Consider the following 115343-nt stretch of genomic DNA (forward strand, 5'->3'; position numbering starts at 1 on the left):
CTGATCTTCGTCGCGCTCATCGTCGTGTTTCTCACACGGGCGATCGAGCCCGACACTTATCGTCAGTACTCTGGCGACCTCGCTTACTACGCAATCCGGCATCTGGTGCTGGTGGGTTATTCGATGGTGCTTGCGATCCTCGTGGGCGTGCCGATGGGCGTGTTGTTGAGCCGGCCGTCGATGGCGCGCCAGGCCGAAGCGTTCATGCAGATCTTCAACATCGGCAACACGGTGCCGTCGCTCGCCGTGCTGGCGATCGCGCTCGGCATCTTCGGCATCGGTGACGTGCCGGCTATCGTCGCGCTGTTCTTCGCGTCGCTACTGCCGATCACGCGAAACGCGTACGTCGGCATGAAAGGCGTCGCGCCCGCGCTGCTCGAAGCGGCGCGCGGGCTCGGCATGACGAACACGCAATCGCTGTTGCGAGTCGAGCTGCCCAATTCGATGCCGATCATCGTCGGCGGCATTCGCACGGCGCTCGCAATCAACGTCGGCACAGCGCCGCTTGCGTATCTGATCGGCGCGGACAGCCTCGGCACACTGATCTTTCCCGGCATCAACCTCAACAACAACCAGATGCTGCTTCTCGGCGCGGCCGCCACGGCCATTCTCGCGCTGCTGCTCGACGCGATCGTCTCGACGGTCAGTCGCGTATGGCTCACGCGCAAGGGGGTGGCGGCATGACGCGACTCATTGCTGATCGACTGAACCGCATCGTTATGCTGGTGATCGCCGGTTGTGTGACCGCGTGTCTGAGCATGCCAGTGTGGGCCTCGAAGATCGTCGTCGGTGGCAAGAACTTCACCGAGCAATACGTGCTCGTCGAGATCACGGCGCAGTATCTGCGCTCGCGCGGCTACACGATAGAAACGCGCACGGGCCTCGGCAGCGTGCTGTTGCGCAGCGCGCAGGAGAACAACCAGGTCGATCTGACGTGGGAATACACGGGCACGGCGGCGCTCGTCTACGACAAGCTCACGGAAAAGATGACGCCCGATGAGATGTACCAGCGCGTGAAAGATCTCGATGCGAAGCGCGGCCTCGTGTGGATGAACAAGTCGCCGATGAACGACACGTACGCGCTCGCGCTGCCTGCCGAAGCGGCCAAAAAAACCGGTATTCGCACGATCTCGCAACTGGCCGCGAAGATGAAGAGCGACCCGGAAGGCATGCGTCACGTGTTCGGCATGGACGCGGAATTCGCGAATCGTCCGGACGGCCTGAAGCCGCTCGAAGCCGCTTACGACATGCACTTCACGCGCAAGGAGACGCGCCAGATGGACCCTGGCCTCGTCTACACCGCCCTCCACAACAACCAGATCGCGATCGGCCTCGTCTATACGACCGACGGCCGCGTGAAGGGCTTCGGCATCGTGCCGCTCGAGGACGACAAGCACTTCTTCCCGCCATACAACGCGACCCCTGTGGTACGCGCGCCGATCCTTCAGCAGAACCCGAAGCTCACGGAACAACTGAACGCACTATCGGCGCTCTTGAACAACGAGGTGGTCCTCGACATGGACAAGCAGGTCGATATAGACGGCAAGTCGGTGCAGGCGGTCGCGGCCGAATTCCTGCGCGCGCATCAACTGCCGTAACGACTGCCGCAACAACTGCCGCAACAACGGAGGAACGATGAACCTGTTCGACTATCTGTCGGCGAACTGGCCTGAACTGCTTCAACTCACGCTGCAGCATGCGTGGCTCGTGAGCCTCGCGGTGGGCTGCGCGATCATCGCCGGCGTGCCGCTCGGCGTCCTGATGAGCCGCTGGGAATGGCTCGCCGCGCCGCTGCTCGGCATCGCGACGGTGATCCTCACGCTGCCGTCGATCGCGCTGTTCGGCCTGATGATCCCGGTCTTCTCGCGCTTCGGCGAAGGTATCGGCGCAGTGCCCGCGATCACCGCCGTCTTTCTCTATTCGCTGCTGCCGATCATGCGCAACACCTATCTCGCGCTGCATAGCGTCGAAGCGAGCATCAAGGAAGCGGGCATCGGCATCGGCATGACACGCTGGCAGCGACTGCGGCTCGTGGAGCTTCCGCTCGCCGTGCCGGTGATCCTGGGCGGTGTGCGCACTGCCGTCGTGATGAACATCGGCGTGATGACGATTGCCGCGGTCATTGGCGCGGGCGGCCTCGGCACGCTGATTCTGCGCGCGATCGGCCAGAGCAGCATGATGAAGCTGCTGGTGGGCGCGGTGCTCGTGAGCATCCTGGCGATCGTCGCCGATTTGCTGCTGCAACTGTTGCAGCGCGTACTGACACCGAAGGGAGTACAGGAAACATGATCGAACTCGACCAGTTGACCAAGACTTTTACGCAGAAAGACGGCCAGCAAGTGCACGCCGTCGATTCTGTCAGCCTCAAGGTGGACGAGGGCGAAATCTGCGTGTTTCTCGGACCGTCGGGCTGCGGCAAGACGACCACGCTCAAGATGATCAACCGCTTGATCGAGCCGACCTCGGGCCGCGTGCTGATCAACGGCGAGGACACCGGCAAGCTGAACGAAACGGACTTGCGCCGTCATATCGGCTACGTGATCCAGCAGATCGGCCTGTTCCCGAACATGACGATCGAGGAAAACATCACGGTCGTGCCACGCCTGCTCGGCTGGGACAAGAAACGTTGCGCGGAGCGCGCGACCGAACTGATGTCGATGGTCGCGCTCGATCCGAAGCAGTATCTGAAGCGCTATCCGCGCGAGTTGTCGGGTGGACAGCAGCAGCGTATCGGCGTGATTCGCGCACTCGCGGCGGACCCGCCCGTGCTTCTGATGGACGAGCCGTTCGGTGCAGTCGATCCGATCAACCGCGAGGCGATTCAGAACGAGTTCTTCCAGATGCAGCGGCAACTGAAGAAGACCGTGATCATGGTGAGCCATGACATCGACGAGGCGATCAAGCTCGGCGATCGCGTGGCCGTGTTCCGGCGCGGCAAGCTCGTGCAGTACGACCACCCGGACACGCTGCTTGCGCATCCGCGCGATGACTTCGTCGGTCAGTTTGTCGGCGCGGACAGCACGTTGAAGCGCCTGCTGCTGGTGAAGGCCGGCGACGCCGCGACGACGCCGGAGACCGCGCGTCCCGACACGCCGCTCTCAGCGGCGTTCTCGACGATGGACGAACACGACTTCCGCTATCTGACCGTTGTGGACGAAACCTTCCACGCGCGCGGCTTCGTCACGCGCCGCTCCGCGCGCAATGCGGAAGGCGTATGCGCGGACAAGCTGGCTGAATTCCAGGCCACCGTATCCGACGGCGACAATCTGCGAATCGTGCTCTCGAAGATGTACCAGTTTCGAACGTCGTGGATGCCTGTTCTCGATACCGACGGCGTATATGTCGGCGAAGTCACGCAAGACTCGATTGCGGACTACCTGAGCTCGGGCCGCTCGCGCCATCAGACGGGCATGGCGCCACAAGGCAAGGCAAGCGAGATGGCGGGCACTTGACGCACGAGTGCGCTTAATCGCTATTGCTCGCTATGGCTGGCTATGACTGGCGATGCGCGCCACGATCGCGACCAGCTCCTCGATCTTGACCGGCTTGACAAGGTGACTGTCGCAGCCGGCCATTATCGAGCGGGCCTGGTCCTCGGGCTGACCATAACCCGACACGGCAACGATTTCGACGCATTGACCTTCGGCCTGCTGGTCCCTCACGTTGTCCCTCAGCCGACGCGCGACGTCGTAGCCGCTGATCCCCGGCAGACCGAGGTCGAGAAACACGACCTGCGGTTCGAAGAAAACGGCGATCTGAAGCGCTTCTTCACCGCTGTGTGCGGTGCGCACATCGTGCGTGTCGAAGATCATCGCGAGCGATAGTGCCGCATCGGTGTTGTCGTCCACGATCAGGATGCGCAGCGAAACAGGCGGCCGTTGCCCGGCTTCATTCGCGTCCGCCGCCTCGTGGTTGCTATCCGCGCAGATGGGTAGACGGATCTCGAACTCACTGCCCAAGTTTCTGCCCTCGCTCCGCGCAGCAATCGTCCCTCCGTGCATCTCCGTCAGCGTCTTGCAAACCGACAGCCCGATACCGAGACCGCCTCTCGATGGCTCGCCGTGGCCCGAGCCCTGTACGAACAGATCGAACACGTGAGGCAGCGCATCGCCGGAAATGCCCGTGCCCGTGTCCGACACGGTGACGCATATGTCCCGCCCGACGACGCTTGCACTTACAACGATCCGCCCGCCGTCATCCGTGTATTTGATGGCGTTGTCCAGCAGATTCGAAAACATCTGCGTTATCCGTGCAGGGTCGCCATCGACATGAACAGGCTGTTCAAGCGGCAGACGCACGATGTCGTGATGCCGCTGCAGCGCAGCCGGCATGGTGATTTCGAGCGCATGGTCCAGCGCCCGCCGGATATCGAAGACCTCGCGCCGCAATTCGATCTTGCCCGTCGTGATCCGCGATACGTCGAGCAGGTCGTCGATCAGATGCGACAGATGACCGGTCTGGCGTTCGATCACGTTGCGCAGCCACTCTCGCTTGACGGGATCGGCGCCTGCGCTTTGGCCCAGCAGATGCGCCGCGTTGCGCACGGGCGCCAGCGGGTTGCGCAGTTCATGAGCCAGCGTTGCGAGAAAGATGTCCTTGCGGCGATCGGCGTCCTTCAGTTTCGCCTCTGCATCCGCGCGCTCTGTCACGTCGCACAGGCTGCCGACGAACACATAATCGTCCTGCCGCACGGGCGGACGGAGGTACCCGAACATTTCGACGGTCCTGAGCGCCCGGTCAGTTACCCGATAGAGCCGGAACGCGACATGCACAGGCTGCCCCGACACGAACCGGGACTGAAAATGCGATCGCAGCAATTCGACGTCGGTCGGGTGCACGACCGACGTCATGAACTCGGTTTCCGTCAACGGGCCACGGTGCTCCGGCTGTCCGGTAATCTCGTACATCTGCCGGTTTTCCCACACTCCTTTGCGCGACGCGCCACTCCATTCGAAGATGCCGATGCCGGCCGCGCTGGTCGCGACGCGCAACCGTTCCTCCGTGGCCTGAAGCGTGATCAGCGCTTTTTGCAGGCTGTCCTGTGCCGCCGACACCTCGGCGGCCTGACGTTGCAATTGCCCGTCGATCGCGCTTTCGATAATCGCGCGAAACGTGCGCTCGACGATCTCGTGCGCCCGCATGTGTACATCGACGGAAGCGGCCACGGGACCGAAATAGGCGCGGATCTCGTCCTTCAGACAGCGTTGCAGCAGTTCGATGTTGCGAAACAGATCCGTGACCCGCCACTCGGCTGGCCAGAATCTGCCTGGCTGGACGATGCCCGCATTCACCGATACGGAAGCGTCGCTCTCGGCGATCAGCAGCGCGGCGCACACTTCGGACAGCACGTAAGCGAAATAGCCGATGAGTCCCCGTTTGCCGTCCGCATCGGTGCGCGCGCACTGTTTCAACGTCTCGGCTAACCATCGACGCAACAGCTGACGACGTGTGCGCGCCAGCCTGCGAGCGAGATCGCTGAGGCTGGAGGCGCCTCGCGAATCCAGCAAAAGGTCCCGCTTCATGCCTGCCTCCACAGGCGAAAGCACCTGAGCCGCCATGCCGTGCCGGCAGCGGGACGCCCCTTCGTGTCAATCAGCCTCTTTCTCATGGACTGTTTCTTCAAGATTACGTTTGCGTGTGACTGAAGGTATCTATCACTCGGCGCATGACGTCGATCCATGTCGGTCCACGTCGGTTCACCGCACCGCGCGTGACACTGTACCTGCCGCGCGGCGCCTGTTTAACCGAGACAAACCCGGACCCTTCGCTATGGAAGCGATTTCATCGGCGTAACGGGATGGGTGCGCGATCGATTTGAAAAGTTCTCGCTCGCGTATCCGGTGAAAGTCAGCTCACTACGGAGCCTTGGGCAAATACAAGTCGAGTCCATGTCACGTTCATGCGCCGGTTCGATCGTTGGACAGACTCCGATCGAACGACGCGTATCGGTTGCAAGCCGTGGAGATTCGCGAGCTGGACGGTCTCTTCGGCTGAGACGTCGAACATCCGACGGCCGTCTGGAATCGGACCGTGCCGCAACGACATCATCAGCAAAGCGCCGTCGGACAGCAGACGAACGACATTCGGCATCGCGCGACGACGCTCTTCTTCGTCGAGATGCATCCAGACGGCCGTCAGCATCGCGAGATCGAAACGTCTTGTCATTGCGCGCAGGACGCTGAGGTCCGGAAGGCTATCGTCGAGCCATTCGATCCGCGATGCCGGATGCAGCTTGACGCCAGCGGCTCTGAACTCGTCGACCGGCTCGACGGCGACCACGTTATGCCCCATTGCAGCAAGCGCAGCCGCGTCGGTTCCTATACCTGCGCCAACGTCGAGCACATTGGACGGGCGGGTTGGAATCAGTTGCAAAACAGCCGCGTGGTGCTCGGCAAACGAGATGTTCTGCCATTGAGTGATCAGCGATTGAGCGGCTTCCGCGTAGCCCTCTGTGCCGCTTACGTTGATAGACACTGACGACTCTCCGGTCTGGTGATTCGGGAAGTTTGGCAGATGATCTGGTGCGCACTCCGTCCGAAGGCCGCATAGACGCCTTTTCCGCGGCCCTCAGCACCCACTCGCGCATCGAATCTACGGCTGCGGAACGGCAGTTCGATTCGCCGGCACGATCTGCGGCTGGAACGAAAAGACCTCGCGCGTGCGGTCGTCGACGAACACTTTCAACCAGTGCACGTCGTTATTGCCGTTCGCCTGGTTGTCGCCAAAGGTTTCGACGCGAAGGAAGTTCTCGAGCCGCCTGCCTTGAGCATCCAGAAAAGGCCGATCGATGCGGAAGTAGTGCGAATCGCCATGCACATAGGCAACCGGCTTTCTGAACGCGATGACCTCATCGCGCAACGCCAGCAGGAAGTCTTTGAAGCCGTCGGGCGTCGGGCCGGGAAACGCCGGATCGGAGCCTGGCAACATGTCGTTTTCGATCAGCGTCTTTGGATCGCGCGTCGGCGCACGCGTAGCGTCTGAATTGTCCCAACCCGGATCGGCTTGTGAAATGAACATGATCGCCGAAGCGCCGCGCGCTTTCGCTTCATCGAATGTCTGCCGCATCCAGACGATATCGGCATGGTTCCGCGCCGCATACTCCGCCGGGTCCGGATTCGTATCGCAAAGGTTGTTGCACGACCCCTGGATGTTGAGCGTTGCATAAACCACGCCGTTCATCGTCCAGCGTCGATTCTCGACACAGCTGATGAGGTGACTGTTGCTGTCGAGGCATAGCTTCTCCGTCTGTACTTCCTGAAGAATCGGACGTTGCCCCAGCGAATAAGGAGAGCCGAAAAAGAGTTGACGCTCGTGATCGAGCCTCTCTCTCGACGAAAAGCCGCCATTCGACGCACGATCGCAGTCGGTCCAGTCGTTGTCGCCGGGCGTGAACATCGCGGCCGATTTCAATGCGTTGAAATAGCCCTGCGTCTGCACGTACAGAGCATCGCTGCAAATCGAAGGCACTGCCGATCCGGGCGTGCCACTGCCGGCCTTGAGGTCGCCGTCGTGGACAGTAAATGCGAGCTTCTGGGAGTTCATGTCGGCGATCAGGTTCGGCACACCGACCAGTGCCTGCGTGTCGGAGTAAGGCAAGTCGCCCCATAGCCCGATCGCATAGGCGCGCCCTTCGCCATGTCCGTCATCGTGACCGTTTGCGAGCACCTCAACGGCGGGCCAGGCTGCCAGGGAGATCGCCTCTATTGCGCAAGCGATGTTCCGCAGCCAGCGCCACGCTCTCCCTTTAGATTCCGTCCGCATGCCAGACAAGGTACACCGATCTTTTGCCATCGTTAGCTCCTTCGTTCGTGGCGCGAATTGCGCGTAATGAAGTGAAGGCGCTCCGTGTGACAGGTGCATGTCGTCAACCGCGATTTGCCTTTAAACGGTTGATCCGATGCAGTGACTCAATGATCGTCGCGAGAAAGAATGTGATGCATTCGCACAGGCGGAGAGTACTTTTCATGTCGCTATAGAGACTTCGCCTTGACTTTCCGCGGCAGGTATCGCGTCATGCAACAAGACGATACGTGCCGCCCGTCAGGACTGATCGGACTGCGCAACTTCTTCGTGCGTGCCCGATGCCTCCGAAGCACTCGCTTCCCGGACCGAAGCGGCATCGCCGCGCGTGCGATTCAAGACGGCCAGTACTTCGCGAGCGGTGTTCTCGGAATGCTCGCGCAAGATTTGCGGCAGATTGGCATGATCGGGGGCTTCGAGCGCGGCAAGAATCGCCTCATGCTCGCCGAGCGACTCGGCCCAGCGCAACGTATCGGCGTTGGCGGCGCCGCGCGCGCGATGCACCTTCGACATCAACGACGCGTACACGTTCGTCAGAACAGGATTGCCCGCTGCATCGACGATCATCTGGTGGATCTGCTGGTTGAGCCGGAAATACTCGAGACGCTTGCCGGCGTTGTGACAGTCGACCATGCGCCGATGCTTCGCCGCGATAGCCGCCACCTGTGCCGACGTTACGCGCTGGCGCAGGAGTTCGCCCGCCATCGCTTCCAGGCCGTGAAGCATCTCGAACGTGCTGGCGAGATCGTCGAGATCGATCGGCGCAACGCGATAGCCGATGTATTGCCGATGCGTCACCCGCCCTTCCGACACCAGCACCTTGAGCGCCTCGCGCAACGGCGTCTTCGACACGTCGAATGCCGTGCTCAGTTCCTTCTCGTCGATGCGCGCACCGGGCGGCAATTCGCCCTCGTCGATCATCACGCGCAGACGCGCGGCGATCTCCGCAGCCATGCCGCGGGTGCGCAACAAAAGAGGGGTTCCGTTCGCCTGATTCATCGTAGCGCAAGCTTAACACGATCCTGGGACATACCCTGAATTTTTACTTGATTTCTTTTATATCAATCACTTATCGCGTTTGTAATTATAAATTTCTAATCCTATACTCTGCCATACGTTGCGCGACGTCACGAAAACACCCGCCTATCTCAGGAGCCGCTCATGTCTTCAACATCCGGTGTAGCCGCAATGGCGGTGGGTAAGTCCACCGTCCGCTGGAAGATTTTCGTCGTCATGCTCAGCCTCATCGCGATCAACTACATCGATCGCGCGTCGCTGTCGGTTGCCATGCCGCTCATTTCGAAGGAGTTCGAGATCGGTCCCGCAATGGAGGGACTCATCCTCAGTTCGTTCTTCTGGACCTATGCGGTCATGCAGATTCCGGGCGGCATGCTCGCCGACCGCTTCAAGCCGCGCATCGTCATCGCTTCGGCCACCGTCTTCTGGGGCTTCTTTCAGGCCATCGCCGCGATGTGCACGAACGCGCCGAGTCTGCTGCTGACCCGTCTCGGCCTCGGCGCATCGGAAGCGCCGATCTACCCTGCGGGCGGCAAGCTCAACGCGATCTGGATGACGCAGACGGAACGCGGCCGCGGCGCCACGCTGCTCGACGGCGGCGCGCCGCTCGGCGCAGCGCTGGGCGCGATCCTGATCACCGGGCTCATCGCGGTGCTTGGCTCGTGGCGGCTCGCGTTCGCGGTGGCAGGCGTGGGCACCGTGCTCGCCGGCATTCTCGCGTGGTTCTACGTGCGCAACACGCCGCGCGAGCATCCGGGCGTCAACGAACAGGAAGCGGCGTACATCGAGGAATCACATGCGCGCGACGCCGCGCTCGAACCGCCGTCGCTCTCCGGACGCACGCGCGACTTCTTCAAGTACCGCTCGGTGTGGGGCATGTTCTTCGGCTGGATGTGCTTCAACAGCGTGTTCTACGGCCTGCTCACGTGGATGCCGAACTACCTGCACATGGTCCACGGCTTCGACATCAAGCAGATGGGCGGCTCGAGCTTCATCATCTTTTTCAGCGGCTTCATCGGCGAGCTGATCGGCGGCTGGATTGCCGACAAGTGGAAGGCCGCGGGCGGGCGTCCGAACGTCGTGATGCGCACGCTGTTCGGCATCGCGGCGCTCGTTGCCACTGCATCGATCTTCTCGGTCGCGTATGTCACCAATCCCGTTGTCGTGGTCGCGCTGCTCTCGACGACGCTCTTCTTCCTGCGCTGGTGCGGACTCTACTGGTGCATTCCGTCGTCGCTCGGCACGCGAAACAAGATCGGCTTTCTCGGCGGCTTCATGAACCTCGGCGGCAATATCGGCGGCATTGCGGTGCCGATCATTGTCGGCGCGATCGTGCAGTTGACCCACTCGTACTTCCTCGCGCTGATGTTCTTCGCGGCGGCCGGCGTCGGTCTGCTGCTGTGCTCGAGCGCAATCGATTACGAAAAGAAGATTCCTGTCTGACGGGCCCATTCGCTCGACGTATTGCTTCTGCCGTATTGCTTCCGCCTTATTGCCTTGATTCACACATCAGAGATACCACGATGAAAAAACGTACCTTGCTCGGCATGCTGACGCCTTCTTCCAACACGTCGCTCGAACCTTTGACGAGTGCGATGGTGTCCGGCCTGCCCGACGTCTCGGCGCACTTCGCGCGCTTTCCCGTCACAGAGATCTCGCTATCCGATCACGCGCTCGGCCAGTTCGACGATTCGAAGATCCTGCAAGCGGCGCAACTGCTCGCCGACGCGAAAGTGGACGTGATCGCATGGAACGGCACGTCGTCCGGATGGCTCGGCTTCGATGCCGACGAGCGGTTGTGCCGGCGCATCACCGAGGCGACGGGCATTCCCGCGACCACATCGGTGCTCGCGCTGAACGAGATCCTCAAGAAGACCCGCGCGAACGAATTCGGTCTCGTCACGCCGTATCTGGATGACGTTCAGGAGAAGATCGTCGCGAACTATCGCGGCGACGGCCTGCACTGCATCGCCGAGCGCCATCTGAACCTGAAGGTGAACTTCTCGTTCTCGGAGGTGACGCCCGACGAAATCCGCCGCATGGTGCGCGAAGTAGCCGAATCGAAGCCGCGCGCGATCTCGATCTTCTGCACGAACCTGAAGGCCGCGCATCTCGTCCCCGAACTCGAAGAAGAAACGGGCATTCCCATCTACGACACGATCTCGACAGTCGTCTGGAAGTCGCTGCAACTCGCCGATTACGACACCCGCCGCGTGACCGGCTGGGGGCGTCTGTTCAGCGACGTGATCTGAGGAAGAGGCCATGTCGAACGATCTCGATTTCGTGATTCGTCACGCCGACGTCGTCACCGCGTCGGACCGTTTTTCGTGCGACATCGGCATTCGCGACGGCCGCGTGGCGATGCTCGGGCAAGGTCTGCCGCGCGCGCCGCGCGAACTCGACGCGAGCGGAATGCTGGTGCTGCCGGGCGGCGTGGACGGGCACTGCCACCTCGATCAGCCAATGCCCGACGGCTTGCGCATGGCCGATGACTTTTTCACGGGCACGCGCTCGGCGATCTGCGGCGGCACGACCACGGTGATCCCGTTCGCCGCGCAGCACAAGGGACAGTCGTTGCAGGCCGCCGTCGACGACTATCACCGGCGCGCAGAAGGTCGCGCGCTGATCGACTACGGCTTTCATCTGATCGTCGCCGATCCGACGCCTCAGGTGCTTGCCGAAGAACTGCCGCGCCTCATCGCCAACGGCTACACATCGTTCAAGGTCTACATGACCTACGACGATCTCAAGCTCAACGATCGCGAGATGCTCGACGTGCTCTCGGTCGCGAGGCAACACGGCGCGCTCGTGATGGTGCATGCGGAGAACTCGGACTGCATCGGCTGGCTGACGGAGCGGCTGCTCGGCAATGGGCATCACGCGCCGCATTTCCATGCGCACGCGCGGCCCGCCGTCGTCGAACGCGAGGCCACGCATCGTGCGATCGCATTCGCGGAACTGGTCGACGTGCCGATTCTCATCGTGCATGTGTCGGGTGCCGATGCCATCGAGCAGATCCGCTGGGGCCAGTCGCGCGGGCTGCCGATTCTCGCCGAGACCTGTCCGCAGTACATGTATTTGACGGCTGACGATCTGGGCTGCGGCGAGTATGAGGGCGCGAAGTGCGTATGCAGTCCGCCGCCGCGCGATCCGGCTAACCAGCAGGCAGTGTGGAAAGCGCTGCGCCAGGGCGTGTTCTCGATCGTGTCGTCGGACCACGCGCCGTTCTCCTACGACGATCCGCAAGGCAAGAAGCCGGGCGGCAAGCAGGTCTCGTTCGATCACATTCCGAACGGCATTCCCGGACTCGAAACGCGCCTGCCGCTACTGTTCGACGGCGTGCGGCAAGGGCGGCTGTCGCTTCATCAGTTCGTCGAGCTGACCTCGCTGCGGCCCGCGAAACTCTACGGACTCTATCCGCGCAAAGGAACGATCGCGATCGGCGCGGACGCGGACATCGTCGTATGGGACCCGGAAAAGCGCGTGAAGATCGGCAATGCATCGCTGCATCACGCCGTCGATTACACGCCCTATGAGGGCATCGAGGTGACGGGCTGTCCGCGCCATTGCCTGTCGCGCGGCGAGATGCTCGTCGAGGACGGCACGCTCGTGGCAACGACTACCGGACGCGGACGCTTCTTGCCTGCCGGCAAGCCCTGCCTGGATTGACTCTGCACTGAACTGACGCGGCGCATTCGCGCGCCGCACGATGAAGGAGCAAGCGATGAAAATTCCTCACGCGTTGTGCACGATGGCGACGGCAACGGCGTTCGTCGTCGGTTCGACGGGATATGCACACGCGGCAGGCGCAGCGCCGCAGGACATGCCGACGACGGCGCAGCAAGCGCCGGCGGAACCCGCTCCGCTGCGCGAAGCAGGAATCGAGACGGCAACGCCCGAGGACGTGGGCGTCGATTCGCGCGAACTCGTGCGGCTATCGCAATGGATTCGCGAGCAGAAACTCGACGTCTACAGCCTGCTCGTCGTGAAGGACGGCAAGCTGATTTTCGAGCGCTACGGTGCGAACGCATCGCGCGACGCGAACTACGAGCTGTACTCCGTCACCAAGGCGGTGACATCGCTCGTCGCAGGGATGCTGATCGACCAGGGCGCCGTCAGCCTGAACGATCCGGTTGCCGCCAGGCTGGCCGCATGGCGCCCCGACCTGCGCGCGGACTTCGCCGACAAGCGCGACGTCGAACTTCGACATGTCCTGTCGATGTCGAGCGGACTGCACTACGATTTCAGACCCAAGGACGATCCCATTTACTACACCGCGCCCGATCGCCTGAAACTGGCGGCGCAAACGAGCCCGAAGGCTGCGCCCGGCACCGTGTTCGAGTACACCGACATCAATCCGATTCTCGCGTCCGCCATGCTGAGCGCGGCAGCACGCGAGCCGGTCGAGCAGTATGCACAGAAGCATCTGTTTGGCCCGCTTGGCATGAAGCACGCGGTGTGGGAGCGCGCCGATCGTCAGGGCCTGGTGTCGGCGGGCTGGGGCTTGAGGCTGCGCGCAATCGACATGGCGAAGATCGGCATGCTCGTGCTGGATCACGGCCGCTGGCAGGGACGCCCGGTGGTGTCGCAGCGCTGGATCGAGCAGATGACGTCGCCCGCCGTCGCGCCTTACTTTGGATACTACTGGTGGATCAACAACGTCGTGCAGAGCGAGCCCGAATATGACGCGATGGGCTTCAAGGGGCAGTTCATCACCGTGCTTCCGAAGCGCAATACGGTCATTGTGATGACGAGCATGCTGCCAGTGGACGGCGGCTTACGCGACGCGAAAAATGTGCAGATGTTCCGGCAGATGGTGAACGCCCATATCGTTCCGGCGCTCGACAACGTGAAGCACGCAAAGCCGACGGACGAACGCCGCGCGGCACTGCAACGCGAACTGGCTGTGAGCGCACATGCGCCGGGTATCCCTGGGACACAACTCGACCCAACCGATCAACCGAAACTTTGAGGCACCGCTGCACTTGACGCGTGTGCTGGCATCCGGAGCGAGACGATCCGATTACGGCGGACGTACCGAGGGGCGCTGGCGTCCGTCTGTACGGTAGCGAACGCTCGAAAAATTAAACTTCGCCTACCATCCTGTCTGACGCTTTGTCACACATCCCACGGGAGCGATGATGGAAAGCACATCGAGCATGGTTCAACAGGAGCCCGGCGCTGACAACACGCGCGAGCGCGAGCCCTCCCCTGAACGGCTGCTCCAGCTGGGCATGGGGTTCTGGGCGTCCAAGACCCTATTGTCCGCAGTCGAACTCGGTGTGTTTTCGCGCCTCGCGACCGGCTCTCACGACGCCGCGGAACTCGCTGAGGCACTCGGACTGCATCCGAGATCGGCGCTTGATTTTCTTGACGCGCTGGTCGCATTGAATCTGCTGGAGCGCGAAGACGGGAGATACCGCAACACGCCAGACGCCGGGCTCTTTCTGGACATGGCCAAGCCCAGCTACGTGGGTGGCTTGCTGGAAATGGCCAACGCGCGCCTATATCCGTTCTGGGGCTCTCTGACGGAAGCCCTTCGCACGGGGCTGCCGCAGAACGAGGCAAAAGCGGGTGGCAACCTGTTCGAGGCGATGTATCGCGACGAACACAAACTACGGGGTTTCCTCCGCGCAATGAGCGGAGTCAGCCTCGGCGCGGCCAAGGCGATTGCGCAACAATTCCCGTGGCAAAACTACAGTACCTTCATTGACATCGGCGCGGCCCAAGGTGCCTTACCTGTGCAGGTCGCACTCGCCCATCCCCATTTGCGCGGCGGCGGCTTCGATCTGCCGGTAGTGGGCCCTATCTTTGAAGAGTACGTAACGTCGCACGGCCTGCAGGAACGGCTGCATTTCTATCCGGGCGACTTCTTCAAGGATTCCTGTCCGGCGGCCGATGTGCTCGTGATGGGACATATCCTCCACGACTGGGATCTCGGGCAGAAGCTCGAGCTTCTCGCGAAGTGCTACGCGTCGCTACCTCCCGGCGGTTGCCTGATCGTCTACGACGCAGTAATCGACGATGACCGCAGGCGCAATGCCTTTGGCCTGCTGATGAGCCTGAACATGCTCATCGAGACACCCGGCGGTTTCGACTATACCGGCGCGCAGTGTCGCGAATGGATGCAGGAAGTCGGCTTCACACAGGTACGCGTCGAGCCGCTGACCGGTCCCGATTCGATGGTGATCGGAACCAGGTAGAGACTCGCCGCGAGATGCGCAGGCATCGGGTCAGCGCAGATGCGAGAAAGACTTTGCGGCCGTCTGCGGAATGGGAGAGGCGAATCATGTTGACAACCCCTCGTCGATCCGAATGTAGCCGGCAATCTGCGACGTCGGCGCGAAGCATCCGCGCGCAAGCTATGCGCCGATAATTGCAAATCCATCCGCTTCCGGCTCGGGGCGAACGTTCTATGGGTAGCGGAACAGCCAACTTCGAAGCCCCGGGTGCTTGAGACACTCGCCGGCGCCGGCGATAGACCCAGACGACGCATCAAGGGGCCGACGCGTGCAGAAACTGCACGACCTCGTCGTTGAACTTCTCCGGAAACTCGATATTGGAGAGGTGCACGGCCGGCAGCATCAGTAACCTCGCGTCTGGAATCGCATTCGCCATTTGCACGCTGTAGCTTGCTGCCGTCACCGTATCGTGCTCGCCCGCAATCAGCAGCGTCGGTTGCGTGATGTGCGCAATATCCTGCCGCATGTCAGCTTCCTGCACGGCTCTCCACGAACCGGCAAGGCCATGGCGATTGGTCGTGAGCAGCATGACGCGGAACTTCTCCACCAGCGGATCCCGCGCCGCGAGCATGTGTGCAGGAAACCAGTTGCGCAGGAACGTCTCGGCTGTCGTGCTCATGTCATCGGCTTGCAGAACTGCCGCGATCGGCGCTTCCCATCTGTCCGACGGCCCGAGCCAGGGTGCAGTGTTACTCAGCACCAGCCGGTCGATCCGCGATGGCGCATGTACGGCCAGCCATTGCCCAACGATGCCACCCAGTGAAAGACCGAGGAAATGTGCTTTTTCCATTTCAAGCGCATTCATCAGTTCGAGCACATCCTGCCCCAGACGCGCTAGCGGATACGGTCCGCCAGGAACGCTCGACGCGCCGTGCCCGCGCGCATCGTATCGCAGCACCCGGAAGTATTGGCTCAACGCGGAAATCTGTCCGTCCCACATACGCAGCGTGGTGCCGATGGAATTCGACAGCACGATCGCGGGCTTGTCGCTGCTGCCGTCGAGGCGATACGCGATGCGCGCGTTATCGGTGGTCGTGAGATATGAAAATTCGCCCATGAGGTCCTCTGTGAAGAAGCGCCGGATACGTTGCGCAGCGCCAGTTAATGGCACCCATTATCGACAACGCTGATTTCCAATAAAATTACAAATGATCGACAAACTTTGTCACAAAAACGGATATGTCGGATTTCACGCTTCATGATGTCCAATGCTTCGATGCCGTCGTCCGGAACGGTGGTTTCCAGGCCGCCGCTGCTGCCCTCCATCGATCGCATCCCGCCGTGTTTGCAGCGGTCGCGCGACTGGAAAACCAGACGGGGCTTGTCCTTCTCGATCGCAGCGGATACCGGGTGAAACCGAGCGACGCGGGGCGCTCGTTCCACGAGCGCCTGCAGCTTCTGCTGCGCGAAGCCGAAGCCTTGCGTCAGCCCGCAACGCAACTGGCCGGCGGGGAGGAAAGCGAACTGAACGTGGTATTGGGCGATCTGTGCCCGCGTCCGGCTGCGCTGGAACTACTCGCACGATTTTTCGCGGAGTGTCCGCACACGCGATTGAATCTGCATTTCGAGGCAGTTGGTGGTCCGGTCGAACGGCTGAAGGCCGGCGAAGCCGATCTGATCCTGCATCGTGTCGACATGGCCGACCGGTCACTGGAGTGGACGGCGCTCGGCAAGGTCCGGCTGATTCCGGTGGCCGCTCCAGGCCTGCTGCCAACGCCGATGCCAAAAACGCTGCACGAGGCGCATTTGCGCGACCACGCTCAATGTGTGATGCGCGACTCCGCTCGCAAGCCAGGAGACACGAATTTCCTGGTCGTCGAGGGTACACGGCAGATCACCGTACCCGACCAGGCCATGAAAAAGGATGTGATCATGCAGGCTCTGGCGTGGGGACACCTGCCGGACTTTCTGATTGACGAGGAACTACGCAGCGGCGCTCTGAAGTCCCTTGCGGGTCGCCGGTTCCCCGGACACACGGAAACATTGGTTGCTGCGCGGCGCCGTAACGGGGCGCCCGGCCCTGTTGCGCAGCGTCTATGGACTTATCTTCGGGAGAACGCGCCGCTGATCTAGCCGGCGCCAGGAATGCACCGCCGCGTTTCCGGCGGCGGCAGAACATCGAACTATGCGCGCGACGGGTTCATAGTACTGAACGGTCGTTGCAGTCCATCGCGCCGGATGTCCCATATGGGTCGAACCAATCCGCCCGCGCCGGCGCGCGGCAAACTGCGGGTGGTCGTCCTGTGCAAGGTCGCTTGTTCAGCTTGCTTGGTTGGCGCTGCACCCTCCAACACCTCATTTCCTTTCGCGTGCATGCATTCGAGTGGCGCGCATTGAACAATCCGTCAATGTCTTTCAGCTTACGCATTGGCTCGTTCGTCAAACTCGGGCGCGACAGACCGGCGCGTCCGAATTGCACCACAATATGGGCGACCCCGGCGCTGCCCTCGGCACGGCACAGTACTACACTGACGAGCAGGAGCGCTGCGCAGGCTGGCTGACGAACAGCGCTTCGACGCCGGCTGGACGACCTGACGACGGGTTGCTCATGGATGATAAACCGAATTATTCGAAGTCTCATGAGTCTGTGATGTTCGCGGACGTAAGCCGCAGCACGGAGCTTTACGAGACTGTCGGTGACATGCTTGCCTTCGAGGCGATCGCGCAGTGCATTGCGCTGATGAAATCGTGCTCGGAAGCGTTGGGCGGGCGAATCGTCAAGACCATCGGCGATGAAGTCATGGCGGTGTTCCCCTCGGCCGAACATGCGATGCAGGCCGCGATCGATATGCAGCTGGCCGTCTCCGGGTTGCCCGCGGTAGCGGGACAGCCGATGTCGCTGCGAATCGGCTTCCATGACGGCCCCGTATTGCCCGACGAAAGGGGTGACGTGTTTGGCGACACTGTGAACCTGGCTGCAAGACTGACCGACTTTGCATTGCCGGGACAGGTCGTCACGAGCAAGGACACGGTTGAATGTCTCCCGCCGAGACTGCGACAGATGGCGCGCCACCTTTACCCGATACAGGTGCGGGGAAAAAAACAGCCAACGGAGTTGTTCGAGGCGATCTGGCAGCAAGGCGCCGATCTGACGGTCACAGGTAACGATCTGCAGCGTCTGCCTTGTTCGTCGTTGTTGACCCTGCAGTATGGGGATGTCTGTGTGGAAATGAGTGAAGCGTCCGCGCTGGTGACGATCGGCCGCGGCGCGAATATGAGCATTGTCGTGCACGATCGCCGTGCGTCGAGGGTGCATGCATCGATCGAGCACCGCAGCGGAAAGTATGTGTTGCGCGATTGCAGCTCGAACGGCACACGTATCACCATCGACGGCGGCCATGAGCTCATCCTTCGCCGCGACGAGGTCACGCTGTGGGGGCACGGCTGGATCTCGTTCGGACCGTCCGGCGGCGATGAGGCGGAGCGCGTGGACTTTTCCTGCAGGCTCCTTTCCGGACGGTCGGGTTGACCGATCGCATATGAGCAGGCGAAGCGCATCCGGGTTCGGGACCAACGCCGTCGCGTCGGGGCTGGCCCGTCACCGGAGCGTCTCACCCGGGTTGAACCTGCTGACACTCCGTTCCAAACCAGTAGTCGACCAGGCGCTGCGCCTCCTGTAGATCCTCTGGATAGTATGGGTCGTACCATGGTGACGGGTCGTAGCCCGCTTTCCTCAGGGCCGCAAGCTCGCTGTGGTGTTGCGCCATGGTCGGAGGCGCGTTGCTTCTAAGCGCGGCCAGGTCACGGCACTCCGTTGGGCTCAGATGTGGCCCGCTCTGCGGCACGCCGCCGGCGACACATCCAGTTAGCAGAAGCGCCAACGCGGTAAGCGTCGAGCGCTTTCTCAGAGGGTTTTCCATAACGCATCTCCACGCGTCCGATTGGCGCAACACAAGCGGTGCGATGCCGCCGGTCGCGCGTGACTTCCTCGTTTATTTTGCCTTAGGTCACTCACCGGAGGAGGCGCACTGTCGACGACTGCCGACGACATCTCGCTGTGGCCGGCCATGATGCGACGCTCAGTGTGAACGGTCGCCCGCAACGCACGAGCGCCGACAGGCATCTGAATGAAACGCGGTGCTCGTAACCTGGGCGTGTGCAAAGGCGTACCATAAGGAAGCCATCGAACGCCTGGCTCAACCGTGCCTGAGCGTGTAACGTCTCCCTATTCAGGGGTCCTGCCATGATCCTGTATCACACCGTTCCCGATTCGCCGGTCATTGAAATATCCGTCGAAGGCAAAATCACCGACCACGAACTGCGCGAAGTCATCGAACGCATGCGTGGTGATCTTGAACTGAACGGTAAGACCCGTGTGCTCGAACGCATTGAGCATTTCAGCGGCATCGAGCCGAAGGCGCTGTGGACCGACATGACGCTCGGCGTCTCCGTCGCCCGCATGGTCACGCGCGCCGCCGTGGTAGCCGACGCGCGCTGGATTCGCGCCTCGATGCATTTGGCGCGGTTCTTTACAAAGGCTGAAATCAAGGCGTTCCACGTCAACGAGCTGGAACAGGCGCGAGCCTGGATCAACGCCTGAACGTCGTGTGCAGCCGAGCGAATTGGGCAGAGGCCGGCCAAGAGTGGTCAGTCAACATGGTCTGCTGACAGATCGTCGACACTCGCGACGCAGGGGAACAGTTAAAACATCCAGCCACGCAGAACAACGAGGCTCAATGCGTCGTGCGCGCAAGAAGAAGAGACGCCTTTCATTGCAGGCTTGCTTTGTACACAGCAGCTTTGTACACAGCGGAACCTGGATGCGGAGTTCGCTTCTCGCAACTTTCCTCTTCGGTTAAGTTCACTGCTTTGCTTCACAGCGTTTCTATGCAGCATCACGGTTTGATTGATCACTCGCGAAGAGCCGGATCAAGCAAATAGTACGATCAGCAATGGGGCGTGAGTGAGGCAATTCGCGCACGAACGGAACGACCGTTGCCGTTAACCTTTCTTTAAGGATCGGAACCTACCATACGTCAAGAGAGTGAGCCTTCAAAAGCAGCAGTGAATGCTGCGTTCCATCGAGCCGTTCGCAAACATCAACGTTGCTGGGAACGTTCTGATCGTGACAAGCCTCGACCGATCCAAACGTCGTGATCATGAAGCGGGTACAAGACGCGCAGTCAAGCCGCGTCGGAAATTCCTCCGGATGGCAGCGGGCGCGCTGGGCGCATCCGCAGTCGCCGCCCTGACGCCCGCGTCGATTCGCAAAGCCCTCACGGCGCACGCCAACATGACGACGGGCACGATCAACGACGTCAGGCACATCGTGATCTTCACGCAGGAGAACCGATCGTTCGACCATTACTTCGGCATGCTTCGAGGCGTGAGAGGATTCAACGACCGGATGGCGATTGCACTGCCCAATGGCGATCCAGTGTGGAAGCAACCGGCCGCTAACGGCTACATCCTGCCGTTCCATATGGACACCCGTCTGACGAGTGCGACGTGTGCCCGGGCACCGTCGATGAATTACCTTGTTGACATTGCCATGTGGAACAGAGGGCTCTGCAATGAATGGAACAAGGCCCGCTTTCCCGGTTTCGGCATGAGCTACTTCACGCGGAACGACCTACGCTTCTATTACGCACTGGCCGACGCCTTCACGATTTGCGATCAGTATTACGCGTCGACACTGACGCAAACCAACCCGAACCGCTTACATCTGTTTAGTGGCAGCAGCGGCCTCTCGGCGGGTTTTGTGCCCACGCTCGACAATGTCGAACCGGCGGCGGGCTTCGGATGGCCAACGGTCGCGGAAACCCTCGAAGCGGCCGGTATCAGCTGGCGGGTTTATCAACAGGCCGACAACTTCGACGACAACGCACTCGCGCTGTTTCATAGCTTCAAGTCCGCACCGACGTCAAGCGCGCTGTACCGCAAAGGGATGGCGACCGTCGATGACATTGCACGTGCTTTCGCAGCCGACGTCTCAGACGGTGTGCTGCCTCAGGTGTCGTGGATCATCGCCCCAACCGCCTTATCCGAGCATGCGAGCTATCACCCGCAGGCCGGCGAAGACCTCACTGCGCGGTTGCTTGCGGGACTCGTCGCGAACCCCAGGGTCTGGTCTCACACTGTGTTCCTGTTGAACTACGATGAGCAAGGCGGCTTCTTCGATCACGAACCGCCGCCGACTCCGCCAGCTACCGACGCTGAAGGCAAGACGACCATCGCCACGAACGGCGAGATTTATGAAGGCTTGCCCATTGGTCTCGGTTTCCGGGTGCCGATGACTGTCATTTCGCCCTGGTCCAGGGGCGGGTATGTCTGTTCGGAAATATTCGATCACACATCGATCATCCAGTTTATCGAGCGGCGTTTCCGGATTCGTTGCCCCAACATCAGTGCATGGCGCCGCTCTGTTTGCGGCGACCTCACGTCGGCATTCGACTTCAGGACAGCGGATGTGACATGGCCGTGGTTGCCCGACACGGGCACATACGTCTCCGACGCAAACCGGCAATGCAGTTCGCTGCCGGAGCCGAAAATACCCACAGTGCAGTCGAAACCGAGGCAGGAGCCCGGTACGCGACCCTCACGGGCATTGCCCTACGCGCTGCATGCGACCGCACATGTGGATACCGGTAGCGCAACCCTCTCGCTGCTGATAAGCAACGACGGGAAAGCGGGCGCCGCGTTTTCGGCGTATGACCTCGCCACATGCACGAATCCGCCCCGCCGTTACGCGCTTCGGGCGGGAACACAGGTCTCCGATAGCTGGAGCCGTCTCCACCTCGCCGGCGCACAATACTCGATTGCATTGCGTGGACCGAATGGCTTTCTGAGGACGTTCGCAGGAGACTTGGCCGAGACATCGGGCGACGCATCCGCTAAACCTGAGATCCGCGTAGCCTGCGATCAGGCAAATAACGCGGTATGCCTGCACATGATGAATTCGGGCAATGCAGGGTGCCAGTTCACGGTCACATCGAACGCATATCGCACCGATGGTCCGTGGAACCTCCCGTTGGCGGCCGGTGGCACAACGACAACCAGCTGGCCTGTGTCGTCAAGTGGAAACTGGTACGACTTCACCGTGACGGTGGATGTTCAGCCGCGATTCCTCCGGCGTTTCGCGGGCCGCATCGAAAATGGAGAAGATCTTATTAGCGATCCGGCTGCCGCGTGATCGCGGATCAGCTCTCGATATAGCAGATCTTGTCGAATGGCGCGTTCTTCGGATCTTCGATACCACGCCCCATATCGACAATAACGCCCCTTCATTTCAATCAGCACTTCATCGGTGCGGTGCCTTCTGCGCATCGATTGTGCGGCTTGCGTGACGAAGGACGCGAAAAAAGCATTGTTGACGAATCGGACATCGCGCGTCGGCGTCGAGACGCGAGATGACGCAGCGCATGGATGGAAGCGGAATTCAAAGCGCTGAGTCTGTGCGATCCACGGCGAGCCCGTCGCTCAAAGAATCTTGCTCGCGTGCCGTCGAGCGACCAAAGCAAGCTGATGTGATCGCTTTACGGCAATGCCACTTGCGCCTACTCTGCTATTCGAGGCGTTCCTGGCGAGAACCGTTTTCAAGCACCTGGAGGACCACAAGCGCGTCAACCCAACATTCTTCCTGTCTGGAGGCTGTCAATGAACACTGAGTCCTATCAGTCGTGTATCGAAGCCTGTGACGCTTGCGCCGCCGCCTGCGATCGCTGCGCATCTGCCTGCCTTGGCGAACCCGCTATCGCGAAGATGGCCAAGTGCATTCGCCTCAACGCCGACTGCGCTTCGCTGTGCCGCTTCACATCTGCCGCATTAGCTCGCGAAAGCCATCTGGCACCCGAGTTTTGCGCGCTTTGCGCACAGATCTGTGACGAGTGCGCAGACGAATGCTCCCGGCACCCATCCGAGCAGTGCGGAACATGCAGCGACGCGTGCCGGATATGCGCCGAAGTGTGCCGGGGAATCTGGTCTCAGTAGTCGTAGTTGCTTAATTAAGCGGGTGTTCGGCGAACACCATCGCGTCGGGCGCAACCGGTGGGCATTCAAGCCCGAGTTCGGCATCTCGCAGCCACTCGGCAACTGATTTTCGGAAGCCAGACAAGGTCTGTGGAGTTCATCGATTGATGTCGCGCAAGGCCATCCCCGATAGTCGCCAGTGGTCAATCACGGCCCACATAGCAATGAAACGTGGGCGAAGTCACTGCCTGGTGCCAGCCCGTAGTTACGGGTTTGCCCCAGGCCGTAAGGCAATCCGATCACTCACTCCCTCGGCATCGCCACCATAAAACCTGCGGCACATAGTTCCGTGAACATGACGCGCGTGAGCCACTTTATCCGTTCATCGCTCATCCGACTGCGGATGGCCGCAACGGAGATCGCAGCGTACCCATCGGCATCGATATCGAAACTCATGCCTACGCCCGATACACCTTCGTGGATGAGTCCGCCTGTTGCCGAGAAACCGTTCTTGCGTGTTCGCTCGACGATATGACGGATTCTCGGCAACGCAAGACCAACCGGCCTGAACTCCTCGCGGTGCCGTGCATAAATTTCTGCGATCGCCGTGTCGGTCTGTCGCGCAAGCAGTGCCATGCCCGCCGAACCCACTCCAAGCACTCGCATGCCGCCCACTGGCAACACCAGCGTGCGAACAGGTGATCGCCCCTCCTCATAGTGCAGACAATGGGCGTAATCGCCACTGCGAACCACCAGAAACACCGAATCTTCGGTGAGATGAGCCAGTCGCTTCAGCATGGGCCGACAGGCCTCGAGAATAGGTGCACGCTTCATCGACGCGAGTCCGATCTGCATGGCCTGAATACCGAGCCGGATACGCTTTCCATCTCCGCGCTCAATGAATCCTGCACTCTCCAGGCTCTTGAGAAGCCGATGAGCGGTTGTTCTATCGATTCCTGCGGCCTTCGCCAGATCAGTGACCGTCGCGCCGTCCGGATGCAATCCGGCCACACGTCGCAGCAGATCAAGAGCGCGGTCCACCGACTGCGTCCCAGTCCTGACGGAAATCGAGCTTGTCATGGTTCTCCCTAAATATGTGCACAATGTGAACGATCTAATTACTAATCATTGTGCACGCTTTCAGTGTGCGGTGGAATGCGTTGACCACCCCACCACTTCTGTTTTTTATGATCAACGATCCGCACAACATTCCCGTTCTCTCCAACGACGAATGGACCGCACAACTGAAGGCTTCCCTTCCGTCGGCGAATATCCCGACCCTGCTGATGACCTTGATCCACCTGACGGGCGATCGAAAATGGCTGACCGAAACGTATCAATGCTCGCGTGTTCGCGGCATCGACGACAACGATCCGGGCGGCCTGCCGGAGGGAGTGCAGAAGGAAATCCGTGACGCCGCGTTCGAAGCGCTCGTCGAGTGGAAGAAAAATGGCACGGTCAAGCTGCGGGCACCAGGCTTTGAGACTTTGGTCGAGATGCTCAAACTGAACGTCGGCGAGGACATTCCGCAGTCGTATGGCCCCATGATCAGTTCGTGGCTCGGCTTCGACGAGGACATGGTGATCGACCAGAAGGGTCGCTTCAAGATCCCCGATGGCTTCAGGGTCGTGGTCATCGGTGCGGGCGTTGCAGGCTTGGCCTCGGCGATCCGTCTGCAAGGTGCTGGCATTCCGTTCGTTGTCGTCGAGAAGAATGCCGAAGTTGGCGGCACATGGTATGAGAACCATTACCCGGGTTGCGGTGTCGATACGCCGAACCACATCTACTCGTATTCCTTCACCAAGGGCGACTGGTCGAAGTATTTTGCGTTGCAGGAAGAGATTCAGAAGTACTTCGAAGGCGTCGCCGACAAGTTCAACCTGCGTCAGTACATCCGCTTCAACGCGAAGGTCGAAGCCGCACGCTACGATGAAGCAACGATGACGTGGGTCGTGGACACGAAGAACAAGGATGGCGAAACCGATCGCCTCATTGCAAATGTTCTGCTCTCCGCGGTCGGCCTGCTCAACGTGCCGAAGATGCCGCAGATCCGCGGCCTCGACAAATTCAAAGGCGTGTGCTTCCACAGCACTCAGTGGCCCGAAGGTCTTGATCTGAAGGGCAAGCGCGTGGGCGTCATCGGCAACGGTGCTACGTCGATGCAGATCGTGCCGGAAATCTCGAAGATCGAAGGCATTCAACTGACGGTGTTCCAGCGCTCGAAGCAATGGGCCGCACCGTTCGAGAAGTTCCGCCTCGAAGTGCCGCAGGAAAAGCGCTTCCTGCTTTCGCAACTGCCGTTCTATCAGGAATGGTATCGCCAGCGTCTCGCCTACATCTTCAACGATCGCATCCACAAGTCGTTGCAAATCGATCCGCAATGGCCGCATCCGGAGCGTTCAATCAACCGCACGAACGAACGTCATCGTGAGCATTTCGTGGACTATATCAAGGCAGAACTCGGCGATCGCCAGGACCTGCTGCCGGATGTGACGCCCGACTATCCGCCGTTCGGCAAGCGCATGCTGATGGACAACGGCTGGTTCCGCACGATGGCCAAGGCAAACGTCCGACTCGTGACGGGTGGCATTCCTGAAATCCGTGGCAACGCCGTGATCGATGAAAAAGGCAATGCGCACGAGCTAGATGTGCTGATCGTCTGCACGGGCTTCGATGCGATCAACATGCTCGCGTCGTTCAACCTCGTCGGCAAAGGCGGTCGCAGCATTCGTGAAGTTTGGGCCGACAAGGGCGCGGAAGCATATCTTGGCGTTGCAGCGCCGGGGTTCCCGAATTTCTTCATGCTCGCGGGCCCGAATACAGCACTCGGCCACGGCGGTTCGGTCGTCGCCCTGATGGAAACGCAGGTTGCGTATGTCATGAATATCCTGCGTCAGGCGATGGACAAGACGCCGGAAGGCCAGCGCTTCGAATTCGACGTGATCAAGGACTGCCACGACAACTACAATGCGCGCGTGCAGGCTGCTCACGGCAAGATGATCTGGACGCACAAAGGCATGAGCAACTGGTATCGCAATGCTGCCGGCCGCGTGATCGCCACCACGCCGTGGCGTAACGACGACTACTGGCACATGGCTCGCAAGGCCGACTTCGACGATTACGTTTTCCGCACGGAAAGCGCCGGTCTGAGAGGAGCCGATCATGACTGAACACCAGCGCAAGCCCGGCCCTCACATGCTGAGCGGGGTGCGGATTCTCGATCTCGGCACGATGGTCGCCGGTCCCCAATCGGCCACGCTCTTCGGCGACTTCGGTGCCGACGTGATCAAGATCGAGGTTCCCGAGCGGGGCGACACGGTTCGCGATATAGGCCCGTTCGTGGATGGCGAGTGTCTCTACTGGGAAGTCGAGAACCGCAACAAGCGTTCGATCACTTTGAACCTGCGTGAAAAAGAAGGCCAGGACCTCCTGTGCAAACTCGTCTCGCAGTGTGACGCAGTGGTAGAGAATTTCCGTCCCGGCACACTCGAGAAGTGGGGTCTCACTTTCGAGGCGCTGAAGAAGCACAATCCGAAACTCGTGCTGCTGCGAGTGTCGGGTTTCGGTCAGACGGGTCCGTACAGTTCACGTGCGGGCTATGATCGTATCGGCCTCGCCTTCGGTGGCCTGATGGGTATCACCGGTTATCCGGATCGCCCTCCCGTGCGTATCGGAACCTCGACCGCCGACTATCAGACCGCGATTCTCGGCGCGTTCTCGCTGATGATGGCGCTGTATCACCGCGACTGTCTGGGCGGCAAAGGGCGGGAAATCGATCTCGCGATGTACGAAGCGGTTATCCGTTTCACCGAAGTGCTGGTACCCGAATACGATCGCATGGGCTATGTCCGCGGCCCGCGAGGGAACGTACATTTCGCGGCCGCACCTGGCGACCACTTCCCGATGCAGGACGGTAGTTACGTCATTATCACGTGCTCGGCACAAACCGGTTGGGAACGTCTGTGCGCAGCGATGGACCGTCTGGACCTGCTAGAAGATCCGCGCATGGCCACGCACGAACTGCGCTGGCAGCACATCGACGAACTGAACAAGGAGGTGGCGGAATTCGTCATGTCGATGCCGCCCGAGCAGGTTTTCGCAAAACTCGACGAAGCGAAGGCCGCGTACGCTCCGATTCTGACCATCGACAAGATCATGCAGAACGAGCACTACAAGGCTCGAAATACCATCGTCTCGGTGGAGAATCCGCGCATTGGTCCGGTTCGCATGACGGGTGTCGTGCCCAAGATTTCCGGTATTGCCGAGAAGCCGATCGCACCGGCTCCGGCACTCGGTGAACATAACGCCGAAGTCTATGGCGAACTGCTGGGCCTCACTGAATCCGATCTCTCTGCTCTAAAAGAGAAAGGCACGATCTGATGTCAGCCATCAACACCCACGCGATCGTGTTCGGGGGCGGTGGCCTGGCGGGTATCGCATGGGAAGCCGGCCTCGTCCACGCCCTCGCGAAAGCGGGTTTTGACGTCGGACTCGCCAACCTTCTGGTCGGCACCTCCGCTGGTTCGGTGATTTCGACGCAACTGGCCTCCGGTATCAGCACCGACATCCTGTTCAACGAGCAGGCCAATCCGAATCCGGATTCCGTCGAGAAATTCCGGCCGTACTCGCAGGAGGAAGCGGACAAAGCGAATCAGGCACTGATGGCCAAAGTGAATGGCGATTTGACTGCCGCACGCAAACGGATCGGAGCGTTTGCCAGGCGCAGCGAAACCCCGTCTCTGGACGAACGCAAAGCAATTATTGCTTCACGTCTTTCGGAGGATGAATGGCTCTCTCGCAGTCTGCGTCTCGTTGCGGTGGATGTGGATACAGGTGAGCCCCGCGTATTCGATTCCGAATCCGGGTGCTCTCTGATCGACGCTGTTGCCGCGTCGTGTGCTGTGCCAGGTGTATGGCCCACAGTACCGATCGAAGGAAAGCACTATATGGATGGCGGAATCATGTCGATGAACAATGCCTGGGTTGCAAGCGGGAGCAAACGCGTTCTCGTTCTGGCGCCTCTCGGCTACTCAGACGGCAACCCCGTCAGCGGTCATTTGCGCGATGAAGTGAAAGCACTCGAAAACCAGGGTGCAAGCGTTCGCGTGATCACGCCGAACGAATCCTCACTCAAAGCCTTCGGTGGCAATGTGCTCGATCCGGCACGTCGCTCGCCTGCGGCACACGCCGGTTATAGCCAGGGTCTGGGCCAGGCCTCGGACCTGGTGGCCTGGTGGCTCGCTTGAATACCCCCTGAAGGAAACGCTCAAATGTCGAAAATTGAACAGTTTTCCCCCGAACGCATCGCCGACCGCATGATGATCCAGCATCTGATGGCACGCTGGTGTCATGCGGTGGATCGCCTGGATGCACCGGGTATGCTCGCGTGCTTCGTGCCCGGCTGCATCGACAGTCATGGTCCGTATATCGGCCCTGTCGAAGGCCTCGTTGAATGGATTCTTGAACGTCACCAAAAGATTCACTTCAGCTCGCATTTCATCGGCAACATGCTTGTCGACTTCGTCGATGAAGACACGGCAATCGTGGAAACGTATGTCCGGACGAACCAGCAGTATCCGCCCGAAGCAAAAGCCGCGATCGCTCAATTCACGGGTGGTGCATCCGGTGCCGAAGACTGCTATGTGGACGTGTTCACATCGTCGCGTTACATGGATCGCATCATTCGTATCGACGGCGAATGGAAGATCGCCGAGCGTCGCCTGATCCAGGACTGGAAGCGTCTGGACGAAGTAAAAGTTCAGGCACTGGCACCCAAGGAAGGCTGGATTCTGGGCAAGCGTGATGGCAACGATGAGTCGCAAGTCATGCGTCGCGAATTCGGCCTCGAATAATCGCATATCACAACGATAGGAGGAGACACAGCAATGAAGCTGACACGCCGTCAATTCAATCTCCATGCCCTTGCAGGTGTCGGCAGCCTCGCCCTCGGTGGCGTGAAGTTCGCGAACGCCGATGAAGCGTGGCCGCCCTCGTCGCCGATCAATGTTATTGTTCCGTTCCCTGCCGGCGGCACGACCGACATTCTCGGTCGCTTCGTTGCCGAAGCCGTGACCAAACGCATTCCGGGCGCAAAGGCAATCGTCCAGAACGTGCCCGGTGCCACCGGAATCATTGGATGCGGCCAGGTCGCGCGCTCGAAGCCCGATGGCGGCATGCTCCTGATGGCTTCAATCGGCACCGTCGTGACCAATCAGTTCACGTATCCAAACTTGCCGTTCAAACAGTCGGATTTGATGCCTGTCGTCAATCTGGCCGAGATCCCGAACTGCGTGATGGTGCGTTCCGACCTCGGTGTGAACACGGTGCAGGAATTTGCCGAACTGCTGCGCAAGAATCCGGACAAGTACAAGTACGGTTCGCCGGGTTTCGGCGCCAGCGGCCATATCTCGGGGGTACTGTTCTGCCAGCAGGCGAACGTCAAGGCAATCCATGTCCCGTACAAGGGTGGGGCGCCGATGATCACCGATCTGATGGGCGGTCACATTGACTTCGTGATCGACCAGCTTTCGGGTGCCATCGAACTGATCAAGGCCGGCAAGATCAAGGCACTGGCCGTGACGTCGAAGACGCGCTCGCCGGTGCTGCCGAATCTGCCGACCATGATCGAATCGGGTTATCCGGACTATGTGATGGCTCCGTGGTATTGCGTGGAAGCGCGTGCCGGCACGCCGCGTCCGATCATCGACAAGATGAACGCGGCACTGAACCAGATGCTCAAGGATCCGATGATCATCCAGAAATTCCACGAACAGGCGATGACCGCTATCGGCGGCACGCCTGAAGATCTGCAAGCGGTCGAAGATCGCGATTACGCCGTCATCAAGGAGATGTCGAAGACGATCAACTTCCACGGCAGCGGTGCTTGACGACTGAGTGCCATAGCGGAGTTCACTGGACTTCCTTTCCTGAGCTTACTCACCAAAAAACTATCCGATATGAAAACCCTCTCCTGCATTGCAGCGTTACTGATTGGTGCGAGCATCGTCGCACCCGCTGCCGCTCACGCCGCCGATAGCTTTCCGGGCTCGAAGCGGGTCCACCTCATCGTCGGCTACACGCCGGGCGGTGCTTCGGATATCGTCGGTCGTCTCGTGGCCAAGGGTATGGCGGAAGTCAATGGCGGCAACTTCATCGTCGAAAACCGTCCGGGCGACGGCGGCATGGTCGGCATGGCCTACGTCAAGAACGCGCCGGCTGACGGCTCTGTGCTCGGCATCGCGGTGTCGGGCACGCTGGTGACGGGTCCGCATCTGCAAAAGAACGTGCCGTACGATGCCCTCACGTCGTTTGCAGACATCGGCAAGATCGCGAAGGCTCCGATGGTCATGCTGGCATCGCCCTCATACAAGGATCCAACCGTCGCGCACGTGATCGCGGATGCGAAGACTCGCCCGGGACAGATCAAGTCGGCACAGGGCGCCAAGGCTTTTGAACTTTCGCAGTACCTCTTCAACTCGCTGGCTGGCGTCAACGTTGGTGTCGTCCCGTATCCTGGCGGTGCGCAGGCTGCGATCGACGTGATGGCGGGCCGTGTCACGCTGATGGTGGATACGATCGGTGCACAGATCGGCGCAATCAAGGGTGGCAAGCTCGTGCCGGTGGCGGTTCTGGATTCGAAGCGCTCGCCACTGCTACCGAAAGTGCCGACGATGCAGGAAGAAGGTGTGAAAGACTACGAAGCGGTTGGCTGGATGGGCCTCGTCGCACCGAAGGGCACGCCCCCCGAAGTTGTGGCGAAGATCAACGCGGACCTGAATAAGGCACTGGCACTTCCGGAAGTCAGGGAGAAGCTTCAGTCGCTCGGCTACGATCCGGACCCCAGCACGCCCGCGCAATTCCAGGAGACGGTGAACAAGGAATTCGCGAAGTGGGGCAAGGTCTGCAAGGACGCAGGCATCCAGCCATCGTAATCGAACCCGCAGTGAGACTCACAGATGTGGGCCTGCGCTCCTGAAAGTACCAAAACTCATTAGCTCGATGAATATCTCTGATAGCGTTTTCGTCATCACAGGCGGTACGTCGGGTTTGGGCGCCGCAGTGGCACGCAAGGTCGTGGCGGCGGGTGGCAAGGTCATGCTCGTCGATATTCGTGAAGAGCCGCTCCAGGCGTTTGCCGCCGAACTCGGTGATCGGGCTGCATACAGCGTCGCCGACGTGACCAGCGAAGAACAAGGTGTGGCTGCAATCGACGCAACGGTGAGCAGGTTCGGCCGTATCGATGCGCTGGTCAGCTGTGCAGGTGTCGAACTCGGCTCGCGCGTCGTGGGTCGCAACGGACCCCATGATCTGTCCAGCTTCGCACGGACGATCGGCATCAACCTGATCGGTACGTTCAACGTGCTTCGTCTTGCTGCTGCTGCAATGGCAAGGCAGGAACCGCGTGAAGGCGGTGAACGTGGCGTGATCGTCAATGCGGCGTCGATCGCTGCGTTTGACGGTCAGATCGGGCAGGCCGCCTATTCGGCGTCGAAGGCGGGTGTTGTCGGCATGACGCTCCCGATTGCGCGTGAACTAGCACGCTCGGGGATCCGTGTCATGACTGTCGCCCCCGGCATCTTCCGCACGCCAATGGTCGAGGGTATGGCACAGGAGGTGCAGGAATCACTCGCCTCGAATGTACCGTTCCCTTCGCGTTTCGGGGAACCCCATGAATTTGCTGCGCTCGTTGCCCACATTGCCGAAAACCAGATGCTCAACGGCGAGGTAATCCGTCTCGACGGTGCAGTCCGCATGACCGCCAGATAATCAGAGGAGACAGGGAATGAATGCTGATCCCGTTGTTATTGTTGCTGCAACCCGTACGCCCATGGGAGGCTTTCAGGGCGACTTCGCGAACCTCACTGCATCGGATCTCGGTGCCGTTGCAATCAGGTCCGCGCTCGAACGTGCGGGCGTGGCCGGTGAGCAAGTCGATGAGGTAATCATGGGTTGCGTGTTGCCCGCTGGCCAGGGACAGGCACCGGCACGTCAAGCCATGATAAAGGCCGGTGTTCCCGTCTCGACGGGTGCTCTCACCGTCAACAAGATGTGCGGCTCGGGTATGAAGGCGATCATGCTTTCGCATGATCTGATCCTGGCCGGTTCGAGCACCGTCATGGTCGCCGGCGGCATGGAAAGCATGACCAATGCCCCTTACCTGCTGCCCAAGGGTCGAGCAGGCCTGCGTATGGGGCATGGCCAGGTCCTCGATCACATGTTCTTCGACGGCCTGGAAGATGCGTACGACAAGGGCCGCCTGATGGGCACCTTCGCCGAAGACTGTGCCTCCGAGTACAAGTTCACGCGTGAACAGCAGGACGAGTTTGCGATCGCTTCGCTCACGCGCGCACAGACCGCGATCGCCGATGGTTCGTTTGTCAACGAAATCACGCCGGTCACCGTCCCGGGCAAGACCGAAACCGTGGTGTCGATCGACGAAGCGCCGGGCAAGGCAAAACTCGACAAGATTCCGGGCCTCAGACCGGCCTTCCGTGCTGGCGGTACGGTTACGGCTGCGAACTCGTCGTCGATCTCGGATGGTGCGGCAGCACTCGTGCTGATGCGCAAATCAGAGGCCGGGAAACGCGGTTTGAAGCCGCTGGCGACGATCGCCGGGCATGCGACCTATGCATTCAAGCCAAACCTGTTCCCGACCGCTCCTACGGGCGCATTGCGCAAGGTCTCGGAGAACACGGGATGGCATCTGAAGGACGTGGATCTGTTCGAACTGAACGAGGCATTCGCCGTCGTGCCGATGGCCGCAATGAAAGATCTCGATCTGCCGCATGATAAGGTCAATGTGAACGGTGGTGCCTGTGCACTGGGCCATCCGATCGGCGCGTCGGGTGCCCGTATCGTTGTCACGCTTCTGCATGCGCTGCGCAATCGCGGCCTCAAGCGCGGCATCGCGGGCATCTGTCTCGCAGGCGGCGAAGCTACTGCGATCGCTCTCCAGATCGACTGAACCTGGAATGGGAGGAGACATGAGGACAAAATCGTTGCTTCCAGATATCAACAAGGACTATTACGGCGGGGCGCTTCTGCTCGTCATCGGCATGTATGTGACGTTCGTCGGACGCACATACGAGCGAGGCACCCTTAACCAGATGGGTCCCGGATTCTTTCCGGTCGTGCTGGGCATCCTCCTCTCGGTGCTTGGCATCATCGTGGCACTGGGTGCATGTCGAGGCAGCACGGATTCAACAGAAGAAAAAGATCATAACGAGGCGCCGCGCACTGCTGACTGGCGTGGCTGGCTTTGCATCATTTTCAGCATCGTTGCATTCGTCGTTTTTAGTCATTATTTCGGCTTCATCCTTGCGAGTTTCGCCACGGTCTTCATCTCGGCCATGGGCGACCGGGAGAACACCTGGAAGTCGGCATTCGTTCTGGCGGTCGTGGCTACAGTCTTCGGCGTCATCGTTTTCGAATACGCACTGAAAATTCAGTTGCCCATGATTGCATTTGGAGGCTAAGCGATGATCGATCAATCGCTCATTGATCTTTGGCACGGGTTTGGAGTCGCATTCCAGTTCCATAACCTGATGTGGTCGTTCTTCGGCGTGCTGGTTGGCAATCTCATCGGCGTGCTTCCGGGCATGGGTGCCATGTCCGCAATGTCGATGCTGCTCCCGCTTACCTATGTAATGAATCCAGTGTCGGCAATTCTCATGCTGGCCGGTATCTTCTATGGTTCGCAATACGGTGGCGCAATCGGTGCGATTCTGCTGAATCTTCCGTGTCACCCGCCTCATGCTGTGACCTGTATCGACGGGTATCCGCTCACGAAGAGGGGTAAGGGCGGAACTGCACTCGGCATCACGATGATCAGTTCGTTCTTCGCGGCGTCAGTTGGCATCATCGTGATGATTTTCGCGTCGCCACTGCTCGTTCAGATCGCGTTCAAGTTTGGTCCCGCCGAACTGTTCTCGATCATGCTGGTGGGCCTGATTGCAGGTGGAACGATGTCTCGCGGCGCCCCGATCAAGGGCGTGTCGATGACCGTTTTGGGACTGATTCTGGGTATGGTCGGTACGGACGTGAATTCGGGCGTTCAGCGTTTCACGTTCGGCTTCCCGGATCTCGCGGACAACATCGAGATAGTTGCGCTCGCACTCGGTCTGTTCGGTGTCGCCGAGTTCCTGCTCAACGTTAACCGCATGGGTGCTGTCGGTTCCCACATGAAACTCGGCATGAAGGACATGCGGCCCTCGCGTGCGGAACTGAAAACGGCGTTCTGGCCGATGGTCCGTGGCACGCTCATGGGCACGCTTTTCGGTGCGATGCCCGGCACTGGCCCCACGATCACGACGTTCCTTGCCTACTCGGTCGAGAAGAAAGTCTCGAGGAATCCGAAATCGTTCGGCAAGGGCAACATCGCGGGTGTCGCTGCACCCGAAGCGGCGTCGCACTCGAAGACGCAGGTGGACTTCATTCCGACCATGAGTCTCGGTATTCCTGGCGACCCGGTGATGGCACTGATTCTCGGTGCACTGCTGATCCAGGGTATCCAGCCGGGTCCGCAACTGATCACGGAACACGCAGACATCTTCTGGGGCCTCATTGCATCCTTCTGGATCGGTAATATTCTGCTGATTATCCTGAACGTTCCGCTGATCGGCGTATGGGTAAGAATGCTTCGCGTTCCCTATAAATACCTTTTCCCGCTGGCGATGATTTTTATCTGCGTCGGCGTGTTCACGACTCAAAACAACCTGTTTAGAGTCGGCGAAGTCGCGGTATTCGGCATTCTTGGTGCGATTCTCCTGCTACTCAAGTTCCCAGTTTCGCCGATTCTGTTGGGCTATGTTTTGGGACCCATGCTCGAAGAGAACTTCCGTCGTGCACTTTTGATTTCGGACGGCAGTCTGCAGGTATTTGTCGCTACGCCTATCTCGGCGGTCTTTATCGGCATCTCGTGTCTGCTGATCTTGCTGCAACTGGTGTTTTGGCTACGCAATCTTATGAGAGCGCGGAAGGTCCGCGAGTCTGAGGGCGTGCCGACATAGGCGGGGCAGCCTACGAAAGAAACAATCAGTCGTAGTGCACGGGGATGACTGCTGGCGCAGTGTTCGAAGCGGACCAGCAGTCACTCAGCACAGTGAATGATCGGGATAAGACGCTAGATAGGGTGTCCCCTCGCGGTTGACACCGCGAACTTCAATAAAATGCCGTCCAGTACACGACTGAACGGCATTACTCCGACGTAGCCCGCTCGCGCCACACAAGGTTGATCTATTGAAGAGCTTCGCGAGGCGGACTCAGCGCCGCCTGCCGCTGGAAACCGAATCCTCGGCAGGCTCCTGTCCGCCCGCCGCCGTCATCTCGACGTCCGAGAAGTGCGGCGCGCGGCTCAGTGCGTTGTTGCTGCCGACGACCTTTCGCAACAGTGCCATGAGCGTCTCCCTCTCCTGCTCGGTCAGCGGTCCGAGAATGGTGTCGTCGATGGGCTTCTGACGCGGCTGCATCACCTCGATCAGCGCCTTGCCCGCACCCGTGATGCGTAACGCGCTGGTGCGCTTGTTTTTCTGTCGGCGTTCGACCAGTCCCTTGGTGATCAGCCGCGCCACCACGTTGCTCGTGGTCTGCCGATCCAGCGCCACCAGCTTGGCCATTCGGGTCTGGTCGATATCGGGGTAGCGTTCGATGGCCAGCAGCGCAGCGAACTGCACGTGCGTGAGATCGTAGTCCCTGGCTGCATCGAGGAACACCGCCACGCAGATCTGGTGCAGGCGGCGCACCAGGTGGCCTGGATGGTTCATCGGCTCGAACGGCGGCATGATTTCCTGGGATGTGCTGTCGGCCAGCTGCACGGATTGGGTACGTGTCTTCATCGATGTCCTGTCTGTCCTGCTCAATCAGTCTGCCCTTCGCTCGGGCATTCACGGCATTCACCCTGAGTGCACCTGCAGGTGCACCCAGTCAATCAATCGGGCAACGGTTCCCGCAATGCGGGCAGCGGGCCCGACGAATTGGTCTGTACGCTGACTTCCGCCACCGCCAGCACCTTCGACAGCATGGAATACATTCCCAGAGTCACTGTCAGGTCGACAACCCCCGCGTCGCCGAGCAGCGCCACTGCGTCTGCGAAGGCCGAGTCATCCACCCGCTGCTGTTGCAGTAACTGGACGCAGAAACGATACACGGAATTCTGCGCCGGACTGAGCCCCTCCGGCTTGCGGCCGCCCAGCAAATCGTCGATGACGCTGGCGTCGATGCCCACGGCCAGTCCGCGCCGCACGTGCATGTCCCACTCGTAGCGATCGCAGCCCAGACGCGCGTGGATCAGGATGGCCAGTTCGGCCAGAGGCTCGGGCACGCGCGTCTCGAATCGCAGGTAATGGCTCAGCGGGAGAAAGCACTCGCCCAGCGCCGGGCTTCGCAAGAGCATCGGGAAAGGCCCGGAGGCGCTGGCAGTGGAGAACGCGCGAATGCGTGCCATCAAGGCACGCTGTGGCTCACTCATCTCATCGTCGTTCAGCGCCGGAAAGCGCACTGGGGCCATCACCACGCTCCCGCTTTGCGATGCGGGCAGCAGTCTTCAAGACCAGTCATGTTCTTGCCTCTCATTGTGTCGAAATGCCGGATGCAGGTTCTTCATTCAGCATGAAGACGATGATGCCATCTGCGCCCGGCGCCGCGAAGCCACTTCAGGGTTCTCACCAAGTAAATATTTTTTCGAATATCACTACACTGACAACTATAGCATGCCGATGGCGTATCCAAGGTCCCGACCCATGACGCCTTCGATCAAGATGCAGCTTGAACCTGTTTTTTCTGGAGTGAATTGTGAGCGATAAAAATCGGCCCATTGTAGGCATCATCGGTGTTGGCAAGCTGGGGCTGAGCCTGGCGAGAATCCTTCTCTCAAAGGGCTACGGCGTGATTGGCGCGAGTCTTGAGCATAACGCCGAATTCGAGCGGCTTGGCGCGCGATATGTCGAAGACGCCACCGCCATCGCCACCCAATCGGACATTGCCATCGAATGCGTTGGGTCGGAATCCGCAGCGAGCCACCTGGGGCAGGCTTATCTGGCTGGGGCGGCGGCAGGAAAGGTCTACGTGTCCCTGTCGACATTCCACCCTGACTTCAAGGAGGAGCAGAGCCGGCTGCTCGATGCTGGCGGCGCGGCATACGTCGATGCCACGATCAGCGGCGGGCCTGCACGCCTGGAGGCCGGTGAAGCGACCCTGTTCGTCGGCTGTGACGACAAGACTGTCGTGGACCGGTGCGCGCCCCTGTTTTCCGACATGACCAATCGCTGGTACTACACCGGCGAGGTTGGTTCGGCGTCGAAGCTGAAACTCGTGAACAACGCACTGGGCTTCGTGCACAACGTGGCAGTGGCCGAAGCTCTGGCGCTGGCCGAGAAAATGAAGCTTGACCCCCTGCGGGTCATCGAATTTCTTGCCGGCGGAACCGGCTCGTCAACGGCCCTCACGGTGCGTGGTCCTCTGATGGCGCGTCGCGACTACGGTCCGCCGTCGGGAGACATGGCCGGGGCCGTCGTGGTGCTGGACGTCATGCTTGAGATGGCTCAGAAGCACGATGCGCACATGACGCTCCTCGAGCAGGCCGGAAAGTTCTATCGGCGCGCGCTGGATGAGGGACGGCATGGGCAGGACATTGCACAGGTCTACGAAATGATCAACCCGCGGTGAGCGGCGACAGGAAGCCGAACCCGCACTTACCCGATTAAAAAGTAAAAAGGCGACACTGAAATGCAGTCCACCTACAAGTACGTGACAGCGGCCCTCAAGCGACGAACGACCATCATCAGCCTGGCATTTCTCGTCCCGGCATTCCTCACAGCCTTGTTTTGCTGGCCGTCGCTCGACTGGCGCATTGCTTTGGGCGGCGTCATTCTGTCAGTGATCGCCGGCTTCATCGTCATGGTGTGTTTTGACCTGGTTCAAGTCATTGCCGACACCTTGATGCCTCGCTGATTTGCAACTTCCCACGGGGGACTGAGATGTCCGGAAGTCGAATGTTTGACGTTGTTGTCATTGGAGGCGGCATCGCTGGATCGGTCGCCGCGGTCCGTGCGAGTGAGCTCGGGCTCAGTGTCGCGCTGCTGGAGGCAGGCAAGGAGACCGATTACATGTGCAATTCGCGGATTACCGGCGGCGTATTCCATGTCGGGGTTCAAAACATCCTGGCCGAACCGGAGGTCGCAGCCGGATACATCCGCGCGGCCACTGAAGGCTATTCGCAGCCAGAACTGGCCGAGACACTGGCGCTCAATGCACGGCGTGGCGTGGAATGGCTCAAGACCCAGGGTCTGCGGTTCATCAAGGGCGGGCCGACCCCTGACCTGAACGCCGTGCTCGCCCCGCCGAAGCTGGCGCAGTTCGGCACTCACTGGAAGGGCCGTGGCGGGGACGTCTTGCTGCGGACATTGGGTGAAAAACTGGTGGCGCGCGGGGGTGTGATCCATCTGGGATGCCGGGCGCGGGATCTGCGGATCGAGAACGGGCGCTGCGTGGGAGTGACCGCGACGCTCGACGATGAGACTGTCGAATTCGATGCGGGCGCAGTTGTCATCGCAGACGGGGGATATCAGGCGAACGAGGATCTGCTCCGCCGCGGCATCAGCGCGGCACCGGGCAAGCTGCTGCAGCGCAATGCCGGCACGGGGCGCGGAGATGGCTTGCTGATGGCCGAAAAGGCTGGTGCAAAGCTGGTGGAGCTGACCAGCTTTTACGGACACCTGAATCATCGCGATGCACTGAAGAACGACCGCCTCTGGCCATATCCAATGATCGATATGCTCGCTGTTTCCGGCATTGCCGTGGACGCCTCCGGCAATCGGTTCGCGGACGAAGGCATGGGTGGCGTCTACCTGGCGAACGCAGTTGCCCGGCTGCCCGATCCGCAGGGTGCATGGGCGGTATTCGACGAGGCGGTGTGGAACGGCCCCGGCCGCACTGGTGTGCTGGCGCCGAACGCGTGTCTCGAGCTGGCAGGCGGCGCGCTGCTCTCCGCCAGGAGCATCACGGAACTGGCGAATCAGATGGCGGTGGATCCGCAGCAATTGCAGTCGACCGTCGACGCATTCAACGCCGCCCTGGAAGGGGGACAACTGGCTTCCCTGGCGCCGGCACGGTCCTCGCACAAATTCACGGCGTTCCCCTTGAAGAAGGCGCCTTTTTATGCGGTCCCGGTTTGCGCCGGGATTACGTACACACTCGGCGGCATCGCGACCGATGGCAATGCGCAGGCGCTCCGCGAAGACGGCCAGGCATTCCCGGGGCTCTATGCAGCCGGCGCCTGCACAGGTGGCCTGGAGGGAGGGCCGGCGGTCGGATACACCGGCGGCCTGTCCAAATCCTGCGCGTTCGGGCTGATCGCCGCGGAATCCATCGCAGCGCAGCTGCCGTCTGCGTGAACTGGCTGAGGGCGCGATGTCGAGATTGTCGATTTTGCAGGTTGATGACCTGTCTCCTGCCGCGCGTGACGTCCATGACGAAATCGTGGCGGGCCCACGCGGGAATGTCGAGGGACCGCTCTGGGTGTGGCTGCGCAGCTCGGGCCTGGCACGGGCCGCGAGCGCATTCGGAGCGTTCTGCCGGTTCGAGTCGCGAGTGCCGAGGAAGCTTTCCGAGCTGGCCATTCTGATGATGGGGGCTCACTGGCGCGCCGGATTCGAATGGTTCGTTCATGAGCCCGCCGCCTTGTCGTCCGGCTGGACGCCCGAGCAGGTCGACGCGCTCAAGCAGGGGCTGGAGCCGGGTGGCCTGGCTCCGGAGGAGCGGGTTGTTTTCCGCTTCTGCAAGGAACTGCTCGAGCGCCGCCAGGTGTCCGATCACGCTTACTCGGCGCTGGTCGACACCCAGGGGGAAAGCGTTGCGGTGGAGCTGGTCGGTATCCTCGGCTATTACTCGCTGGTCTCGCTCACATGCGCCGTATTCAAGGTGCCTGTGCCGGGCAACAACCAGGATCCTTTCGCAAGCAATCACTGAGTAACGCGGCCCACGAATTCCCTGGGCCGCGTCTCCTGATGAACTCAGACCACGGTGATGCGGTACATCTCGCGGCGATGGCCGTGGAAGTCATTGTTGGCGTAGTGCCAGACGCGCCGGTTGTCCCAGAAACCCAGCGAGTTGACTTGCCAGCGGAAACGGCAGGTGAACTCGGGGCGCTGCCCCACCTGGAACAGATACTCCAGGATCGGCAGACTTTCCGCGCGCGTCCAGCCTTCGAAATGGGTGGTGTAACCTGGGTTGACGTTGAGCACCTTGCGGCCCGACACCGGATGCGTGATCACGGCCGGATGTACCGCGACCGCGTTCCCCTTGGACATGTCGGTCTCGCGTTCGCTGCCGTAGTTGTTGGCCGCCGTCGCCTGGTTCAGCAGGTGTGCCTGCGCATGCACCGAGCGCAGCCCTTCCAGGGTCTTCTGCAGGCCGGGACTCAGTGCGTCGAAGATCGCCGCGGCATCGCGGAACTGCGTGTCGCCGCCATACGGCGGAATTTCCCTGGCGTAGAGCATCGTTCCAGTGACCGGGTCTTGACGGTAGATCTGGTCGGTATGCCAGATGTCGCCCACGATGCTCTTCTGAGCTGGCTCCTTAACCAGGTGCGCGATTTTGGGATATTCCTTTAGCACTGGCAGGACCTTGCTGGTGCGGATCTCGCCAAAGCGCTCGGCGAAGCCGATGTATTGCTCCGGCGTGAGATGTTGATCGCGGAAGAAGATCACGCCGTACTGGCCGTGGACCTGGACCAGCTCATCGAAAACTTCCGCGGCAAGCGGCTGCGACAGGTCGATGCCGTCGATCTCCGCACCCAGTACGCCTGCGATGGGATTGACCTTGAATGAACTCATGCTGTGTCTCCTTTTATTGGATTGACGGAATATTGACTGACGCGGCGGCGCCTTGCCGCGCAGACGTGGATTTCGCGACGGATTCGGCTGCCAGCCGGCCGGACGTGAAGGCCCATCCCAGCCCATGTCCGTGCCCGCTGATGGTGAAGCCGCCCTGGCCGGCGCCGCCGGCAGCGTAAAGTCCGGGGATGGCCTGGTTGCCTTCGTCCAGCACCCGCAGTTGCGAGTCGACCGTCAAGCCGACCTGGGCCACCATGACCCAGAGCTGCAGAGGTCCAAGGGCATAGAACGGCCCCTGCTCGATCTTCTTGTCCGCAGCCCGATCGGCGTTGGCCCGGTCCACCGAGCGTTCCAGCGCGCCGCGGTCGGCCCCGATGCGGTCGGCCAGCGCGGCGAGGGATTGCTCCTGGAAGAACAGGTCCGGGCGGCCGCGCCGATAGTCCTGCAGAAACGCAAAGGCGACGCCCGGCGCCGTCGAGATGAAATGCGGCCATTGCGAGAATTTGCACGCGAACTTCTCGTCGAAGATGATGTAGCCCTTGCCCTCCGGCTGATCCGGCAGCAGGTAGTTCAAGTCCTTCAGCTCGTCGGAAAAACGCTCGCCGCGCTGGTTCACGACGATTGCGCCCTGCTCGAAAACACCCCGGTCGGGCCCGAGGGTTGTCGTGAGGAAACCCATCAGGAATGGCCGGATCAGGGCTTGCGGCAGCACGCGATAGGCGTTGACCATCATGCGCGTGACGAATGGATGCGGAGGAATCTTGTGCAGCCAGCTCGGCCCCGGCCGCGGGAAGCGGATATGACATGCCAGCTCTGCCGGCATGTCCGGCCGGGAGGCGATCTTCGCACCGATCTCCGCAGCCAGGCGTTGCCCATCCCCGGTGTTGGCCGGGTTATATGGAACCGCCGCGTCGATGGCGGTCTTCATGTGTGTCCGCATCATCTGGCGGTCCCCGCCGATGTCGCCCGAGGCCAGAACCACGCCCCGGACAGCCAGCACAGCCTGGCGTCGGCCCGCCATCTCCACTTCGACGCCCACCACCCGGCCGCCTTCGGACAGGATCCGGCGCATCGGCGCCGAGGTGAGGATCTGTACGCCGAGCCGGCGGAGCTCGCGCTCCAGCAGGTAGACGTAAGCGCGCGAGGTCGGCATGACCTGGTGCAGCCGGTCCGCCTTGTGCGGAGGCTGCGGCAGCGGCGCCAGGAACCGCACGCCGGCCGCCTCCAGGAACGAGACCGTGTCCGCCACGTTCTCCGTCAGCAGCTTGCGTATTTCGGGGTTGTCTCCCAGGTTCATCCCTTGTGCGATTCCCGCAAGGTCTGCCGCGTGGCGCTCAGGCGTGTCGTGGATCTGGCTCGACTTCTGATGATGCCCGCCTGCCGCCATGATGGTACCCACTGAAAGCCCGGTGGTCCCTCCCACCTGCTGCGCCTTCTCCACCAGGATCACCGACAGGCCGAGCTGCCTAGAACGCAGCGCGGCGGCCATGCCGGCACCGCCGCCGCCCACCACCACAACATCCGCGGTCAGGCGGCCGCCCTTATCAACTTGACCCGCAGTCATCACGCTGCCCCTCCGAGTTCGTCGGCGAACCCAGCTGTCAATCCAATCTCGCACAACAACGCTTTCATCTTCCCGCTCCTTATGTCAGTGTACTGAGTGTATTCGACTCTACGTCAACATGGCACGTTTTCACTCCACGTATTTACCCTAAGAGCCCCGGTCAGCGCTCTACGTTTGCAATCTAGTTTGCGGCTGCCGGACACCTCGACCCCTCATATCCAAAAAGACCGTTCTTGCTCGCAAGGACGAGCAGACTAGGTATTATCACTATAGTGATTAATGATTGACAGGGGGCACTTCGGGGCCTTAGGCTGAGCACCATATTCACTACAGTGACAATTGAGTTCCGCAGATGCGGCCCGATGACGATCCCGACTGCGCGGCAACTACCAATTAACTAGAGACATCGCATCGTGAACGAATCCGATCTTGAGGCAGTAAGACGTGCGTGGAGAGACGCCAATCTGGTGCCGTTGTGGGAGAGCCCTACCGCGCACAAGCCCCCTCCCGCCCCCGACGAGGCGCAGCACTGGGCGTGGGACCAGATCCGGCCCCTGCTTGGCGAAGCCATGAAAATCACGTCGCCCGATGTCGTCGAGCGTCGCGTGCTGTCGCTCGTCAATCCCAGGCGGCGCTACGACGATGACGAGGCCACGGCACGCACACTTGCCGCGGCGATGCAGGTTCTGATGCCCGGCGAACGCGCGCGCCCCCATCGCCACACGATGAACGCACTGCGCTTCGTTCTCGAAGGTCAGGGTGCCACGACATTCGTCGATCGCAAGCCCTGTCGGATGGAACGTCACGATCTGATCCTGACGCCTGCATGGACGTGGCATGAGCACGCGCACGAAGGCTCGGAGCCGGTGGTCTGGCTCGATGTCCTGGACGTGCCGCTGCATCTCTGGCTCGGCAACGTCGTATTCCAGCCCGGCCCGATCAATGACGGTCCTCGAACGATTCCCGATCAGGCGTTTGCATGTGCGAACGTACTGCCGGTGCTCGATCAGGAGTACTCAAAGCCCTATTCGCCCGTATATCGCTATCCGTATGCGGACGCTGTGTCTGCTCTCGGCGCCGCTCCCCGGATGTCCGATGGGACGCGTCGTATTCGATACGTCAATCCTTTGAGCGGTCAGGGCGCAATGTCGTTGATGGACATGACCCTCATGGAAATCGAAAAGGGCATCCCGACGATGCTCGCACGCACGAATGCCAACGTCGTGTGCTGCGTCGCGGAGGGTCATGGTGAAACGACTGTCGGCGCCAAAGTCATTCGTTGGTCAGCCAACGATGTGTTCACCGTACCGCAGAACAACTGGACGTCGCATTGCGCGCACTCCGACCACGCTCGCCTGCTCGTCGTCACGGACCGCGACATGCTGAATCGCCTCGGCATCTTGCGCGAAGAAAAGATTCCGTCTCAAGTCTGATCACGAAACATGACCACATCAAAGATTCTCGATACGTCTGTACTCGTCGTTGGTGCTGGCCCGGTGGGGCTCGCTCTGGCGCTCGAACTCGGACGTCGAAACATTTCCTGCATTCTCGTCGAGAAACGCGATGGCCGGACCGACGTTCCCAAGATGAGCGAGGTCTCGACGCGCATCATGGAGTTCTGTCGCCGATGGGGCATCGCCGACGAGGCACGCACTGCCGTCTGGCCGAATGACCCGCCGTCCGATTTTCTCTACGTCGATACGCTGCAAGGCCAGTTGCGCCGCCGCCAGCTCTACAATCCGCCGTCGCGCGAAAAGCATGGCTATTACACGCCCGAACCCGCCGTCCAGTGTCCGCAGATCTTCTTCGATCCGATCCTGGCCAGGCACGCCGCGCAGCAGGAGAGCGTCACGATTCTCTATAAGACTGAACTCGTCGGTTTTGTGGAGCACGCAGACATCATCGTTTCCGAGCTGAAAGATCCTGATGGCCAGCCGGTGAGCGTTCGATCGCGCTATCTGGTTGGCTGTGACGGCGCATCGTCGATCGTTCGCGAGGCACTCGACATTCCGTTAAGCGGGCTGGGCGACGTGGCTCAGTCGGTGAGCCTGTTCTTCGACTCGCCCGAGCTCGTCAGTCTTCATGACAAGGGCTTTGCCCGCAACACTCGACTCATCGATGCGGGCGGATGCTGGGGCGAACTGATTCCGATCGACAGCCGTGGCCTGTGGCGACTGACGATCTTCGACGAGCCCGAATCGGCGCAGGACCCTGACCGTTACATGCGGCGCATGCTCGGTCAGACATTCCCGTACAAGATGCTCAACGTCATGCAGTGGTCGCGCAAGGATTTCGTTGCCGATTCGTACGGTCGCGGTCGTGTTTTCATCGCGGGCGATGCCGCACATCAGGTGTCGCCGACGGGTGGCATCGGCATGGCGACCGGCGTCGAAGAAGCGGTGAACCTTGGATGGAAGATCGCAGCCGTGATTGAGGGCTGGGGCGGCCCCCGTCTGCTGGAGTCCTACGGCATCGAGCGGCGCCCGGTCGCGCAGCGCAATGCCATGACGAGCACACGCACGTATCAGGCGCTGATGGCGATTCCGAAACGGGCCGAGGGCGAGCCCCGAACCACGCATGACGAACGCGTCAACGGCGTTCTGATGGACCTGGATCAGTATGCGACGCCCGACTTCGTAAAGGTGCAGTACACATACGAGGATTCGCCGATCTGCGTCGCCGACGGCACGCCGGCCGATCCGGTGCTCCCCAGGACCTTCACGCCCTCGGCTCGTCCGGGCGCCCGGGCGCCGCATGCATGGCTGACTGGCGATCAGTCGGTCTTCGACGTCTTCGGCGAGGACTTCACGTTGTTGAGACTTGGCAAGTCGGCGCCGGATGGGCCTGACTTCCAGGTGGCAGCGCAAATGCGCAACGTCCGCCTCTCCGTCGTCCACATCGTCAACCCCGATGTGGAGAAACTCTACGAGACGGCACTCGTGCTGATTCGCCCGGACGGACACGTCGCGTGGCGCGGCAGTCATGCCGGCGAGGACGCGCTTGCGATCATCGACCAGATTCGAGGTGCGTAGCCCTGAGAGGCACGCTGCCCTAACCCCATCACTCAACACATGGAGCGCAAATCATGAAACTCGGATGGCTCGATGGGCGGACCTTCGCCGCCTCTCTCGACGGCAGGACGTGGCGCGATGCCACGGGCTTGCTGTCGAAAGTGACGCAGCCCTCGATCTGGGACGGCCCGACTGACTGGACGATCGGCCACCTGCCGGAAATCCGGGATCGCATCGGCGATTCGTTCCACTCGCTGCCCGAACTCGACGTGGGCGCCAATGCGTGCTGGCTGGCACCTGTCGTGCGCCCCGGCAAGGTCATCGGCATCCCCGTCAACTATCAGGATCACATCGACGAGGTAGCCGTCAATCTCGAAACATTCACGACCCGCTACACGGGCGAGATTCGCAAGCAGGGCTATTTTCTCAAAGCGACAAGTTCGGTCGTCGGCGCCGGCGAAGGCGTGGTCGTGCGTTTCCCCGATCGCGAGACTCATCATGAGCTCGAACTCGCGGCCATCATCGGTCGCAAGGGCACCAACATCGGTGTCGACGAAGCGCTGTCGTATATCGCCGGCTATTGCATTGGACTCGACATGGTTGTGCGTGGTCCCGAGGATCGCTCGATGCGCAAGTCTCTCGACACCTATTCGGTTCTCGGTCCATACCTGACGACTGTCGATGAACTGCCGGACGTCTCGGATCTGCACATGACCCTGAGCGTCAATGGCGAACAGCGCCAGTCGTCCTATCCCCGCGACATGATCGTCAACATCGCCGAGCAGATTGCGTGGATCAGCGAGTGCTGCACGCTGTGGCCCGGCGACGTGATCATGACGGGTACGTCCAAGGGGGTGTCGCGCGTGGTCCCCGGCGATGTGATGACGTGCGCTATCGACGGCGTGGGCTCGATGACGGTCAACGTGCGCTGATCCTGGCAAGACAATTTCAACCCGGTTGGAGAAAGACTATGAGTACCCCTCGCTTTAGCTTCGCTTGTTGGGATTACGACCGTGTGCGCGCTCTCATGGACGGCCGTGTCCGCGTCGATGGCGCGGATCTGAACTTTCTGGCGATGGCGCCCGAGGAAACGTTCTTTCGCGCGTTCCGCAACGCCGAATTCGAAATCAGCGAACTGTCCTTGTCCACGACGATGATGACCATGGCGCGCGGCGAGTGCCCGTACACGCCGATTCCCGTGTTCCCTTCGCGCTCGTTCAGGCACTCCGGCATCTATGTGCGCGCCGGCGCCGGCATTGAACGGCCCGAGGATCTGAAGGGCCGTCGCGTAGCGACCCCTGAATATCAGGTGACGGCTGCGATGGTCTCCCGTGGTCTGCTGCAAGACGAATACGGCGTGCGTCCGCAAGACGTTCACTGGATTCAGGCGGGCTTGACGAGCACCGGTCGCGTGGACAAAGTCAACTTCGTTCCGCCTGAAGGCGTGATCATCGAGAAGATCAACGACCGCACGATTCCCGAACTGTTCGAGCGTGGCGAAATCGACGCACTGGTGTCGCCCCGCGCGCCGAAGGGCTTCGACCCGTCCGGCAACGGGCCGATTCGCCGCCTGTTCACCAGCGCGAATGCCGAGGCCGAGTATTTCCGCAAGACGGGTGTGTTCCCGATCATGCATGTGATCGGTATTCGCAATGACGTACTGGCCGACAACCCGTGGCTACCCTCTTCGTTGATGAAGGCGTTCACGCGCGCGAAAGACCTGGCATTGATTGAACTCGAGGAAGCCACGGCATTGAAGGTCGCCATGCCGTTCCTGCCCGCACAGGTCACCGAACTGCATCGGACATTCGGCCCCGACTTCTGGCCTTACGGCCTGGAAGCCAACCGTGCGACGCTTGAAGCATCGGTGCGCTGGTCCTACGAACAAGGCCTGTCGTCGCGCCAGCTCTCTGTCGAAGAACTCTTCGCGCCTCAGTCGCTGACGTCGTTTCAGGTCTGACACGAGATGGAAATGTGAGGAACCGGCACGGGACGATTCGGCCTTCAGGCCGTGACCAAAAAACTATATCCAGCCCGTGCTACACAACTTAGGAGACGAGAATGACACACCTCGCAGGCAACAACCGCTCCGTCGATTTGCAGGATTTTCTCGACGGTCAGCGCTTTTCGCCGCTTCACTGGATAACCTTGATACTTTGCTTCCTGATCATGGCCATTGACGGCTTCGACACAGGATCCATCGGATATATTGCCCCCTCCCTCGTGCAGGAGTGGAAAATACCGCGCGAATCGCTGGGACCCGTGCTGAGCGCCTCATTGTTCGGCCTGGGTATCGGGGCGCTGGTGGCCGGCCCGATCGCCGACCGCATCGGGCGCAAAGTCGTGCTGGTCGGCTCGGTTGTTTTCTTCGGAATCTGGAGTCTGGCTTCCGCACATGCCGGCTCGATCGAATCGCTTGCCTTATTTCGATTCCTCACCGGCCTCGGACTCGGCGCATCCGCGCCCAATGCCGGCACGCTGGTTGCCGAATACGCTCCGGCGCGTGTTCGAAGCCTGGCCGTCAACGCAACGCAGATGGGCTTCGTGACGGGCCTTTCGCTGGGCGGAGTTATATCAAACGAGCTGCTGCCGCAGTTTGGCTGGCAAGGCGTTCTGGTGACGGGGGGGATTCTGCCGCTCGTGCTGTCTGTCGCTTTGATTCTCCTCCTCCCCGAATCGCTGAAGTTCCTGGTCATACGCCAACGCCCGCGAGCACAGACGTCGAAAATCCTGAAGCGGATGAATCTCCGCGACTCATCGGGTAACTACGACTTTGCCGTCAAGAAAGAACCGGCATTGAACACCGGCGCTGCTAACCCCGTTCTGCAACTGTTTTCGCGGAACTATTACGTTGGCACGTTCCTGCTGTGGGTCGGCTACTTTATGTGCCTGGCGGTCTTCTATCTCCTGACAAGCTGGCTTCCCGTATTGTTCAAGACCTCAGGATTCACGCTTCAACAATCCATTCTGACCTCTTCCCTGTTTCATCTCGGGGGAATGCTCGGCGTCGTCGTCGCAGGGTGGTTCATGGATCGGTTCAGGGCTGCAAGAGTGGTCACCGCGCTTTTCGTTCTGACTGCATTCCTCATCATCGGACTTGGACAAAGCCTCGGTCATCCGGCACTTCTTATCGTCATGATCCTCATTACGGGGGCGGCGCTGAGCGGCTCGGTCGGATCGATGGTTGCGGTGGCCGCGTCGTTCTATCCGACGACCAGCCGGGCCACGGGTGTTGCATGGATGTATTCAGTCGGTCGTCTCGGTGCAATCGGCGGCGCATTCGGCGGCGGCATCCTGTTGGCCAATGGATGGAAGCTGGGTGGAATCTTTACTGTCCTCTCAGTCCCACTGGCAGTCACCGCGATCTGCGTATTGATTTTGAGTTCGCACCGCAAGATGTCTTCTTCACAAAGAGCAGCCGACTCCGCAGATCCGTTCACAGCTTGACGTTCGCGCGGGCCACGTCTATCTGACGTGGCCGCTTTTTTTTAAAAGTTTAGAAAATCCAGTGCGATATATCCCTAAACATTTCGTTGGGTGAAAGTTCTCTCGATACGTTTCAGCAATTCAAAAGCAATAAGATAACAATAAGTACTACTAGTTACACAGGAGACATCCATGAAGATGCAACGAAAAAAGACAGGCTGTGCTACCCCGTCGGACAAAAGAATGAGTCCATCGAGGAGACAAAGATTGCGCAAAACGGTTGCAGGCTGTGTTGCCGTAGGCTCAATACTCCCTTGCTTCGCACATGCGCAATCCAGCGTGACGCTATATGGCGTTGTCGACGCGTTCTATGGCTACTTTAGTAACTCGCAAACAAGTATGAGCAGCCTGAATTCCGGCGGTGCGGGCGGCTCGCGCTGGGGTATGAGGGCAAAGGAGGATCTGGGCGGCGGGTTATCCGCAATTGCAGTGCTTGAAAGCGGCTACAACGTCAATAACGGCAAGTCGGGCCAAAGCGGACGACTGTTCGGACGTCAGTCTTATGTTGGCCTCGACAGCCGTTGGGGGGGACTGATTGCGGGCCGCCTGCAGACTCCGGGCTATGACTGGGCTCTCACCTTCGACCCGATCATGATGACAGCCGGTTCAGTACTCGGCTCCCTAACCGGAGAAGAGCCTCGCCCATGGATGTTCAACCCGCTGATCGATCCATCGCGTCAGGACAATACCGTGCAGTACAACTCTCCGGTCTGGCATGGTCTGAGCGGGGCAGCAGCCTATTCGTTCGGGACTACACCGGGTACCGCGACCAACACCACGTACGAGTTCGCAACGCTACGCTATGCTAATGGGCCACTGTTGACAAGCTATGGCTTCGGACATAGCTTGACCAAATCGCCTGGTGCGAACAGCAATACGCTCGAACATGCGTTGGGTGTGAAATACGACCTGAACTGGCTCGCGCTGTACGGAACCTATCAGCTACGCCTGAATGACCCGGGCGCGACCGACAAGGCATGGCAAGTAGGGTTCACCGTACCGACAGGCGTGGCAGGTACATTTCGCTTTTCCTACGGCGGGCTAAGCGACCAGAAGGAAGCGACGCCCGGCAACTGGAGCGTCCGATCGTGGGCGGTCGGCTATACGTACAGTCTCTCGAAATCGACGATGGTGTATACGTTCTTCAAGAAGCTTTACAACGGCGGTATTGCACGCCAGTCGATCTACTATCCGCAAGGCGGATTGCCGCCGTCGGCGAACTACGATGAGAACAATTCGGCTTTTGGTCTCGGAATGGTGACGCGCTTCTGATGCATCAATTGTATGCGATGCATCAACCACGTCCCTCAAGTTCAGTGGGTGACGCTCGGGATTCAGGGCAGTTCCGCAGGCATGTTCCAGGGGAGGAGCGCCTCGTAGTCGTCGGCGTTCTTGCCAGAGGCACCTTCTGGAACAACCAGTGCAGGTGACGCCAGGAATCGGTCCGGTTGAACTTCGCTGTCTGCACCAAGCGTGAGAACTTAAATCGATGGTGCAATGAGCAGGTTCAATGATGTTCAATAGCCCAGGTAAAACGGAGGCAAGGCGGCTTGGCTAGCCTTCGACTGCCGTTTCCTGCAACTGCCAGCGCGTCATGCGGATACCGAGTCGATCGATTGCCCGGTCATGGGGCATCTGAATCGGCACGCACGCAGCCACGACGTCCAGCGTGCCGGGCAGCTGTAGAGTTCAGCAACTGGTGTCGCGGTTTGACAACCATTTCGTGTCGCCTTGACACGCAGACACTTAAATTTCCGACGAACTGTCCCTTTGCGCGGTAAGACAATGCGGATTCGTCACTGCTCGGACTTCGATGGTAGTTGACCCGACTCTATCAGGCGCTGTGCCGACATCGCACCTGCGGTGGCGGCGGCGAACGTCAGCTGTCACTGCGAGCGAACCCACACGCTCGACCCGTTGCCACGTCCACTCATGGACGCTACTGTCCACTTCCCAAGCGAGAGCCGTCGCTCTTCGCAGACCTTGCCTTGCGCTTGCGGGGGCGCTCGCTGGCCTCCGCAAGCGCCTGCCGGACCACGGCCTGCGCGGCCCAGCCACTGGCGGCCAGCGCCTCGTCGATGCTTGCACCGGCGACATCGCGCAGCGACAGCATGGCCTCCGTTCCCATCAGTATGGCCAACGCATGGGCGAGCCGTCGACGCGCAGCCGGTGTCAACTCGTTCTTCAATGCCTCCACGATCGGATCGACATACTGCATGCGCCGCGCAGGCCGCGGCGGTCGCGATTCCGGCGGGTTGTCCAGCCACGCCGACATGAATGAACGCTCCACCGCGTGCAGGCCCACCTCATCGCCGAGCAAAAGCTTGTTCATGGTGCGCGCCGCGCGGGCAGCCACCTCTGCCGGATCGTCGTGTCCGGGACGGCAGAAGCTTTCCAGCGGCGGCACCGCCCGCTCGAACATCGCGTCGCTGATCAGGTCCTCGACCGAGGAGTAATAGCGATAGGCCGTGGCGCGGGACACCATCGCGCGCTCCGCCACCTCCGGGAAGCTGGGCTTGCGGCCACCTTCGCAGAGCGCGAGCGCCGCCTCGATGAGCGCGCGCCGCGTGCGGCGGCGTTGATTGGCGCGGCCTTCGCCGGCCGACGCGGGCCCTGCGTCCCCGCTTGACGTATTGGTTTTCATCGTCTATTAATGAGACTACTGTCTCAACAAAAGATACCGTCTTAGTATAAGTCATTGTCGCACGAAAGAGGAGCATCATGGAGCCGATCCAGAAGGAGCAGTTCGATCGCATGATCGATCGTCATTTCCGCTTCGAGGCAGAAGACGACGTCGAGGGTGTGCTGAGCACGATGGTCCCGGATGTCGAGCATGACGTGGTGGGCTCGCCCACCGGCCCGCTACACGGCCGGCAGCAGGCGCGGACCTTCTACGATGCGCTGTTCGCGGACCTTTCCGGCGAGAAGGTGACTTCGCTGCGCCGCTATTACGGGCCGGACTTCGTCGTCGACGAGAGCCTGTGGGAGGGCACCGCGCCGGGCACGCCCTTCGGAATTTCGGGCGGCGGGCGGCGCCTGAGCTTTCGCCTGCTGCACGTGTTCGACATGGCGCCCGACGGCCTGATCCGGCGCGAGAACGTGTGGATCGATCTCGCTTCGATCATGCAGCAATTGGGCGCCGTCCCGGCCGCTTCGTGACGGCCGCTGATCATCGGGGAGCAATGCCATGACCGACAATGCTCGCAGCCGCGCCTGGCTCCGCGTGGCCGTCGTTTATTTTGCCGCCGCGGTGGCGTTGGGCATCGTGATGGGCGCGTCCGGCGACCATACGCTCACCGCCGTGCATGCGCACCTCAACCTGCTCGGCTGGGTCACGATGGTGCTGTTCGCGCTGATCGGCATGGCCCATCCGGCCATCGCTGAGGGCCGGGTGGCGACCGCACAGTTCTGGCTGCACAACATCGGCGTGCCCGTGATGCTGGGCGCGCTCGCGCTGCGGCTCAAGGGCTACACGGCGGCGGAGCCGGTGATCGGCCTCGCGTCCGTTGTCGTCGGCATCAGCGTGGTGCTGTTCGCCTGGCTGGTGTTCACGCGCATCGGCGCACGGCCGGCCACCGGTAGAGGAAGGGACGCACGAATTCGACTGCCTGTTTCGTGAGCGTCAGGTCGCGACGACGCCCATCGACTTGACCTGCGCGGCCGACATCTCGTCGCGTATCCAGTGGATCGATAGATCAGCGTCACGTTCGTACGCCGGATAGCGCGTCGGCTATCCCGCCGGAACCATGGCACCGGAGCAAGCTGGATGCACACTTTGCCGACATCGTGAACTGCCGGTAATGCGTCGAAGCGGACGTCAATCGCTTGCGACCAAAGGGCACTTCCTGGCCGAAAGCTCGGGTTCCGCGAACGCTCTATAGAGCCGACGTTCGAGTCTCAACGACAACTTTCCGGCGACGTGGATGAACGCGTACTCCCGGCCACAACCTGCCGTTCAGCGAGTGGGGCAACCTGCCATTAGAACGGCTGCATTACCCCGGAACACGACGGCCGAGCTGTGCGCAGAATTCGGCCGTATCTGTCATCAGGTACCGCACCCATCAGGCGGCTACGCAGTCACCTGGCCGACATTTGCAACTTCGGCAGCGGCGAACGCCAGCTTTCACTGCAAGCGAATGCATAGTTGCGACCCGGCGGTCATTCAAATGATCATTTGAGTCTGTGCTGGACACTAAAAGCCCTCTAGCTGATCAAGTCTCCGGCTGGGACGTGCTTTTTGGACCGCAGAGCGGGCGCCGATTTGTCGGGCTTCATTCGGCACAGCCCTCGCTCGTCTAGCTATGGGTGTCGTCAATCGCAAGTTCCTCACGGCATTTGCGTGGGAGCACTATGCTCTTTATCAAATGATGTGCGAGGCCAAACTCGCGAATGGCTACCGGATAGGGTGCGCTGTGCCGATTTGATTCCATGCGCCAGATATTGTCCTTATCGACAGTTCGGCGCGAGGCTTCTTGATACGTCGGCGCATCTTCGCGCGTGGGTGCGCGATGAATTAACTGTTCAAGGAGGCAGCGTCATGAACGAGTTGGCGATTCAGGGATTTCGCGGCAGGCTGATCGGTCCATCAGACGAGGACTATGATGAGGCGCGAGCGCTGTACAACGGCATGATCGATAAGCGGCCCAAGGTGATCGCGCGCTGCACCGATGCCGCCGACGTGATAGCGGCGGTCAACTATGCGCGCGAAAACGAACTGCTTCTCGCAATCCGCGGAGGCGGACACAACGGCCCTGGTCTGGGTAGTTGCGAGGGTGGGCTGGTCATTGATCTGTCCCAGTTGCGTAGCGTGCGTGTCGACCCTGCGAGCCGCACCGTGCGACTCGATCCGGGCTGCACTGCAGCGGATGTCGATCACGCAACCCACGCATTCGGCCTCGCGGTACCGCTGGGCATCGTCGGTAGCACGGGCGTCGCAGGTCTGACTTTGGGCGGAGGAACCGGCTACCTCACGCGCAAGCATGGCCTCACCATCGATAATTTGCTGGAGGTGGATGTAGTGCTGGCTGACGGCTCTTTCGTCACCGCTAACAAGGATCAGCACATTGACCTCTTCTGGGCAGTGCGCGGTGGCGGCGGTAACTTCGGCGTGGTCACAAGCTTTCTGTTCCAGGCCCACCCGGCCAAAATGGTGTTCGCCGGTCCGATCTTCTGGGACGCCCGGGAAGCCAGGCAAGTTATGGCGACGTACCGCGACTTCATCCCAGACGCCCCTGAAGAACTCGGCCTCTTTGTCGGCCTCAAAACCGTGCCTCCAACCGATCCATTCCCCAGGGAGCACTGGAACAAGCGCGCGTGTGCTCTGATCGGTGCTTTCAATGGGCCGATCGAAGAGGGCAATAAGCTCATGGCCTCGCTGCTCGAAAAACTGCCCGCTCCGCTGTTCAACTGGATGGGCGAGATGCCGTGGACTGCCATCAACAGTCTGTTCGACCCCTTCTTTCCTAAAGGCTTGCAGTGGTACTGGAAGGGGGACTTTGTCAAGGCGCTGCCTGACGAGGCGATCGATGTGCACATCGCCAACGCGCTCGAGGCACCCACTCCTTTCTGCCTGATGCACCTTTATCCCATCGATGGGGCCGTTCGGCGGGTCGCCAGGGATGCCACGCCGTGGAGCGCGCGGGACGCGTCTTTTTCAATGGTCATTGCGGCGATCAGCCCGGAGCCCAAGGACGCCGAGGCACTCAAGACGTGGGGCCGTGCCTACTGGGAGGCCGTCCACCCGTTCAATCTGGAAGGCGCCTACGTCAACTTCATGGACGCCGACGAGGCCGGGAACCGAGTCGAACTGAGCTACGGCGGGAACTACACGCGCCTTGCCTCGATCAAGGCGAAGTACGATCCCAATAACCTCTTTCGAGTCAATCAGAACATTAGCCCGAAAGCGTGAACGTACGCGCGCGGCCTCGCCCGCTCGCGCCGCGTAGTGGTGTTCAGTGGAAACATGCGGCCGATATTGCCATCGTCGTCGCCGGTTGACTTACTGGTGCCGCGCGCGTTTGAAGGGCATCTACGTCGCGCCGAATCTGATCGGCGCGACGAGCGGGTCAAATCAGCGTTTGGATTTTTGCACGAGAATCTTACAAAGGTCCACGTGACGGCGGCGAGCAAAAAATGAAATGTTTTAGCACCCTCGCACTCACAGGATCGCGAGGAAATGGTTTCGCTGCCGAGCATGGGGTATGGAGTCGACAGCGGTACTCGATGGTACGCTGGGCTCCCCTTCGATATCGTGGGTGCTCCCCTCGCATCGCCCGCCAAAACACAGATTTCAACCGGCCTGCACTCGTCCGGCCTCCGCCCGGCGTCTATGCTTGAACGGCGCATTCGCACAATATGACCAAGGAGGCGCGTCATGAAACCCGTGCTATGTGTCGTCATCCTCAGTATGCTGTTCGGGGTCGAGCTGGCGCACGCGGCCTGCCCCAACGACGCCGTTTTCCTCATTCTCGGTGATCAGATTCGCGGGTACTCGTTGCGCGCGAACGGTGCCACCGAGCCCTGCCAGGTGCTGCAAGGGCCGCTCACCACCCTTATGACCGCTGGCGCGACGGTGATCGACCGGAAGAAGTCTTTTCACGTCGCGCAGTTTCTCACCAGCAGCACTGTCGACATCTTTCCGCGGAAGGCCGAGGGAAATCAGGCGCCCAGTCGCGCATTCATGTTGACGTTTACAAATGATCTGCTCAGCATCGCGGTGGATTCCCACCTCAACGACTTCGTCCTGAGCATTCGCCCCTCCGAGGCAGGTGTATACGTTGTTCCCAACAACAGTTCCGGACCGCTGGCCATTTCGATGCACATTACCGATCCGAATATGAGCCAGTACGAGAGCGTTGCGATTGACAGCGACGACAATCTGCTGATTGCGGGTTACGACATACAGGGGACTGCGATCATCGACACGTTTGGCACGAGCCGGAGCATGACCTCCCCGCCTCTTCTGCGCAGCCTCACGGGTCCCAAAACCGGCCTGTTTTCCGGCCGCGGGATTTTTTTCTCACGGAACGACATGACGATCGCCGTCGATCCTCGTACGGACGAATTATTCGTCTACAACACGTCGACGGATCTGACGCAAAGCCAGGTGAGCGTTTTTGTCGCCAAGGCGAACGGCGACGTGCCACCGGTCCGGACAATCAGCGGTCCAGCCACGGGAATGACTAACAATGGTTTGCCGGGAAACAAGATCGCCGTCTCCTCGGACGGTCGGCTCTTCGTTGCCGAGCCGAACCTGCGCATTCTCGCGTTCGCGCCAGGCGCAAGAGGCAATGCGGCACCCTCTCAGATCATCGAGGATTCCACTGCCGGTCCTACCGCCCAGGGAGGGATTGCGGTCCGCTCAGAAGGAAGCAGGCAACCGAATGAAAATGACGACGCTCAATAAAACGGATAAAGCCGGTGGCAAATAATTCGATCGAACGCAGCAGCCGCAGGATCCGATGACTTCGGACGAAGGCGCTTCGGTCGTCGCTCCGGCTCATGCCGGCGGACATGCGGGTTTGTTTGCCACACAGCGCGAGCAAGTAGAGGGGTGTCAGCTGGCGTTTTGCTCACTCACACGAAAGAAAGTGAAGTCCAGTAACCTCCGCGTCGAGGCAGGATGACGCTGAGCGTATGCTGTTGACGCTTGCTTTCAACGGCCGATAGCCAATCGAGAGCCGTCGCCTTCGGCCGATGCATCGAACGGCCGAGAAGGGTCGCTATGCAGAGGTTTACATAGCGACCCCTATGCTCAGGTCGCAACTATGCACAGATGGTCATCGTGGGTGCCGCCAGCCCCTTGCGTGGTGCGGTCGCGGCTGGCGGAAGCCTACGCATAGTTACAGCGTCTGCAGGAACCGAATCAGCGAGTCCGATGCCTGATACCGGCGAATCCTGGCGTCGGGCGCTTCCAGTCGACCGAGCGCTTTCTCCTTCATCGCGAGATCTGCTTCGACGTAGCGATGGGTTGTCATCGGGCTCTCGTGACCGAGCCACAAGGCGATCACGTTGAACGCAACGCCCGCCTGCAACAGGTGCATCGCAGTTGTATGCCGCCTATCTCGTTGAAGAGATAGGAGGCACTATCTTCCCTGCCGGACTATGTCGGGCGATATCGATGAGAGTTCATATTGGCCCAAGGATTGCGCGCCTCAGAACAGAAGCATCGCCCCGATCACCCAACATAGTTTCGTGACCCTACAGGCTATTCAGAAAGCCGAGCAGTTGGTCTGTCGGGCGGAAGCGCCCCGCCTTGCCGCGTAGCGGCGACATCTTCGCAAGGGCCTGCTCCTTCATTGCAAGCGTCGCCTCGAGATAGATCTGCGTTGTTTCTACCGATTCGTGCCCGAGCCACAACGCAATCACTGAGCGAGGAACGCCCGATTGAAGAAGGTCCATAGCCACCGTATGCCTCAAGCAGTGGACAGTGATCCGCTTCTTGTTCAAGGAGGGACACACTCTTGAGGCCGCTTCTCGATGTTTGTTTAGCAGATACTGCACGCCGTGAACACTGAGACGTCCTCCCCTGGCGTTCGGAAACAGCACATCACCATCACCGCGCTGCGGCTCATGCAACCAGGATTTCAATACGGCTCGCGTAGACCTCGTGACCGGCGTGCAGCGTTCCTTACGGCCCTTGCCGATTACGCGCACATGAGCGCCGGCACCCAGAACAAGGTCCTCGCGTTTGAGTCCGGTCATCTCGGATAAACGCAGGCCGGTCTGCGCAGCCACCAGCAGGAAGGCATGATCGCGTCGGCCGGACCAGGTACGTTGATCTGGCGCGGCAAGGAGTGCGTCGACCTCCGGACGGGTCAGGAAGTTGACGAGCGTGCGGGTGAAGCGCTTGCTGGGAATGGCAAGCACGCGCTGAATCTGTGCGGAATGCTCCGGGGCTTCGAGTGCTGCGTACCGGAAGAACGAGTGAATTGCCGTGAGGCGGAGATTGCGGCTGCGAACGCTTACGTCATGGTGCTTCTCCAGGTCGTCCAGAAACGCCGCGACCAACGGGGCGTCAATCTCCTTGAAGTCCATACCTGACGGCGGCTTATGCAGGCGTTGCTCGGCGAACTTCAGAAACTGGCGGAAGGTGTCTCGATACGAGATGATGGTGTGAGGACTGGCCTGCCGCTGCTGCATCAGGCGCTGTATAAAGAACCGTTCCAGAAGGGAAGCAAAGCTGGCAGACGTGTTCATGAGCGGTTCTCCCAATGCCGCTCGAGTCGGCGCATCGACTCGCGCATGAGTTCCGGCGAAGCGTTGAGGTACCACTGCGTATCGGCCACATGGACATGACCGAGGTAGGCCGACAGGATGGGCAGACGACGCTCGGGGTCCTGTCCGGACCGGTACCAATGTAAAAGCGTTCTCGTCGCAAAGACGTGCCTCATGTCATGCAGCCGTGGCCCGTGACTGTCGAATTCGCCGCGCAGCCCAATCTGGCGGGAGAGTCGATAAAAGGCGCGATGAATCTCGCTGTTGTCCAGCCGGTTTCCCCTGTTGGAAACGAACACGTAGGATGACACGGTTCGCCCGGTCCAAAGACATTCCCGGCGTGCAATGTAGGCGGCCAATACCTTGCAGGTCGAAGCATGTAAAGGCACGAGTCTCGACTTGCCGAACTTGGTGCCGCGAATCGTCAATATTCCTGTCGTCAGATCGACGTCTTCAAGCTCAAGGTTTCTGACTTCACCCAGACGCATACCCGTTACGCTGAGGAGCCCGAACAGGCAATGATACGTCCATGGCTGCAGTTCATCCCGTTCGAACCTGCATGGCATATGAAGTGCTGCGTCCAGCAGCGCTCGGATCTCGCTGTCCGAATATAGATATGGTCGTGCCCGCGTCGGCCGAAACGGAAGTAGGCCCTGTGCTGGGATCTGGGTGCGTGGATCGGTTGCACTGCGATAGCGCGCGAACAAACGGATAAAGCCCAGCCTCTGTGCCCAGCTTGCGGGTCGCTGGTGTGATGGTTGTTGAGCCCATTCGAGAGCGAGCGATTGCGTGATGTACGAGGCGCGGCGTCGTCCCAAGAACGCGACAAAGTCGCGCAATCCCTTCTCTGCCTCATTCAGCTTGAATCCCAGGGCTCGTCTCACGGTAACGTACTCCTCGACCGCTTGCCGAAGCGTGTTCATCGCACACCTCCCGGCCATGGCACGGCCAGCGTACGCAGCGCTTTGATATCGACCTTCGTGTAGATCCTCGTGGTCTGTGGGTGCCTGTGTCCAAGGAGTTCGCCGATCTCGCCGAGCGACGCACCGTGGTACAGCATCTCGGTGGCCAATCCGTGGCGAAATTGGTGTGCTCCCATAGTCGGCGCATCAATGCCAGCGCGCTGGAGCGAATGACGCACAACGGAGCCGACCGCACAAGCGCTCCGAAAACCAGTGAACGGAGCCCTTGAGCGCAAGAATACCCGCCGACAGGGGCCGGGCGGTCGATCACGACTCAGATATGCAGCGATCGCTCTACCGACGTCAGGGGGCAAGGGCAACTCGTTGCGCAGCCCGCTGTTGTTGCGAACAGTCAGGCATCCCTTGGTCCAGTCGATGTCGCTGAGTTCGAGGAACGCTACTTCTCTCGACCGCAATCCAAGTCTGGCAAGCAGGAGCAAAATGGCATAGTCGCGACGACCAACCGCGCTTCGTCGATCGATGTTTGCAAGCAATCGTCGGGTTTGAACCGGTGCAATCGCGCGGGGAATCGCAGGCATCGACCAGTTGGCTACAACAGGAACAGCTGCGGCGAGATCGAGCGCCACGTCGCCCCGATAGCTCGCATAGCGCAAAAAGGATCTCAGCCCAGCGGTCATGAGCTTCGCTCGCTTCGGGTGCAAACGTGGTGCCTGACGTCGTACGAATCTCACGATATCGATCGCGCGCAAACGGGAAAGCGAGACCGGTTGGTTGCCGAAGCAGTCCTCCAGGAAACTGCGGACAAAGGGCACGTAGTTGCGAATGGTCGCTTCGGTCAGGGCGCGCGCTTCGCGCAAGTACGCTACGTAGTCCTCTATACTTCACTCAATAGGCGACAGTTGGGAAGCCGGCACCTTCTCAGCGGGAATCAACTGCCTGCTGCGTAGAAATTCCATGAGATGTCCGAGCGCGGCGCGATCTCCGCGGCACAGTCGAACGATTCGTGCGCGATGTCGCAAATACCGTGTTGCATGGTCAGTGCAGATGTGGTGTATTCCGATACCTTTGTGTGCAAGCCATCTGCTGAAGTCGGCTGCAATGCGCACTTGTCGATGCAGGGAATACGCACAGTATCCCTGATCACTCAGCGCTCTTGCAAACAAGACGAGAGGCGCCGCAAGTGGCCCTTCAGGTGGTCGTGAAAGGACCGCCCGATCATGGATCACGTACTTCACGTTGAGCTCCTTCCCCGATGTTGGGGTGCAGCGGAAAGGAGCCTCAGACTATCTCTATATGGCTTCGCACATTTGCCCCGAAAGGGGCAGCATCGCAGTCTTACAAGACATAGTCCGGCAGGGAAGATAGTGTCTCAAGATGTGCGGTGAGACGTGCTTCTTGAGGAGGCTGGGTTGCTCAACGCTCGCGCGGCTTACGGCAAGATCCAGGCGTTGCGCGACGTTGGATCGCGACATCGCCTGCCCATCCCGGTTGGGCAGTAAGGCAGCTTCACCCCGTAGCGTTGGATTCAATCGCAACCAGCTACGGATCTCGGCGACGGTGGCGTCCCACAGCGGGATCGATCGCAGCTTGCGTCCCTTGCCGTGCAGGTGCACGCACGCTGCACCGTCGAGGACCACATCGACGACGCGCACGCCAATGATCTCGGAGACACGCGCCCCCGTGTTGTAGAGCATCGTCAGCAGCAGGTGGTCGCGTCGCGAGGACCAGCTCTCTCCCGGCTGGCCGAGTATGGCGATCATCTCTGCACGCGTGAGGAAGTGGAGCATCGGCCGCTCGAAGCGCTTCATCGGCACCGCCAGTGCGCGCTCGACATCGTGCAACGAAGCCACGTCACGGCGACCGGCGAACTTCAGGAACGCACGTAGCGCTGTGAGCCGTAAGTTGCGGCTGCGAACCGAGTTCTTCCGATCCTGCTCCAGATGATCAAGGAAGGCCAGGATCAGGTCGGGTTGGAGGTCGGCCAGCCGCATCGTGGTCGGCGCCTTGCCGAACTGGCGGCTGGCGAAGTCCAGAAACAGCAGCAAGGCATCCCGGTAACAGGCCACCGTACGCGGACTGACCGCCCGCTGCGCGACCAGGTACTCGGTGAAGAACTGCTGGACCAGCGCAGCGAACGAAGGCGACTTCGGGGCAGGGTTCTCACGCATCTTGCACCTCCTGCCTGACCGTGAACGACTCGAAACGTCCGGCGGCCAGCGCCATCAGCTCGGGCACCGCCGAGAGGTACCAGTAGGTGTTGGTCACCATCGTATGTCCGACGTAGGTCGACAGCGACAGCATGGCCTGATCGATGTCCACGCCTTGGGCTTGCCACTGCACGATGCGGCGCACGACGAAGGTGTGCCGCAGGTCATGGATGCGTGGGGCATGGTGTGCACCGCGGTTGCCCCAGCCCAGTTGCTGGCGCAGGTCGCGGAAGACGCGGTGCACCTGATGGTTGCCAAGTGGCAGACCGCGTCGTCGACCGCGGGTGCCGACGAAGAAAGGGCCATCCTCCGCTGGCGGCCCCTCGGCCAAGTCACGCAGCCAGCAATATCGGCGCAAGGCATCCACGGTGCTCGGGTGCATGGGAACCTGGCGCGACTTGCCGAACTTGGTCCGGTGGATGGTTAGGAACCCGTACTTGAGATCAATGTCGCCGTTGCGTAGCGACAGCGCCTCGCCGATCCGCAGCCCCGTCGCGGCGATCAGTCCGAACAGCGTTTCGTAGACGGCGCCGCGTAGCCCCGGCGAAGGCCCGAGTCGGCGCGCACAAGCGAGTAAATCGACGATCTCCCCCTCGCTGAAGATGTGTGGCGCTTGCCGCTCGGGCAATCGTCCGAAGATCGAATCGTCGGGCACCTCGGTGCGCGGCTCGAACTGCTGCAGCCAGCGCAGGAACGTGCGCAACTTCTTCAGCCGCCGCGCCCAGGTCCGCGGGTCAATGCAGCCGTGGCGGTCGTTTCGGGCCCAGGCTGCCATGAGTTCAACCGTCAAGGCGCCGCGATGGCCGGCAGCGTGTACATGGCGCGCGAAGCTGCGTAGGACGTAGCCATCATCACGAGTGGAGAAACCCAGTTGGCGACGCTCGACCAGAAACTGTTCGACGCGTGCTTGCACAGAAGTTGGCGCGCTCATGCTGCACTCCCCGGCCATGGCAGCGCGACCTCGACCAACTTGCGGCTATCGAGCTTGGCATAGATCAGCGTCGTGTTCAACGAGCGGTGACGCAGGACGTCGGCTACTTCCTTCAGCGAGGAGCCACCAGCCAGCAAGCGGTTGGCCATCGTGTGGCGCAGCAGATGCGAGCGCGTGTAAGGAAGACCGGCGCGGGCGAAAGCCTGGCGGATCGTCTTGCGGATGAGATCAGGACCGGCGGGCTGGTCGCGGGGCGCGACATGGCGGACGAAGACGGCCCGATTGGAAGTCTTGGGACGCTCCTGCTCAAGGTAGGCCGCGATGGCTTTGCCAGTAGTGGCGGGCAGCGGCAGCACGTCCTCGCGGCGCCCCTTGGTGTGGCGCAAGATGAGCGTGCCGGCTTGCCAGTCGATATCGTCCAGACTGAGACGGGCGATCTCGCCGCTGCGCAGTCCGAGGTCGAGCGCACAGCGCACGATGGCGTCGGCTCGCCGCATCGAGCGGCCCCGTTGGCCGAGCGATCCGATCAACCGCTCGACCTCTTCCGCCGTCAGCGACTTGGGCAACGCGGACAGCGACCAGTTGGCAGGATAGGACACCGCGCCGATCAGTCCGTGGACCAGATCGCCGAGCGAGGCGCGGTAGCGGAAGTAGCCGCGCAGCGCTGCCACGACCGGCCCAGCATTCGCCGGCTTGCTATAAAGCTTCGCTTGCCCTGCGAAGAAACGCCGAACGTGCTCGGGCTTGATCGCGGCGACGTCGACGGGGCCCTCGCCGAAACGAGCCGTCAGCAACCGCGCGATGATGCGCAGGGCGATGCTCCGCGTCTTCGGCGCCAAGCCTCGCACACGCTCCATATACTCGCCGTAACGGCGCAATTCCTCGTCTACAGGTGTTGCGCTGACCGTTGGCACTGCGATGACACCGTGAGCACGCAGGACCACGAGCAGATGCCCCAGCGCCGCCCTATGGTCACCCCGATCGTGATGTAACGCGCCAGCGCACTTGCATGGTAGGAGATGCTCGTCGAGGAACTCTGCGATCAACCCCTCATCGATTCGGCGCCGCCGACAGGGCCCGGAGTCCGCCCATTGGGCGAAGTGCGTGATACAGAGCAGGTAAGTAGCGACCGTCCTCGCAGCGTACCGGCGTTGGCTCAGGTACTGCTTGAACGTATCAGCGTCTATCCGACCGTCGGCGAAACCGTCTATGTCCGTGCGGCGAACGATGTCCATGGTGATCTCCAGAAGTGAGACCACCACTGCATCACAGGTCGGAACTATGTCCAGATCCTTGCTCGCCCACCTTGCCAGAGCCTCGCCATGCCTAGGTCGGCGCCCTCAGCGACCGATCATCTGTGCATAGTTGTGACCTGAGCATAGGGGTCGACAGTGTGAATTCGCTAATGCCAAATGCCGCTCTCACGAGACCCCGCGCACAAGAACACTACACTCTGATGGGTGCATGTCATCCGTAGTGCGCTGGCGCAGCGGACCGAAGCGTCGCAAGCTGCGTGTGCGACGCGACAGGATCATCCTAGCCACCGCCCTCCCTCGATGACAAAGTAACGGAACGCGTCCCAGCCGAGGAGCCCTCCGTGTCCGCACCCCAACCGCTTGCCCCTGTCGCAACCGTCGCTTACCGGCCGTTCGCATCGTCGGACATCGCCGCCGCGCACGCGCTCTCGACGCAGGTCAACTGGCCGCATTGCGCCGACGACTGGCGCTTTGTCGTCGATGCCGGCTCCGGTTTTATCGCGCAGAGCGATGACGAAATCGTGGGCACGGCGCTCTGCTGGAAGTACGGAGACAGCGGCGCGTCGCTCGGCATGGTGATCGTTTCTCCAGAACGGCAGGGCTCAGGCATCGGGCGCAAGCTGATGGAACTGTTGCTGGATGAACTGGGAAAACGTACTGCCGTGCTGCATGCGACGCCCGCCGGCCAGGCGCTGTACGAAAAGCTCGGCTTTGCGAAGATCGGCACGATCAACCAGCATCAAGCCGCCGATTTCCGCGTACCACATGTTGCCCTCGCACAAGACGAGCAACTTCGTCCGCTGCGCGCCGACGATGTGGCTCGCCTGGTCAATCTCGCATCGCGCGCGAGCGGTCTCGACCGCAGCGCGCTGCTCCCCGCTTTGCTCGAAGTTGCCCAAGGCGTCGCCCTCGAACGTGACGGTGAATTGGTCGGCTTCGCGCTACTGCGGCGCTTCGGACGCGGCCACGCGATCGGCCCTGTCGTCGCGGTCGACGCCGGCGGCGAGCAGATGCGCCGCGCCCAGGCGCTTATCGCGCATTGCCTTGCGGCGAACGCAGGCGCGTTCACGCGCATCGATACGCCCGGCGACAGCGGCCTCACGCCGTGGCTCGACGAACTTGGCCTTTTGCGCGTCGATACTGTCGTCAAGATGTCGCGCAACGGAGCGCCTTCCATCGACGCATCCGTCGGGCAGTTCGCGATCGTCAATCAGGCACTGGGTTGAATCATGACGCTTCTCTACAAGGCCGATCCCGAACGCGGCAAGCAATGGGCGCGGCTGTTCGCGCAGAAGGCGCCCGAGATTCCCTTTCGCCTGTGGCCCGACATCGGCGATCCCGCGTCGGTCCGCTATCTCGCCGCGTGGCAGCCGCCCGAATACTCCGTGCGCACGCTGCCGAACCTCGAAGTGATCTTCTCGGTCGGCGCGGGCATCGACCAGTTCGATCTGTCGTGCGTGCCGCCGCATATCGCCGTCGTGCGCATGATCGAGCCGGGCATCGTCGAAGGCATGGTCGAGTATGTGACGCAAGCCGTGCTGACCATTCATCGCGATCTCTTCGACTATGCGTTGCAGCAGCGGCAGCGCGCCTGGCGCGAAATGCCCGTGCGCGCGGCATCATCGCGGCGCGTCGGCGTGCTGGGACTCGGCATGCTCGGCTCGGCGGTGCTCGAACGGCTGCGTCTGTTCGGCTTTCCATGCGCAGGGTGGAGCCGCTCGGCGCATCAGCTTGAAGGGATCGAATGCTTTGCGGGCGTCGAGAAGCTGGACGCGTTTCTCGCTCGCACCGATATCCTCATCTGCCTTTTGCCGCTCACCGACGCGACGCGCGGCCTGCTAGACAAGCGCCTGTTCGGCAAGCTGCCGATGGGCGCTTCGTTCATCAACGTCGGGCGTGGCCCGCAGGTGAACCAGCAGGACCTGCTCGACGCGCTCGACTGCGGCCAGTTGCAGAACGCGATTCTCGACGTCACCGACCCCGAGCCGCTGCCGGAGTCGCATCCGTTCTGGACGCATCCTCGCGTGCGCATTACGCCGCATATCGCGAGCGCGACGCGGCCGGAAACCGCCGTCGATGTTGTGCTGGACAATATTCGACGTCATCGGGGCGGATTGCCGATGATCGGCGAGATCGACCGTCGTCGCGGGTATTAGCAGGCCACAGCACAAAATGCTGCGCGTACCCCGCAAAAAACCGCATTTGCGTTTTTTCGCGATTTATTTGGCGAATCGGCCGACAGGCTTCTCTCAGTAGTATGGAACGGTCCGCAGCCCATTCCGAGAAGAGAACCCCACTATGTCGATCCAATCGCTCATCGAAGCCGACCGCAAACATCTGATTCATCCCGTCGTCAGCTATCGCGCGCATGAAGCGCGCGGCGTCACGGTGCTCGAGTCCGCGCAGGGCGTGTTTCTGCGAGACATCGAAGGCAATGAACTGCTCGACGCATTCTCCGGCCTCTGGTGCGTGAACACGGGCTACGGCCATCAAAGCATCGTCGAAGCCGCCGCGAAGCAGATGGCCCGCCTGCCCTACGCGACGGGCTACTTCCACTTCGGCTCCGAACCCGCCATCGAACTCGCGGCGAAGCTGGTCGAACTGTCGCCCGCAGCGCTGCAGCATGTGTATTTCACGCTGGGCGGCTCCGACGCCGTCGATTCCGCACTGCGCTTCATCACGCATTACTTCAACGCGACCGGCAAGCCGTCGAAGAAGCACATCATCGCGCAGCAGCGCGGCTACCACGGCTCGTCGTCGATCGGCGCGGGGCTCACGGCGCTGCCTGCGTTCCATCGCCACTTCGACGTGCCGCTCGCGACACAGCATCACATTGCGTCGCCCTACGCGTACCGCAACGATTTCGCCGACGATGCCGCGCTGATCGCAGCGTCCGTCGCAGCACTCGAAGCAAAGGTCGAAGCACTCGGCGCGGATAACACCGCCGCGTTCTTCTGCGAACCGATCCAGGGCTCGGGCGGCGTGATCGTGCCGCCTGTCGGCTGGCTGAAAGCGATGCGCGAAGCGTGCCGCAAGCTCGACATCCTGTTCGTCGCCGACGAAGTGATCACGGGCTTTGGCCGCACGGGTCCGCTGTTCGCATGTCAGGCCGAAGACGTCGAGCCCGATCTGATGACGGTCGCCAAAGGCTTGACCGCTGGCTACGCGCCGATGGGCGCCGTGCTGATGTCGGACGCGATGTATCAGGGCATCGCCGATGGCGGCGACGTGTCGGCGGCAATCGGCCACGGCCACACCTATTCCGCGCATCCAGTGAGCGCGGCGATCGGGCTCGAAGTGATGCGCCTCTATCACGAAGGCGGGCTGCTTGCGAACGGCATCGCACGCGGGCCGCGCTTCGCGCAAGGGCTCGACGCGCTGCTCGCGCATCCGCTCGTCGGCGATTCGCGGCATCGGGGGTTGCTGGGCGCGCTCGAACTCGTGTCGGACAAAAACACCAAACAGGGCTTCGATGCGTCTTTGAAACTCCCCGACCGCATCGCGACAGCCGCATATCGCAACGGCCTCGTGTTTCGCGCATTCGGCGACAACATCCTCGGTTTCGCGCCGGCGCTCTGCTACACGGAAGCGGAGTTCGACCTGCTGTTCGAGCGCCTCGAGAAAACGCTCGACGACGTGCTCGAACAAGCCGACGTCCGCGCCGCGCTGAAGGGGTCGATCGAATTCAAACGCCGCGCGGCTGCGTGATAACATCGACCGACCCTTCGACATGCGGGACCGACCGACTCACGATGAGCACCGACTGCAAGCTGGACCGAATCGATCTGCGCATCCTCTCGCAACTGCAAAAGCGAGGGCGTATTACGAACGTCGAGCTGGCCGACGCCGTCGGCCTGTCGCCCAGCCCTTGCCTGATTCGCGTCAAGCGTCTGGAGAAAGCCGGCTATATCGTCGGGTACGGTGCGCAGATCCAGCTGGAAAAGCTCGGCGACGTGCAGATCGTTTTCACCGAGGTCACGCTTGCCGACCATCGCCGCGAGGACTTCATCAAGTTCGTCAACGCGATCAAGGATGTCGACGAGATCGTCGAATGCCATCTGGCGAGCGGCGGCTACGACTATCTGCTGAAGTTCGTCACGCGCAGCGTGAGCCACTATCAGAGCATCATCGAAGGGCTGCTGGAGCGCGATATCGGGATCGAGAAATACTTCAGCTATGTAATCATCAAGACGCCGTTCATCAAAACGCACTATCCGCTCGAAACGCTCTTCTCGCAGAACCATCACTGAGGCGCGTCGGGTTCGGCCATGCGGCTGAACTCGTCGGCCAGAAAATCGACGCACACGCGCACCTTCGCCGACGACGCCAGTCGTGCCGGATACACCGCCCACACGTTCGCCGGCTGCGTGACGCCGGGCAGTACCTGCTGCAATGCGCCGCTTTCGAGCAGCGGCCGCACGTCCCACATCGAACGCAGCACAATGCCGCGTCCCGCCAGCGCCCATTGCACGGCCACTTCGCCGTGATTGGTCGAGAGCGCTCCCGTCACCTTGACCGACACCGTCTCGCCGCGCTCCATCAGCCGCCAGATACCGAACGGATGGTCGCGCTCCTTGATCGCGAGACATTGATGCGAAGCGAGATCGGCAAGCTGCCGCGGCGCGCCGTGGCGCTTCAGATAATCGGGCGACGCACACAGCACACGATGATTCGACGCGAGGCGCCTCGCGATCAGGTGCGAGGCGATTTCGTCGCCGATGCGGATGTCCAGATCGAAGCCCTCTCCCGCCACATCGACGATCCGGTCAAACAGATCGAGCCGGATGCTCAGCTGCGGATAACGCTCGGTCAGGCGCGCGAGCGCCGGTGCCACGACATGCCGGCCGAAGCCGAAACTGCTGGAAATGCGCAACGTGCCACGCGGCACGCGACGCGTGGTCGATACGTCTTCGACGAGGCGATCGACGTCGTCGAGAATCTTCTCGGCCCACGCGTACACCCGTTCGCCGGCTTCTGTGATGGCGACGCGGCGCGTCGAGCGATGCAGCAGCCGCGTGCCGAGGTCCTCTTCGAGCATGTTCACGCGCTTGCTCACATACGCCGCCGACACCGACAAAGCGTCCGCCGCCGCACTGAAGCTCGCCTTGCGGGCGACGGTGCAGAACACGCGCAAGTCGTCGAGGTTAGGCGTTTTATTCACAGTTCGTGCATAGAGGCTTAACCGAAAACGCGATTGTAGGACGGATGATCCGCAATAGACTACTGTCTATCGCTCACATGGTCTGATCGAACCCGATCCATTCCCACCATTCCCAACGAGGACACATCTATGACACGCAACTACCGCATCGCAGTGATTCCCGGCGACGGCATCGGCAAGGAAGTGATGCCCGAAGCGCTGCGCGCGCTCGACGTCGTCAGCAAGCGCTATGGCATCGGCCTCGCGTATGAGCACATCGAGTGGGCCAGTTGCGACTACTACGCCCAGCACGGCCAGATGATGCCGGACGACTGGAAGGCGCAGCTCGATGGCGTCGATGCGATCCTGTTCGGCGCGGTCGGCTGGCCCGCCACCGTGCCCGATCACATCTCGCTGTGGGGCTCGCTGCTCAAGTTCCGCCGCGAGTTCGACCAGTACATCAACCTGCGTCCGGCGCGTCTGTTCGATGGCGTGCCGTCGCCGCTCGCCGGCCGCAAGGCGGGCGACATCGACTTCATGATCGTGCGCGAGAACACCGAGGGCGAGTACTCGTCGGTGGGCGGCACGATGTTCGAAGGCACCGAGCGCGAATTCGTGATGCAGCAGTCGATCTTCACGCGCAAGGGCTCCGAGCGCGTGCTGAAATTCGCGTTCGATCTCGCGCAGCGCCGCGCGAAGAAGATCACGGTGGCGACGAAGAGCAACGGCATCTCGATCAGCATGCCGTGGTGGGACGCGCGCGCCGCCGAAATGGCCGCGCATTATCCGGACGTTACGTGGGACAAGCAGCACATCGACATCTTGTGCGCGCGCTTCGTGCTGAACCCCGACCGCTTCGACGTGGTGGTCGCGACGAATCTGTTCGGCGACATCCTCTCGGATCTCGGCCCGGCGTGCACGGGCACGATCGGCATTGCGCCGTCGGCGAACATGAATCCCGATCGCGTGTTCCCGTCGCTGTTCGAACCCGTGCACGGCTCCGCGCCCGATATCGCGGGCAACGGTATCGCCAATCCCATCGCGATGATCTGGTCGGCGGCGATGATGCTCGATTTTCTCGGCAACGGCCAGGGCAAGGAACGCGAAGCGCACAACGCGATTCTCGCCGCCATCGAAGCCGTGCTGAAGGACGGCCCGCATACGGGCGATCTCGGCGGCAAGGCCAACACGGCGGAAGTGGGCGCCGCGATTGCGCATCGGCTTGCGTGAACCGTGAAGGGCCCGCCGGGAGCCACAACAGTATAGGAGCGCAGTTATGACGAAGCGATACGAGTTGAGCGAACTGATCCGCAGCGACAATTTCATCGATGGCAAGTGGGTCGCTGCATCAGGCGGCAAGCGCTTTGCCGTCACGAATCCGGCGACGGGCGAAACGATCGCGCAGGTCGCCGACAGCGATGCCGCCGACGCGCACGCGGCCACCGATGCCGCCGCCCGCGCATTCCCCGCATGGCGCGATGCGCTGCCGAAGGATCGCGCGGCGGTGCTGCATCGATGGCACGCGCTGATGGTCGAGAACGCGGACGCGCTCGGCCGTCTGATCTCGCTCGAACAGGGCAAGCCGTTCGCCGAAGGGCGCGGCGAAGTGATGTACGGCGCGTCGTACGTCGCGTGGTTCGCGGACGAAGCGACGCGCATCTACGGCGACATCATTCCGCAGCAGCAACGCGGCAAGCGCATGAGCGCCGTGAAGGAGCCCATCGGTATCGTCGCCGCGATCACGCCGTGGAATTTCCCGCTCGCGATGATCGCGCGCAAGATCGCGCCCGCGCTCGCAGCGGGCTGCACCGTCGTCGGCAAGCCTGCCGAAGACACGCCGCTCACCGCGCTCGCGCTCGCAATGCTCGCGCATGAAGCGGGCGTGCCGCCGGGCGTGCTGAACCTGATCTCGGCTTCACGCGAAAACGCCGTGCCCGCCGTCGCCGACTGGCTGGCCGACAGCCGGGTGCGCAAGATCACGTTCACGGGCTCGACGCCTGTCGGCAAGTATCTCGCGCGCGAATCGGCGGGGACGTTGAAGAAGCTGTCGCTGGAACTCGGCGGCAATGCGCCTTTCATCGTGTTCGACGATGCCGATCTCGACGCGGCCGTGACGGGCCTGCTCGCCGCGAAGTTCCGCAACGGCGGACAGACCTGTGTGTGCCCGAACCGCGTCTATGTGCAGGCGGGCGTGTACGAGCGTTTCGCGGATCTGCTCGCGACGCGCGTTGCCGCGCTGAAGGTCGCGCCCGCGACCGACCCAGCCGCGCAGATCGGCCCGATGATCAACGCACGCGCCATCGACAAGATCGCGCGTCACGTCGATGACGCCGTGAGCCGCGGCGCGCGCGTGCTGACGGGCGGCAAGCGCCTGCCCGAACTCGGCCCGAACTACTACGCGCCCACCGTGCTCGCCGACGCAACGCCCGACATGCAACTCAGCTGCGAAGAAACCTTCGGCCCTGTCGTGCCGCTGTTCCGCTTCGACCACGAAGCCGAAGCGATCAGCGCGGCCAACGACACGCCCTTCGGCCTCGCATCGTACTTCTACAGCCAGGATGTGCGCCGCATCGATCGCGTTGCCCGGCGGCTGGAAGCAGGCATCGTCGGCATCAACGAAGGGGCGCTTGCGAGCGAGGCCGCGCCGTTCGGCGGCGTGAAGGAATCGGGCTACGGCCGCGAAGGCTCGAAATACGGCCTCGACGATTACCTGTCGATCAAATACCTCTGCCAGGGCGGTCTCGAATGAATGCGCACGCTTATTCGATCGAACTCGCGTTTCCCGACATCGCCGCGCACGAGCGCAGCGACACGGGCATTCCGTACGTTCACACCTTCGATTCAGGCATCGCCGGCCCGCACGTGATGATCAACGCGCTTACACACGGCAACGAAGTGTGCGGCGCGATCGTCGTCGATGCGCTGCTGCGCGCGAAGCTGCGGCCACGGCGCGGCAAGCTGACGCTCTCGTTCGCGAACGTCGACGCATATGCACGTTTCGATCCGTCGCGCCCCGACGCGGCGCGTTTCGTCGATCAGGACTTCAACCGCGTGTGGACCGCGCAAACGCTCGACAACGCCGCACTCGATTCCAGCGAACTGCGCCGTGCCCGCGCGATGCGGCCTGTTCTTGATACGGTCGATCTGCTGCTCGACCTGCATTCGATGCACGAGAAGAGCAAGCCGCTCATCGTGTCGGGACCGCTCGACAAGGGCATTGCGCTTGCGGAGAAGCTCGGCACCCCAGCGACGGTGATCTGCGATGAGGGTCATCCCGAAGGACGGCGCATGCGCGACTACGAAGGCTTCGGCGATCCTCAGAGTCCAAGGAACGCGCTGCTGATCGAGTGCGGACAACACTGGGAACCGAGTGCGCTTGCCGTTGCACGCGATGTAACGGCGCGGTTTCTGGCGCTGTCGGGTGTCGCCGATGCGCAGGACTTGCCAGCCGGTTGGACCATGCCGCTGCCTCAAGAGATACTGATCGTGCGCGTCACGGAGCCCGTCGTCGCGAAGAGCCTCGACTTTCGTTTCGCCGATGCGTACACGGGACTCGAAGTGTTTCCCGAAGCAGGGACCGTCATCGGCTGGTCGAATGGCGAGGCAGTGCGCACGCCTTACCCCGACTGCATGCTCGTGATGCCGTCTCTCAGGCAGTTGCGCGCGGGCGTGACGGTCGTGAGGCTTGGCAGGATCGAGCGGCGTGTCAACGCCGCGTGACATGCGCTGTCGTACTTCCAATCAACATCATCGGCGTAACACCGACATGAAAGTTCAGCAGATCAAACAAAGCATCGGCTTACAGGGGCTCGAAGACTGGGGCACGGCCGGTCTTCCAGGCTCGCCGGAGATCAAGGTATCCGGCGTGCAGAAGGTGATACGCGGCAGTGAAGCCATCGATACGGGCATCTTCGAATGCACGCCCGGCACCTATCGGCGCTCGGTGAAGCAGGCGGAGGTGATGCACTTCCTGAGCGGCCGCGGCCGCTTTACGCCCGACGGCGAAGACACGATCCACTTCACGGGTGGCGACACATTGTTCTTCGAAGCCGGGACGGAAGGCACATGGGAAGTCGAAGAAACGATGCGCAAGGTCTACGCGATCTTCTGACGAAGTGCAGTCCGTGAGAGCCCTGGTGACGTTTGCAGCAAGCGTCTGACATAACACCATGTCATGGGTACTCCAACAATTCCGGCGTTGCTCCGTCGAAATTGACTCACTATATTTCCAGTCAATCCCGCGCTGTTTTGCTCCAGCAACAAGCCGGCGGCCCGACAGCACGACCTGGAAAATGTCTTCGCTTTAACCGTGTCGAGGAAAAGTCGTGATCAACATATCAAGGTTGCGCCCGTTAGCCATGACTCTCGCGTTGGGCGTCGCGAGCCTGGCGCCCGCATTGGCCGCCGGAAAAATCACCTTCGTCTCGCAAGGCGGCACCTATCAGGAAGCCCAGACCAAGGCGATCCTCGACCCTGCCGCGAAGCAGTTGGGCATCACGATCAATCAGGACAGCATTCCCGACGCGTGGCCGCAGATCAAGGCACAAGGCGCGACGGGCAAGCCGATCTGGGATGTAGTCGATACGCCGACATCGAACTGTCTGCGTGGCGGCCGCGAAGGTCTGCTGGAGAAACTCGACTTCTCGAAGATCCCGAATGCGGCTGCCGTTCCGGAGAAATACCGCACCCCGTATTCAGTCGCATACGAGTTCTATTCGACCGTGATCGGCTACAACAAGAAGAACCTGAAGAAGGTGCCGCAAAGCTGGAAGGACTTCTGGGACGTGAAGAACTTCCCCGGCACACGCGCACTGCGCAACGATCCGCAGACGGTGCTCGAAGCCGCGCTGCTCGCGGACGGCGTGCCGCGCGACAAGCTCTATCCCCTCGACGTCGATCGCGCATTCAAGAAACTCCAGCAGATCAAGCCGGACATCACCGTGTGGTGGACATCGGGCGGCCAGTCGGCGCAACTGCTGCATGACGGCGAAGTGGACATGACGATGATCTGGAACGGCCGCGCGAGCGCCGTGAAGAAGGACGATCCCGATGTCGATTTCACGTTCAACGACGGCATCTTGCAGAACACGCAACTATGCGTACTGAAGAACGCGCCGAATCTGCCCGAAGCGATCCAGTTCATCAACGCCGCTGTCTCGCCCGATTTGCAGGCCAATCTGCCGCTCTATATCGACTATGGTCCGGGCAATCCGGCTGCCTTCAAGACGGGCAAGATCAGTGCGAAGCGCGCAAGCGAATTGCCGAGTTCACCGGAGAACGCATCGAAGCAGGCGCTGATGTCCGAAGAATGGTGGGCCTCCGATGCCGGCGTTCAGGCGAAGGCGCGCTGGCTGAAGTTCATGCAGTAAGCCGCGACCGCCTTCTTCATCGACGCGCCCGCAGGAACGTGATTCAGCGCGGGCGCTCTTCTTTTGTTGCATCGCCCTCGTGCCTGCGTGCGGCACGGGGCGAATTCATCCATTCGACGTGATCGACTATCTGATCCTCGGCGGCGGATCGGCTGGCTGCGTGCTGGCCGCGCGCCTCTCCGAAGACGCCGGCAAGAGCATATGCCTGATCGAAGCCGGCCGAGACATCTCACAGGCGAGCATGCCGGATGCGATCCGCAGCCGCTATCCGGGCCGCGCGTATCTCGACACGAACAATATCTGGCAGCAACTGAAGGCGCGCATCAGCCCACCCGCCGCGCTGCGCCGCTACGAGCAGGCAAGGCTGCTGGGCGGCGGCTCAGCGATCAACGCGTTGATGGCGAATCGCGGCGCGCCCGCCGATTACGACGAATGGGATGCGCTCGGCGCGCGCGGCTGGAACTGGCAAGCGTGTCTGCCTTACTTTCGCAAGCTCGAAACCGATTGCGACTTCAGCGGCCAACTGCACGGCTCGAGTGGACCGGTGCGCATTCAGCGCACCGGCTGGCCGCGCATCTCGCCGTTCGTGCAGGCCGTGCTCCGCACGCTGCAACAGCACGGACATGTGCTGCGCGAGGATCAGAACGGCCCGTGGGAAGACGGGGCGTTCATCGGATCGATTGCGGTGAGCGAAACGGGCGAGCGCATCCCGACGTCCGTCTGCTATCTCGACGCTGCCGTGCGCGCTCGAAAGAACCTGTCCGTCCGTACGGGTCTTGTCGTCGACAGGATTCTGTTCGACGGGCAACGGGCGATCGGCGCGCGTATTCTGCGTCCCGACGGCACGCATGAGGATGTGCGCGCGGTCCGCGTGATAGTCAGCGCCGGTGCGGTACACAGCCCTGCCGTGCTGCTCAGAAGCGGCATCGGTCCAGCGAGCGATCTTGCTGCGCTCGGCATCGAAGTACGCGCGGATCGCGCGGGCGTCGGGCGCAATCTGATGGAGCATCCGTCGATCGCGGTGTCCGCGTTTTTGCCGCGCGCGGCGCGCACGCCGTTTCCCGACGAGCATCATGAACAGGCCGTCGTGCGCTTTTCGTCCGGGCTGCCCGGCACAGTTCGCGGCGACATGCATGGCGCGATCCTGTCGCGTTCGGGTTGGCACTCAGTCGGTTATCGGCTGGGGACGATGTTTTTCTGGGTCAACAAGTCGTACTCGCGGGGGCGAATGCGCCTGGCTTCTTCGAGCCCTTTCGATGAACCCGAAGTCGAGTTCGCGATGCTGTCCGATGAGCGCGATCTCGAACGCCTGAAGCTCGCCGTGCGATTCGGCGCACGGACGCTCGGGGCGTCGTCAATGGCATCGCATCGCGATACGATCTTTCCGTCGAGCTATTCGCCGCGCGTCGCGGCCGTCGCGACGCCAGGCATGTGGAATGCGGTTCAGCGCGGCACGCTGAGCGCGCTGCTCGATGTCGCGGGACCGTTGCGCGGCTGGTTGATCCAGCGCGTCGTGACGCAGGGCGTATCGATCGGCGAGTTGCTTGCCGACGATCGGGCGATGACGGCGTTCGTCATGCGGTCAGTCGGCGGAACGTGGCATCCGTCGGGGACGTGTCGGATGGGTGCAGCAAGCGATGCTCTCGCTGTGACGGACGGGGATGGCGCGGTGTACGGCGTCGACGGGTTGCACGTGTGCGATGCGTCGCTGATGCCGTCGATTCCGTGCGCGAATACCAACGTGCCGACGATTATGGTGGCTGAGAGGGTCGCGGATCTGCTTAAGCGCCCAGTGAGGCTCTGAGGCGAATCACACGCACGCATGAAGCCGGCGCACCGCCAACCGTCCCGCTCATCGTGAGCAGTTCGGTGCTCAGCGCCATGCGGGCACCACTGCTTTAAGCGGAGTTTACCTTCGTACTTTCTTTAGCCCCCAAACCCCACAATCCCCTTCACCTCGAGAAACGCTTCGAGTCCCCATTCCCCATATTCCCGGCCATTCCCCGACTGCTTATACCCGCCGAACGGCGCGCCCGCATCCCAGGCCGGATAGTTCACATAGACGCTGCCCGCCCGCATGCGAAAAGCAACCTGCCTCGCCCGCACGATATCCGCGGACTGCACATAAGCGGCAAGCCCGAACGGCGTATCGTTTGCGATCGCGATCGCATCCTCTTCATCGCGATACGGCATGATGGACAGAACAGGACCGAAGATCTCTTCGCGCGCAATTGTCATTGACGGACTCACATGCGCGAACACAGTCGGCTTCACGTAATACCCGCGCGTCAGTCCATCGGGACGGCCCAGACCACCCGTCACCAGCTGCGCCCCTTCGTCGATACCGACGCCGATCAGCCGCTGCACACGCGCGAACTGCACGTCGCTGACTACGGGCCCCATCGTCGTCGCCGCATCGTCCGCAGGGCCGACGCGATGCGCTAGCGCCGCCCGCCGCGCGATCTCCACCGCTTCGTCATGCCGCGACGCGGGAACCAGCATCCGCGTCGGCGCATTGCATGACTGGCCGCTATTGCCGAAGCACGAATTCACGCCCGCCGTCACGGCCGCTTCGAGGTCCACGTCGTCGAGCAGAATGTTGGCCGATTTGCCGCCCAGTTCCTGATGCACGCGCTTGACGGTCGGCGCGGCCAGCCTTGCAATCTCGACGCCAGCGCGCGTCGAACCCGTGAACGACACCATATCGACATCAGGATGACTGCACAGCGCAGCGCCCACCGTCGGCCCATCGCCATTCACCAGGTTGAATACACCGGCAGGCACGCCCGCCGCATCGATCATTTCCGCAAACAGCACGGCATTGAGCGGCGACACCTCGCTGGGCTTCAGTACCATCGTGCAGCCCGCGGCGATCGCGGGCGCGACCTTGCACACGATCTGATTGATCGGCCAGTTCCACGGCGTAATCAACGCGACGACACCGACTGGTTCGTGATTGATCAGCGTCGTGCCACGCTTGCGCTGCCATTCGAACGTCTCGCACGCGCGCAGCACTTCTTCCAGATGCCGCTTGCCGAGTGCCGCTTGCCACGCGCGAGAGAGCGTCGCAGGCGCGCCGATTTCGCGCATGATCGTCGCGGCCATCTCGTCATAGCGTTCGAGATACGCATCGAGAATGCGCCGGATCAGCGCGACGCGTTCCTCAGGCAGCGTGCGGGAAAACGATGCGAACGCGCGCTTCGCTGCCGCAACCGCACGATCGACATCCTGCGGATTGCCGAGCGCCACTTCGGCGAACGGCTCTCCGGAGCAAGGATCGATGACGGGCAGACGCGCTGTGCCGGACGGCTCGACCCACGCGCCGTCGATATAGAACTTCAGTGAATTGGACATCCGTTTCCCAGAAAGAAATCAGGCCCGCGCGACGGCCGACGAGCGACGGCTCACGACGACGATCATCACGAGACACAATGTCAGCGCCGTCAGCATCGTGCTGATCGCGGCGATAGTCGGATCGATCTCGTCGCGCAGCGTGACGAACATGCGCCGCGTCAGCGTCTGGTTCGAGCCGCCCGAAATGAATAGCGCAACCACCGTTTCATCCAGCGCCTGAATGAACACGAACACCGCGCCGGAAATCACGCTTGCCTTGATCTGCGGCAGCGTCACCGCCATGAAGCTGCGAAAACGGTTCATGCCGAGACTGCGCGCGACCATCTCCTGCGTGCGGTCGAAGGTTCGCAAGTCCGCGCCGACGGAGATCAGCACGTACGGCAGCCCGAGCATCGTATCGGCGACGATCAGGCCGCCGAGCGTATTCACATACCCCGCTTGCGTGAACACGAAGAACACGCCCACCGCGACGATGATGATCGGCACCATCAGCGGCAGCATCAGCAGCGTGCGCAGATAGCGCACCGACCAGTGTGAGCCATGCTGGATACCATATGCGGCCGCAATGCCGAGCGGCGTCGCGATCAGCGCGGCGCATACGGAAGCCGTCAACGTGACGCGCGCCGCGTCGATCCATGCGGGATTGTCGAAGAACGAGTGGTACCAGCGCAGCGAGTACGCCGGCGGCGGGAACGTCATAAAACGCGTGTCTGAAAACGACAGCGGTACGACGATCACGACGGGCAGCATCAGGAATACGAGGATCAGCACGACAGCCGCGCCGAGCGTCACTCTTCCGAACGAGATCTTGTTCATTTCGCGCCCAGGGTCTTTTCGAGTGGAATCACGCGGCTCGCGGCATAGAAGATCGCGAACACGCAGATCAGCAGCACGACGCTGACGGCACTCGCCGCGCCCCAGCTGTTATAGATCTCGACGTTGCGGCTCACGACCATCGAAACCATGATCGACTTGCCGCCGCCCATCAGCTCAGGCGTGATGTAGAAGCCGAGACACAGCACGAACACGAGTGTCACGCCCGCCACGACGCCGCTCATCGACAACGGCAGGAACACGCGCCAGAACACATGCAGCGGCGAGCCGCCGAGGCTCGCGCCCGCCTGCGACAGGTTGGCCGGAATCTTCTGCATCGCGGAGTAAAGCGGCAGCACCATGAACGGCAGCAGGATATGCACCATCGCGATGATCGTGCCGAACTGGTTATACGCAAGCTGCACGGGTCTGTCGATCAAACCCATCGACATAAGCGCCTTGTTCACGAGCCCCGTGCGTTGCAGCAGCACGAGCCACGCATAGGTGCGCACGAGCACGCTGGTCCAGAACGGCAGGATCACCATGCCGAGTATCAGCGCGCTCCATTTCGGCGGGACGGATGCCGCGAAATACGCGACGGGATAGCCGAGCAACAGCGTAATGCCTGTCACGATGAAGCTCAGCCTGAACGTCAGCAGGAACGTGTCGAGATACGTGCCTGTAAAGATGCGCCGATAGTTGGCGAGCGTGAACGCGCCATCGTGATAGACCGACTGCCACGAAAGCCACGCGAGCGGCAACACGAGCAGCACGACGACGACGAACAGCGCAGGCCCCATTAACAGCAGCATCGTGCGATCTTCGCGCCGCTGATGGTGAACCGACGGATCGATCGTAGCGGCCTGCGTCACAGTCTGTTCCTGAAATATCCGTTTGACTGTCGTCATCATGCACCCACGGCGTCGAGAAACTGATACCACGCAGCGACGAGCCGGACGCCCGGTGCGCGCAGCGAATGAAACGGCACGGGCCGCAAGCCCTCCTGTGCGAGCAACGCAAGCTCCGGCTTCTCGCCGAGCGCCAGCGCGGCCGCATGCTGGCCGATCAGGCTCGCCATCGCGACGCCTGCTCCGTTATACCCAAGACAAAAAGTCGTGACATCGTCGCTGCGCCCGACATGCGGCAACGCGTTGAACGTCATCCCGACATAACCCGACCACCGGTACTCGACCCGCACGCCCGCGAGATCGGGAAAGAGCGCGACCATCGCGCGCTGCAACGCGTCGAAGCCCGTTGCCTGGCCCTCCTTGCCGAACGCATCGCGCCCGCCGAACAGCATGCGCCCGTCAACCTTGCGAAACCACTTCATCATGCGGCGCGTCTCGGTGTAGCTGCGCCGGTTGACCATCAGCTTCGCGTCGAGTTCCGCAGGCAGTCTTTCCGTGGCGATCATCGCGCTGCGAAACGGCACGAGTTCGCGTCGATAGGGAGAGGTCGCATCGGTGAGATTCGAGTAGGCATTGGTCGCGACGATCACCTGCTTCGCGCGCACCGTGCCGCCGGGTGCGCGCATCACGACCCCTTCCTGCACGCGCTTGATGTCGAGAACCGGCGTCGATTCGTAGATGGGGACGCCGCGCGCCGTCAGGCCACGTGCGATGCCGCGCACGTACTCGAGCGGCAGGATCGTGCCCGCGTCGGCGCTCAGCACGCCGCCGACAAAGCCCTTCGATCCCGTCTCGTGCGTCACCTCCTCGCGCGAGAGAACCGTCATCGACGTATCGCCCAATTGCGTGCGCACCCAGTCGGCTTCGGCGCGAATCGACGCGAACGCGCGCTCCGTGTGCGCGCAACGAAGGCTGCCTGTGTGTTCGAAGCTGGCGCGCCCGATCTTGAACTCGTCGACGAACTGTTCGACGACGCGCACGCCGTCATGCGCGAGCCGATGCATGCGCTTCGCGGTGTCGAGATCGTACGTGCTGGCAATCGACGGAAACGATAGACGGAACTTGGACGACACCACGCCGCCATTGCGCCCGCTCGCGCCCCATCCAACGGGGTTCGCATCGAACACCGCGCACTCGGTCCCGCGCTTTTGCAGCGCATACGCCGCCGCGAGGCCCGAATACCCCGCGCCGATGATCGCCACATCGACGATCAGATCGCGCGAGAGCGGCGTGCCCGTGCTGACGGGCGCGTGCATGACGGGCGAACGCGCAGCCATCGCCCGCCAGAGCGAATCCGGCTGCGGCCTGTGCGGTGTCGTCGGCGCGAGCATGATCAGGCGGCGCGCGCTTCGGCTTCGACGGCATCCGCGAGCGCGGCGAGCGTCGCGAACCTGAACGTCGGCTGAGTGACGTTTTCGGGAACGGGCGTTGCGCCGAAACCTTTCATGCCCTGGCGACGCTCGATCCAGCAGGTCGAGTAACCCAGCTTCGTCGCGATGCCGATGTCGTGATACTGGCTCTGCGCGGTGTGCAGGATCTCGTTGACCTTGTAGCCGAACGCAGCCTGACGTCCGCGGTTATAGGCGAAGAACTGCGGATCGGGTTTCGCGACCCCCGTTTCGTCGCAACACACGGTGTCGTCGAACGGATCGTCGAGCGTGTGCGCATACGCCGACAGCGCGACGCGATCCGCATTCGTCATCGCGACGAGACGATAGTGCTTACGCAGGCGCTTCAACGCAGCGACGGAATCCTCGAACGCGGGCCAGTCGAGCACGTCGCGCTGGAATGCAGCGGCCGATTGCGCATCGTCGGGCAGGCCAAGTTCTTTCGCGAGATACAGATACACGTTCGCCATCTCGTGGCTCGAACGGCCCGGATATGTCGCGCGGCCGCGCATGTACGGTTCGAAGATCTCGTCGTCGGTCAGGTCTTTCGCTTTCGTGCCGCCCAGACGCCGTACGGACGCGAGCACGCCCTTCTCGAAGTTGATTAGCGTGCCGACGACGTCGAACGTCAGAACCTTGAAATCGGTGAGCTTCATTTGCATCATCCCTTTGCAGTTTGCGTGAATCGGGTAAGACAGAATGCCCGTGCACAGGCGGCGAGAGAAATCAGGCGGACACGACGATCGTGTCCTGAGGATCGAGCGCGACGGTCATCTGCGCGCCCGGCGATGGAATGCGCCGGCGCGCTTCGTGGCTGCCGGGCTGTCTCAAGCTGATGGCCGTGCCGTCGGCGAGCGAGGCGAACACGCGCAAGCTCTCACCCTGGTACAGCACTTCCGTGACACGGCACGACAGACGGTTCGCGCTTGCGTGCGCATCGCCGCCGTCAATCACGAGCTTTTCGGTCTGCACCGCGAGCAGCAGCTTTTCACCGCGCGGCAGCCGATGCGCGGTGCGCAACACGGCATCGCCGAGACGCACGGCATCGTCGCCGGCGCGGCTCACGTCGAGCAGCGTCGCTTCGCCAATGAAGCTCGCGACGAACGCATCGCAGGGCCGGTCATAGAGACGCTCGGGCGTGTCGATCTGCACGAGCCTGCCGTCCTTCAATACGGCGACGCGGTCGCTCATCGTGAGCGCTTCGCGTTGATCGTGCGTGACATTGATGATGGTCGCGCCGAGTTTGCGATGCAGGCGGCGCAGTTCGATCTGCATGGTCTCGCGCAATTGCTTGTCGAGTGCGGAGAGCGGTTCGTCCATCAGGATCAGTTGCGGCTCGAACACCATCGCGCGTGCGAGCGCCACGCGCTGACGCTGGCCGCCCGACAACTGGCTGATGTTGCGAGACTCGTAGCCGCTCAGTTCCACCATGGCGAGCGCGTCGGCGACTTTCTTCGCCCAGCCCGCTTTCGGCTCGCGGCGCGCGCGCAACGGAAAGGCCACGTTCTCGCCGACCGTCATGTGCGGAAACAGCGCATAGTTCTGGAACACGATGCCGATGTCGCGTTTGTGCGGCGGCACAAATGTAACGTCGCGCTCCCCGACCCAGACCGCGCCCGAGGTCGGCTGAACGAAGCCGCCGAGGATGCCGAGCAGCGTCGTCTTCCCCGAACCGGACGGCCCGAGCAGCGACACGAATTCACCGGGTGCGATATCGAGCGACACGTCGTCCAGCGCGACCACCGGACCGTAACGCTTCGTTGCCGACCGGATCGATACTCCCGTTTTCGCTCGTGCGTCCATTGCGTATCTCTCGCTGGAAAGGGGTGACTTGAGAAAAAATATAAGTCCCGTTCTTTTTGACGGCAATTCCCAAATTGTTGGATCGGGCATAACATCAAGTCATGCCAAATCTTCGCAGGAAACTCCCGAGCGCCAATGCGCTGTTTGTGTTCGAAGCGGCCGCCCGTTGCGGCAACTTCACGCGCGCGGCGCAGGAGCTATACGTGAGCCAGCCTGCCGTGAGCCGCATGCTGGCGCGCATGGAGGACCATATCGGCGTGCGTCTGTTCGAGCGCGTCCGCGGTGGCATCGAGCTGACCGAAAGTGGCAGGGTTCTGTACCGCGCGATCTCGGAAGGCTTCAATGGGATCGAAAACGCAATCAGGGAAATCGAGGCGCGTGCGACGGGTGTCGAGTCGGTCATGCTGTCGGTATCGACGGGCTTCACCACGCACTGGCTGATGCCGCGCATGGGCCGCCTGAATCAGGCTTTTCCCAATATCGACTTGCGCTTTCAGCTGATATCGGGGCGCATCGGCGGTCCGCTCAACGATGTCGATCTCGGCATGCGCTTTCTGCACGATGGGGAGATCGACGAGAACGCGGTGCTGGTGATGCCCGAAACGCTCTTGCCCGTGTGCAACCAGCGCTATCAGGAGATTTCGCAGACCGACGCGGGCCGCCGGCACGGCGACACAGTCATCGTAATGGACGACGAGCAGCGCGGCTGGCACGAGCGCTTCGACGCGTTCGCCGGACACGCACGGCACGTCGCCAGCATGCTGAGCTTCAGCGACTACGCGATCGTCGTGCAGGCCGCCCTGCTTGGCCAGGGCATGGCGCTGGGCTGGCTCAATGTCGTGTCGCACTGGCTGGCGCAAGGCGCGTTGCTGCCTGCCGAAGAAGAGATCATCGTGACGAACCGGCGCTGCTGTCTGGTGACACCCGCCAACAAACCGCTACGGCCGTTCGTCGCGAATGTGCGCGACTGGCTGATCGAAGAGATGTGCAACGATCTGCGGGTCGTCGAGAAGAAGTACCCTGGGCTAAGGTTGCGGGAAACCATGGAGCAGAAGGGGCTCAAGTTCGGCTAAGCGGCGGCTTTTTTGTCTGCAGCACCGGTTGTTTTTTGCCTTTGCGCTGGCATCCGCGATGCGCCTACGCCGCGAATGCCAGGCAGAACAAAGATGCCCCGCTAAACTCATTGGCGAGTTCCCTCACCTCGCCCCTCGCGCGTTCTGCAGGAACATGCTCGGCGTCACGCCGCAAAACCGCTTGAAGTGGCGCGCCAGATGACTCTGATCGAAGAAACCGACCTCCGTCGCCACCACCGATCCGGGCACGCCCGCCAGCAGCAAGCTCTGCGCGCGCCGCACGCGCACGCTGCATAGATACCTGTACGGCGAAAGCCCGATCTGCTGCCTGAATACAGTGGCAAACCGCGACACGCTAAGCGCCGACAGTTCGGCCAGTTGCGCGAGGCTCACCGTCTTGTCGAAATTCGCCTCGATATAGGCGAGCGCATCGCCGAGAGTCACGGACGATCGGTTGACGGTACTCATGAAGAAACCTCGATAGTGGGCGATGCGCCTTGCGAGTGCACGGCGTGCTGGAATCGCCCGATTGAAAACGGTTCGAGCGGAATTGGCGTGCTGCCCGCGTCCATCAGCTCGGCCAGCGTCTCGCCGACGCCCGGACCGATCTGGAATCCCGATCCGCTGAAGCCGAACGCATAGAAGAGCCCATCGGCCTTCGCGCTCGGCCCGATCACCGGCTCGTAATCGGGCAGATAGCTTTCGACGCCGCTCCATACGCGAATTACATGCAACGGCGCGAGCGCGGGCACGAGGCGGCGGAACTGCGCGATCTGCTGCACGGTGTTTTCGGGCAGCACCGACGCACGCCGTGTCACGGCATCAGCGGGACCAGACGGCCCGCCGCCGAGCACGATATTGCCGCGCGGAATCTGCCGGAAATACACGCTCTCTTCCTTGATCGACGTGTACACGCCCATCGACGACTTGAACACGTAGGGCACGGGCTCCGTGACGGCCATTTGCGGTCCGCGCACGACGAGCGGCACCCGTTCGCCGAATTGCGTAGACAGGGCGTTCGCCCATGCGCCCGCGCAGATCAACACCTGCTCCGCGCGATAGACGTCGCCCGCCGCACTCTCGACGCGAAAGCCGCCGGCTTCTTTCTCGACACGCAAGATCTCGGTGTTCTCGACGATGCGTGCGCCAAGACGCGCCGCCGCACGCCCAAATGCAGGCGCGGCAAGCCGCGGATTCGCGTGACCGTCGAGCGGCGAAATGGATGCGGCTAACACCTCGCGGCCCAGAAATGGAAAGCGCCTGAACATCGCCGCGCCTTCGAGCACTTCCAGATCGAGGTCATACGCCCGGGCCTCGACGGCATAGCGATGAAAATACTCGGCGTCGTGCGCGTGATAGCACACGCGCGTATGGCCCGACGGCAAAAACTCGACGTCTTCTCCAAGGAGTTCTTTCGAACGGCGCCAGGTATCGAGCGCGCGATTGGCCATCGCGAGTTGCGTCAGCGCGCGACCCTGGCGGCGCACACCACCGAAGTTGACGCCGCTCGCCTGTTGTCCCGTCAATCCGCGTTCGAGAAGGATCACCAAACGCTGTCTGCGCCGCAGAAAAAACGCCGTCGACGTCCCGACGATCCCGCCGCCGATCACAATCACATCGGCACGATCACTCATTCGCTGAACTCCTGTGCGCAGTTGCCTGTTTCTTGTTCGGAATCGCGTCGAACTGCACGTTTCGGCACGAGCGTCATCGGCAGCGGCTTGACGGGCGCCTGTCCGCGCAGCCGTCCGACGGCTTCGAGCGGCACGCGTGCCTCGGCTGCGATCACTTCGGCGCCTGCATGCGCGCAGAAGCGCCCCTGGCAACGGCCCATGCCAACACGAGAAAACGCCTTCGCGCGATTCGCTTCCTTCGCGCCCATGTCGCGCACGACACGCCGCAATTCGCCTGCCGTGATCGCCTCGCAACGGCACACAATCGTGTCATCGGGCAGCGCCGCAGCAAAGCGCGCGGGCCAGGGAAACGCCGTTCGCAAGCCCGCTGCGAATCGCGTGAAGCGCGCCAGTTCCGCGCGCAACTGTCGAGCGCCTTCGCGTTCGATGCCCGCATCGTGCAGCGCGGCCAACGCAGCGAGCCGGCCCGCGCGTTCCGCTGCATCGGCGCCGCGCACGCGCGCGCCGTCGCCCGCAAGATAGACGCCCGCGACGCTGCTGCGGCCATCCGCGTCGATATGCGGAAGCCACGTCTGCGTCGCGTGGTCGAAACGGAATTCGCAGCCAGCGAGATCGGCAAGCTGCGTCTCGGCACGCAAGTGATAGCCGAGCGCAACGGCATCGCAATTCATGTCGAGCGTCGCGCCATTGGCGAGCGTCACGCGAACGCCCGTCACGCCGTGCCCGGACGAACCATCGATTGCAACGGGCGTCACGCCGCGATGAACGGGCACGCGGGCGCGACGCAGGACATTCATCAGCGCAATGCCCTTGCGCAACGTCGCGGGCATCGCGAGCAACTGGGGCAGCGCGCGCATGCGCTGTGCGAACGTCGACGTATCGAGCACCGCGCTCACCGTCGCGCCCGCCTTCACGTATTGCGCGGCCACCAGATACAGCAACGGCCCCGTGCCCACCATCACGGTGCGCGCGCCTACCGCGCAGCCTTGCGATTTCAGCGCGACCTGCGCGCCGCCAAGACTGAACGTGCCCGCGTGATGCCAGCCGGGAACGGGCATCAGCCGATCCGTCGCGCCGCTGCATACGATCAGCGCATCGAACGCGAGTTCGTCGTAGCGCGTGCCACTCACGACATGCAGCGCCTTCGGCCCGATATTCCAGACAAGCGTGTCGGGCAGATAGTCGATCTGCGCGCGCAACGCATCGAAGTCGCGATGCAGCGACGCGGCACGCGCTGCCTCCGTCCCATACAGCGTTTCATACGAGCGCGAGAAGCCTTCCGGCTGACGTCGATAAATCTGACCGCCGTCACGACGCCCTTCATCGATGACCGTCGGACGCAGCCCCGCTTCGACGAGCGCCTGTGCCGCTCGCACACCCGCTGGCCCAGCCCCGATCACGATCACCCTCCACTGCTTCAGGTCCCGATGCGTGGCCATACGCCCTCCCCGACGAACGCGATGCGCGTGACGATCGACATGCCCGGCGCGGCAGAGGTCGTGCAGGCGCGCACGCGTTCACCTTGCATCGTCCAGACCCAGCAGTCCTGGCACGCGCCCATCAGGCAAAAGCCCGCGCGGCGGCCGTCGCCGAACTCGGAATCGCGCAACGTGTCTTGCGTCGTCAGCAACGCGACCATCAGCGTGTCGCCTTCGGCCACCTGCGTGACAAGGCCGTCGACGGTGATGTCGAACGTCTTGCGTCCCGTCTCCGCCACCCTCACGAAGCGCGCGTTCATGCCGTCACCGTATCAGGTGACTGCATGCGCATCAGTTCCGCTGCGGAACGGTGGCAGCGAATCTGCGCACCCGAAGGCATTAGCTTGATCGGAGGCGGCACGAGGTTGCACTTGCCATCGATGCGCGCTGGACAGCGCGCGCGGAAACTGCACAGTTCGCTCGAATCGCTGGCGGGACCCATCGACGGCAACGCGCCGCCCGTCAGCGCACGCCGCGAGTCGAGCCAGCCGGGCCGCAGCGCAGGCACGGAATCGACCAGCAGGCCTGTGTACGGGTGATGCGGCGCCGCCGCCGCCAGCACGCTCCGCTGGCCGGCTTCCACGCATTGACCGGCATAGAGCACGATCACGTCCTCGCAGATCGCACGCACCGTTGAAATGTCGTGGCTGATGAACATGTACGACACGCTCAGTTCGCGGCGCAGTTCCGCGAGCAGATCGAGGATCGCTGCGCCGACCACTGTATCGAGCGCGGACGTCACCTCATCGCAGAGAATCAGCGCGGGGTTCGCGGCGAGCGCGCGTGCCAGATTCACCCGCTGCTTCTGCCCGCCCGACAGACCACCCGGCTGGCGCTTTGCAACCGATGCAGGCAGCCTCACCAGATCGAGCAGTTCCAGCATCCGTTTATGCGCTCCCGCGCCGCGCAGGCCGTGATAGAAGCACATCGGGCGCGCGAGGATGTCGGCGATCGTGCGGCTCGGATTGAGCGCGGTGTCGGCATTCTGGAAAACGATCTGCACGCGCCGGTACTGATCGGGTGTCCGCTCGGAGAGCTTCGCGGGCAGCGGCTTGCCGTCGAGCAATACGTCGCCGCGCGCGCGATCCACCAGCCCCGCCACGACACGCGCGAGCGTCGTCTTCCCAGAGCCCGATTCGCCGACCACGCCGAGCGCGCTGCCACGCGCAATCTTCAGGCTCACGTGGTCGAGCACACACACGGCGGGCACGCCGTTCGCATCGATGCGTCCATAGCCCGCGCTCAGATTGCGGATCTCGAGCAGCGGCGGCGGGTTGTCCTTCAATGGCGATACCGGCTCCGGCTCAGGACGCCGGGTCGCCGCCAGCAGCTGACGCGTGTATTCGTCGGCGGGCGCATCGAGCACTTGCATCGTCGTGCCGTTCTCGCGCACCATCCCGCCGTTGAGCACGACGATGCGGTCCGCCATCTGCGCGACCACGGCCAGATCGTGCGACACGTACACCGCCGTCGTGCCGAGTTCGCGGATCACTTTCTTGAACGCGGCGAGCACTTCGATCTGCGTGGTCACGTCAAGAGCCGTGGTCGGTTCGTCGAACACGACGACGGCGGGATCGGTAATCAGCGCCATCGCCGCCATCAGCCGCTGCAACTGCCCGCCCGACACCTGATGCGGATAGCGCGAGCCGATCGTTTCCGGCGCGGGCAGCGCGAGCGAGCGGAACAGTTCGATGGCCTTGGCGCGCGCGGCGGCGGGCGTCATCAGCTTGTGCAGCAGCGCGGGCTCCGTCACCTGGTCCATGATCGTGCGCGCGGGGTTGAAACCCGCCGATGCGCTCTGCGCAACGTATGCGACGGTGCGCGCGCGCAACGCGCGCCGTCCGTTCTCATCGAGCGACAGCACATCGACGCCGCCGATCTTCACAGAGCCGCCCGCAATCGAACATCCGCCGCGCGCGTGCCCGAGCAGCGACAGCGCGATTGTCGTCTTGCCCGAACCCGATTCGCCGATCAGCGCGAGCACTTCGCCCTTCTTCACCGAGAAATCGACACCCTTGACAATCTCGACGAAGGCATCGGGCGCGGTGCCTGCAACCACCCGAAGGCCTTTTACCTCGATCATGTTCATCGGCCGCCTCCATGAGTGCGTGCGCCGTGGCGGCGCAGGCTGTCGATCAGCAGATTCATGCCGACCGTCAGTGTCGCGATCGCGACGGCAGGCATCAGCACGGCGGGCGCGCCTTCCGCAAGACCGCCGATGTTCTCGCGCACGAGCGAACCCCAATCGGCATTCGGCGGCTGCACGCCGAGGCCGAGAAAGCTGAGGCCCGAGAGCAGCAGCACGATGAACACGAAGCGCAGGCCGAAGTCCGCGAGCATCGGATGAATCATGTTGGGCAGCACTTCGACGCGCGCGATGTAGAACAGCCCTTCGCCGCGCGCCTTCGCGACCTGGACGTATTCGAGCGTCATCAGGTTGACGGCAAGCGAGCGCGAGATGCGAAAAGCGCCGGGAATATAGGCGAGCGCGGCGACTATGATCAGCATCGGCACCGACGAGCCGAACGCGGCAATCACGACGAGCGCGAGCACCTTGCTCGGAATGGAGATCAGCGCGTCGAACAGGCGGCTCAGGACTTCGTCGACCCATCGCCCGGACACGGCGGCGACGAGACCGAAGAAGGTGCCGATGCAGCTCGCGAGCACCGTCGATGCGAGTGCAAGCCCAACCGTGTATTGAGTGCCGTAAAGCACGCGGCTCAGCATGTCGCGGCCCAGGTAATCGGTGCCGAGCGGATGCGCGGCGCTGTACACGCCGAAGATTTCCGTCGACGTCACCGCGCCGCCTTTGTACGGCGCGACCAGCGGTCCAATGAACGCGACGCCGAGCCAGAACACGACGAGCGCGAGGCCAATCAGGCCGAGCACCGAAAATCGGTTCACGAGGCGGCGCAATCGACCGCGTTTGACGACTTCCGTTTCGACGGACACCTCCTGCACGGCATCGGCGCAAAGCTTGCCGTCTTCATCGGGCACCGCGTACAGCACGGTCGTTGCATGAGATGTGGCGGGTCGGTTCATCGTTGACGCAGCCTCGGGTTGTAGATGATTTGACAGAGATCGGCGATCAGCACGAGCGCAAGGTACGCGGCGCAGAACACCATCACGCAGCCTTGCACGAGCGGCATGTCGCGGTTCGTGACGGCATCGACCATCAGGCTGGCGAGGCCCGGATAGTTGAAGATCGACTCGACGATCACCACGCCGCCGAACAGATACGACAGGCTCAATGCGACGGCGTTAGCAATCGGGCCGATCGTGTTGGGGAGCACATGACGCAATACGATGCGCATCGGCGACGCGCCCTTGAGCAGCGCCATCTCCACGTATGACGCGTTGAGCTGGTCGAGCACCGCGGCGCGCGTCATGCGCGCCATCTGCGCGACGATTACGCAGCACAGCGTCATCACGGGCATCGCGTAGATGCGCACCAGCGCGCCGAACGACGTCACCTCGGACAGATACGACAGTGCCGGCAGCCAGCGCAGCTTCACCGCGAAGACCAGCACGGCGACGGTCGCGATCAGAAACTCGGGCACGGCCACCGTCGACAGCGTCAGCACGTTGAGCACGCGGTCGAGCAGCGAGCCGCGAAACATCGCCGACAGAATGCCGATCACGAGCGCGACAGGCACCGACACGAGCGCCGTCAATCCCGCAAGCACCAGCGAGTTAGGCAGGCGCGTCGCGATCAGCTCACTGACAGGCAGGTTGTTCGACAGCGACGTGCCGAAGTTGCCGGTCACGACATGCACCAGCCACTGAAAATATCGCTGCAACGCGGGCTGATCGAGGCCGAACTGATGGCGCAAGGCCGCGACCTGCTCGGGCGTCGCCGCCTGGCCGAGCGCCTGTTGCGCGGCGTCGCCCGGCAGCAGGCCCGTGATCGCGAACACGATCGCGGACACCAGCAGCAGCGTCAGCAACGCAAGACCGAGGCGCGCGGCGATGAGACGTTGCGCGTGGGCTTTCATCGGATATCGCCTCCTTCGTTGAAGCCGCGTGCCGCACGTCGGCGGCACGCGTGATGACGGATCGTGCCCAGGCTCAGGCCTCGAGCCAGACGTTTTCCGCGAACATGAAGCCCATCAGGCCCGCGAGCGGAATCGAGCCGAGGCCCTTGAGCTTCGACGCATGCGCGTCGAGCGAACTCTGGAACAGCGGAATACCGATGCCGCCGTCTTCATGGACGACCTGCTGCATGTCGCCGTAGATCTTCTTGCGCTTCGCGTCGTCCGGTTCGCCGCGCGCGGCGACCAGCATCTGGTCGAACTTGGGGTTCTTCCAGTTCGCTTCATTCCACGGCGCGTCGGACTTGAAGAACTGCGTGAACAGCACGTCGGCGCTCGGGCGCGCATTGATGTTGCCGTAGCCAAGCGGATGCTTCATCCAGTGATTCGACCAGTAGCCGTCCGCGGGCACACGCACCACCTGCAGGTTCAGTCCCGCTTGCGGCGCGACCTGCTGCAGCAGCATCGCCATTTCGACGGAGCCTTCGGCGGCAGGCGACGCGTACAGCTGCACGGGCGCGCTGCCGAGCTTCGCCTTCTGGAAATAGAACTTCGCCTTGTCCGTATCGAATGCGCGTTGCGGCAGACCGGCCATGTAGTACTTGTTGGTCGGATCGATCGGCTGGTCGTTGCCGATTGCCCCATAGCCGCGGAACACCGCGCGGCGAATCTGCTCGCGATCCATCAGGTGCATCAGCCCGCGCCGGAAATCGGTCGTGCCCGTGATGCCGCCTTCGTCGCGCATGATCAGGTCCGTGTACGCGCCCGTCTTCGTTTCGAGCACCGAGAAGCCGGGCGTGCCCTTGATGCGGTCGGTCGAGCGCGGGCTCACTGCGTTGATCAGTTGCACGTCGCCGGAAAGCAGCGCGTTCACGCGCGCGGATTCGTCACCGATGCCGATCAGTTCCACCTCGTCGAGATGCGGCATGCCGGGCTTCCAGTATTTCTCGTTGCGCACGCCGACCGTGCGCACGCCCGGCGAGAACTCCTTGAGCTTGAACGGCCCGGTGCCGACGGCTGTTTTGAAGTCCGTCGTGCCGTCCTTGACGATGAGGAAGTGCGAAGTCGCGAGAATCACGGGCAGATCCGCGTTCGCGCCTTCGAGCGTGATCGTCACTTCGTTCGGGCCCGTCGCCTTCGCTTCCTTGATCTGGTCGGCGAGCGTCTTCGCCTTCGAGCCGAGAGCCGGGTCCTTGTGACGCATCAGCGAATAGATGACGTCGTTCGTCGCGAGCGACTTGCCGTCATGGAATTGCACGCCGCTGCGCAGCTTGACGACCCACACGGTCGCGTCCTTCGTTTCCAGTGATTCGGCGAGCGCCATCTTCGCGCCGAGGTGCGAGTCGAGTTCCGTCAGGCCGTTGTAGAACATGTTGGCGCGCACGTAGTCGGTGCCGAGCGCGCCCTTGGCGGGGTCGAGCGTATCGGCCGACGACGACGATTGCGTCGCCACGCGGATCTTGCCGCCCTGCTTCGGCTTTCCCTGCTGCTGCGCGAATGCGGCACTGCTCGTCGCCAGCAGGCCTGCACCCGTCAGCGACATCAGTCCGCCCGCCGCCATCGCGCGCAGGACATCGCGTCGCGATGCGCCGCGCCGCGTCAACTCTTCGAGCCGGATGCCGGCGTCGGCGACTGCTTCAGGCGATTTATCGATGCTCATGAAACTCTCCGCGTCAGATGTCATGGGGAAAATCGGCAGCTTCGGGCTGTCTGTGTGTGAAAACGGCTATCAATAGAAGACGTCTTTGATCTGGTAATACGCGCCGACGAGCGGCAAAAACCACGGCTTGCCCGTGTGCCCCGGAATGGCGGGCCAGTCGAAATCGCGCCACGGGTTCGCGGCCGCATTGCCGCCGATCACCTCGGCCATCACCTGGCCCATGTGCGTCGACATCTGCGTGCCGTGGCCGCTGTAGCCCATCGAAAAATAGATGCCGTCGTGCTGTCCGGCGTGCGGCAAGCGGTCTGCCGTGATATCGACGAGGCCGCCCCAGCAATAGTCGATGCGCGCGCCGGCGAGGCTCGGAAACATCTGGGCGAGAGTCGCCTGCAGGATGCGGCCGCTCTTCGCATCGGAAGGCCGTTCGGACGCGGTGAAGCGCGCGCGTCCGCCGAACAGCAAACGCGAATCGGACGTGACGCGGAAGTAGTTGTGCATCAGGCGGCTCGTCGTGTACGAGCGGCGCATCGGCAGCAGGCGCGCGAGCTGATCCGCGGGCAACCGTTCCGTCACGACGATGAACGAGCCGACAGGCGCCAGCCTGCGCCGGTACCATGCGAACGGACCATGCCGCGAAGGCCCCGTCGCGATCAGTACCTGATGCGCGCGTAACGTGCCGCGCGCCGATTCGATGCGCCACGCGCCATGATCCTTCTCGATCGATGTGACGGCCGCATGCTCGAACAGCCGCGCGCCGTTACGCAAGGCAGCGTTCGCGAGCCCGACGGCGAACTTGCCCATATGCATCTGCCCGCCGCGCTTTTGCAGCAGTCCGCCGTAAAAACAGTCCGACTCGACTTCGCTGCGAATGCGCTCGCGCGCGATGATCTCGACATCGGGATCGACTTCACGGCGAATCAGCTCAGCCGTGTGCTCGAGATGCGCGAGATGATGCGGCTTCGCCGCGAGCTTCAGCTTGCCCGACGCGAGGTAGTCGCAATCGATCTTCTCTTCGCGGATCAGCCGCTCGACGGTATCGACAGCGGCCGCATACGCCCGATAGCACGCCTGTGCGCGCTCGACGCCCAGTTGCTCGCGCAGCGCCGCATAGTCCTGCGCGACGCCCGTGTTGCACTGGCCGCCGTTGCGCCCCGACGCGCCACCGCCGACGCGCCCGGCGTCGAGCACTGCCACCGTTGCGCCGCGCTTGCCGAGCGCGAGCGCGGCCGACAATCCGGTGAAACCGCCGCCGATCACGGCGACGTCGACATGGCCTTCGACGGGACCCACGCAGGCCGCAATGGCGGCAGGCGCGGTATCGAGCCAGTAGGAGTCGAGTTTCATCGGGTGTCCTCGTGGGGATGACGAGCGTGAATCAGAGGCCGAGCTTCGTCGCGATATCGCCGATCGTGTCGACTTCGTAGTATTCGTAATACGGCGTGCCCGGCTCATGGCCGCGCTTGACGAACGCCTTGTGCCTGATGCCCATGTCGTGCGCTGTCATCAGGTCGTAGCGCAGGCTCGACGAAACGTGCAGCACGTCGCCCGGATTGCAGTTCAGCTGATCGAACATGTACTCGAAGCCCTGCATGCGCGGCTTGTACGATTGCGCCTGCTGCGCGGTGAACACGCGGTGGAACGGCGCGCCGAGCTTGTCGACGTTGCTCTGGATCTGGTCGTCCGAGGCGTTCGACAGGATCACGAGCTTGTACTTCTTCGCAAGACGCGATAGACCTTCCGGGACGTCCGGATGCGGGCCCCATGTCGGCACGGCCAGGTAGAACTTTTCGGCCTCCGCTTCATTGAACTCGACATTCATGCGCTTGCACGCGCGGCGCACGGCATTGACGATCACGTCTCGATACGGCTTCCACGCGCCGAGCACTTCGTCGCGGCGATAGCCCGCGAAGAACGCGACGAATTGCTCCAGTTCGGCGCCATGCAGGCGATTGCCGTACATTTCGCGGGCCATGTCGGCCATACGGAATTTCGTCAGCGTGCCGTAGCAGTCGAACGTGATGTACTTCGGCTCGAAATCGATCATGGTGTCAGTCCTATCGTGGTGTGAACTCGTGCGGCGACCCATACGGGACCCGTCCGGAGTTCAGTGGCGAAAACAGGAAACTCATCCCTGTGGAAAATTTAAACAGTGCAAAAAGTACAGATGTCGCTGATTCGAGTGGCTCCGGCGATACAAACCACGCGTTTTGAGTGGCGTCGGCAGCAGACTATGCGGCGCCGTTTCCTGCATACGTGCGCGAAGGATTCTTAGAGGCGCACATCGATCAGCACGCTCTTGAAGCGCAGATTCGCTTCGTAAGCCTGCCGGCCGAGATCCTTGCCGATGCCCGAGCGCTTGTAGCCGCCCGTCGGGATCATGAAATCGCTGGTGCGCCCGTAGCGGTTCACCCAGACCGTGCCCGCCTCGATGCCCCGCACCATACGCAGCGCGCGGCCCAGATCGGCCGTATGCACGCCCGCCGCGAGCCCATACTCCGGATGCGCAGCGAGTTCGAGCGCTTCTTCTTCGGTGTCGAAGGTTTGCAAGGTCAGCACAGGCCCGAAGACTTCGTGGCGCACGGCTTCCGTGTCCGGCGTGACATTCGCGAGCAGGGTCGGCATATAGAAGGCGCCGGGCGTGGCGGCGTCCGCGCGTCGGCCGCCGCCGCGCAAGGTCGCGCCGCTCGCGACGCTGCGTTCGACGATGGTGTCGATGCGCACCGCCTGCGGCTCCGAGATGATCGGCGGCAATGTCGTGCCGGGCGCCCACGTTGGGCCCGCCTTGAGTTCGCTAAAGAAGTTGACGATCCGCTCGGCGAGTTCATCCGCGATCGACCGTTCGACGAGAAGCCGCGATCCCGCCACGCACACCTGCCCCGCATTCACCGTGATCGCGCCTGCAATGCGGCGCACGACATCATCGAGGCGCGGCGCATCCGCGAAGACGATCTGCGGACTCTTGCCGCCCAGTTCGAGCGTGACAGGCTTCGTGCCGGACTCCGCGCATGCGGCCATGATGGCGGCGCCCGTGCGCGTCGATCCCGTGAACGTCACCTTCGCGATGCGCGAGTCGCGCACGAGCGCATCGCCCGTCGTGCGTCCATCGCCTTGCACGACGTTGAAGATGCCGGGCGGCACGCCCGCTTCCACCGCGAGTTCAGCAAGCCGCAGCACGGAGAACGGCGTCATCTCCGAAGGCTTCAGCACGACTGCGTTCCCCGCCGCGAGCGCGGGCGCGATCTTCCACGATGCCATCACCAGCGGGAAATTCCACGGCGCAATGGCGGCGATCACGCCGTAGGGTTCGGCGATCGTCATGCCGAGATGATCGTGGTCCGTCGCCGCGACGTCGCCGCCGACCTTGTCCGCGAACTCAGCGTAAAAGCGAATCCCTTCCGCCGTGAACGGCACGTCCCAGCAAAACGCATCGCGAATGGGCCGCGTCGAGCCGAGCGATTCGAGCGGCGCGAGCGTGCTCGCGTCGGCGGCGACGAGATCGGCGAAGCGCCGCAGCACGCGCGCGCGTTCGCGCGGCGCCGTGCGCGCCCAGCCGCTCGTCCGGAACGCGGTCCATGCGTTCTGCACCGCGCGATCGATCAGCGCGGCATCGGCGATGGGCACCGACGCGTAGATGACGCCATCGGACGGACGCGCGACCTCGATGTGCGACGCGCCTTCATCGACATATTCGCCGTCGATGAAATGTCCGCTGCGCACGTTGATGGTTGCGGGATCGAAACGGTCCATTTGCGTGAGTCCTTCGATTGCCTTGGATGCAGGAAATCGTATGCCCGGCTGGTCGGCAGATTTCACCGACAAAAAAGCGCGCACAGCAGAATCGACGCGTTATCGTGGCAGGAACCCTGCGTTTTGCATTGCATCATCGTCGTCACGGTTGCGGACCATGCAATAGAAGGATCGTCCTAGCCAGGCGCACCGGACGGTGAGAGAGTCACGGTATGTGTCTTCAGAACGAGGAGGCCGGCGTGTCCGACCCAAACAGCAACGGCGTGATCGGGTACCGCCCTTTCACGTCCGACGACATCGCGGCAGCACATGCGCTGTCGCGCGCCGTCAGATGGCGGCACCGTCCCGATGACTGGTGCTTCGCGGCGCGCACGGGCCAAGGCTTCGTCGCCGAGGACGGGAGCGGCGTGATCGGTACGGCGCTGTCGTGGCGGTTCGGGCGCGAGGCCGCGACGCTCGGCATGCTGATCGTGGCGCCCGGGCGACAACGGCGCGGCGTCGGACGCAAGCTGATCGAGCTACTGATCAAAGACCTCGGCACGCGTACCTTGCTGATTCACGCGAGCCCTGCTGGCCTGCCACTGTGCGAGCAGTTCGGCTTTCGCAACATCGGCACGATCCATCAGCATCAGGGCGCGGCATTTCAGCCGCCGCTCGTCTCACTGCCGCCTGGCGAGCGTCTGCGCCCTCTCGGCGTCAACGATGCGCCGCGTCTCGTCGAACTCGCTTCGCGCGCGAGCGGACTGGACCGGCGCGAATTGCTCCCGCAGTTGCTCGATATCTCCAGCGGCATCGCGCTCGACCGCGATGGCGAACTGATCGGCTTCGCGCTGTTCCGGCGCTTCGGCGATGGCCATGTGATTGGCCCCGTGATCGCGCCCGGCTCGCCCGATGCGAGCCGCGCGAAGGCACTGATCAGCCACTGGCTCGCGTTGAATGCGGGCATGTTTGTGCGCGTCGATACGCCCGTGGAGCACGGACTCTCCACGTGGCTCGAAGGGCTTGGGCTGCCGCACGTCGACAGCATCGAGAGGATGATGCGCAATGGGCCGCTCCCTGTCGATGCACAGTTCAAGCAGTTTGCGATTGCGAGCCAGGCGGTGTGGTGATGCTCGCAAGCCGTTAGCGTGCCAGGAAAGAACAAGGCCCGCGTGCGCGATACGCGATTCGCGCAACGACGCGGGCACTTCGAATTCACATCTTGTCGGCCAGCGCGACGGCGGCCTCGTTGGAATTGCGACGCTGTAGTAGACGAGGCAGCCATCCTTCCTTGTCGCCTCTATGTTGGGCAGCCCGGATGACGGCACGCGCTCCGTGGATCAACAACGCGTCGTTAACGACATTAATTGATGAACGCTACAGCGGCGGCGGCGGCTGTAGAGTTCAGCAATTGATGTCGCGGTTTGACAACCAATTCGTGTCGTTTTTCACGGGTCGCGCCGGCCAATTTCGCACCCGTCCGCTCGATGTCCAACCATTTCGTGTCGCCTTGACAGGCAGACACTTAAATTTTCGACGATCTGTCCCTTTGCGCCATAAAGCAATGTAAATTCGTCACGGCTCGGACTTCGATGGCAGTTGGCCCGACTCTACACCACCGTCTTGCCAATACCTTCGCTGCCGATCGAACACACGCAGTCTCAACGGCATCTACCAGAGCGCTCATTCCCTGCTTTCGCTGGGCGACAATTATCGGCCTTAGCTGACGTTGGCCGGTGATTCGGCCAACGACCGTTACACGTAGCTTAGCTGTCAACTGATGGGCAGTGCAGGCGAATGTCAACTGTGACCGACTCACAGAGGCAGTTATCGCTGTTCTATGAGATCGGGAACTTCTTTACGTGATCGGTTTGCGTGTGAACGCGTTACGTTTGGCGAGGAGGCGTTAGTCGATCGTTACCAGACCGACTAGCTGCAATACAACTGCGCCTATAGAAGTGCGGAACGAGAAACCCGATGCACATCCCTATAATGGCTGAGTTGATATATATCTGGCGCCAGTTCGGTTCTAGCCGCTGTTCGTAGAAAGCTCGCAAGTTATCGTCGCTCTTGAAAAACTGTAGCACTATGTACTGCACAAGAACGAAGAACGCTGCGAGCGCGATCGCTTCAACATAACGCAGCCAGACAGGCGGATCATTGACGCCATAATAGTCATCCGCCACCCACGCGATGCCGACAGTGGTAAAGAATGTTCCAACGTACCAAGGCCAACGTTCTATCGATTCATTCAATGCATTCGAAAAGAGACCTTGCTGAACGAGTAGATCCAACGGATTACCGGTACTAACCCATATCATTCGCAGCACCAGAGCAGCGGGAAAGGATGCAGCTACAGCGAACACGCCACATATTGCATACGCAGCAACGGGACGCCGATCTGGAAGTTTCACTCGCGCATAGGACCAGGCGGCTTTCGGATAGACTGCCGCGGCGATCGAGATTCCGTAGATCATCGGCAGCAAGATGGCCAAACGAAAACTTGCAGCATCGGCTGCTCCGCTGACCGCACCCAACAAAACGATCACGATTACCACCACAAAGAAAATTAAACCGATGACAAGTACGAGGTCGTCGGCTCGCAATGGGTTATCCGGTTTGCTGACGTTACGGAAACCAAGTTTGGCAAGTGTTGAGTAGCGGCTATTCGGCCCCCATTCACATTCGAGTACGCCGCTGCTGACGAAGTCGCACAGGTCCTTGTAAACGGCATCGATTTCACCAAGCAGTTTTTGCCTCAGAGGCATGGCCAAGGACACGTGCTCGCTCATATCGAGCATCGCTAGCGTATCGGCTGTTAGATTTATGCGCAGTTTGTCGATATGCTGGTCGAAGTCGGTCAGTCTTTCTTGCTGGCGATCCGTAAACCTTCCAAAACGTGAATCCGGCCATTGTCGAAGCGTCGCGTAAAGGGCCGCAGTTCTCGCCCATTTCCCGGTCAGTGTGTTTGTTGGCGATGCAAGCCAGTCGGTACTCACACCGATACGATCGAGTGAATCCCTAATTTCTTTGATAGCATCTTCTTGCGGGGCGAATTCCACGTTGCGGAGCTTGCCGCTTAGTTCACGCACTTCATAAGGAATATTTCCAATACGCTCGAACCATTTCTTCACCACTTCATCGACTTTTTTTAGCACTGGGGAATGCGGAAGGATAGAAGTGAGGAACAAAGCCGTCAAAAGTGGTTCCGGTAGGTCATTGAGGTTGGAATGGGCGTCGTCAACGCCCAGAAACGCTGCGAGTGAAGACGTGTTGGAAAAAGCCTGACTAAGGACGTAGTAAAGCAACAGCATTGATAGAGCATAGCCACTGCGCGCGATCCAATACCGCGCGAAAGTCGTTGTTGGGCGCATTGGAAGTGGACTTTCGAATCTATCGTTTGCATATACCACGACGACGAATACGCCGATCAACCACTGCAAAATGATCGTTTCCTGACTGTGTGTCATTTTGATTACCTCGCCATACCGCTTTCTGCATGTAACCCACTGAATCTCCCCGTTAAGCGTGCACAGGCAACGGGCGAACCAGCGAGACTCCTCGAACTACCGACATAGTCTCCCGTCTACAGTAGTAGACCGGCGTAAGACTGTGTATATGAAGAAAGTCATAGAATTGTTGACCTGGCTCGCCATGTTTCTGAGCAGCGCTCTGTACGGCGCAATTCGAACGTCCATTTGCGGTTGGTTTGTTGCGTTGGCCGTCGGCCACGGATCGGCCAATAATTGCCGTTCGCGCAATACCGGGAGTCGCAGTGAGGTTGTCGACGCGCGACGAATCGCAACGGTCACAAGAGTGCAGATGTGCGCGGCCGGGGCTGGATGCCTCGATCTCAGATCATGCTGACTCGGGGATGTTAAGCAGCCGATCTCGCGAACGGCTGCGATGCTCCTATGAACTGCCTCACAGCGGCCGACACTCCAACGGCAGCAAAGGCCGAACTGCCGACCGTCGCCCTCCTCTCCCCAAGCGGCGCGCGTTCCAGGATCTTTGCCGTGATAAGGCGCGGGTTATCACGGCAATCGTCCGTGGACAACAATAGCCCCCGCGATACCCAACGAGACAGGGCGTGCACACGTAAGCCGCGATCCGACCCACTTGTGTGTGCCCGCTTAGATCTTTTGCGCCCCTCACTATTTGCTGGACGCAATATCGATCCGAAGCGGTCTTACCTGCATACGCTACAGCACGCGTGCGCGCGCGCAGCGCCCTGCACCGCCGATGCAAAACACGGGAAATCATGGAAGTGCAGATGCCTCGCGGCACAGTCAAGGACGGCTTCGGGTGGCAGTCTCAGCTCATGGGCCACAGACAGACTCGTTTTCATTACGAGCAGGACAAGTTCGCTCCACTCGTCTTGACGGCAACCTCTCGTCGAGCTCTCGTACATCGTCGCCACCGTGTGTGCACGTCGCGTGAAGCCATACTACGGTGAGCGGATTTTCAACTGCATTACGCGGCATCACCGTCGTACAGATCATCTCTTTTCAAGTGAAGGGAGATCCATTCCGCGCCACTGCAATGGGCGCCATAACCAGAAGCGGTTGCAGGAAACGGCTTCTCCACAGGCGAACTTCAGCGCTCGCCGGCTGGATTCGCTGGCCGAGGGATCCTCGAGGACCGGACACATTTCGCGTCGAATAGCGGGCTCCGCCTTATAAGGCGTCGGGTGTATTCTGACGAGATGGCGGGGGCGGCAAATGGCTACCCATGATTTCGGCGAAATGTGCAACGGCCTCCAGATCTTGTGGGAGGACGGTGAGCGCGTCTTCAGCCGGGCACCACAGTCGGCAGATGTCGGGAAGAAGACGCTACTCATTGCGCGGCCCGCCGTCGCGCAGCCCTCACCTGCCAGCCTTGAACGGCTCGCTCACGAATTCGAACTGAAGGACGAACTCGATGGTGCGTGGGCGGTGCGGCCGGTGGAACTGGTGCGCGAAGGCGGTGGAACGCTACTTGTGCTCGAGGATCCGGGCGGTCAGTCGCTCGAGCGGCTAATCGGCGCGCCGATGGCGGTAGGTAGCGCGGTGCGCGTCGCCGCCGGCATCGCCGTGGCGCTGGGCAAGCTGCACCAGCGCGGCCTCATCCATAAGGACCTCAAGCCTGGCCATATTTTAGTGAACTGCACGGACGGCCAGCCGCGGCTGACCGGCTTCGGCATCGCCTCGCAGTTGCGACGCGAGCGACAGGCGCCCGAGCCGCCAGAAACCCTCGCCGGCACGCTTGCCTACATGGCCCCCGAACAGACCGGGCGCATGAACCGCTCGATCGACGCCCGCAGCGATCTCTACGCGCTCGGCGTCACGCTCTACCAGATGCTGACAGGTTCGCTGCCGTTCACCGCAGACGATCCGATGGAGTGGGTGCACTGTCATATCGCGCGAAAACCAGTGCCGCCCAGCGAGCGGCTGAAGGGCGTCCCCGCCCCCGTGTCGGCCATCATCATGAAGCTGATGGCCAAGACGGCCGAAGAGCGCTACCAGACCGCCGGCGGCGTCGAGCGCGATCTGCGGCGCTGCCTTGCCGAGTGGGAAGCACACGGTTACATCGATGACTTTGCACCCGGCCAGCAGGACACGCCTGATCGGCTGCTCATCCCGGAAAGGCTCTATGGGCGCGAAAACGAGGTCGGGACCTTGCTGGCCTCCTTCGATCGCATCATCAAAGACGGCGCGCCGGAGCTGGTGCTGGTCTCGGGCTATGCGGGCATTGGCAAGTCCGCCGTCGTCAACGAAATGCACAGGGTGCTGGTTCCACCGCGCGGGCTCTTCGCGGCGGGCAAGTTCGACCAGTACAAGCGCGACATCCCTTATTCGACGCTCGCTCAGGCCTTTCAGAGCCTCGTGCGACCGCTGCTCGGCAAGCGCGACGCCGAGCTCTCCGGCTGGCGAGACGCCTTTCTCGAGGCGCTCGGGCCGAACGCACAGCTGATGATTGACGTCGTGCCAGAGCTCAAGCTCATCATTGGCGAGCCGCCCCCCGTCCCTGAGCTTGAGCCGCAGCAGGCACAACGCCGTTTCCAGCTGGTGTTCCAGCGCTTCATCGGTGTCTTTGCCCGCGCCGAACATCCACTGGCACTCTTTCTCGACGACCTGCAATGGCTCGACGCGGCCACGCTCGATCTGCTCGAGGGCCTGTTGACCCGGTCCGATCTGCAGCACCTCATGCTGATGGGTGCCTATCGTGACAACGAGGTGACAGCCGACCATCCGCTGACGCGCAAGCTCGAAGCCATCAAGGCTAACGGTGGCAAGGTCACGGAAATTGCGCTGGCGCCGCTTAAGCAAGCGCATCTGCGGCAGTTGCTTGCGGACGCGCTTCGCTGCGAGCCCGCACACGCCGTGCCACTCGCGCAACTGGTCCACCAGAAAACCGGCGGCAATCCGTTTTTTGCCATTCAGTTCCTGTCGTCGCTCGCTGAAGAGGACATGCTCGTCTTTGACCATGATGCTGCCCGCTGGTGCTGGGATCTCGAGCGCATTCACACCAAGGGATATACCGATAACGTCGTCGACCTCATGGTCGCGAAACTCACGCGCCTGCCGGGCGAAACGCAGAATGCGTTGCAGCAACTGGCATGTCTTGGTAATAGCGCCGGGACGACGACGCTCTCACTTGTCCTCGGGACGTCGGAAGAGCAGGTTCAGGGGGCGCTCTGGCCCGCCCTCCGGCATGAACTGGTGGAGCGCGGCGCGGCCAGCTACAGGTTCGCCCACGATCGCGTTCAGGAAGCCGCGTATTCGCTGATCGCCGAAAAGCTGCGAGACGAAGCCCACCTTCGTATCGGCCGACTGCTGGCGGAGCACACGCCGACCGAAAAACGCAACGAGGAGATCTTCGAGATCGTCAATCAGCTCAATCGCGCGATCCCGCTCATCGTGTCACGAGAGGAGCGGGACCAGCTCGCCGGGTTCAACCTGATCGCCGGCAGGCGCGCCAAGGCCTCCACCGCCTACGCCTCAGCGCTCACATATCTGGTTGCCGGTGTGGCGCTCGTGGGCGACGATGGCTGGGAGCGCCTGCGGCAGCTTATGTTCGCGCTGGAGTTGCATCGGGCCGAATGCGAATTGCTGACCGGTGCGCTGGCGGCTGCGGACGAACGTCTCGCGGCACTCGCGGCCCGCGCGGAGTATGCGCTCGAACATGCGTGCGTCGCGTGTCTGCGCGTGGACGTGCACGTGACCCGCGATGAGAACGGCCGCGCGGTCGCCGTCGCTCTCGAATGCCTCCGACATCTGGGCATCGAGTGGTCGCCGCAACCGACAGAAGAGGAAGCGCGCCGGGAGTATCAGCGGATCTGGTCGATGCTTGGAGACCGCCCGCTTGAGGTACTTGTCGATCTGCCCTTGATGAGCGACCCGGCTTCGCTCGCAACTGTCGATGTTCTGGCCAAGCTCGCGGCGCCTGCCTATTATTCGAGTCCGAACCTGGGTTGCCTGGTCATCTGTCGTTTTGTCAATCTGAGCCTCGAGCACGGCAACGCTGACGCGTCCTCTTACGCCTATGCGTGCCTCGGTGTGATCGCCGGGTCACGCTTCGGCGACTACGAGACCGCATACCGATTTGGCCGGCTCGGCTACAAGCTGGTCGAGAAGCGTGGGCTGAAGCGCTACGACGCAAGGACCTATATGACCTTTGGCGGCACCGCCCTGCCGTGGAAACAACCCGTCAGGGATGGCCGCGAAATAATGCGTCAAGCGCTGGAGGCGGCCAACCAGAGCGGGGACCCGAGTGGGGCGGCGCACGGTTGTAGCTACCTGAATACGAACCTGCTTGCCGCCGGCGATCCGCTGGAACAGGTACAAGAAGAAGCCGAACGGGGTCTCGCGTTTGCGCAGAAGACACAATACGGTGCCATCGTTGACGGCATCAGCGCCCAGCTCGGCCTGATACGGACGCTGAGGGGGCTCACGCCGACGTTTGGCCACTTCGACGATGCGAATTTTGATGAACTTCGGATCGAGCGCCGTTTCGCGGAGAACCCGGATCTGGCCATTGCCGAGTGCTGGTACTGGATCCGTAAGTTGCAGGCGCGGTTCTTCGCAGGCGACTATGGTGCGGCGGCCGATGCCGCATTGCGGGCGCGACGGGTGCTTTGGGCGTCCCCCAGCTTCGAAATCGCCGAATATCACTTTTACGGCGCGTTGTCTCGCGTGGCCTGTTTCGATACGGCAACGGCTAATGAGCGACAGGTTCACATTGAGGCACTTGCGGACCATCAAAGACAACTCAAGAACTGGGCAGATCTTTGCCCGGAGAATTTCGAGGACCGCGCTGCCCTAGTGGGGGCAGAGATCGCGCGCATCGAAGGCCGCACGCTCGATGCGATGACCCTTTACGATCAGGCTATCCGCTCGGCCCAGGCAAGCGGCTTTGTACACAACGAAGCGCTTGCCAACGAACTTGCTGCGCGTTTCTTTTTGATGCGAGGCTTCGCGAAGGTCGCGCGCGTCTACCTGCAAGATGCCCATGAGGCCTATCTGCGATGGGGAGCAAACGGCAAGGCGCGACAGCTTGAACAGTGCTACCCCAGCCTCGAGCCCTATGCGGACCATGCGCGCCAGACGGCCACACCCGGAACGCCCATCGAGCAGCTGGATCTCGCTACCGTGCTGAGCGTCTCACAGATCGTGTCGGGCGAAATTGTGCTCGAGAGCCTGATCGAAGCACTGATGCGCACTGCAGTGGAACACGCGGGCGCGCAACGCGGCCTGCTCGTGCTTCCGCGCGGCGCCGAGCTGTGGATCGAGGCGCAGGCAAATACAGACGGCGACTCAGTCACGGTCGCGCTTCGCGAGGCGCCGATCTCCGCGGCCGAATTGCCCGAGTCGATTCTTCAGTATTGCGCGCGTACACAGGAGAGCGTCATCCTCGACGATGCCTCAGCCCGGGGCGCGTTCTCCAACGACGGGTACATTGCTCGCGTGCAGGCGCGATCGGTCCTCTGCCTGCCATTCGTTAAACAGGGCAGGCTGATTGCACTGCTTTATCTGGAAAACCACCTCGCAGCCGGTGCCTTTACCCCGGGAAGGATAGCGGTCCTGAAGGTACTGGCTTCGCAGGCTGCAATGACGCTGGAGAACGCCCGTCTGTATCGCGATCTTGCAGAACGCGAAGCGAAGATCCGGCGCCTCGTCGACGCCAACATCGTCGGGATCTTCATTGCGGATATCGAAGGTCGGATCCTCGAAGCCAATGACGCATTTCTTCGTATTGTCGGATACGACCGTGACGATCTCCTGACGGGGCGTCTGTGCTGGAGCGATCTGACGCCTCCGGAGTGGCTCGAGCGCCACAGAAGAGAGTGGGTGCCGGAGCTGAAGATGACGGGAACGTTACAGCCGTACGAGAAAGAGTACTTCAGGAAGGACGGCAGCCGCGTGCCTGTGCTGGTCGGCGTTGCGATGCTGGAAGAAAGCGGGACTCAAGGTATCGCATTTGTGCTCGATCTGAGCGAGCGCAAACGGGCGGAAGCGGAAGCACGGCAGATGCAGCTCGAGCTCGCGCATGCCAACCGCGTCACGACGATTGGGCAACTCGCGGCGTCGATCGGCCACGAAATCAAGCAGCCGATCGCGGGGATCACACTCAATGCGTCGACGGGTCTGCGCTGGCTTGGTCGCGAACCACCCGATGTGACGGAGGCCCGTCAGGCGTTCGATCGTATCGTCCGTGACGCCGCGCGTGCCGGCGAAGTGATCAAGCGCATTCATGGCCTTGTAAAAAAGGCCCCGACGTGCAACGAGATCCTGCAACTCGACGAGGCGATTCGCGAGGTCCTGGCGCTCGCGTCGAGTGAAGCAAACAGGAACGGCGTGTCTGTGCGGCTGCAGCTTGCCGAGGACTTACCGCTCATTCAAGGCGATCGCGTGCAACTGCAGCAGGTGATGCTGAACCTTGTTATCAATGCCATTGATGCGATGAGCGCGGTTGATGACGAACCGCGGGAATTGACGATCAGCACCGCCATGAATGAAACGGGTGCCGTCCTGGTGACAGTGTGCGATTCCGGGCCGGGTATCGCTCCCGGGAACATCGAGCGCATCTTTGCGCCGTTTTATACGACAAAGACTACCGGTTTGGGGATGGGACTGTCGATCTGCCGCTCGATCGTCGAAGCGCACGGCGGGCGATTGTGGGTAAGCGCAAACGTACCCCACGGCGCTATCTTTGAGTTCACGGTGCCCGTTCATCCAGCGGCTTCGGCGTAAGCCGGCTTCGCATCGCGCACCGCAGGGTATCGCATTCGCCGGTCTCCGTCCGCCGTCGATGGCTACGAGTTGCATGATGGTCGGCCAGCTAGCGTCCGATGTCTCGCTCAGAGCCGACATCCGAATGTACGCCACGGGGCGAGACGCAATCAGCCTGCTACCCGAATCCTTTCGTTGTACATCGCGATTGAGAAAGGCGACTATCACCCGACTCGGTCCGATCCGTACTCGTTCCGGGTGCACGCGATGCTACGCCAGCGTCGCGGAGACGTCGCGCACGGACACCGGCTTCAAGCGGTAAGCGGTGCGCGACTCAATTGCCCGATGGTGTAGCGACACCTTCAACCGGTGCGAAGCAATGTCGTGTCATACCTAACCCAAAGTGCAATTGCGACTCTTCTCGGCATACCCTAAATTGGTTCGTAGACTGAGCACTCGTCGTGAGTGCCAGGCAAATGGACGACTTGATCGATCGACGCGAGGGACTGCATAAGTTGTCTTTCAACGCTTTTCGGTGATCGAGTCGGCGCCCAAATCGGAGCGCCTGTTCAAAGCGTCAGTCATCGAGGTCTGTGGCTGGGCACTATTGAGGCACCGAGGAACTCGGTGGATCGATCAATTCCACTTCGCTGCTCCGTCGCGAGCCGCCAACATCCATGAAAAATTTGAGCTTCCTCACGCATCAGGCGTTGTTCGATCATGCGATCGACCATCTTTTCGGCCAAGGTCGTGCCGCGCTGCTTCCGCGCGGCGGCGGCGCATATCGGGGCTATTGCGGCGGCTGTCCGGTCGGCAGCCTCATCAGGCCGCACGATTATGTCACTGCGATGGAGGGAGTGCCGGTGCGCTACATCGGCAAACGCCCGGACGAAGTTCCGGCCTATATGGATGCCGGTGTCGTTGCGCTGAAGAAGGCGCTGCTCAGAGCACGCGTCAACGTTTTCGATCCCACGACGATCAACCTCTTGAGCTGCCTGCAAAACGTCCATGACGCGTTCGGCATCTGGGAATGGCGGGAACGGCTCACGTCGATTGCTCGTCAGTTCGGCCTGTCCACCGAGCACATCAAGAAATACGCCGCCTGAGCGCCGCGCCTCTCGACGGCGCGCGCCATCCCGGCGTGGCTTCGTTCGAAGCATCACCGCCATTCGTGCCGCCGACGGAGAAAGGCGAGGCTCTATCCGACGCCCATCGCGTTGATGCAATTGGCGCGACCAATGGATGTTTCGACTGCGGCCCTCGAGGAAGCAATCCGCGAGGACCGGACCCATTTCACGTCGAATAGCGGCTCCGCCTTATAAGTCGTCGGGTGTATTCTGACGAAATCGCGGGGGGCGGCAAATGGCTACCCATGATTACGGCGAGATGCGCAACGGCCTCCAGATCTTGTGGGAGGATGGTGAGCGCGTCCTCAGCCGGGCACCGCGGTCGGCTAACGACGGGAAGTTGACGCAACTCATTGCGCGGCCCGCCGTCGAGCATCCCTCGCCTGCCAGTCTCGATCGGCTCGCGCACGAATTCGAACTGAAGGACGAACTCGATGGCGCGTGGGCGGTGCGGCCGCTGGAACTGGTGCGCGAAGGCGGTGGGACGCTGCTGGTGCTGGAGGACCCGGGCGGTGAGCCGCTCCACCGGCTGCTCGGCGCCCCACTTCAGTTGGAACGCTTCCTGCCGTTCGCCATCGGCATCGTCACCGCCTTGGGCAAGGCTCATCAGCGCGGTCTCATCCATAAGGACATCAAGCCGGCGCATATCCTGGTGAACGACGCGACGGGCGAAGTGAGGCTCACCGGCTTCGGCATCGCCTCGCGACTTCCGCGCGAACGCCAGAGGCCGGAACATCCCGAGTTGATCGCAGGAACCCTCGCGTACATGGCTCCGGAACAGACCGGACGGATGAACCGGTCGATCGATTCGCGCAGCGACCTTTACGCGCTCGGGGTAACGCTGTACGAGATGTTGACCGGGACCCTTCCTTTCAGCGCGCTGGATCCCCTCGAATGGGTGCACTGCCATATCGCGCGGCAGCCCGCTGCGCCGGGTGAGCGCGTCAAAGGCATTCCCGCCCCGCTCTCGGCAATCGTGATGAAACTTCTGTCGAAACCCGCCGAGGATCGATATCAAACCGCAAGCGGCCTGGAGTGGGACCTCAGAAGATGCCTGGCGGAGTGGGAAGCCGCTCATCAGATCGATCCTTTCCCGCTCGGAACACGCGATACGACGCAACAGCTTTTAATCCCCGAAAAGCTCTACGGACGCCACATTGAAATCACGACGCTTCTGGATGCCTTCGAGCGCGTTGCAACGCAAGGCACGCCGGAACTGGTCCTTGTGTCCGGCTACTCGGGGATTGGGAAATCCTCCGTCGTCAACGAGTTGCACAAGGTTATCGTGCTGCCTCGGGGTATTTTCATTTCGGGAAAGTTCGACCTGCGTCTGAGGGACATCCCTTACTCGACATTGGCCCAGGCATTTGCGGAACTCATCCGACAAATACTGAACGGGCAAGATGCCGACGTTGCGCGTTGGCGAGACGCGATCGAAGAAGCCGTTGGACAGCACGGGCGATTGCTGACCGATCTGATTCCTGAACTCGCAAGCCTGATCGGACCGCAACCGCCCGTTCCCGTACTCTCGCCACTGGAAACTCAACTGCGGTTTCAATCCGTCTTTCAGAAGTTTGTCGGCGTGTTCGCGCGCGCCGAGCATCCGCTCGTCATTTTCGTCGACGACCTGCAGTGGCTCGATCCGGCTACGTTGACCATGGTCGAATACCTGATAACGCATCTGGACACGCGCCACTTGCTATTGATCGGCGCGTATCGCGACAACGAAGTAGGTCCCGGGCATCCACTAATGAGTACGCTCGGTTCGATTCGCAAGGCCGGAACGACGGTACACGAGATCGTAGTCGGCCCACTCTCGCCAAACGACTTCAGTGAATTGCTTTGCGACGCTTTCAGATGCACGCGCGAGCAAGCCTTGCCTCTAGCCAGGCTGGTTCACCAGAAAGCCGGCGGCAATCCTTTCTTTGCGGGCCAGTTTTTGACGAATCTCTTTGAGGAAGGTCTCCTCGAGTTCGAGCCGCATTCGGCCTCGTGGCGATGGAGTCTTGAGAGCATCGATTCAAAAGGCTTCACCGAAAACGTCGTGGACCTGATGATCCGCCGGCTGCAGAGGCTTTCGCCTACCGCACAGGATGCGTTGAAGGTGCTTGCCTGCCTGGGCAGTCAGGCTGACTTCGGCACCCTTGCGAACCTCTGGGGCGGCTCCGAGGCAAAGGTGCATGCGGATTTCGCTGACGCCGTCCGAGCCGGCTCGATCATTTCCATGGACCGCAGCTTCAAGTTCCTGCACGACCGGGTGCAAGAAGCGGCATATGCGCTGATCCCGGCCGTTTCTCGCGCGGAACATCACCTGCGCATTGGCCGCCAGCTCTTGTCGCGGCTCGATGACGCAGACATCGCGGCCAGGATCTTTGATCTCGTGAACCAGTTGAATCTTGGATGCGAGCTCATTGTCGAGCGGCCCGAACGACATCGTGCCGCAGCCCTCAATCTCGACGCAGCAAAAAAAGCGAAGGCCTCTACCGCTTATCGTTCGGCCTGCAATTATCTCGCGGCAGCTGCGTCGCTGCTTTCGGAGCAAGGGTGGGACGACTGTTACGAATTGACCTTCAGCGTCTGGTTCGAGCAGGCCGAATGCGAGTTTCTTCTCTCCCATTTCACCGAAGCCACCCGGTGGATCGATGAGATGTTGCTTCAGGCGCGATCGAAGATCCACCGCGCCGAAGCCTACCGGCTCAGGATGATCCTGCAGTTGGTGAATGGCGACAATGCATCCGCTGTCAGAACCGCCCGCGAATGTCTGGGAATGTTCGATATCGATTTGCCCAGTCATCCTGCGGATGACGAAGTATCGGCGGAATACGAAACTATCTGGACGCACCTCGGCGCGCGCCCGATCGAAAGCCTCAGTTGCCTGCCGATGATGGAAGACCCGGAGATGCGGGAGGTCATGAACATCTTCCACATGCTCGGGCAGACGGCCTATTTCACCGATATCAATCTGGCCCAGACGATTGCGTGCCGAATGGTCACCGTGACGCTGCAGTACGGCACAACCGATTCGGCTGTCCACGCCTACGCGTTCCTCTCCGTCCTTCTGGGCCCGTTCTTCCACCGATACCGGGACGGCGAGGCATTCGCCCGGTTGGCGGTCGCAGTGGCGGAGAAACACCGCTTCGCGACTCAACAAGTGGCCGCGCACTTCTTTGTGCAAATGGCGGTTCTCTGGACGCAGCCGATCGAAGTCGCATTAGGATGCCTCGATACTGCCGCTCGGTATGCGCAAGAGACAGGCGAGGTGATATATGCCACCTTCAGCCTTGAACATCGGCTGACAGATCTGCTGACACGCGGCGATCACCTCGACGAGCTATGGTTCGAATCGATCAAGGCACTCGAGTTCGTCAAGCGGATCAACTTCCGTCACGTGCACGATATTCTCTCCAGCATCCTGCAATTCATCCAGAGGCTTCGCGGGCGCACCGGCGATCAGAGAGTGATCGAGGACGCGACGATCGAAGCACAGATCACGGAACATGGTATCGCCGTGGTCAACTGCTTCTATTGGATCTTGCAGGTCCAGCACCACTATCTGCTGGGCGAACCCGAGAAGGCGCTCGCGTGCGCCGACAAAGCCAGACCGCTTCTCTGGTCCGCACGCTGCCACATCCAGTTCGCGAACTACTGCCTTTACTATTCGCTCTCGCTCGCCGCGGTTTACAGCACCGCATCAACCGATCGGCAAGCCGAAATCCGGGCTGACATCGCCGCGAACATTCAAGCGTTCGAAAGGTGGGCACAAAGCTGCCCGGTTACGTTTGTGCACAAGCATCTGCTGCTGCGCGCAGAACTGGCGCGTCTGGACGGACACGAGATGCAGGCCATGCGGCTTTATGAGGATGCCGCCCACTTTGCAAGCGAGCACGGATTCGTCCAGGATCAGGCATTGGCCAACGAACTGGCTGGGCAATGCTGCGTCGCCTCAGGCCTCGCGCGCGCCGCAGACGCCTATTTGCGCGAAGCGCGGGACTGCTATTTCCGATGGGGCGCACACGGCAAAATTGCTCAACTGGATCGGCGCCATCCCTTGAGCAAAACCGAAGTGGCGCCTGTCTCACGCGCGACTATCGAGGAATACATCGAGCAACTGGATGTCGCGACAATCGTGAAGACAGCTCAGGCAATCTCGGGCGAAATGGTGCTTGAGAACCTGATCAGATCCTTGATGGTGATCGCAGTCGAGCACGCTGGCGCCGAACGCGGACTGTTGATCCTTCCACAGGGCACCCAACAGCGCATCGAGGCCGAAGCCACGATACAAGGTGGCAAAGTCATCGTGCAATTTCCGCAACAGTCGCCGAGCTCGACAGCACTGCCGGACTCGCTCTTCCGCCATGTCGCAAGCACACGTGAACCCGTCATCATTGATGATGCCTCAGCCGAAAACCGGTTTTCCGCTGATCCTTATATCCGCCGGAAATGCGCACGTTCCGTCCTTTGCTTGCCGTTACTCAAGCAGGCCAAGCTGATCGGCGTGCTCTATCTGGAGAACAACCTCCTTCCCTGCGTCTTTGCTCCGAAGCGCATCGCCCTGTTGAAGCTGCTCGCCTCACAGGCGGCGATCGCATTGGAAAACGCGTGCCTATACCGCGATCTCGCAGAACGTGAAGCGAAGATCCGGCGCCTCGTCGACGCCAACATCGTCGGAATCCTGATTGGGGATCTCGAAGGTTGGGTCCTCGAAGCCAATGACGCGTTTCTTCGTATCGTCGGATACGACCGTGACGATCTCCTGGCAAGGCGTCTGCGCTGGATGGACCTTACGCCGCCTGAGTGGCTCAAGCGCAGCAGAATAGAGTGGGAGAAGCTGGAAAAGACGGGGATATTACAGCCGTACGAGAAAGAGTACTTCAGGAAGGACGGCAGCCGCGTGCCGGTGCTGATCGGCATTGCAATGCTGGACGAGAAGGCGAATCAGGCTATCGCCTTCGTGCTCGACCAAAGCGAGCGTAAACGCGCGGAAGCGGACGCACGCCAGATGCAGCTCGAGCTCGCGCATGCAAACCGTGTCACGGCGATTGGGCAACTCGCGGCCTCGATCAGTCACGAAATGAAGCAGCCGATCGCGGGGATCACGCTCAATGCATCGACGGGTCTGCGCTGGCTTGGTCGCGAACCACCCGATGTGAAGGGGGCACACCAGGCGCTTGATCGGATTGTCCGCGACGCCTGGCGTGCAGGCGAGGTGATAAAGCGCATTCACGGCCTTGTAAAAAAGGCCCCGACGTGCAACGAAATCCTGCAGCTCAACGAGGCGATTCGCGAGGTCACTGCACTCACGTGCGGTGAAGCGAACAGGAACGGCGTCTCTGTGCGGACGCAGCTTGCAGAGGACTTGCCGCTCATCAAAGGCGACCGGGTGCAACTCCAACAGGTAATGCTGAACCTTGTTATCAATGCCATCGATGCGATGAGCGCGGTTGACGACGGACCGCGAGAATTGACGATCAGCGCCGCCACGAATGAGCCGGGTGACGTCCTTGTGACGGTGCGCGATTCCGGAACGGGTGTCGCTCCCGAGAACATCGAGCGGCTCTTCGAGCCGTTTTATACGACAAAGGCTACCGGATTGGGGATAGGACTGTCGATCTGTCGCTCGATCATCGAAGCGCACGGCGGCCGATTGTGGGCGAGCGCGAACGTACCCCGCGGCGCCAGCTTTCAGTTCACGGTGCCCGTCCATCCAGCTGTTTCATCGTAGGCCGGCCTCGCATTGCGCACCGCAGGGGATCGCATCGCCCGCTTCCGTCTTCCGTCAATCCGTCCGGCAAAATCCGCCCGAACGGGAGCGAATCAGCCCTGGACCGACACCAAGGTATATTGACTATCCGTTCGCAAAAGCCGATCGTTGTATGGTAAGGAGCGCTGCAGGAAGGGACAGCGATGGAAAGCGAACTCAGTCGTACTGTGGATGCGCTCCCCGGGTTGGTATGGACTGCCCTTCCCGACGGTCGCATCGAGTTCGTCAATCGACGCTGGTGCGAATATACGGGGCTTTCCGTTGAGCAAGCGTCCGGCGAGGGCTGGCAGACGGCGTTCCACCCCGACGAACTGCGCGCGCTGGTCGAAACCTGGCGGGCAGTCGTTGCTTCCCGCAAGCCGGGCGAGGCGGAAGCGAGAATGCGTCGCTTCGATGGCACGTATCGCTGGTTTGTATGCCGGGTCACACCGATTGTCGACGGTGCCGGCGAAGTCGTGAAGTGGTGCGGGATCAACTCGGACATCGAGGACCGCAAGCAGGCCGAAGATGCGCTCCGCGTGCACGATCAGCGCTTCGAGCTGATAGTCAATAGCCTCCCCACCCGGGTTGTCCTTTTTACGCCCGACGGTGACGTTTTGCACGCCAACCGCCATACGCTCGACTACTCCGGCATGACCCTCGATGAGTTGAAGGCATGGAAGACCAACGGACTGGTCCATCCGGATGACCGGGAAGCGGTCGTTGCCCGGTTTGATGCGTCAATCAGCACGGGCGAGCCTTATGACGCAGAGTCGCGCCACCGCCGCGCCGACGGCGTCTACCGATGGTTCCGCATACAGGGATTTCCGTTGCACGATAACGAGGGTCGAATCGTTCTCTGGTATCTCCTTCAGACGGATATCGATGACCGCAAGCGGGCCGAAGCGCTGCTTGCTGCGGAAAAGCGCCTGCTCGAAATGGTGGCGCTGGGGCTGCCTTTGTCGACGGTTCTCGAGGCGTCGTGCCGGCTGGTCGAAGAAATCGCAAACGGGTGCTTCTGCAGAATCTCGTCGAGAGATGGCCATGACATGACACTCCGGCACGTGGGATCGCCCGGCCTTCCGTCGAGTTACCTCCCTCCCCCCGGTGACAGCCTCGTGTCGCCTGAGTCAGAACCCTGTGGAATGGCGGCCGCCCTCAAGACTCAGGTGATCGTGCCGGACGTCGCGTCGGACTTACGCTGGGATCGAGCGTGGCAAGAGTTCACGCTTGCGCATGGACTGCGTTCCTGCTGGGCGACGCCGATCCTGTCGCGCGCCAACGACGTACTGGGAACATTCACCCTGTTCCGGTCGGAGACGGGCACCCCCACGCCCTTCCAGAGCGATCTGATCGGACAGTTCGCGCACATCGCGAGCATCGCCATCGAACGTGCATGCAGCATCACGGCGCGTCAACAGGCAGACGAGCGGTTAAGAAAAAACGCGGCGCTGATGGCCAAGGTGGAGCAGCTTAGCTCGAGTGGAAGCTTTTGCTGGCGCCCCGAGACCGGCTCGTTCACCTGGTCGGACCAGCTCTATCGCATCTTCGGGATCGAGCCAGGGGCGCCCGTTACGATGGACATGATCGCGGCTCGATTCCACCCGGGCGACCTCCATCTGCTGCGTGAAATGATCGAGCGAGCGCAAGAAGGCAAGGATCTGGAACTCGACCACCGCCTGCTGCTGCCCGACGGCTCGGTCAAGCACATGCACATACAGGCTCACGCCACGCGTGACCCGCAGGGCTGGCTGGACTACATCGGCGCCGCGCAGGACATGACGGAGCACCGGCAGTCCGAAGATGCGCTCCTTGCGCTGCGCACCGAATTGGCCCACCTGAGCCGGGTCAACAGTCTGGGCGCGCTGACGGCCTCGATCGCGCATGAGATCAACCAGCCGCTGGCCGGCATCATGACCAACGCCAGCACCGGTCTGCGCATGCTGAGCGCAGAGCCGCCCAATGTCGAGGGCGCGCTCGAGACTATACGACGCACGATCCGTGACGGGCACCGCGCGTCGGAGGTGATGACGCGTCTGCGCGCGCTGTTCACCAAGAAGGCCGCGACGACGGATGCGATCGATCTGGTCGAAGCCGCGCACGAGGTTATCGAGCTGCTTCGCGGCGAGATTCGTAACGAACGGATCGTGCTGCGGCTGGAGATCGCCGACGACCTGCCGCCCGTCGCAGGCGACAGGGTCCAGCTCCAACAGGTGGTGCTGAACCTGCTTCTCAACGCCATGCAGGCGATGAACGGCGTCGACGACCGTCCACGGCAGATGCTGGTCAGGATCGAACGCGACGATGGCGACCGCGTGCGACTCGCTGTGACCGATTCCGGGGTGGGCTTCGACCCGCAGCATGCGGGCAAGCACTTCGACGAGTTCTTTACGACCAAGAGGGAAGGCATTGGCATCGGTTTAGCTGTCAGCCGCCGCATCATCGAGAGCCACGGCGGCCGCCTGTGGGCCTCCTCGAACGCTGGCCAAGGCGCCACGT

At 61.6% G+C, this 115343-nt stretch carries 91 protein-coding genes and 2 pseudogenes (2 of these 93 only partly in view); 54 read left to right on the forward strand and 39 right to left on the reverse strand.

The genetic code is table 11. From position 1 onward, the window contains the following. The 4 genes in view from VSR68_RS06620 to VSR68_RS06635 are tightly spaced (at most 37 nt apart) and all read left to right on the forward strand, a layout consistent with a single transcriptional unit that may run on beyond the window. Positions 1-684, forward strand: the 3' portion of a protein-coding gene (locus tag VSR68_RS06620; protein ID WP_342939054.1) for an ABC transporter permease. 36 nt of this gene lie to the left of the window's left edge; the window shows 684 of its 720 coding nt (coding positions 37-720); its start codon lies beyond the left edge, outside the window; the stop codon is at positions 682-684. A gap of 35 nt (positions 685-719) precedes the next feature. Further along, entirely contained in the window at positions 720-1598 is an 879-nt protein-coding gene (locus VSR68_RS06625) for a glycine betaine ABC transporter substrate-binding protein (RefSeq protein WP_428983471.1), read from the forward strand. A gap of 37 nt (positions 1599-1635) precedes the next feature. After that, entirely contained in the window at positions 1636-2289 is a 654-nt protein-coding gene (locus tag VSR68_RS06630; RefSeq protein WP_342939055.1) for an ABC transporter permease, read from the forward strand. Further along, complete coding sequence (locus VSR68_RS06635) at positions 2286-3452, forward strand: ABC transporter ATP-binding protein (RefSeq protein ID WP_342939056.1); 1167 nt, start codon at positions 2286-2288, stop codon at positions 3450-3452. The genes VSR68_RS06630 and VSR68_RS06635 overlap by 4 nt, the downstream gene beginning before the upstream one ends. Before the next feature lie 30 nt (positions 3453-3482). Here VSR68_RS06635 and VSR68_RS06640 read toward each other — a convergent pair whose 3' ends face one another. From VSR68_RS06640 to VSR68_RS06655, 4 genes are all read right to left on the reverse strand, one after another. Next, a complete protein-coding gene (locus tag VSR68_RS06640) occupies positions 3483-5522 on the reverse strand; it encodes an ATP-binding response regulator (protein ID WP_342939057.1) in 2040 nt (679 codons plus the stop codon). A 325-nt stretch (positions 5523-5847) separates the two neighbouring features. Next, positions 5848-6474: a class I SAM-dependent methyltransferase gene (locus tag VSR68_RS06645; RefSeq protein WP_342939058.1), complete on the reverse strand. Its 627-nt coding sequence runs from the start codon at positions 6472-6474 to the stop codon at positions 5848-5850. A gap of 117 nt (positions 6475-6591) precedes the next feature. After that, the gene (locus VSR68_RS06650; protein WP_342939059.1) at positions 6592-7665 is read right to left on the reverse strand and encodes a hypothetical protein; all 1074 of its coding nucleotides are present in this window, start codon (positions 7663-7665) and stop codon (positions 6592-6594) included. Positions 7666-8040: 375 nt separating this feature from the next. Continuing rightward, positions 8041-8754 carry a GntR family transcriptional regulator gene (locus VSR68_RS06655; protein WP_342939423.1) on the reverse strand — a complete coding sequence of 238 codons (714 nt, stop codon included), beginning with the start codon at positions 8752-8754 and terminating at the stop codon, positions 8041-8043. Positions 8755-8961: 207 nt separating this feature from the next. Here VSR68_RS06655 and VSR68_RS06660 point away from each other — a divergent pair, with 207 nt between their 5' ends. From VSR68_RS06660 to VSR68_RS06680, 5 genes are all read left to right on the forward strand, one after another. Further along, the gene (locus VSR68_RS06660) at positions 8962-10260 is read left to right on the forward strand and encodes an MFS transporter (protein WP_342939060.1); all 1299 of its coding nucleotides are present in this window, start codon (positions 8962-8964) and stop codon (positions 10258-10260) included. Between the two features lie 80 nt (positions 10261-10340). After that, the gene (locus tag VSR68_RS06665) at positions 10341-11069 is read left to right on the forward strand and encodes a maleate cis-trans isomerase family protein (RefSeq protein ID WP_342939061.1); all 729 of its coding nucleotides are present in this window, start codon (positions 10341-10343) and stop codon (positions 11067-11069) included. Between the two features lie 10 nt (positions 11070-11079). Continuing rightward, complete coding sequence (gene hydA / locus VSR68_RS06670; protein WP_342939062.1) at positions 11080-12486, forward strand: dihydropyrimidinase; 1407 nt, start codon at positions 11080-11082, stop codon at positions 12484-12486. A 55-nt stretch (positions 12487-12541) separates the two neighbouring features. Continuing rightward, a complete protein-coding gene (locus VSR68_RS06675; protein WP_342939063.1) occupies positions 12542-13789 on the forward strand; it encodes a serine hydrolase in 1248 nt (415 codons plus the stop codon). A 187-nt stretch (positions 13790-13976) separates the two neighbouring features. Continuing rightward, positions 13977-15020, forward strand: coding sequence for a methyltransferase (locus VSR68_RS06680; RefSeq protein WP_342939064.1), 1044 nt, complete (start codon positions 13977-13979; stop codon positions 15018-15020). Between the two features lie 292 nt (positions 15021-15312). Here the strand turns inward: VSR68_RS06680 and VSR68_RS06685 are convergent, their stop codons facing one another. Next, positions 15313-16116: an alpha/beta fold hydrolase gene (locus tag VSR68_RS06685; RefSeq protein WP_342939065.1), complete on the reverse strand. Its 804-nt coding sequence runs from the start codon at positions 16114-16116 to the stop codon at positions 15313-15315. Between the two features lie 122 nt (positions 16117-16238). Between VSR68_RS06685 and VSR68_RS06690 the strand changes: the two genes are divergently transcribed. Together VSR68_RS06690 and VSR68_RS06695 are read left to right on the forward strand one after the other, a co-directional pair. After that, positions 16239-17132, forward strand: a complete 894-nt coding sequence (locus VSR68_RS06690) for a LysR family transcriptional regulator (RefSeq protein WP_342939066.1) — start codon at positions 16239-16241, stop codon at positions 17130-17132. Positions 17133-17382: 250 nt separating this feature from the next. Then, positions 17383-18528, forward strand: coding sequence for an adenylate/guanylate cyclase domain-containing protein (locus tag VSR68_RS06695; RefSeq protein ID WP_342939067.1), 1146 nt, complete (start codon positions 17383-17385; stop codon positions 18526-18528). A gap of 82 nt (positions 18529-18610) precedes the next feature. Here the strand turns inward: VSR68_RS06695 and VSR68_RS06700 are convergent, their stop codons facing one another. Further along, positions 18611-18919, reverse strand: coding sequence for a DUF4148 domain-containing protein (locus VSR68_RS06700; protein ID WP_342939068.1), 309 nt, complete (start codon positions 18917-18919; stop codon positions 18611-18613). A gap of 323 nt (positions 18920-19242) precedes the next feature. Between VSR68_RS06700 and VSR68_RS06705 the strand changes: the two genes are divergently transcribed. The 3 genes from VSR68_RS06705 (at position 19243) to VSR68_RS06715 (ending at position 22988) form a co-directional block, all read left to right on the forward strand. Next, a complete protein-coding gene (locus tag VSR68_RS06705) occupies positions 19243-19599 on the forward strand; it encodes an STAS/SEC14 domain-containing protein (protein WP_342939069.1) in 357 nt (118 codons plus the stop codon). Between the two features lie 468 nt (positions 19600-20067). Then, on the forward strand, positions 20068-22191 hold the full coding sequence (locus VSR68_RS06710) for a phosphocholine-specific phospholipase C (protein ID WP_342939070.1): 2124 nt from the start codon (positions 20068-20070) through the stop codon (positions 22189-22191). A 569-nt stretch (positions 22192-22760) separates the two neighbouring features. Further along, on the forward strand, positions 22761-22988 hold the full coding sequence (locus tag VSR68_RS06715) for a four-helix bundle copper-binding protein (RefSeq protein WP_428983472.1): 228 nt from the start codon (positions 22761-22763) through the stop codon (positions 22986-22988). Positions 22989-23270: 282 nt separating this feature from the next. Here VSR68_RS06715 and VSR68_RS06720 read toward each other — a convergent pair whose 3' ends face one another. After that, on the reverse strand, positions 23271-24047 hold the full coding sequence (locus VSR68_RS06720; protein ID WP_342939072.1) for an IclR family transcriptional regulator: 777 nt from the start codon (positions 24045-24047) through the stop codon (positions 23271-23273). A gap of 80 nt (positions 24048-24127) precedes the next feature. Between VSR68_RS06720 and VSR68_RS06725 the strand changes: the two genes are divergently transcribed. The 10 genes from VSR68_RS06725 to VSR68_RS06770 all read left to right on the forward strand — a co-directional run bounded on the left by VSR68_RS06725 (position 24128) and on the right by VSR68_RS06770 (position 34975). After that, positions 24128-26137 carry a flavin-containing monooxygenase gene (locus VSR68_RS06725; protein WP_342939073.1) on the forward strand — a complete coding sequence of 670 codons (2010 nt, stop codon included), beginning with the start codon at positions 24128-24130 and terminating at the stop codon, positions 26135-26137. After that, complete coding sequence (locus VSR68_RS06730) at positions 26130-27347, forward strand: CaiB/BaiF CoA-transferase family protein (RefSeq protein ID WP_342939074.1); 1218 nt, start codon at positions 26130-26132, stop codon at positions 27345-27347. The genes VSR68_RS06725 and VSR68_RS06730 overlap by 8 nt, the downstream gene beginning before the upstream one ends. After that, positions 27347-28213, forward strand: a complete 867-nt coding sequence (locus VSR68_RS06735; protein WP_342939075.1) for a patatin-like phospholipase family protein — start codon at positions 27347-27349, stop codon at positions 28211-28213. The genes VSR68_RS06730 and VSR68_RS06735 overlap by 1 nt, the downstream gene beginning before the upstream one ends. A gap of 24 nt (positions 28214-28237) precedes the next feature. After that, complete coding sequence (locus VSR68_RS06740) at positions 28238-28819, forward strand: nuclear transport factor 2 family protein (protein WP_342931359.1); 582 nt, start codon at positions 28238-28240, stop codon at positions 28817-28819. A 33-nt stretch (positions 28820-28852) separates the two neighbouring features. After that, positions 28853-29854, forward strand: a complete 1002-nt coding sequence (locus VSR68_RS06745; RefSeq protein WP_342939076.1) for a tripartite tricarboxylate transporter substrate binding protein — start codon at positions 28853-28855, stop codon at positions 29852-29854. Between the two features lie 69 nt (positions 29855-29923). Beyond that, positions 29924-30898 (forward strand): Bug family tripartite tricarboxylate transporter substrate binding protein, encoded by a 975-nt coding sequence (locus VSR68_RS06750; RefSeq protein WP_342939077.1) that lies wholly within the window; start codon positions 29924-29926, stop codon positions 30896-30898. 67 nt (positions 30899-30965) lie between these two features. Further along, positions 30966-31733, forward strand: a complete 768-nt coding sequence (locus tag VSR68_RS06755; protein WP_342939078.1) for an SDR family NAD(P)-dependent oxidoreductase — start codon at positions 30966-30968, stop codon at positions 31731-31733. A 16-nt stretch (positions 31734-31749) separates the two neighbouring features. Beyond that, complete coding sequence (locus tag VSR68_RS06760; RefSeq protein ID WP_342939079.1) at positions 31750-32931, forward strand: acetyl-CoA C-acyltransferase; 1182 nt, start codon at positions 31750-31752, stop codon at positions 32929-32931. 19 nt (positions 32932-32950) lie between these two features. Beyond that, on the forward strand, positions 32951-33442 hold the full coding sequence (locus tag VSR68_RS06765; protein ID WP_342939080.1) for a tripartite tricarboxylate transporter TctB family protein: 492 nt from the start codon (positions 32951-32953) through the stop codon (positions 33440-33442). A gap of 3 nt (positions 33443-33445) precedes the next feature. Beyond that, a complete protein-coding gene (locus VSR68_RS06770; protein ID WP_342939081.1) occupies positions 33446-34975 on the forward strand; it encodes a tripartite tricarboxylate transporter permease in 1530 nt (509 codons plus the stop codon). 252 nt (positions 34976-35227) lie between these two features. On the opposite strand, the gene VSR68_RS06775 is transcribed toward VSR68_RS06770, so the two are convergent. Next, positions 35228-35800, reverse strand: coding sequence for a MarR family winged helix-turn-helix transcriptional regulator (locus tag VSR68_RS06775; RefSeq protein ID WP_342939082.1), 573 nt, complete (start codon positions 35798-35800; stop codon positions 35228-35230). 92 nt (positions 35801-35892) lie between these two features. Next, positions 35893-36471, reverse strand: a complete 579-nt coding sequence (locus VSR68_RS06780) for a hypothetical protein (RefSeq protein WP_342939083.1) — start codon at positions 36469-36471, stop codon at positions 35893-35895. 284 nt (positions 36472-36755) lie between these two features. Here VSR68_RS06780 and VSR68_RS06785 point away from each other — a divergent pair, with 284 nt between their 5' ends. Genes VSR68_RS06785 through VSR68_RS06800 form a run of 4 tightly spaced genes read left to right on the forward strand, consistent with a single transcriptional unit; the run spans position 36756 to position 39929 of the window. Further along, positions 36756-37628, forward strand: coding sequence for an NAD(P)-dependent oxidoreductase (locus tag VSR68_RS06785; protein WP_342939084.1), 873 nt, complete (start codon positions 36756-36758; stop codon positions 37626-37628). Between the two features lie 60 nt (positions 37629-37688). Beyond that, positions 37689-37913, forward strand: coding sequence for a hypothetical protein (locus tag VSR68_RS06790; RefSeq protein WP_342939085.1), 225 nt, complete (start codon positions 37689-37691; stop codon positions 37911-37913). A 41-nt stretch (positions 37914-37954) separates the two neighbouring features. After that, positions 37955-39355, forward strand: a complete 1401-nt coding sequence (locus VSR68_RS06795; protein WP_342939086.1) for an FAD-dependent oxidoreductase — start codon at positions 37955-37957, stop codon at positions 39353-39355. 16 nt (positions 39356-39371) lie between these two features. Further along, positions 39372-39929, forward strand: a complete 558-nt coding sequence (locus VSR68_RS06800; protein WP_342939087.1) for a carboxymuconolactone decarboxylase family protein — start codon at positions 39372-39374, stop codon at positions 39927-39929. 44 nt (positions 39930-39973) lie between these two features. Here the strand turns inward: VSR68_RS06800 and VSR68_RS06805 are convergent, their stop codons facing one another. Then, positions 39974-40795 (reverse strand): TauD/TfdA dioxygenase family protein, encoded by an 822-nt coding sequence (locus VSR68_RS06805; protein WP_342939088.1) that lies wholly within the window; start codon positions 40793-40795, stop codon positions 39974-39976. Between the two features lie 13 nt (positions 40796-40808). After that, a complete protein-coding gene (locus VSR68_RS06810; protein ID WP_342939089.1) occupies positions 40809-42359 on the reverse strand; it encodes an FAD-dependent oxidoreductase in 1551 nt (516 codons plus the stop codon). 413 nt (positions 42360-42772) lie between these two features. Between VSR68_RS06810 and VSR68_RS06815 the strand changes: the two genes are divergently transcribed. From VSR68_RS06815 to VSR68_RS06840, 6 genes are all read left to right on the forward strand, one after another. Continuing rightward, complete coding sequence (locus tag VSR68_RS06815; protein ID WP_342939090.1) at positions 42773-43792, forward strand: cupin domain-containing protein; 1020 nt, start codon at positions 42773-42775, stop codon at positions 43790-43792. A 9-nt stretch (positions 43793-43801) separates the two neighbouring features. Continuing rightward, on the forward strand, positions 43802-45391 hold the full coding sequence (locus VSR68_RS06820) for an FAD-dependent monooxygenase (protein WP_342939091.1): 1590 nt from the start codon (positions 43802-43804) through the stop codon (positions 45389-45391). Between the two features lie 53 nt (positions 45392-45444). Further along, on the forward strand, positions 45445-46302 hold the full coding sequence (locus VSR68_RS06825; protein ID WP_342939092.1) for a fumarylacetoacetate hydrolase family protein: 858 nt from the start codon (positions 45445-45447) through the stop codon (positions 46300-46302). Positions 46303-46532: 230 nt separating this feature from the next. Continuing rightward, positions 46533-47330: an ABC transporter substrate-binding protein gene (locus tag VSR68_RS06830; protein ID WP_342939424.1), complete on the forward strand. Its 798-nt coding sequence runs from the start codon at positions 46533-46535 to the stop codon at positions 47328-47330. 101 nt (positions 47331-47431) lie between these two features. Continuing rightward, on the forward strand, positions 47432-48817 hold the full coding sequence (locus VSR68_RS06835; protein ID WP_342939093.1) for an MFS transporter: 1386 nt from the start codon (positions 47432-47434) through the stop codon (positions 48815-48817). Positions 48818-49039: 222 nt separating this feature from the next. Next, on the forward strand, positions 49040-50128 hold the full coding sequence (locus VSR68_RS06840) for a porin (protein ID WP_342939425.1): 1089 nt from the start codon (positions 49040-49042) through the stop codon (positions 50126-50128). A gap of 667 nt (positions 50129-50795) precedes the next feature. On the opposite strand, the gene VSR68_RS06845 is transcribed toward VSR68_RS06840, so the two are convergent. Beyond that, positions 50796-51500 carry a TetR/AcrR family transcriptional regulator gene (locus tag VSR68_RS06845; protein WP_342939094.1) on the reverse strand — a complete coding sequence of 235 codons (705 nt, stop codon included), beginning with the start codon at positions 51498-51500 and terminating at the stop codon, positions 50796-50798. A gap of 77 nt (positions 51501-51577) precedes the next feature. Here VSR68_RS06845 and VSR68_RS06850 point away from each other — a divergent pair, with 77 nt between their 5' ends. The 4 genes from VSR68_RS06850 (at position 51578) to VSR68_RS06865 (ending at position 56261) form a co-directional block, all read left to right on the forward strand. After that, entirely contained in the window at positions 51578-52015 is a 438-nt protein-coding gene (locus VSR68_RS06850; RefSeq protein WP_342939095.1) for an ester cyclase, read from the forward strand. Between the two features lie 28 nt (positions 52016-52043). After that, entirely contained in the window at positions 52044-52475 is a 432-nt protein-coding gene (locus VSR68_RS06855; protein WP_342939096.1) for a hypothetical protein, read from the forward strand. A 918-nt stretch (positions 52476-53393) separates the two neighbouring features. Then, on the forward strand, positions 53394-54764 hold the full coding sequence (locus tag VSR68_RS06860) for an FAD-binding oxidoreductase (RefSeq protein ID WP_342939097.1): 1371 nt from the start codon (positions 53394-53396) through the stop codon (positions 54762-54764). A gap of 465 nt (positions 54765-55229) precedes the next feature. Then, entirely contained in the window at positions 55230-56261 is a 1032-nt protein-coding gene (locus VSR68_RS06865; protein ID WP_342939098.1) for a hypothetical protein, read from the forward strand. 436 nt (positions 56262-56697) lie between these two features. On the opposite strand, the pseudogene VSR68_RS06870 reads toward VSR68_RS06865, so the two are convergent. The 7 genes and pseudogenes from VSR68_RS06870 to VSR68_RS06900 all read right to left on the reverse strand — a co-directional run. Beyond that, a pseudogene (locus VSR68_RS06870) lies at positions 56698-56913 on the reverse strand (integrase); the annotation flags it as partial. A gap of 142 nt (positions 56914-57055) precedes the next feature. Beyond that, on the reverse strand, positions 57056-58054 hold the full coding sequence (locus VSR68_RS06875) for a tyrosine-type recombinase/integrase (RefSeq protein WP_087739472.1): 999 nt from the start codon (positions 58052-58054) through the stop codon (positions 57056-57058). Continuing rightward, positions 58051-58995, reverse strand: a complete 945-nt coding sequence (locus tag VSR68_RS06880; protein ID WP_342939099.1) for a tyrosine-type recombinase/integrase — start codon at positions 58993-58995, stop codon at positions 58051-58053. Before VSR68_RS06880 ends, VSR68_RS06875 begins: the two co-directional genes overlap by 4 nt. Beyond that, the gene (locus VSR68_RS06885) at positions 58992-59873 is read right to left on the reverse strand and encodes a tyrosine-type recombinase/integrase (protein ID WP_342939426.1); all 882 of its coding nucleotides are present in this window, start codon (positions 59871-59873) and stop codon (positions 58992-58994) included. Before VSR68_RS06885 ends, VSR68_RS06880 begins: the two co-directional genes overlap by 4 nt. A 411-nt stretch (positions 59874-60284) precedes the next feature. Next, positions 60285-61163: a tyrosine-type recombinase/integrase gene (locus tag VSR68_RS06890; RefSeq protein WP_342939100.1), complete on the reverse strand. Its 879-nt coding sequence runs from the start codon at positions 61161-61163 to the stop codon at positions 60285-60287. Next, positions 61156-62133: a tyrosine-type recombinase/integrase gene (locus tag VSR68_RS06895; protein WP_342939101.1), complete on the reverse strand. Its 978-nt coding sequence runs from the start codon at positions 62131-62133 to the stop codon at positions 61156-61158. The genes VSR68_RS06890 and VSR68_RS06895 overlap by 8 nt, the downstream gene beginning before the upstream one ends. Beyond that, positions 62130-63368: a site-specific integrase gene (locus VSR68_RS06900; RefSeq protein ID WP_342939102.1), complete on the reverse strand. Its 1239-nt coding sequence runs from the start codon at positions 63366-63368 to the stop codon at positions 62130-62132. Before VSR68_RS06900 ends, VSR68_RS06895 begins: the two co-directional genes overlap by 4 nt. Positions 63369-63730: 362 nt before the next feature. Here VSR68_RS06900 and VSR68_RS06905 point away from each other — a divergent pair, with 362 nt between their 5' ends. From VSR68_RS06905 to VSR68_RS06920, 4 genes are all read left to right on the forward strand, one after another. Then, on the forward strand, positions 63731-64615 hold the full coding sequence (locus tag VSR68_RS06905; protein WP_342939103.1) for a GNAT family N-acetyltransferase: 885 nt from the start codon (positions 63731-63733) through the stop codon (positions 64613-64615). A 3-nt stretch (positions 64616-64618) separates the two neighbouring features. Then, positions 64619-65545 carry a glyoxylate/hydroxypyruvate reductase A gene (locus VSR68_RS06910; protein WP_342939104.1) on the forward strand — a complete coding sequence of 309 codons (927 nt, stop codon included), beginning with the start codon at positions 64619-64621 and terminating at the stop codon, positions 65543-65545. Between the two features lie 142 nt (positions 65546-65687). Continuing rightward, positions 65688-67097 (forward strand): aspartate aminotransferase family protein, encoded by a 1410-nt coding sequence (locus VSR68_RS06915; RefSeq protein WP_342939105.1) that lies wholly within the window; start codon positions 65688-65690, stop codon positions 67095-67097. 44 nt (positions 67098-67141) lie between these two features. After that, positions 67142-67639, forward strand: a complete 498-nt coding sequence (locus tag VSR68_RS06920) for an Lrp/AsnC family transcriptional regulator (RefSeq protein ID WP_205969686.1) — start codon at positions 67142-67144, stop codon at positions 67637-67639. Here the strand turns inward: VSR68_RS06920 and VSR68_RS06925 are convergent. Continuing rightward, entirely contained in the window at positions 67633-68550 is a 918-nt protein-coding gene (locus VSR68_RS06925) for a LysR substrate-binding domain-containing protein (protein ID WP_342939106.1), read from the reverse strand. The two genes, VSR68_RS06920 and VSR68_RS06925, sit on opposite strands and share 7 nt — an antisense overlap. Before the next feature lie 129 nt (positions 68551-68679). On the opposite strand from VSR68_RS06925, the gene VSR68_RS06930 reads away from it, so the two are divergent. From VSR68_RS06930 to VSR68_RS06955, 6 genes are all read left to right on the forward strand, one after another. Beyond that, entirely contained in the window at positions 68680-69759 is a 1080-nt protein-coding gene (locus tag VSR68_RS06930; protein ID WP_342939107.1) for a tartrate dehydrogenase, read from the forward strand. 46 nt (positions 69760-69805) lie between these two features. Beyond that, the gene (locus VSR68_RS06935) at positions 69806-71278 is read left to right on the forward strand and encodes an NAD-dependent succinate-semialdehyde dehydrogenase (protein ID WP_342939108.1); all 1473 of its coding nucleotides are present in this window, start codon (positions 69806-69808) and stop codon (positions 71276-71278) included. Continuing rightward, complete coding sequence (locus tag VSR68_RS06940) at positions 71275-72249, forward strand: succinylglutamate desuccinylase/aspartoacylase domain-containing protein (RefSeq protein ID WP_342939109.1); 975 nt, start codon at positions 71275-71277, stop codon at positions 72247-72249. Before VSR68_RS06935 ends, VSR68_RS06940 begins: the two co-directional genes overlap by 4 nt. Before the next feature lie 46 nt (positions 72250-72295). Continuing rightward, the gene (locus VSR68_RS06945; RefSeq protein WP_342939110.1) at positions 72296-72640 is read left to right on the forward strand and encodes a cupin domain-containing protein; all 345 of its coding nucleotides are present in this window, start codon (positions 72296-72298) and stop codon (positions 72638-72640) included. Between the two features lie 247 nt (positions 72641-72887). Further along, a complete protein-coding gene (locus VSR68_RS06950; RefSeq protein ID WP_342939111.1) occupies positions 72888-73898 on the forward strand; it encodes an ABC transporter substrate-binding protein in 1011 nt (336 codons plus the stop codon). A 118-nt stretch (positions 73899-74016) separates the two neighbouring features. After that, positions 74017-75702, forward strand: a complete 1686-nt coding sequence (locus tag VSR68_RS06955; RefSeq protein ID WP_342939427.1) for a GMC family oxidoreductase — start codon at positions 74017-74019, stop codon at positions 75700-75702. A 122-nt stretch (positions 75703-75824) separates the two neighbouring features. On the opposite strand, the gene VSR68_RS06960 is transcribed toward VSR68_RS06955, so the two are convergent. The 6 genes from VSR68_RS06960 to VSR68_RS06985 form a co-directional block, all read right to left on the reverse strand. Continuing rightward, positions 75825-77252 carry an aldehyde dehydrogenase family protein gene (locus tag VSR68_RS06960; RefSeq protein ID WP_342939112.1) on the reverse strand — a complete coding sequence of 476 codons (1428 nt, stop codon included), beginning with the start codon at positions 77250-77252 and terminating at the stop codon, positions 75825-75827. 18 nt (positions 77253-77270) lie between these two features. Beyond that, positions 77271-78068 carry an ABC transporter permease gene (locus tag VSR68_RS06965; RefSeq protein WP_342939113.1) on the reverse strand — a complete coding sequence of 266 codons (798 nt, stop codon included), beginning with the start codon at positions 78066-78068 and terminating at the stop codon, positions 77271-77273. Further along, complete coding sequence (locus tag VSR68_RS06970) at positions 78065-78973, reverse strand: ABC transporter permease (protein WP_428983473.1); 909 nt, start codon at positions 78971-78973, stop codon at positions 78065-78067. Before VSR68_RS06970 ends, VSR68_RS06965 begins: the two co-directional genes overlap by 4 nt. Further along, entirely contained in the window at positions 78973-80304 is a 1332-nt protein-coding gene (locus VSR68_RS06975) for an FAD-binding oxidoreductase (protein ID WP_342939115.1), read from the reverse strand. Before VSR68_RS06975 ends, VSR68_RS06970 begins: the two co-directional genes overlap by 1 nt. A gap of 2 nt (positions 80305-80306) precedes the next feature. Then, positions 80307-81017, reverse strand: a complete 711-nt coding sequence (locus VSR68_RS06980) for an HAD-IA family hydrolase (protein ID WP_342939116.1) — start codon at positions 81015-81017, stop codon at positions 80307-80309. 70 nt (positions 81018-81087) lie between these two features. Further along, positions 81088-82164, reverse strand: a complete 1077-nt coding sequence (locus tag VSR68_RS06985; RefSeq protein WP_342939117.1) for an ABC transporter ATP-binding protein — start codon at positions 82162-82164, stop codon at positions 81088-81090. A gap of 101 nt (positions 82165-82265) precedes the next feature. On the opposite strand from VSR68_RS06985, the gene VSR68_RS06990 reads away from it, so the two are divergent. After that, a complete protein-coding gene (locus tag VSR68_RS06990) occupies positions 82266-83237 on the forward strand; it encodes a LysR family transcriptional regulator (protein WP_342939118.1) in 972 nt (323 codons plus the stop codon). Between the two features lie 123 nt (positions 83238-83360). On the opposite strand, the gene VSR68_RS06995 is transcribed toward VSR68_RS06990, so the two are convergent. The 11 genes from VSR68_RS06995 to VSR68_RS07045 form a co-directional block, all read right to left on the reverse strand. Further along, a complete protein-coding gene (locus VSR68_RS06995) occupies positions 83361-83705 on the reverse strand; it encodes an AraC family transcriptional regulator (RefSeq protein ID WP_342939119.1) in 345 nt (114 codons plus the stop codon). Continuing rightward, a complete protein-coding gene (locus VSR68_RS07000; RefSeq protein WP_342939120.1) occupies positions 83702-84871 on the reverse strand; it encodes an FAD-binding oxidoreductase in 1170 nt (389 codons plus the stop codon). Before VSR68_RS07000 ends, VSR68_RS06995 begins: the two co-directional genes overlap by 4 nt. Next, positions 84868-86310 (reverse strand): NAD(P)/FAD-dependent oxidoreductase, encoded by a 1443-nt coding sequence (locus VSR68_RS07005; RefSeq protein WP_342939121.1) that lies wholly within the window; start codon positions 86308-86310, stop codon positions 84868-84870. Before VSR68_RS07005 ends, VSR68_RS07000 begins: the two co-directional genes overlap by 4 nt. Then, a complete protein-coding gene (locus tag VSR68_RS07010) occupies positions 86289-86609 on the reverse strand; it encodes a (2Fe-2S)-binding protein (protein ID WP_342939122.1) in 321 nt (106 codons plus the stop codon). The genes VSR68_RS07005 and VSR68_RS07010 overlap by 22 nt, the downstream gene beginning before the upstream one ends. Next, complete coding sequence (locus tag VSR68_RS07015; RefSeq protein WP_342939123.1) at positions 86606-88438, reverse strand: ABC transporter ATP-binding protein; 1833 nt, start codon at positions 88436-88438, stop codon at positions 86606-86608. Before VSR68_RS07015 ends, VSR68_RS07010 begins: the two co-directional genes overlap by 4 nt. Next, complete coding sequence (locus tag VSR68_RS07020; RefSeq protein ID WP_342939124.1) at positions 88435-89391, reverse strand: ABC transporter permease; 957 nt, start codon at positions 89389-89391, stop codon at positions 88435-88437. The genes VSR68_RS07015 and VSR68_RS07020 overlap by 4 nt, the downstream gene beginning before the upstream one ends. Next, a complete protein-coding gene (locus tag VSR68_RS07025; protein ID WP_342939125.1) occupies positions 89388-90344 on the reverse strand; it encodes an ABC transporter permease in 957 nt (318 codons plus the stop codon). Before VSR68_RS07025 ends, VSR68_RS07020 begins: the two co-directional genes overlap by 4 nt. A 73-nt stretch (positions 90345-90417) precedes the next feature. Beyond that, positions 90418-92040: an ABC transporter substrate-binding protein gene (locus VSR68_RS07030; protein WP_342939126.1), complete on the reverse strand. Its 1623-nt coding sequence runs from the start codon at positions 92038-92040 to the stop codon at positions 90418-90420. 69 nt (positions 92041-92109) lie between these two features. Further along, entirely contained in the window at positions 92110-93384 is a 1275-nt protein-coding gene (locus VSR68_RS07035) for an FAD-binding oxidoreductase (RefSeq protein WP_342939127.1), read from the reverse strand. A 31-nt stretch (positions 93385-93415) separates the two neighbouring features. After that, entirely contained in the window at positions 93416-94084 is a 669-nt protein-coding gene (locus VSR68_RS07040) for a haloacid dehalogenase type II (protein ID WP_342939128.1), read from the reverse strand. Positions 94085-94308: 224 nt separating this feature from the next. Next, positions 94309-95787: an aldehyde dehydrogenase family protein gene (locus VSR68_RS07045; protein ID WP_342939129.1), complete on the reverse strand. Its 1479-nt coding sequence runs from the start codon at positions 95785-95787 to the stop codon at positions 94309-94311. 212 nt (positions 95788-95999) lie between these two features. On the opposite strand from VSR68_RS07045, the gene VSR68_RS07050 reads away from it, so the two are divergent. After that, complete coding sequence (locus VSR68_RS07050; RefSeq protein ID WP_342939130.1) at positions 96000-96896, forward strand: GNAT family N-acetyltransferase; 897 nt, start codon at positions 96000-96002, stop codon at positions 96894-96896. Positions 96897-96981: 85 nt separating this feature from the next. Here the strand turns inward: VSR68_RS07050 and VSR68_RS07055 are convergent. Then, positions 96982-97113, reverse strand: a pseudogene (locus VSR68_RS07055) (IS110 family transposase); the annotation flags it as partial. A 539-nt stretch (positions 97114-97652) separates the two neighbouring features. Continuing rightward, positions 97653-99236 carry a hypothetical protein gene (locus VSR68_RS07060; RefSeq protein WP_342939131.1) on the reverse strand — a complete coding sequence of 528 codons (1584 nt, stop codon included), beginning with the start codon at positions 99234-99236 and terminating at the stop codon, positions 97653-97655. Positions 99237-100487: 1251 nt separating this feature from the next. Here VSR68_RS07060 and VSR68_RS07065 point away from each other — a divergent pair. The 4 genes from VSR68_RS07065 to VSR68_RS07080 form a co-directional block, all read left to right on the forward strand. After that, positions 100488-105998 (forward strand): trifunctional serine/threonine-protein kinase/ATP-binding protein/sensor histidine kinase, encoded by a 5511-nt coding sequence (locus VSR68_RS07065; RefSeq protein WP_342939132.1) that lies wholly within the window; start codon positions 100488-100490, stop codon positions 105996-105998. Between the two features lie 656 nt (positions 105999-106654). Continuing rightward, on the forward strand, positions 106655-107083 hold the full coding sequence (locus VSR68_RS07070) for a hypothetical protein (protein WP_342939133.1): 429 nt from the start codon (positions 106655-106657) through the stop codon (positions 107081-107083). A 256-nt stretch (positions 107084-107339) separates the two neighbouring features. Beyond that, on the forward strand, positions 107340-112826 hold the full coding sequence (locus tag VSR68_RS07075; protein ID WP_342939134.1) for a trifunctional serine/threonine-protein kinase/ATP-binding protein/sensor histidine kinase: 5487 nt from the start codon (positions 107340-107342) through the stop codon (positions 112824-112826). Positions 112827-113008: 182 nt separating this feature from the next. Then, positions 113009-115343 carry the 5' portion of a PAS domain-containing protein gene (locus VSR68_RS07080; RefSeq protein ID WP_342939135.1) on the forward strand. 110 nt of this gene lie beyond the right edge of the window, so the window shows 2335 of its 2445 coding nt (coding positions 1-2335); the start codon lies at positions 113009-113011; its stop codon lies off the right edge, out of view.

The sequence above is a fragment of the Paraburkholderia phymatum genome, from assembly GCF_038900715.1.
GTDB lineage: Bacteria > Pseudomonadota > Gammaproteobacteria > Burkholderiales > Burkholderiaceae > Paraburkholderia > Paraburkholderia phymatum_A.

Excerpts from the sequence above, each read along its gene's own strand:
- VSR68_RS06625 (WP_428983471.1), top strand. The coding sequence starts at position 720 with ATGCTGGTGATCGCCGGTTGTGTGACCGCGTGTCTGAGCATGCCAGTG.
- VSR68_RS06630 (WP_342939055.1), top strand. The coding sequence starts at position 1,636 with ATGAACCTGTTCGACTATCTGTCGGCGAACTGGCCTGAACTGCTTCAA.
- VSR68_RS06635 (WP_342939056.1), top strand. The coding sequence starts at position 2,286 with ATGATCGAACTCGACCAGTTGACCAAGACTTTTACGCAGAAAGACGGC.
- VSR68_RS06640 (WP_342939057.1), bottom strand. The coding sequence starts at position 5,522 with ATGAAGCGGGACCTTTTGCTGGATTCGCGAGGCGCCTCCAGCCTCAGC.
- VSR68_RS06655 (WP_342939423.1), bottom strand. The coding sequence starts at position 8,754 with ATGGCTGCGGAGATCGCCGCGCGTCTGCGCGTGATGATCGACGAGGGC.
- VSR68_RS06660 (WP_342939060.1), top strand. The coding sequence starts at position 8,962 with ATGTCTTCAACATCCGGTGTAGCCGCAATGGCGGTGGGTAAGTCCACC.
- VSR68_RS06665 (WP_342939061.1), top strand. The coding sequence starts at position 10,341 with ATGAAAAAACGTACCTTGCTCGGCATGCTGACGCCTTCTTCCAACACG.
- hydA (WP_342939062.1), top strand. The coding sequence starts at position 11,080 with ATGTCGAACGATCTCGATTTCGTGATTCGTCACGCCGACGTCGTCACC.
- VSR68_RS06675 (WP_342939063.1), top strand. The coding sequence starts at position 12,542 with ATGAAAATTCCTCACGCGTTGTGCACGATGGCGACGGCAACGGCGTTC.
- VSR68_RS06680 (WP_342939064.1), top strand. The coding sequence starts at position 13,977 with ATGGTTCAACAGGAGCCCGGCGCTGACAACACGCGCGAGCGCGAGCCC.
- VSR68_RS06685 (WP_342939065.1), bottom strand. The coding sequence starts at position 16,116 with ATGGGCGAATTTTCATATCTCACGACCACCGATAACGCGCGCATCGCG.
- VSR68_RS06690 (WP_342939066.1), top strand. The coding sequence starts at position 16,239 with ATGTCGGATTTCACGCTTCATGATGTCCAATGCTTCGATGCCGTCGTC.
- VSR68_RS06700 (WP_342939068.1), bottom strand. The coding sequence starts at position 18,919 with ATGGAAAACCCTCTGAGAAAGCGCTCGACGCTTACCGCGTTGGCGCTT.
- VSR68_RS06705 (WP_342939069.1), top strand. The coding sequence starts at position 19,243 with ATGATCCTGTATCACACCGTTCCCGATTCGCCGGTCATTGAAATATCC.
- VSR68_RS06710 (WP_342939070.1), top strand. The coding sequence starts at position 20,068 with ATGCTGCGTTCCATCGAGCCGTTCGCAAACATCAACGTTGCTGGGAAC.
- VSR68_RS06715 (WP_428983472.1), top strand. The coding sequence starts at position 22,761 with ATGGCCAAGTGCATTCGCCTCAACGCCGACTGCGCTTCGCTGTGCCGC.
- VSR68_RS06720 (WP_342939072.1), bottom strand. The coding sequence starts at position 24,047 with ATGACAAGCTCGATTTCCGTCAGGACTGGGACGCAGTCGGTGGACCGC.
- VSR68_RS06730 (WP_342939074.1), top strand. The coding sequence starts at position 26,130 with ATGACTGAACACCAGCGCAAGCCCGGCCCTCACATGCTGAGCGGGGTG.
- VSR68_RS06735 (WP_342939075.1), top strand. The coding sequence starts at position 27,347 with ATGTCAGCCATCAACACCCACGCGATCGTGTTCGGGGGCGGTGGCCTG.
- VSR68_RS06740 (WP_342931359.1), top strand. The coding sequence starts at position 28,238 with ATGTCGAAAATTGAACAGTTTTCCCCCGAACGCATCGCCGACCGCATG.
- VSR68_RS06745 (WP_342939076.1), top strand. The coding sequence starts at position 28,853 with ATGAAGCTGACACGCCGTCAATTCAATCTCCATGCCCTTGCAGGTGTC.
- VSR68_RS06750 (WP_342939077.1), top strand. The coding sequence starts at position 29,924 with ATGAAAACCCTCTCCTGCATTGCAGCGTTACTGATTGGTGCGAGCATC.
- VSR68_RS06755 (WP_342939078.1), top strand. The coding sequence starts at position 30,966 with ATGAATATCTCTGATAGCGTTTTCGTCATCACAGGCGGTACGTCGGGT.
- VSR68_RS06760 (WP_342939079.1), top strand. The coding sequence starts at position 31,750 with ATGAATGCTGATCCCGTTGTTATTGTTGCTGCAACCCGTACGCCCATG.
- VSR68_RS06765 (WP_342939080.1), top strand. The coding sequence starts at position 32,951 with ATGAGGACAAAATCGTTGCTTCCAGATATCAACAAGGACTATTACGGC.
- VSR68_RS06770 (WP_342939081.1), top strand. The coding sequence starts at position 33,446 with ATGATCGATCAATCGCTCATTGATCTTTGGCACGGGTTTGGAGTCGCA.
- VSR68_RS06775 (WP_342939082.1), bottom strand. The coding sequence starts at position 35,800 with ATGAAGACACGTACCCAATCCGTGCAGCTGGCCGACAGCACATCCCAG.
- VSR68_RS06780 (WP_342939083.1), bottom strand. The coding sequence starts at position 36,471 with ATGGCCCCAGTGCGCTTTCCGGCGCTGAACGACGATGAGATGAGTGAG.
- VSR68_RS06790 (WP_342939085.1), top strand. The coding sequence starts at position 37,689 with ATGCAGTCCACCTACAAGTACGTGACAGCGGCCCTCAAGCGACGAACG.
- VSR68_RS06795 (WP_342939086.1), top strand. The coding sequence starts at position 37,955 with ATGTTTGACGTTGTTGTCATTGGAGGCGGCATCGCTGGATCGGTCGCC.
- VSR68_RS06800 (WP_342939087.1), top strand. The coding sequence starts at position 39,372 with ATGTCGAGATTGTCGATTTTGCAGGTTGATGACCTGTCTCCTGCCGCG.
- VSR68_RS06805 (WP_342939088.1), bottom strand. The coding sequence starts at position 40,795 with ATGAGTTCATTCAAGGTCAATCCCATCGCAGGCGTACTGGGTGCGGAG.
- VSR68_RS06810 (WP_342939089.1), bottom strand. The coding sequence starts at position 42,359 with ATGACTGCGGGTCAAGTTGATAAGGGCGGCCGCCTGACCGCGGATGTT.
- VSR68_RS06820 (WP_342939091.1), top strand. The coding sequence starts at position 43,802 with ATGACCACATCAAAGATTCTCGATACGTCTGTACTCGTCGTTGGTGCT.
- VSR68_RS06825 (WP_342939092.1), top strand. The coding sequence starts at position 45,445 with ATGAAACTCGGATGGCTCGATGGGCGGACCTTCGCCGCCTCTCTCGAC.
- VSR68_RS06830 (WP_342939424.1), top strand. The coding sequence starts at position 46,533 with ATGGCGCGCGGCGAGTGCCCGTACACGCCGATTCCCGTGTTCCCTTCG.
- VSR68_RS06835 (WP_342939093.1), top strand. The coding sequence starts at position 47,432 with ATGACACACCTCGCAGGCAACAACCGCTCCGTCGATTTGCAGGATTTT.
- VSR68_RS06840 (WP_342939425.1), top strand. The coding sequence starts at position 49,040 with ATGAGTCCATCGAGGAGACAAAGATTGCGCAAAACGGTTGCAGGCTGT.
- VSR68_RS06845 (WP_342939094.1), bottom strand. The coding sequence starts at position 51,500 with ATGAAAACCAATACGTCAAGCGGGGACGCAGGGCCCGCGTCGGCCGGC.
- VSR68_RS06850 (WP_342939095.1), top strand. The coding sequence starts at position 51,578 with ATGGAGCCGATCCAGAAGGAGCAGTTCGATCGCATGATCGATCGTCAT.
- VSR68_RS06855 (WP_342939096.1), top strand. The coding sequence starts at position 52,044 with ATGACCGACAATGCTCGCAGCCGCGCCTGGCTCCGCGTGGCCGTCGTT.
- VSR68_RS06860 (WP_342939097.1), top strand. The coding sequence starts at position 53,394 with ATGAACGAGTTGGCGATTCAGGGATTTCGCGGCAGGCTGATCGGTCCA.
- VSR68_RS06865 (WP_342939098.1), top strand. The coding sequence starts at position 55,230 with ATGAAACCCGTGCTATGTGTCGTCATCCTCAGTATGCTGTTCGGGGTC.
- VSR68_RS06875 (WP_087739472.1), bottom strand. The coding sequence starts at position 58,054 with ATGAACACGTCTGCCAGCTTTGCTTCCCTTCTGGAACGGTTCTTTATA.
- VSR68_RS06880 (WP_342939099.1), bottom strand. The coding sequence starts at position 58,995 with ATGAACACGCTTCGGCAAGCGGTCGAGGAGTACGTTACCGTGAGACGA.
- VSR68_RS06890 (WP_342939100.1), bottom strand. The coding sequence starts at position 61,163 with ATGCGTGAGAACCCTGCCCCGAAGTCGCCTTCGTTCGCTGCGCTGGTC.
- VSR68_RS06895 (WP_342939101.1), bottom strand. The coding sequence starts at position 62,133 with ATGAGCGCGCCAACTTCTGTGCAAGCACGCGTCGAACAGTTTCTGGTC.
- VSR68_RS06900 (WP_342939102.1), bottom strand. The coding sequence starts at position 63,368 with ATGGACATCGTTCGCCGCACGGACATAGACGGTTTCGCCGACGGTCGG.
- VSR68_RS06910 (WP_342939104.1), top strand. The coding sequence starts at position 64,619 with ATGACGCTTCTCTACAAGGCCGATCCCGAACGCGGCAAGCAATGGGCG.
- VSR68_RS06915 (WP_342939105.1), top strand. The coding sequence starts at position 65,688 with ATGTCGATCCAATCGCTCATCGAAGCCGACCGCAAACATCTGATTCAT.
- VSR68_RS06920 (WP_205969686.1), top strand. The coding sequence starts at position 67,142 with ATGAGCACCGACTGCAAGCTGGACCGAATCGATCTGCGCATCCTCTCG.
- VSR68_RS06930 (WP_342939107.1), top strand. The coding sequence starts at position 68,680 with ATGACACGCAACTACCGCATCGCAGTGATTCCCGGCGACGGCATCGGC.
- VSR68_RS06935 (WP_342939108.1), top strand. The coding sequence starts at position 69,806 with ATGACGAAGCGATACGAGTTGAGCGAACTGATCCGCAGCGACAATTTC.
- VSR68_RS06940 (WP_342939109.1), top strand. The coding sequence starts at position 71,275 with ATGAATGCGCACGCTTATTCGATCGAACTCGCGTTTCCCGACATCGCC.
- VSR68_RS06945 (WP_342939110.1), top strand. The coding sequence starts at position 72,296 with ATGAAAGTTCAGCAGATCAAACAAAGCATCGGCTTACAGGGGCTCGAA.
- VSR68_RS06950 (WP_342939111.1), top strand. The coding sequence starts at position 72,888 with ATGACTCTCGCGTTGGGCGTCGCGAGCCTGGCGCCCGCATTGGCCGCC.
- VSR68_RS06960 (WP_342939112.1), bottom strand. The coding sequence starts at position 77,252 with ATGTCCAATTCACTGAAGTTCTATATCGACGGCGCGTGGGTCGAGCCG.
- VSR68_RS06965 (WP_342939113.1), bottom strand. The coding sequence starts at position 78,068 with ATGAACAAGATCTCGTTCGGAAGAGTGACGCTCGGCGCGGCTGTCGTG.
- VSR68_RS06970 (WP_428983473.1), bottom strand. The coding sequence starts at position 78,973 with ATGACGACAGTCAAACGGATATTTCAGGAACAGACTGTGACGCAGGCC.
- VSR68_RS06975 (WP_342939115.1), bottom strand. The coding sequence starts at position 80,304 with ATGCTCGCGCCGACGACACCGCACAGGCCGCAGCCGGATTCGCTCTGG.
- VSR68_RS06980 (WP_342939116.1), bottom strand. The coding sequence starts at position 81,017 with ATGAAGCTCACCGATTTCAAGGTTCTGACGTTCGACGTCGTCGGCACG.
- VSR68_RS06985 (WP_342939117.1), bottom strand. The coding sequence starts at position 82,164 with ATGGACGCACGAGCGAAAACGGGAGTATCGATCCGGTCGGCAACGAAG.
- VSR68_RS06990 (WP_342939118.1), top strand. The coding sequence starts at position 82,266 with ATGCCAAATCTTCGCAGGAAACTCCCGAGCGCCAATGCGCTGTTTGTG.
- VSR68_RS06995 (WP_342939119.1), bottom strand. The coding sequence starts at position 83,705 with ATGAGTACCGTCAACCGATCGTCCGTGACTCTCGGCGATGCGCTCGCC.
- VSR68_RS07000 (WP_342939120.1), bottom strand. The coding sequence starts at position 84,871 with ATGAGTGATCGTGCCGATGTGATTGTGATCGGCGGCGGGATCGTCGGG.
- VSR68_RS07005 (WP_342939121.1), bottom strand. The coding sequence starts at position 86,310 with ATGGCCACGCATCGGGACCTGAAGCAGTGGAGGGTGATCGTGATCGGG.
- VSR68_RS07010 (WP_342939122.1), bottom strand. The coding sequence starts at position 86,609 with ATGAACGCGCGCTTCGTGAGGGTGGCGGAGACGGGACGCAAGACGTTC.
- VSR68_RS07015 (WP_342939123.1), bottom strand. The coding sequence starts at position 88,438 with ATGAACATGATCGAGGTAAAAGGCCTTCGGGTGGTTGCAGGCACCGCG.
- VSR68_RS07020 (WP_342939124.1), bottom strand. The coding sequence starts at position 89,391 with ATGAACCGACCCGCCACATCTCATGCAACGACCGTGCTGTACGCGGTG.
- VSR68_RS07025 (WP_342939125.1), bottom strand. The coding sequence starts at position 90,344 with ATGAAAGCCCACGCGCAACGTCTCATCGCCGCGCGCCTCGGTCTTGCG.
- VSR68_RS07030 (WP_342939126.1), bottom strand. The coding sequence starts at position 92,040 with ATGAGCATCGATAAATCGCCTGAAGCAGTCGCCGACGCCGGCATCCGG.
- VSR68_RS07035 (WP_342939127.1), bottom strand. The coding sequence starts at position 93,384 with ATGAAACTCGACTCCTACTGGCTCGATACCGCGCCTGCCGCCATTGCG.
- VSR68_RS07040 (WP_342939128.1), bottom strand. The coding sequence starts at position 94,084 with ATGATCGATTTCGAGCCGAAGTACATCACGTTCGACTGCTACGGCACG.
- VSR68_RS07045 (WP_342939129.1), bottom strand. The coding sequence starts at position 95,787 with ATGGACCGTTTCGATCCCGCAACCATCAACGTGCGCAGCGGACATTTC.
- VSR68_RS07050 (WP_342939130.1), top strand. The coding sequence starts at position 96,000 with ATGTGTCTTCAGAACGAGGAGGCCGGCGTGTCCGACCCAAACAGCAAC.
- VSR68_RS07060 (WP_342939131.1), bottom strand. The coding sequence starts at position 99,236 with ATGACACACAGTCAGGAAACGATCATTTTGCAGTGGTTGATCGGCGTA.
- VSR68_RS07065 (WP_342939132.1), top strand. The coding sequence starts at position 100,488 with ATGGCTACCCATGATTTCGGCGAAATGTGCAACGGCCTCCAGATCTTG.
- VSR68_RS07070 (WP_342939133.1), top strand. The coding sequence starts at position 106,655 with ATGAAAAATTTGAGCTTCCTCACGCATCAGGCGTTGTTCGATCATGCG.
- VSR68_RS07075 (WP_342939134.1), top strand. The coding sequence starts at position 107,340 with ATGGCTACCCATGATTACGGCGAGATGCGCAACGGCCTCCAGATCTTG.